This is a genomic window from Streptomyces sp. NPDC107454, assembly GCF_055582885.1.
In genome coordinates this window covers 55,226-165,801 of record NZ_JBVJPA010000017.1, presented here as the reverse complement: position 1 = coordinate 165,801, position 110,576 = coordinate 55,226, and the positions used below count along the sequence as shown (strand labels likewise).

Genomic DNA, 110,576 nt, shown 5'->3' with positions numbered 1-110,576 from the left:
GAGCGCCGCGTGCACCCCACCGTGCCGCCGCGGGTCGAATACACCCTCACCGCATCGGGCCAGGGCCTTCGCGCCACGGTCGATGCCATGTGCGGCTGGACCCGCCGGTACCTCAGCGACATCGAGGCCGCCCGCCGCCGCTTCGACACCTGACGGCCGGAGCACTCACACGCTCGCGTCCCCGCCGGGCGCCTCCCCGTTGCCCTCGAGGCGAAGGGCCGACCACCGGGTACGGGACGCACGTGCTGTCGTTCTCGTCGACTCTCAGTCGCCGGCCGAGCGGGGGTACGGCACGCTGGGGACAGCGGCGGCGGCGGATGACGAAGTGGTTCGACACCAACCACCACTACCTGGCGCCCGAGTTGGGCCAAGCCCGCGCTCTCGGCCTCACCGCGCGCCCCAACCTGGTCACCGCGGCCCGGACGGTCCGCGTGGCGCTGTCCGTGTCCTGAGCTCGTACGACGGGCCGGGAGAGCGCGCCCACCGCTTTCCCGGCCCACCGGCGACCCGCCGCACCACAAGCCCCGCGCCCTCATGGCGGCCGGTGGCTCACGGGCGCCAGTACAGCGCGGGGTCGGGGTGGTTGGTGAAGCCGAGTTCGCGGTACAGCGGTTCGCCCTCGGCGGAGGCGTACAGATCCACTCGGGCGACCTCACGTTCCCCGAGCCAGTCGAGCAGGCCCCGCATGATCGAGCGGCTGTGACCGCGGCGCCGGTACGACGGGTCGGTGACCACGCCGATCACGTGCCCGATCCGGCCGTTGCGCAGATGCGGGCCGGGCAGCCGCTGCTCGATGGTGGCGATCCCACAGGCGGCCAGGCCACGGTCGCCGTCGCCGTCGCTGTCACCGTCCACCACGAGGATGCGCACGGCATCCGCGGTCAGCTGTTCCTTCAGCACCACGGCCAGGGCGTCCAGCCAGTCGTCGTCCGCCGACGCGGGGCTGAAGAAGTGACCGCCGAGGTTCTCGAACAGCAGGGCCCGCAGACGTACGAGCTCCACCAGGTCGTACTCCACCGCCTGCCGCACGGCCGGCCCGTTTCCTTTGCGTTGTCCCATGCCGACCAGACTGATGTAATGGTCTTATGCATCTCAACCCTTACGGCGAGGATGCCGTGAACCTGGCCGCCGATCTGGCCAACCGCCGCCCGGCCGGCGCCGAGGAGCTCGCCGAGCGGTGCCGCGCCGCCGGGCTGGTGCTGGAGAACCCGGCCACTCCCCAGGACCTCGACCGCGCCCGGGACGCGCTGGAGGCGTGGGAGGAGGTCGTCGATGCCACCGACGAACAGGAACGCGCCGAGCTGCTCAACCGGATGCTGGCGGCGGCCGCCGCCCACCCGAGGATGACCAACCACGCCGGCAGCGGCTGGCACCTGCACTTCCGCGACGACCGGCAGACACTCGGCTCCATACTGTTCTCACTCATCGCCGTGGGTACCGCACTGCACCTGACCGGACGGGGCATGCACCGCCTCCGGCGCTGCGCCGTGAGCGAGTGCACCACGATCTTCGCCGATACCTCCCGCACCGGACGGCAGCGGTACTGCTCCCCACGCTGCGCCAACCGCGACGCGGTACGCCGCCACCGGGCACGCGGCCTTTGACGAGCGTCATGAGCGGCCCCTATCCCCCACGTGGTCAGTAGAGCATCCTCAGGGATGAAGTCCGGAAGAACGCGGCCCCAGAGCCGATTCGGTAGAGTTGGAGAGAACCCGTGTTTTACTACGTGCTCAAATACGTGCTTCTGGGTCCACTGTTGAGGCTGGTGTTCCGGCCTCGGATCGAGGGCCTTGAGCACATACCGGCGTCGGGTCCCGCCATCGTGGCCGGCAACCATCTCTCGTTCTCGGACCACTTCCTGATGCCCGCGATCCTGAAGCGGCGGATCACCTTCCTGGCGAAGGCCGAGTACTTCACGGGACCCGGCATCAAGGGACGGCTGACGGCCGCCTTCTTCCGCAGCGCCGGGCAGATCCCGGTGGACCGCTCCGGCAAGGACGCGGGCCAGGCCGCGATCCGCGAGGGACTGGGCGTGCTGCGCAAGGACGAACTGCTCGGCATCTACCCGGAGGGGACGCGTTCGCACGACGGGCGCCTCTACAAGGGCAAGGTCGGCGTCGCGGTCATGGCACTGAAGGCCGGGGTTCCGGTCATCCCCTGCGCCATGATCGGCACCTTCGAGGCGCAGCCGCCGGGCCAGAAGATCCCGAGCCTCCACCCCGTGGTGATCCGCTTCGGCAAGCCCCTCGACTTCTCCCGCTACGCCGGGATGGAGAACGAGAAGGCCATTCTGCGCGCCGTCACCGACGAGATCATGTACGCCATCCTCACCCTCTCCGAGCAGGAGTACGTCGACCGGTACGCGGCCGTGGTCAAGGCGGAGGAGGCGGCCGAGGTCGCGGCCCAGGCCCGCAAGTTCCCCCGGATACCGTTGAGTTGAGAGAGGCACGCAGGCAAAAGGGGCGGCCGGGGATCCGGCCGCCCCGCTGTGCGTGGGGTGTTACGGGGTCGGCGTGGCGTGCGGGGTGCACGTCACATCGGCCGCGTCCGTCTTGCCCGTGAGCAAGTAGGAGTCCACCCGGGTGTTGATGCACGGGTTGACCAGGCCGGTCACACCGTGCGAGCCCGCACCGTTCTCGGTGATCAGGCGGGAGCCCTTGAAACGCTTGTGCAGTTCGACGGCGCCGGGGTACGGGGTGGCGGCGTCACGCGTGGACTGCACGATCAGGACAGCGGGCAGACCCTTGCCGGTCTTGACGTTCACCGGGGTCTGCTGCTTGACCGGCCAGGTCGCGCAGGGCAGGTTCATCCACGCGTTGGCCCAGGTCATGAACGGGTAGCTCTTGTTGAGCTTCGTGTTGTCCTTGTCCCACTTCGACCAGCTGGTGGGCCACTTGGCGTCGGTGCACTCGACGGCCGTGTAGACGGCGTTGCCGTTCTCCGAGGTGATGTTGCCCGCGGTGTCGGACATGTCGGGGGCGGCGGCGTCGACGAGTGCCTGGGTGTCACCGGCGACGTACTTGCTGAACGCCGTCGCGACCGGCACCCACGACGAGTCGTAGTACGGGGCGCTCTGGAAGAAGGAGATCAGTTCGGCGGGGCCGACGACGCCACCGAGCGGGCTCTTCTTCGCGGTGGCACGCAGCTTCAGCCACTGGTCCTGGACCTTGGCGCGGGTGTCGCCGAGGTGGAAGGCGGCGTCGTTCTTGGCGACCCAGTCCTCCCAGTCCTTCCAGCGGCCCTCGAAGGCGATGTCCTGCTCCAGGTTCGCCTGGTACCAGATGTTCTCCTTCGCCGGGTTGACGACACTGTCGACGACCATGCGGCGGACGTGGCCCGGGAACAGGGTGCCGTAGACGGCGCCGAGGTAGGTGCCGTAGGAGACGCCCAGGTAGTTGAGCTTCTTCTCACCGAGTCCGGCCCGGATGACATCCAGGTCACGGGCGGTGTTGGGCGTGGTCATCTGCGCCAGCATCGCCTTGCCGCTGCGCTTGGCGCAGCCGTCCGCGTACGCGGCGGCAAGCTTGCGCTGAACGCGCTTGTCGGCCTCGGAGTCCGGCACCGGGTCGGCCTTGGGCGCCTTCACGAACTCCTGAGGGTCAATGCAGGAGATCGGGGCGGAGTGGCCGACACCACGCGGGTCGAAGCCCACGAAGTCGTACGCCTTCGAGGTGTTCACCCACAGGGGGTTCTTCGTGGTGACGCGGCGCGGGAAGCGCATGCCCGAACCGCCGGGGCCACCCGGGTTGTAGACGAGCGCGCCCTGGCGCTCCGCCTTGGTCCCGGTGTTCCCGATACGGTCGACGGCGAGCTTGATCTGCTTGCCGTAGGGGTGGGCGTAGTCGAGCGGGACGGAGACCCAGCCGCACTGGATCGGCTTCTCGAAGCCCCAGTCCGCAGGGCAGTCCTGCCAGTTGATCCCGGCCTTCGCGGCTCGGGCGGCGGCGATCGCCGCGCCGCGGGCCTCGCGGTCCTGACCGTGACGCGAGTCGGCGGTGGCCGACGGCGCCGCGACGGCTCCGGCTATCAGGGTCGCCGTGACGAGTGCTCCGGCCGAAGCGAACGCGGTCAGGCGTCTCGTCGGTCTCTTAGCCCTCAAGTGGGACCTCCCCGTACATCGTTGCGATTGGTACGGGGATCCTTTCTGCTGTGAGGTCCCTGAGAACAGGGGCGACCGGCCTTCTTTACCATTCCGATAACCGGAGTACCAAGTCCCGTTGAGCGGAGAGCACTTATCGGTCGAGTGCGCGCAAGGCCTCGTCCAGCACGCGCCGCAGTCGCAGCGCGTCCGGCGCCAGGGCGCTCACCAGGGCCGCGGGCCCGGCGAGCGGCATGAGAGCCGCGTACTCCCCCAACAGCCGCGCCTGCGGCGGCTCACTGTCGAACTCCGGTCGTACGACGACGAGCTGACCCAGTGCCCGATGTCCCCCGAGCCCCGCGGGACCGTCCCAGCCGCCGGGTGCGCCGGGACCGCACGACAGCTCCTGGTCCAGCAGCGGCCGTCCGTCGAGCCGTACGGTAAGACGACTGGTGAGCCGTCCGGGTTGCTCGCCGACGCGCCCGAGTACCTGCTCCTCCCGGAAGACGAGCCGAGCGCCCGAGCGGAGCTCGACGCGCGAGGACACATACAGGTCACTTCCCTGGGCGGAGATCAACTGCTCGGGCAGCCAGCGCAGTTCACCCCCGCAGGACACGTCGAGCCGCATGTCGTAGCGGGCCTCGCCCTTGGCCTGTCCCGGCAGGGCGATGGTCGCGGCGGCCGATCCGACGTGCAGCCGTGCTCCCTCCCCGACCTCCGCCTCCACGGCGAAGCGGTCACCGCCGAGCGGCCCGCTCATCGCCCCGACGAGCATGACGCGTGCCTCGTCCCCGCTCGCCCGGGTGCGCCGCAGGGCGAGCGGCCCCTCTCCCTCCAGCACGGGCAGCGCGGTACCACCACGCCCGTCGGCCCGAGCCCCGATCCGTGCGGTGGCCCGCACTCCCGCTGTGGTCATGCCGTCCACGCGGCCAGCCGCTCCCGCACCCACTCGGCGACGGACGTCACCCCGGCCTCGGTCCGCAGCGACTGGAAGACGACGGGCAGTTCGGCCCGCTGCGCCTTGGCGTCGGCGGCCATCCGTCCCAGGTCGGACCCCACGTACGGCGCGAGGTCGGTCTTGTTGACGACGAGCAGGTCGGCGGTGGTGACGCCGGGCCCGCCCTTGCGCGGAATGTCGTCCCCGCCCGCCACGTCGATGACGAAGACCTGCGCGTCCACCAGTCCCTTCGAGAACGTCGCGGTGAGGTTGTCACCCCCGGACTCGACGAGGATGAGGTCCAAGGGCCCCACCTCGTCCTCCAGGTCCTCCACCGCTTCGAGGTTCGCGGAGATGTCGTCCCGGATCGCGGTGTGCGGGCACGCCCCCGTCTCCACGGCGGTGATCCGCTCCGGCGGGAGCACGGCCTCCCGCAGCAGGAACTCGGCGTCCTCCCGTGTGTAGATGTCGTTCGTGACGACCGCGAGCGACAGCTCCTCCCGCAGCGCCCGGCAGAGCGCGGCGACGGTCGCCGTCTTCCCGGACCCGACGGGCCCACCGAGCCCGATGCGCAGAGCGCGCCGCGAACCGTCGGGCCGGCGAGCGTCGGCACCGACGGCGGAGGCCCCGTCGCGGGAGTGATCGTGGTCGAGATGCATGATGGCGGCTCCGAGGTGTGGTCTTTCAGGCCTGTACGGGGGTTTGGGGGCGGAGCCCCCAGGAGGCGGGAACGGGCGGCGATCCACCTACGACGCGAAGAGCCGCACAGCCCAACCGGCATGCGCCTGCGCACTGATCTCCAGCAACGGCGCCGACGCCGACGGCAACGCGTCGACCCCACCGTCGACCGCCTTCCGCGCCGCGTCGGCCGCCGCACGCGCCACGACGTCCAGCTCCGGCGCGAGCCGGGCCAGCACCCCCGTGGCGTCGAACGGATCAAGGCTCAGCAAGCGCACGGTCGCGGTCGCCGGACCACTGACGCTCTCGTACGCGCAGCAGTACGCGGCGTCCTCGGGCCCGAGCCCGGCGGCCCGCGCCGCCAGTCCCAGGACGACCGGCTGATGCGCTCCCTTGGGAAAGGCCCGCGCCAGCGCGTCGAGTTCCCCGGACGGCCAGGTCGCCCGAGCCGCCCGCATCAGCTGCCGCCCGAGCCGCCGCGCGGCGACCCGCAGAGCGGGCGACGGCGTGCGCGCGTCCGCGGCCGAGTCCAGCAGCGCCGGATCGACCCCGAGCGCGGCCGCCGCGGCCAGGGCGGCCGACACCAGCCCCGCCGTCTGCAGTCGCCCCCGGCAGAAGTCCTCCAGGCCGGCCGCCCCGCTGATCCGCCCGGCCTTGACCGCCGCCTCGGCCCCGCCGGAGTGGGCGTGCCCTCCGGCGGGGAAGCGGCCGTCGGCCAGGACGAGTAGTGCCGCGCGGGACATCAGAAGAGGAAGTAACGCTGGGCCATGGGCAGTTCGGAGGCCGGGGTGGCCTCGACCAGCTCCCCGTCGATGTGCACGGCGAAGCTGTCGGGATCGACCCGTACGCGCGGCCGGGCGTCGTTCTCCCGCATGTCGGCCTTGGTCACCCCACGCGTCGAGTCGATCGCCACGAACCGTTTCCCCAGCGAGAGCCGTTCCGGCAGTCCGTCCTCGATGGCGAGCGGCGCCACGAAGTTGAACGAGTTCGAGGCGGGTGCCCGTCCGATCGCCCCGAACATCGGCCGGGGCAGGATCGGTTGCGGTGTCGGGATGGACGCGTTGGCGTCGCCCATCTGCGCGTACGCGATCTGCCCGCCCTTGATGACGAGCTGCGGCTTGACCCCGAAGAACGCGGGCTCCCACAGGACGAGGTCGGCCAGCTTGCCGGTCTCGACGGAGCCGATCTCGCGGGCGAGACCCTGCGCGAGCGCCGGGTTGATCGTGTATTTGGCGACATAGCGACGTACGCGGTGGTTGTCCGCGCGCCCGTCACCGGGGAGGGCGCCGCGCCGCCGCTTCATCACATGGGCCGTCTGCCAGGTCCGCATGATGACCTCGCCGACCCGGCCCATCGCCTGCGCGTCGGACGAGATGATCGAGATGGCGCCCAGGTCGTGCAGGATGTCCTCGGCCCCGATGGTGGAGGGCCGGATGCGGGATTCGGCGAAGGCCAGGTCCTCCGGGACGGCCGCGTTGAGGTGGTGACAGACCATCAGCATGTCGAGGTGTTCCTCGGCGGTGTTGACGGTGTACGGCCGGGTCGGGTTGGTGGAGCTGGGCAGTATGTGCGGCTCGGAGACCACGGTCATGATGTCCGGCGCGTGCCCGCCGCCCGCACCCTCGGTGTGGTACGCGTGAATACCACGACCGGCGATCGCGGCGAGCGTGTCGCCGACGAACCCGGCCTCGTTCAGGGTGTCCGTGTGGATGGCGACCTGGATACCGGTGCGGTCGGCGACGGTCAGCGCGGCGTCGATGACGGCGGGTGTGGAGCCCCAGTCCTCGTGCAGCTTGAGACCGAGCGCCCCGCCCCGGATCTGCGACAGCATCGCGTCGCGCGAGACGGTGTTGCCCTTGCCGAGCAGACCGAAGTTGAGCGGGTACTGCTCCATCGCCTCCAGCATCCGGGCGAGGTGCCAGGGGCCGGGAGTGACCGTCGTCGCCTTCGAGCCCTCGGCGGGACCGGTGCCGCCGCCGACCAGCGTCGTGATGCCGGAGGCGAGCGCCTCGTCGGCGATCTGCGGACAGATCAGGTGGACGTGCGCGTCGATGGCACCCGCGGTGACGATCCGTCCGTTGCCCGCGATGATCTCGGTCTCGGGGCCGATGACGAGGTCGGGGTGGACCCCGTCCATGGTGTCCGGGTTGCCGGCCTTGCCGATGCCGGTGATCCGGCCGTCGCGGATGCCGATGTCGGCCTTGACGATCCCCCAGTGGTCGACGATCACGACACCGGTGATGACCGTGTCCGGGGTGCCTTCCGCGCGCGTGGCGCGCGCCTGGCCCATGGATTCGCGGATGACCTTGCCACCGCCGAAGACGGCCTCGTCACCGGCGAGCCCGGGGCCGCCGGAACGGTCCTCCTCGATCTCGATCAGCAGGTCGGTGTCGGCGAGCCGGATGCGATCGCCGGTGGTGGGGCCGAACAGGTCGGCGTACGCGGCGCGCGAGAGCTCAGGCATCGAGGGCACCTCCGGTCTCCCCGCGCAGGCCGGGCACGACACGGGCGCCGGTGAGCGGAACGAGTTCGACGTCGACGGGGATCCCGGGCTCGAAGCGCACGGCGGTGCCGGCGGCGACGTTGAGCCGCTTGCCGCGCGCGGCGGCGCGGTCGAAGTCCAGACCGGGGTTGGCCTCGGCGAAGTGGTAGTGGGAGCCGACCTGGACGGGCCGGTCGGCGGCGTTGAGGACGGTCAGCCGGGTGACCTCGCGGCCCTCGTTGAAGGCGACGGGTCCATCGGCGAACAGGATCTCTCCGGGAATCATGGCTCTCGCTCCCCCGTCAGACGATCGGGTCGTGGACGGTGACGAGCTTGGTGCCGTCCGGGAAGGTCGCCTCGACCTGGACGTCGTGGATCATCTCGGGGATGCCCTCCATGACGTCGTCCCGGGTGAGGATCTTGCGTCCGGAGGACATCAGCTCGGCGACCGTACGGCCGTCGCGCGCGCCTTCGAGGATGTGCGACGTGATGAGGGCGACCGCCTCGGGGTGGTTCAGTTTGAGCCCGCGGGCCCGTCGCTTCTCGGCCACGTCGGCGGCCACATGGATCAGCAGCCTCTCTTGCTCGTGCGGGGTCAGTTGCACGGCGTCCCACCTCACAGTCCTCGCTCCGGACCGTGCGGGGTCCGGTGGCCGCTGCCACCAAAACCCCTGGTGGCGTGGATGGGCACGCTAGTTGGCCGTCGTTTCGAGGACGTTAACCGCACCGTGCTCCACACATGACCGACGGGGACGCTCCTGGGCCGTCGTCGAGGCCGCGGCCCGGGACGAGGCCATGGGCCGGACCGTATACGGCGCGACGGCCGCCCGCCCGCGACGCGGCCGTCACCCTCGCCGTCGCCGCCGAAGGGCCCTAGGAGGCGCCGTGTCCCCGGTGCTCCGCCGCGATGCCGAAGCGCTGGCGCTCACGCGGGGCGGACGCGACCTCGCGGACGCTGGAGAGGGAGCTGACCACCTGCTCGTCGGCGGACTCCGGGAGTTCCTCGAGCCGCTCCAGGTCGGCGGCGGAGACCAGGGCGACGAGGGGCTTGCCGTGCCGTGTCACCACGACGCGCTCGCCTCCGTACACCACCCGGTTGATCAGATCGGCGAGCTCAGCCCTGGCTTGCGTCACCGGAATCTCGTAGGCCATGCCCACCAGCTTAGACCGGGCCCCCGGCACCCCCGCAGAGCGGACGATCTCGTTCAGCTCCACCGAAAACGACCGTGCGCACGATCGGGCGACCCTCTTCTCCGGCGGCGCACCGGGATTTTCGCTGTCAGCCGAGCACCCCTCCCACGATCTGTACGTCCTGTACATTTTTTACAGAACCCTTCACAGGAGGCGCGTGCCATGAATGAACCGTCCGCCCGTCACGTCCTGCCCGAGTTCACCGAACGGACGAGCATGGGGCACCGGACCCTGGATCCGTACTCGAAGCTGCTCGACGAGCGGATCGTGTTCCTCGGGACGCCGATCGACGACACCTCGGCGAACGACGTGATGGCGCAGTTCATGCACCTCGAATACCTGGCGCCGGACCAGGACATCGCGCTGTACATCAACTCCCCCGGCGGCTCGTTCAGCGCGATGACGGCGATCTACGACACGATGCAGTTCGTCAGTTGCGACGTGGAGACCACCTGTCTGGGGCAGGCCGCGTCGGCCGCCGCCGTGCTGCTGGCCGGCGGCGCGCCGGGCAAGCGGTTCGCACTGCCGGGAGCCCGGGTGCTGATCCACCAGCCGTCACTTCCCGAGCCGGTACAGGGACAGGCGAGCGATCTGGCCCTCCAGGCCGAGGAGTTGATGCGCACTCGGAAGCTGCTGGAGGACATGCTCGTACGGCACACGGGGCAGAGTCCTGAACAGGTCGCCGCCGACATCGAGCGGGACAAGATCCTGGACGCTCAGGCCGCGTTGGCGTACGGACTGGTGGACGGGATCATCCCCAGCCGCAAGACCTCGCGCACCGCGCCCGGTGCGAGGAACGCCACACCCGACGCGAGGTGATCCGCCGATGGTGCCCGAACTGCCCCCGCTGCCCGCGCTGACGCGCGCCGAGGCCGAGCTGATCGACCGCTACCTCGACGTGGTCGACCTGCTGGGCCGTATCAACCCGGCCAGGCCCGGAGACACCTACCGCGGGCTGCGTGCCGCCCAGGCGCTGGTCGCCAAGGCCTCCGAGCTGCGGGACGCCCTCGCGCTGATGCACCAGCGCGGCGAGAGCGAGGTGCACGCGCCGACGCTGGCGCAGGCCCTGCGCGTCCTCGACGGTGAGCGGCGGGCGGCCCGCGTCACCCTGCCGCCCGACGCCGACAACTGACGCACCCACACCCGGGTCGCCGTGCGCGCCGAGTCGGCGAGGCGTCCGGCCCGGGGTTCAAACGGACCAGATGGTGTACCCCCTGATGGAGTAGTCAGGGGCCCCTTCGGGGAACCGAAAAAGTTGCGCAACGCGCGTAGCCCAGAGGCGGAATGAGACGCTCCGGTGCTGGTGGGCGCGTCGTCGGCGTGCCCAACATCGCCCGAACAGAGGGTCGTCCACCCGAACGGGTGAGTGGTGAGTAACGCCACAAATCGCCGGTTCCGCTCGGATTTTCTGACCGCTATGCGTGAAGATCCCTTCCGACGACAAGCCCCCGCCACAGCGGCGGGGCGGTCCGGGCGGACGCCGAGTCCTGCCGCTGCCCGGATGACCGGTCGACAGAAGTGCATCGGCAGGAGTGGAGGACCCAGCAAGACGGGTCGCCGGAGAGATCCGGGCGGTCCTTGGGGTGAAGCCGCGCAAGCGGCCGGGCTACTTCGCCAGCCCGAATCCGACAGGTCATCCTTCACAGGCGGCTGACGAAGGGTTGCGCATGACTGCGCTCAATCGTGTCCCGTCGCTGTGGACCCGGGCCGGTACGGCCTCGGCGCTCACCCTTGCCGCCGTGGGCGGCAGCCTCGTGGTTCCTGGCGTCGCGTCCGACGCCGAAGCGGCCACGCTGGCGACGAGGGCACTTCAGGTCGCGGCTTCCAAGAAGGGCTCCCCGTACCAGTACGGCGCCGCCGGACCACGCCGCTTCGACTGCTCCGGGCTCACGCTCTACTCGTACAAGAAGGCGGGCAAGACGCTGCCTCGTACGGCCGCGGCGCAGTACAACAAGACGCACCACATCTCCGCGTCCCACCGCAAGGCCGGAGACCTGGTGTTCTTCCACTCGGGCCGGAACGTGTACCACGTCGGCATCTACGCCGGGAAGGGAAAGATCTGGCACTCCCCGAAGACAGGGGAGGTCGTGAAGCTGCAGAAGATCTGGACGAAGAGCGTCTGGTACGGCCGGGTCAGCTGACCTGCCCGAGGGGGTGCCGCCGGCCGGCACCCCCTCGGGGTTCCACCCCCGGGCGTGAAAGGCGGACGAACCGGTTACTCGTTCACCATGGCTGAGCGACCTTCCCCCGAGGAACGGAACGAGACGTCCCTGGAGCGCGCCGATCGCAACTTCGGCGAGCTGCTCCAGGAGCTGCGCGTCACGCAGACCGGTGTGCAGATCCTCTTCGCGTTCCTGCTGACGCTGGCGTTCACCCCGCGCTTCCCGTCCCTCGACACCGTGCAGCGCGCCACGTACGTCACCACCCTCCTGCTGGCCGTGGTGGCCGCCGCGCTCTTCACGGCGCCCGCCGCGCTGCACAGGTCGCTGTTCCGGCAGGGCGCGAAGCCGGCCATCGTGCGGGTCTCCTCCGTCCTGGCCACGGTCGGGATGGGCGTGCTCATGCTGGCGCTGACGGGATCGGTACTGCTCGTCGTGGACGTGGCGCTGGGACGCGCCGCCGGGATCGCCTCGGGCGCGGGCACCCTGCTCGTCTGTGTGGCGCTGTGGGGCCTCCTGCCCGGCCTGGTGCACCGTGCCGTCGTCAGCGAAGCGACGGCTCCGAAAGGAGCACCGGACCGAGAACCGTGAGCGCGCTCATCGCAGGACCGCCCGCGGGCACGAACCGCGGCGGCCGGCTCGTCCCGGCTGCCGCCGGCCGAACCGGCCGGACCGGGCGGACCGGGCGGGCGCGCCGGAGATGGTGGCCGGGTCGGCGGCGGCTCCGGTGGGGCCGCGGTCGCCGGGACCGGGCCTCGACTCGCTCGAAAGCGAAGATCCGCGCCGTACGATCGCCGTCGTCCACCGGACCGGGGACCGGTCGGCGCCGGTGACCGAGAACTTCCGGGCCCCGCCGCGAGCGCCGGACGGGGCAGACACACAACTGAGCCGCCCCTCAGGGCTCTTGTGGGCCACCGGCCGTCACCGGCTGGGCCGGCACCGTCCAGGGCAGCTCGATGGCGACCGTCTTGCCACCCTCGCGGGTGGGCCGGACGACGAGTCTGCCGCCGCATTCGGCGGTCAGCCAGCGGATGATCACCATGCCGCGTCCGTTGTCCTGCTGGACGGCGGCGGGCAGACGTTTGGGAAAGCGCGGATGGCTGTCGGTGACGCCGATCCGCAGGTGTTCGTCTCGGTCGAGCCGGACGTCCACCGTGAAGGTGGGCGACTGCCCGAACGTGTGCTGGACGGCGTTGGTGGCTAGTTCTGACACGATCAGGCGTACGGTGTCCGCGACTTCGGCGTCGCACGGCAGGCCCCATTCGACCAGCACATCGGCGACGAATTTCCGGGCCGCGGAGACCGAGGCGGGATCGCTCGGCAGAGTGACGGATGCTTCCTGGTGATCTGCCATGGCGACGTCGTCCCTTTCCCACGGGACCGGAGTCCGACACGGAGCGGATGGTTCGAGTACGGTCCCGGACTGGTGCTTCGCGCCAGACTGCCATCACTGGGCCGGTCACGGGTGCGATCCACCGAGATATGCATATATCTGTCGCTCGATGCGGTGAACTCTGCGACGGCGGAGCGTATTTGGGCGGCTCGGGAGGAGTAAGGAGTACGGCCATGCAGCACGGTCCCGCGGTGCGCCGCCGCAAGCTCGGTGCCGAACTGCGCGCGCTGCGCGCCGATGCGGGCCTCACCAGTGGTGAGGCGGCCCGTCTCGTCGGCTGGCACCAGTCGAAGGTGAGCCGGATCGAGACCGGTATCAGTGGAGTGAAACCGGCTGATGTGGAGCGCCTGTTGGACGCCTACGCCGTCACCGGGCACGAGTTACGGGAGCTCCTGGTCGGCCTCGCGGGTTCCGAGGGCAACGGCCGCCATCACTGGTGGCACGCCTACCGCGGCGTCCTGCCGCCCACGTACCGCGACTTCATCAGTCTGGAGTCCCAGGCCAGCGGCATGCGCACGCTGGAGACCTCGGTGGTACCCGGACTGCTCCAGACGCCCGAGTACGCACGGGAGGTGACCCGGGTCGCCGTCGGCGGCCTGGAGGACGGCAAGCTCGACGCGCTCGTCGAGGTGCGCCTCGCCCGGCAGGACGTCCTGCGTTCGAATCCGCCGCTGGAACTGACCGCGGTCCTGGACGAGGCCGTGTTAAGACGCGAGGTCGGCGGCCCGGAGGTGATGGCCCGGCAACTGGAGCGTCTGTGGGAGGCCGCCACCCTGCCTCAAGTGCGGCTTCAGGTCCTGCCGTTCGCCGCGGGAGCCCATATCGGCGTCACCGGGCCTTTCGTTATCTTCTCATTTCCGAACACAACTGATCTGGATGTGGTTGTTCTCGACCACTTGACGAGTAGCCTCTATCTCGAACGGAAAGAAGACCTTCAGGCCTACACCGAGGCCTTCAACGCCCTTCAGTTCCACGCCCTTTCGCCCGAGGACTCGTTGGACTACATCGCCGGGATAGGTGACGGCGCGTAAGGAGGCACCCCCATGACTGCACTGCCTCGGTACGTACTTTCCAGTACTTCACTCCACGACGTGCGATGGCTGCGCAGCAGCCGCAGTACGGGAATGAACAACTGCGTCGAGACGGCCCGACCCGGCCCAGGACCCTGGGCCGGACTGGTCGCCGTGCGCGATTCCAAGAACAAGGCGGGCCCCGCCCTGCTCTTCACTCCCGCCAGTTGGGAGGGCTTTGTCGCCGGACTGAACTGATCACGCCGACGGCGTGCTCGATCTGCGCGTCGGTGAGGTCCGCGCGGGCGGTCAGCCGCAGCCGTGAGATGCCGTCCGGCACGGACGGGGGGCGGAAGCAGCCGACGGCGATTCCCGCTTCCCGGCACTCGGCGGCCCACCGCACGGCCTGTTCGGGGGACGGAGCGCGCACGGAGACCACGGCGGCGTCCGGTCGTACGGCTTCCAGTCCCTCGGCGGTCAGCCGGGTGTGCAGCGCCGTCGCCACCGCGCGAGCCCGGGCGGCACGATCCGGCTCACGGCGCAGCAGCCTGAGCGCCGCGAGGGCCGCGCCCGCCGCCGCGGGCGCGAGACCGGTGTCGAAGATGAAGGTGCGCGCCGCGTTGACCAGGTGGTCGATGACCGGGGCGGGGCCGAGGACGGCTCCGCCCTGGCTGCCGAACGACTTGGAGAGCGTGACGGTCACGACCACGTCCGGGGCGCCCGCGAGCCCCGCGGCCTGCGGGGCGCCCCGCCCGCCGTCGCCCAGGACGCCCAGCCCGTGCGCGTCGTCGACGAGCAGCGCCGCGCCGTGCTCGCGGCAGGCGGTGGCGAGTTCGGCCAGCGGGGCCGCGTCGCCGTCCACCGAGAAGACCGTGTCGGACACGGCGACTGCGGGACCCTCGTGCGTGCCCAGCGCCTTGCGCACGGCGTCGGGGTCGGCGTGCGCCACGACCTGGGTCGCGCCCCGGGCGAGCCGGCAGCCGTCGATGAGGGAGGCGTGGTTGCCCGCGTCGGAGACGACCAGCGAGCCGTGCGGCGCGAGCGTGGTCACGGCGGCGAGGTTGGCCGCGTAGCCGGAGGAGAAGACGAGCGCGGACTCGAAGCCGCAGAATTCCGCGAGCTCGCGTTCGAGTTCGCCATGAAGTTCGGTCGTGCCGGAGACGAGCCGCGAGCCGGTCGCACCGGCGCCCCAGCGGCGCGCGGCCTGTGCGGCGGCCGCCGTGATCTCGGGATGGTGGGCCAGCCCGAGGTAGTCGTTGCTCGCCAGATCGAGAAGGGGTGAGTCGGCGGCGCGGGGGCGCAGGGTGCGGACGAGTCCGGCCTGGCGGCGCTGGTGCGCCTGCTCGTCGATCCACGCGAACGGCGATCCGGCCATGCTGGTGCCTCCGGGCCCTGGAAGTGGTCGTGAGGGGGTCATGAAGGTGGTCGTTTTGTAGGCAGTGCACAGACCCTAGCGGGGCGACGCGGCGCCCATGATGTGGCAATACCCACACGTCGAACCGTCTCTGTTGTGCAAACTCTCCTTGGCCGCAGCGGCTCGCATACGTCAGGATCGGATCTCATGGACCTGCTGAACACGCTGGTGGACAAGGGGCTTCGGCGCGAGCTGCCGACCCGTGACGAGGCGCTGGCCGTGCTGGCCACGTCCGACGACGACGTGCTCGACGTGGTGGCCGCGGCCGGAAAAGTCCGCCGGCACTGGTTCGGCCGTCGAGTGAAACTCAACTATCTGGTCAATCTGAAGTCCGGTCTGTGCCCCGAGGACTGCTCGTACTGCTCGCAGCGCCTCGGCTCCAAGGCCGACATCCTCAAGTACACCTGGCTCAAGCCGGACCAGGCCTCGCAGGCCGCGGCGGCCGGGCTCGCCGGGGGCGCCAAGCGGGTCTGCCTGGTGGCCAGCGGCCGCGGTCCGACGGACCGTGACGTGGACCGGGTCTCCGACACCATCAAGGCCATCAAGGACCGACACGAGAACGTCGAGGTGTGCGCCTGCCTCGGCCTGCTCTCCGACGGCCAGGCCGAGCGGCTGCGCGAGGCGGGCGCGGACGCCTACAACCACAACCTGAACACGTCCGAGGGGACGTACGGGGACATCACGACCACGCACACGTACGCCGACCGGGTGGAAACGGTCCAGAAGGCGCACGCGGCCGGCCTGTCGGCCTGCTCGGGTCTGATCGCGGGCATGGGCGAGTCGGACGAGGACCTCGTCGACGTCGTCTACTCGCTGCGCGAGCTCGACCCGGACTCCGTTCCGGTGAACTTCCTGATCCCCTTCGAGGGCACCCCGCTCGCCAAGGAGTGGAACCTCACCCCGCAGCGGTGCCTGCGCATCCTGGCCATGGTCCGTTTCGTCTGCCCGGACGTGGAGGTCCGTATCGCGGGCGGCCGCGAGGTCCACCTCCGCACGATGCAGCCGCTGGCCCTGAACCTGGCCAACTCGATCTTCCTCGGCGACTACCTCACCAGCGAGGGCCAGGCGGGCAAGGCCGACCTGGAGATGATCGCGGACGCCGGGTTCGAGGTGGAGGGCGCGGGCGAGGTGACCCTGCCGGAGCACCGCGTGACGGCGGGCGCGGGCTGCGGTGCGCACGCCGAGGCCGGGTGCGGCTCGCACGCGGACGCCGGGTGCGGTGCGCACGAGGGCGGTGGCGTCTGCGGTTCCGTGACGGTGCAGGCCGAGCAGGAGCAGCCCGCCGAAGCGCGTACGGATCTCGTCGCCGTACGCCGCCGGGGTGCCGGAACGGACCTCGCCCCCAATGCCTGACCGGTCCGAGCCACCCACGCTGCCCGTGCGGGAACTGCTGGAGTGGGACCGGCGGCACGTCTGGCACCCGTACGGCCCCATGCCCGGCCGCCAGGAACCGCTCGTCGTGGAGTCGGCGAGCGGGGTACGCCTGCGGCTCGCGGACGGCTCGGGTGAGCTGGTCGACGGCATGTCGTCCTGGTGGTCGGCCATCCACGGCTACAACCACCCGGTCCTCAACGACGCGGCGCGCGACCAGCTGGAGCGCATGAGCCATGTCATGTTCGGCGGGCTCACGCACGAGCCCGCCGTGCGGCTGGCGAAGCGACTTGTCGACATCACGCCCGAGGGTCTGGAGCACGTCTTCCTCGCCGACTCCGGATCGGTGTCGGTCGAGGTCGCCGTCAAGATGTGCCTCCAGCACTGGCGCTCGCTCGGCCGCCCCGGCAAGCAGCGGCTGATGACCTGGCGCGGCGGCTACCACGGGGACACCTGGCAGCCCATGTCGGTGTGCGACCCCGAGGGCGGGATGCACGAGCTGTGGCAGGGCGTGCTCCAGCGCCAGGTGTTCGCCGACGCTCCGCCGGTCGCCTACGAGGAGTCGTACGCCGACCAGCTGCGCGAGCTGATCGGGCGGCATGCCGACGAGCTCGCCGCGGTGATCGTGGAGCCGGTGGTACAGGGCGCGGGCGGGATGCGGTTCCACTCCCCCGCGTATCTGCGGGTGCTGCGGGAGGCGTGCGACGCGCACGACGTGCTTCTCGTCCTCGACGAGATCGCAACAGGCTTCGGCCGGACGGGTGCTCTGTTCGCGGCGGAGCACGCCGGCATCACGCCGGACGTGATGTGCGTCGGCAAGGCGCTGACCGGCGGCTATATGACGATGGCGGCGACGCTCTGCACGGCGCGGGTGGCCGAGGGCATCTCACGCGGTGAGGTCCCGGTGCTGGCTCACGGCCCGACCTTCATGGGCAATCCGCTGGCCGCCGCGGTGGCCTGCGCCTCGATCGACCTGCTCCTCGGACAGGACTGGCAGACCGAGGTCAAGCGGATCGAGGCGGGTCTGCGGGACGGACTTGCGGAGGCGTCCTCGCTGCCGGGTGTCCGCGACGTACGTGTCCTGGGCGCGATCGGCGTCGTCCAGCTCGACCACGAGGTCGACATGAAGGCGGCCACGGCGGCGGCCGTGCGCGAGGGCGTGTGGCTGCGCCCGTTCCGCGACCTCATCTACACGATGCCGCCGTACGTCACGGGTGACGCGGACTTGGCACGGATCGCGCGCGCGGTGTGCGCGGCGGCACGGGAGGGATGACATGGCGGTTCTGGTGATCACGGGGACGGGCACGGAGGTCGGCAAGACGGTCACGACGGCCGCCGTCGCCGCCACGGCCGTCGCGGCCGGACGCTCCGTGGCCGTACTCAAACCGGCGCAGACGGGGGTACGCCCGGACGAGCGCGGGGACGCCGACGAGGTGGCCCGGCTCGCGGGCGCCGTGACCACGCTCGAACTCGCCCGCTATCCCGAGCCGTTGGCTCCCGCGACGGCCGCGCGGCGGGCCTCGCTGCCCCCGGTGAGCCCGGTCGCGGTGGCGAAGGCGGCGGCCGAACTGGCCACCGAGCACGACCTCGTGCTGGTCGAGGGTGCAGGCGGTCTCCTCGTCCGCCTCGACGACGAGGGCGGCACGCTGGCGGACGCGGCGGGCCTGCTGGACGCACCGGTGCTGGTGGTGGCGTCAGCGGGCCTCGGCACCCTGAACACCACCGAGCTGACGGCTCGTGAACTGCGACGCCGTGGGCTGGACCTGGCGGGAATCGTCATCGGCAGCTGGCCCGACTCCCCCGACCTGGCGTCGCGTTGCAACCTCGCGGACCTGCCGGTCGTGGCCGAGGCCCCGCTTCTGGGAGCGCTGCCCGCGGGGGCGGGTGCCTACGACGTCACCGACTTCCGTGCGGACGCCCCGAGCTGGCTGGCGCCGCGGCTCGGCGGGAGCTGGGATACGCGCGCTTTCCATTCAACGCAAGCAGCAGGCGCCCCGTAAGGGGCGCGGGGAACTGCGCGACCAGCCACAGCCCACCCGCAGCCGACCAACGACACCAACCGCCCCTCACCCCTCCCCCAACAACCGCACCAGCTCGATCCGCGACCGAATCCCCAACCGCGTGAACACCCCCCGCAGATGATGATCAATGGTCCGCGGACTGAGCAACAACCGCGCCGCGATCTCCCGGTTGGTCGCCCCGTCGGCCGCCATGCGCGCGACCATCAACTGCTGCGCGGTGAGGCGGGCGACGAGATCGTCGGCGCCCCGCACCGGTGAGACGGGCTCCCCCAGGACTCGGAGTTCGGTCCGCGCCGCCGCCGCACACTGCGGTGAACCGAAGTGCTCGAACGCCTCGAGGGCGCTGTGCAGCCGGTCACGGGCCTCCGTCCGGTGCCGCAGTCGCCGTAGCGCACCGCCGAACAGCAGCTCCGTGCGGGCGCGTTCGAAGTCACGGGTGCCCGAGGCGTGCAGGTCGAGGGCGGTGCGGTAGTGCTCGACGGCCTCCGCGCCGGAGGCGAGCAGGGCGCGGCAGCGGGCGCTGAGCGCCAGGTCGTCGGGGCTGCGCACGGTGCGCGCCCAGTGGTCGTAGTCGGCGTGGGCGGCCCGGGCGACCCGTGTGTCGCCGGTGCGGACGGCGGCCTCGACGTAGTGCGGGGTGGCGATGTGACGGATGGCGCGGTGCCCGTGCCCGGGGCCGAATCCGGCGAGGGCGCGCAGCCGGGCCGCCGAGGCGGCGAAGCGGCCGGTGCTCAGGTCGAGGAAGGCGAGCGCGAACAGGGCCAGCGCGGCGGGCAGGCCGAGCCCGCGGGCGAGGGCGTAGGAGCGGGCGGCCTCGGCGCGCTCCCGGCAGACGTCCTCGTCGCCGGTGACCGCGGCGAACATCGCGAGGGCCGCCTGCAGATGGCAGGCCCCGTTGTCCTGGCCGGTGGTGTACGCCTGGCGGAGGGCCTCCAGGGTGGCGGCCTCGGCGGCCCGTGGCCGGCCGGTCCAGAAGTCGGCGTACGCCCGGAACTCCATGGCCTGGGGAACGGTGACCCCGTCTCCCCCGGCCCGGGCGGAGGCGGCGGCCCGGACGGTGGCGGTGGCGGCCGCGGTGTGGTCGCCGAGCATGAGTGCGGCGATCCCGGAGTGGATCAGCAGGGTGGGATCGCCCCCGGGACCGCAGCGCCCGGCCGCCGCCTTCAGCAGGTCCCGCGCGTCGTCGTACCGGCCCTCGAACGCGGCGGCCAGCCCGCCCAGCGTGCCGGGCGGCACGATCCCGAGCCGGTCGGCGACGGCCGCCGCCTCCCGGCACCGGCGCAGGTCGCCGGTGTAGATCGCGGCTTCGGTGGCGCGGGCGAGGAGGTGGACGGCGGCGTGCTGGGGGTGGGCCGTACGGGCCGGCTCCGGGCCGTCGTCGGCGTAGCGCACCGCGGCCGTCAGCAGCGCGTCGAACGCGTCCGTCGCGTTGCCCGCGCGCAGCGCGAGCAGACCGCCCAGGGCGTCGTCGTCGGTGGCGGCGACGAGCCGGCGGGCACGGTCGGCGTCGCCGGACCGCCAGGCGTCGGCGGCGGCGCGGGCGAGCAGCCGGGCCCGCTCGCCCGGCTCGGGGGAGAGCGCGGCGGCGCGTTCGACGAGGGCGCAGGCCAGGGCGTGGTCGCCCGCGGTGCGCGCGGTGTGGGCCGCCGCCCGGAGTTCGGCGGCGAGGCGTCGGCTGGGACCGAGCGCGGCGGCGCCCCGGTGCCAGGACCGCCGGGGTGACTCGCCCTCGCCGCGCAGGACGCGGGCGAGCAGGAGGTGGACGGCGCGCCGGTCGGTCACGGAGGCGATCTCGTAGGCCGCTATCCGGGTCCACGGATCGCGGAAGACGATCCCGCCCGCCGTGGCGTGGGCGACTCCGGCCACCTCGGCGGTGACGAGGGGCCGGGTGTCGAGCCGGGCGGCGGTGACGGCCCGCAGGAAGGCGTGGGTGTCGACCGGGTACTGGTCGGCCGCCGCGAGGAGCAGGAGGCGCCGGGTGGTGTCGGGCAGGGCGCGGACCTCCTGACGGTACGCGCGCAGGAGTACGGGAGGCTGGGCCGGCAGCGGGTCGAGGCCGGTCAGCTGACGCTCGGTCAGTGCGGAGGCGAGTTCAGCGGCGGCGCGGCGGTCGCCGTGCGCGGCGCGCAGGATCCGTACCCGTACGCCTTCGGGAAGCGAGGGGCCGAGCTCGGGTTGTGCGGGGCCGCGTACGGGGTTCGCCGAAGTCACCACCCGAATGACGTTACTGGTGAGTTAACTGGCAAGTAAAGACCGGCGATTTCACCGATGCGGCGCGCGTAGACCCCGGTTGACACTCCAGGCACCCCACCCTTGTCTGGAGGCACCATGCAACGCCGCTCGCGTCGCATCGCCACGTTCTTCTCCGCCATGGTCGCGGCGCTCCTCGCGTCGCTCTCCCTGTCCGCCGTGCCCGCCCGGGCCGCGACCCACAACCCCGTCATCTTCGTGCACGGCCTGAGCAGTTCGGCGAGCAGTTGGGACGACTGGATCGCCGACTTCAAGGCCGACGGCTACAGCGGCTCCGAGCTGTTCGCGTGGTCGTACGACTGGGGCCAGTCGAACGTGACCACGGCCCAGCAGCTCTCCACCGAGGTCAAGAACGTCCTCGCGCAGACCGGCGCGTCGAAGGTGGACCTGGTCGTCCACTCCATGGGTGCGCTCAGTGCCCGCTACTACCTCAAGAACCTCGGCGGGACCTCGTACGTCGACGACTTCGTGTCCACCGCCGGGGTGAACCACGGAACCACGGTCGCGAGCTGGTGCAAGTGGCTCTACACCTCGTGCGCCGAGATGTACACCGGCAGTTCCTTCCTGACCGCGCTGAACTCCGGTGACGAGACGCCGGGCAGTGTCTCGTACGCCAGCTACTGGTCGAACTGCGACGAGCTGATCAACCCGGACACCAGTGCGATCCTGAGCGGTGCCACCAATGTGGAGGCCGGCTGCATCTCGCACACCGACATGAACAACGACTACGGCGTCTACGAGCAGGTGCGCGACTTCATCGCCTGACGCGTGTGGCCGACCCGCGTATGACGTAGGCCGAGCGTCGTAAAGCGTGTGGCGGACGTCCTGGGGGGACAATCCCGGTAAGACCCCGTCCTCCCGGGAGGTCCGTCATGCCCTTCAGGTCAGCCGGCTCCGCCCAGCTGTCGCACGACGCCGTGCACCATCCGCTGTTCGCCCGCTACTACGCCCGTATCAGTGTGACGGCCGAGACCAGGATGGGCATCGGCGCGGTACGCGACCGGCTGCTCACCGGTCTTTCGGGGCGGGTCATCGAGATCGGCGCGGGCAACGGACTGAACTTCGCGCACTACCCGAGCGCCGTCTCCGAGGTGGTCGCGATCGAACCCGAGCGGCTGCTGCGGCAGTTGGCCGTGGAGGCCGCGCTGCGCTCCGAGGTGCCCGTGGACGTGGTGCCGGGCGCGGCGGAGGCGCTGCCGGTCAAGAGCGAGGCGTTCGACGGGGCGGTGCTCTCGCTGGTGCTGTGCAGTGTGCGCGATGTGCCGCGGGCCCTCGGCGAGGTGCGGCGCGTGCTGCGGCCCGGTGGCACGGTGTGGTTCTTCGAGCACGGCAAGGGCGGCGGGCGTGTGATGGAGTCCGTCCAGCGCGGACTGGACCGGACGGTGTGGCCACGGCTGAACGGCGGTTGCCATCTGGCCCGCGACCCGGTCGCCGCGCTGCGCGAGGCCGGGTTCGAACTGGGCCCCTACCGGCGGCTGTTCATTCCCGAGAAGGGACCGCGGCTGCCCACGTCGTACTGCGTCCTGGGCAGCGCGAGGCGCCCGCTGGTCAGGGAGTAGTCACAGACTCCACTGCCGCAGCTCCTGTGCGATCTCGTGCACGGTCGCGTCGCCGCCCTTCACCAGGCGGGCGAGTTCGCGCACCTGCTCGGGCGAGGTGACGACCTTGAGGCCGCTGGCGACGAGATAGGCGTACGCGACGGCCGAGGCGAACATCGCGTTGGACCGTTCGAGCGCCGGGACGTGCAGCAGCAACTGGAGCAGCGCGGCGGCGCGGGCGTGCGGGCTGTCGTAGACGGGAATGCCGAATATCTCCGCCTCGTGCCGGCTGACGGCGGCGACGAGGGCTCCCCAGTCGGTGACCTGGGGATCTCCGGGCGTCTTCTGTTCGGCGATCATGAGGAGCCAGGCGAGGTCGACTCTGAGACTGCTCAAGGGATCAACGACGACCTTCGCGCGAGCCGTCCCGGAACGTGTCCCGTGCGCCCTCCCGGTCCGCGCCGAACTCCTCGGCGAAGACATTCGCGTACTGCTTCATGAAGTCGGAGGCGGCGTCGACGAAGGTGTGACCGACCTCCCCGGTGTCCTGTCTGACCAGTTCTTCGATGTAGCGGTTCACGCTCATGCCGCGCTCCAGGGCCCGCTCACGGGCCGCCCGGGCCGTGCCCTCGTCCACCCGCACGTTCAGCTGAGTCTTCGCCATACCTCGAAGCTAGCGCCGAAGTGCTAGCACCCGCAAGGGCGCGACTCGCCGGAGCCGGTACCTCGGGGGGATACCGGCTGTGGGCGGGGTCACACTACGCTCGGCCGGGACCGGGGAGTCAGGACGTCCATCACGGAGGAGGCGGCCTTGTCCACACCTGCTGCGGAGCACGCCGTCGGACCACGGGACGCCGACGGGGTCGCCGCCCGCGCCCGCGGCCTGACGAAGGCGTACGGATCCGGCGAGACCACCGTCCTCGCCCTCGACTCGGTCGACGTGGACATCGCGCGCGGCCGCTTCACCGCGGTCATGGGCCCCTCGGGTTCCGGGAAGTCGACGCTGATGCACTGCCTCGCGGGACTCGACACCGTCTCGGCCGGACAGGTCTGGCTCGGCGACACCGAGATCACGGGGCTCAAGGACCGTGAGCTGACCCGGCTGCGCCGGGACCGGATCGGGTTCATGTTCCAGTCCTTCAATCTGATCCCCACGCTGAACGCGGCCGAGAACATCACGCTGCCGATGGACATCGCGGGCCAGAAACCCGACCAGAAGTGGCTGGACCAGGTCATCGACACGCTCGGGCTGCGGGACCGGCTGAGGCACCGGCCCGCGCAGCTCTCCGGCGGACAGCAGCAGCGCGTCGCCTGTGCGCGGGCGCTCGCCTCCCGGCCCGAGCTGATCTTCGCGGACGAGCCGACCGGCAATCTCGACTCCCGTGCGGGGCTCGAGGTCCTCGGCTTCCTGCGCGAGGCGGTCGACGACCTCGGCCAGAGCGTCGTCATGGTCACGCACGATCCGGGCGCGGCGGCCCACTCCGACGTGGTGCTGTTCCTCGGCGACGGGCGGATCGTGGACGAGATGGAGCGGCCGACGGCGGAGGCGGTGCTGGAGCGCATGCGCCACTTCTCCGGAGGCCGCCCGGCCGCCGGGGGCGCCTCCGGCGACGTGGACGTGGACGTGGTCCTGGCCGCCGACTCGGACGACGCATCACTCGACTCATCTCTCGACACCTTCGACAAGGACTGAGGCGGCGGCCGTGCTCAAGGCGACTCTGCGGAGCTTCCTCGCCCACAAGGGACGACTGCTGCTCTCGGCGCTGGCCGTCGTGCTGTCCGTGGCGTTCGTGGCGGGCAGCCTGATCTTCTCGGACACGGTCACCCGTACGTTCGACCGGCTCTTCGCCTCCACCGCGGCCGATGTGACCGTGTCGCCGAAGAACGACCTCAAGTCGCGGGTGGCGACCGGCGCCACGCCGACGCTGCCCGCCTCGCTCGCGGACCGGCTCGCGAAGGTCGAGGGCGTGGCGGCCGCTCATGTGGACGTGAGCGTCGAGAACCTCACCATCGTCGACCGCGAGAACAAGTCGATCGGACCCACCTCGGGCGCGCCGACCATCGCCACCAACTGGCGGGCCACCAAGCGCAGTCCGGTGAAGCTGACCTCCGGCCACGCCCCGCACGGCGCCGGTGAGGCACTGCTCGACGCGGACACCGCCGAGCGCAAGCACGTGGCGATCGGCGACACCCTGACGGTGCAGGCAGAGCGCACCTTCCCGGTGAGGATCGTCGGCATCGCCACCTTCACCACCACCAACCCCGGTGCCGCGCTGCTGTTCCTGGACACCCCCACCGCGCAGACGAACCTGCTCGGCAGTCCGGACGCCGCCACGAGCATCGCGGTGGACGCGGCACCCGGGGTCGCCGACACCCCGCTCAAGCAGCGGATCGCGGCGCAGGTGGGCACCAGGACATACGAGGTGAAGACCGCCGACGAGCAGGCCAAGGACGCCGCCGCGCAGCTCGGCGGATTCCTGGACGTCATCAAGTACGTGATGCTCGGCTTCGCCGGCATCGCCGTACTGGTCGGCGTCTTCCTGATCGTCAACACCTTCTCGATGCTCATCGCCCAACGCACGCGTGAGCTGGGCCTGTTGCGCGCGCTCGGCGCCGACCGGCGGCAGGTGCGGCGGTCCGTGCTCACCGAGGCGCTGCTGCTCGGTCTGGTGGGCTCGACGCTCGGACTCGCCGCGGGGATCGGTCTCGCCCTCGGGCTGATCCGGCTCATGAGCGCGTTCGGGATGAACCTCAAGTCCACCGAGATGGTGATCGGGTGGCCGACCCCCGTCACGTCGTACGTCGTCGGGGTCGGCGTCACCTTCGTGGCGGCGTATCTCCCCGCCCGGCGCGCGGCCGGTGTCTCCCCGATGGCGGCCCTCTCGGACGCCGAGGTCGCCGGGGTGGGACGGCCGCTGCGGACGCGCGCCCTGGTGGGCTCGGTCGTGGGCGTGGCCGGAGCCGCCGCGCTGGCCGGCTGCGCCACGGCGTCGAAGACCGCGACGTCCGCCTCCCTGCTGGGCCTCGGTGTCGTACTCACCCTCATCGCGACGGTGATCGCGGGTCCGCTCCTCGTACGGCCGGTGATCCGGGTCCTGGGCGGTGCCTTCCCCGCCCTGTTCGGCCCGGTCGGCCGGATGAGCCAGCGCAACGCGCTGCGCAATCCGCGGCGCACCGGCGCCACGGCGGCCGCGCTGATGGTGGGCCTCGCGCTGGTCGGCGGGATGTCCGTGGCGAGCGCGTCCATGAGCAAGTCCTTCGACCACCAGATCGACAAGACGCTCGGCTCCGACTTCGTGATCCAGAACAGCAACTTCGTGCCGTTCACCAGGGAGATCACGGACAAGGTGCGCGCCACCCAGGGTGCCGGGCTCGTCGTCCGCCAGCGGTTCTCGCCGGTCGCGGTGCGGCTGCCGGACGGCAAGCGGGTCGAGACGACCGCGGCGGGCTACGATCCGCGGCTCGACGAGGTCGCCCACGTCACGTACACCCAGGGGGACACGGCTGCGGCGCTCGGTGCCGGGCACCTGTCGATGGACGCGCAGTTCGCGCGGGAGCACGGTGTGCGCGTCGGCAGTGTGATCCCCGTCGAGTTCCCCGCCGGGCGGAAGACCGAGCTGACGGTGGGGGCGCTCACCGACCAGGGCGGCTCCGGGGGTTTCGGGATGCAGGGCGGGCTGGTCTTCGGCTTCGGCACGGTCGAGAAGTACGTGCCCGGCGGGCAGGACTCGGCCCTGTACGTGAACGCGGCTCCCGGCACGAGCCCCGACCGGCTGCGCGCGCGACTGGAGCAGACGCTCAAGCCGTATCCGCAGGTGCAGGTCCGTGACCAGGCCGACTACAAGAAACTCGTGCACGACCAGATCGCCGTGCTGCTCTACCTCGTGTACGCGCTGCTCGGACTCGCGATCGTGATCGCGGTGCTCGGCGTGGTCAACACCCTCGCCCTGTCGGTGGTCGAACGCACCCGTGAGATCGGGCTGCTGCGCGCGATCGGGCTCGCCCGGCGCCAACTGCGCCGGATGATCAGGCTGGAGTCGGTGGTGATCGCCGTGTTCGGCGCCGTCCTCGGCCTCGCGCTCGGGCTGGTCTGGGGCGTCTGTGTGCAGCGGGTCCTCGCGCTCCAGGGCATGAAGTCGCTCGCCATCCCTTGGACCACCATCGTCGCCGTGGTCGTGGGTTCGGCGGTCGTGGGCATCGTGGCGGCGCTGCTGCCGGCGCTGCGTGCCTCGCGCATGAACGTCCTGGCGGCCATCGCGCACGAATGATGTACGCGTCCTGTGGCGTACGCATCCTGTGGCGTACGCATCCTGTGATGTACGCACCCTGTCGATGTGCGTGTCCTGTTCACCGATGTCCTCGCGTCCGGCCCACCCCGTTCGCCACTGCGCGCAAGTGGCCTGTGAATGAGGAGAGTTCATGTCGCAGTCCTTGGGCTCCTCCCGCCCGTTCCGGTTCGGCGTCAACCTGCTCGCCCCCGCGCCCCTCGACGAGTGGCGCGCCAAGTGCCGACGCGCCGAGGATCTCGGGTACGACGTGATCCTGGTCCCCGACCATCTGGGCATGCCCGCGCCCTTCCCCTCGCTGGTGGCCGCGGCGGAGGTCACCGAGCGGCCCCGCCTCGGCACCTTCGTGCTCAACGCGGGCTTCTGGAATCCCACGCTGCTGGCCCGCGAGGTCGCCACCACGGACACGCTGACGGGTGGTCGCCTCGAACTCGGGCTCGGCACCGGCTACATCCGGGCGGAGCACGACACTGCGGGCCTCCCCTGGGGCTCACCGCGCGAGCGGGTCGACCATCTCCGGTGCACCGTGGAGGAGTTGGAGCGCCTCCTCGGTTCGGACGAGCACCAGCCGGGAGCGGCGCAGCGGCCCCGCGTGCCGCTGCTGATCGGCGCCAACGGCGACCGGATGCTGCGGCTCACCGCCGAGCACGCGGACATCGCGGCGTTCACCGGGGCGCGCACCAGCCCGGGCGGCACGCTGGAGCCGATCACGGCCGCCGCACTGGACGAACGCGTCGCCCTGTACCGGGAGGCGGCCGAGGGACGCAAGGAGCCCGCCGAGCTCAATCTGCTGATCCAGGTCCTCGCCGTCACCGAGGACCGCGCCGCCGCGATCCGGCCCTGGCTGCCCCGTATCCCGAACCTGGCCGAGGACGAGGTCCTGGAGCTGCCGATCGTGCTGGTGGGAACCCTGGAGCAGATCGTCGCGCAGGTGCGGGCGCAGCGGGAGCGGTACGGATTCTCGTATCTGACGGTCCTGGAGCCGAACATGGAGGCGTTCGCCCCCGTCGTCGAGGCGCTGCGGGGCGAGTGACCGTCCGGATCGCGGGCTTCGCCGGCTCGACCTGACATCGGACCCTCCTGTCTCACTCCTGCCCTCCGTGGTCGCGTCCGTCCGGCACGGGTCTCATTCACGGCGTTGCCTTCCGAACATCCGATCGTTGATCTCGTTGTGCAGTGAGCGATGCCGGAGAGGCATGGAGGCGTGGATCGACAGTGGTGCCCGGTGGCGGCCTCCGACGGGCAGGTGAACGGAGAGCCCCGTGCGAATGACCGACATCCAGCGTTGCGAGATCCGCCCCGGACGTCTCGTGGAGTGGACGCTGCATCCGACGGTCGTCGAGGCGGCGACGGGTCTGCCGGACGACTCCCGCCCTCCCGCGTACGTACAGGAGTCCCACATCAGGACGTCTCGATCGGTGCGCGAGGACGGTCTGTTCGTACCCACCTGGCTCGGCGCGGCGTTCGACATGCCGGGACGGGTCGATCTCGACGTCCTCCAGGGTGCGCTGCGAGCCTGGACACTGCGGCACGAGACACTGCGCAGCGGCTTCCGCTGGGTCGGTGACGAGATGCGCCGCTTCACACTGGACGCCGACGCCGTCGCACTGCACCGCGAGGACATCGGCGACTTTTCCGACGCGGTGGTGCTGACCAGGTATCTGCAGGACCGTTTCGATGTCACCGCGGACGCGCTCACCTGGCCGAACTTCATCTTCACCGCGGTCGTCAGAGACGACGGCACCAGCGTCTACATGGCGTTCGACCACAGTAACGTCGACGCGGTCTCGATCCAGCGCATCCCCGGCGAGATCCACGAGCTCTACGCGGCCGGTCTTCTGGGGCGCGCCGTGCACACGGCACCCGTCGCCAGCTACGTCGACTTCTGCGCGACCGAGCGCACGGACGCAGACCGGATCAACGCCACGCACACGATCGTGGCCCGTTGGCGGGAGTTCATCGCCCGGTGCGGCGGGCGGCTCCCGAACTTCCCCGTCGACCTCGGTCTCGTCCCCGAGGGGCCGCTGCCCACCCAGAGATTCATGCACGAGATGCTCGTGGACGACGCGGACGCGACGGCTTTCGAGGCGTACTGCCGGCCGTACGGCGGAAGTCTGGTGGGCGTTCTCGCGGCGATCGGTCTCATCGTCCGGGAGATCAACGGGCTACAGGTGTATCGCACCGTCGTGCCGTTCCACACCCGGGTGAAGTCCCGGTGGACGAACTCGGTGGGCTGGTACGTGGGTGCCGCGCCGATCGAGATTCCCGTGGCGCAGGCGCAGGATTTCGACAGCGCGCTGGGGATGGTCCGCGCCGCGCTGCGGGAGAACCGCCCGCTGGCCCGGATGCCCGTCGCCCGCGTGCTCCGACTGCTGGGATCCGACTTCCGACCCACGTCCCCGGACCTGTACTCGATCGTCTCGTTCGTCGACGCGCGCGGCATTCCGGGGTCGGAGCGCTGGCAGGAGCTGAAGGCGCGCGGGCTGATCCGCGTGTCGTACGGCGACCAGGTGTGCGTATGGCTCACCAGGCTCCACGAGGGCGTGCAATTCGCCTGCCGCTATCCGGACACCGACATCGCTCACAAGAACATGCGCCTGTGCACCGAACGACTGCGGGAACTCATCGTCTCAGTGGTGCGACAGCCCTTGGCCGCGCCGAAGACGTGACGGAAACCGTTCGTCGAACGGGTCGGCCTTCTGCTTGGCTCACCCCATGAGTGATCTCCACATCCGCCACGCCACCCTCTCGGACATCGACACCGTGCTGCGGTTCTGGCGCGAAGCCGCGGAAGGAACGAGCATCAGCGACGACCACGACGGGGTGGCCCGGCTCATCACCACAGACCCCGAAGCCCTGCTCCTCGCAGCGCGCGACGGCCTCCTCACCGGAACCGTGATAGCCGGCTTCGACGGATGGCGATGCTCCGCCTACCGACTGGCCGTACACCCCGGCCATCGTCGGCAGGGCATCGCCACCGCCCTGCTGGAAGCCGCGGAACGACGCTTCGCCACCCTGGGCGGACGACGCGTGGACGCCATGGTCCTGGAAGCCAACGAACAGGCCCACCACACCTGGGCCGCGGGTGGCTACCATCGCGAGGACCACTGGCGACGCTGGGTCAAGCCTCTGTAGGCACGCGGGCGGATGCGGGATCGGCGTCCAACACCCAAGAGGGCACTTTGCCGATCCTTTACCATGGGAGGATCACCCGGTCCTCCCATGAAAGGTGTGAGCGTCCGCCGATGGGCGAGCCTCCCCGTACCCGACATCGCGCGATCCCCCCGCCCCTGGCCGATCCTGGGACGGAGGTGACCCGATGACCGAAGTGCTCCTCCTCCTGGTGGCGGTGCTGCTCTCGCTGGCCTGTGGCGCCTTCGTCGCGGCGGAGTTCTCACTGACGACGGTCGAGCGCAGCGAGCTGGAGCGGGCCGTCGAGCGCGGCGAGCGCGGCGCGTCGGGCGCCCTCAAGGCCGCACGGAATCTGACGTTCCAGCTGTCCGGCGCCCAGCTCGGCATCACCGTCACCAACCTGGTCGTCGGCATGCTCTCCGAGTCGTCGATCGCCAAGCTGATCGCGGGTCCGCTGGAGTCGCTCGGCGTCTCGTCCTCCGCGTCCCGCTCGGTGGCGCTGGTCATCGGTACAGCCCTGTCGACGGTCTTCCTGATGGTCGTCGGCGAGCTGGTCCCCAAGAACTGGGCGATCTCCTCGCCGCTCGCCGTGGCCAAGCGGGTGGCGACGCCGCAGCGCTGGTTCAGCGCCGCGTTCCGCCCGTTCATCACGCATCTCAACAACACGGCCAACCGTGTCGTACGGGCCTTCGGCCTCGAACCGGCCGAGGAGCTGGCCTCCGCGCGCGGACCTCAGGAGCTGGTCGCCCTGGCCCGGCACTCCGCCAAGGAGGGCGCCCTGGAGGCGGACACCGCCGAGCTGTTCGTGCGCACCCTGAACCTCGCCGACCTGACCGCGGAGAACGTGATGACCCCGCGCGTCCAGGTCATCGCGCTGGACGTCCAGGCGACCTGCGAGGACGTGGCGAACGCGACCCGGGCGACGGGTCTGTCCCGCTTCCCCGTCTACCGCGGCAACCTCGACTCGGTCGTGGGCGTGGCACACATCAAGGACGTGGTGGCGGTACCCGCCGAGTCGCGGCCCCGCACCCCCGTCTCCCGGATCATGCGCGAACCCCTTTTCGTACCGGAGTCACTGACCGTCGACCGGCTGCTCGACCGGCTGTCCGGCGGACGCACCATGGCCGCCGTCATCGACGAGTACGGCGGCACGGCGGGCGTCGCCACCCTGGAGGACATCGTCGAGGAGGTCGTCGGCGAGGTCCGAGACGAGCACGACCCGCACGAGACGCCCGACCTGGCCCCGGCCGGAACGGACGAGGAGGGGCGGGCGCTGTACTCGGCCGACGGGTCCGCCCGCACCGACCAGCTGGCCCGCGTCGGACTGCGGGTGCCGGAGGGGCCCTACGAGACCCTGGCCGGTTTCCTCGCGACCGGGCTCGGCCGCATCCCCGCCGTCGGCGACGCCGTCGAGGTCGCCGGGTGGCGGCTCGACGTGGTGGACGCCTCCGGGCGGCGGGCCGCACGAGTGCTGCTGCACGCGCCGCGCGACGGGGAGCAGCCGTCCGACGGGGAGAGGGGGCCGCGATGACCGTCGTACAACTTCTGATCGGGCTGGCGACGCTGGTCGTGAACGCCTTCTTCGTGGGCGGCGAGTTCGCGCTGATCTCGGTGCGCCGCAGCCAGATCGAGCCGCATGCCGAAGAGGGCGACCGGCGGGCACGCAGCGTCCTGTGGGGCCTGGAGCACGTGTCCGCGCTGCTGGCGGCCGCGCAGCTGGGCATCACCCTGTGCACGCTGGTCCTCGGCATCGTGGCCGAGCCCGCGATCGCGCACCTGCTGGAACCGGCGTTCCACGCGATGGGCGTCTCGCAGAGCGCGGGCCACGCGATCTCGTTCGTGATCGCGCTCACCCTGGCGACCTATCTGCACATGCTGCTCGGCGAAATGGTGCCGAAGAACATCGCGCTCGCGGAACCGGTGCGCACCGCGCTGCTGCTCGGACCGCCGCTGGTGGCGCTCTCCCGGACGCTGCGCCCGGTGATCTTCACGGTCAACGCCTTCGCGAACGGCCTGCTGAAGCTGCTGCGGGTGGAGACGAAGAACGAGGTCGTCGCCACCTTCTCCGACGACGAGCTGGCCAGGCTGGTCAAGGACTCGGGCGAGGCGGGGCTCATCGACGACCGCGCTCTGGAGCGGTTGCACGACGCGCTGGAGCTCGGCCGCCGGCCCGTACGGGACGTGGTGCTGCCACTGGAAGGTGTCGTCTACGCGCGCGTGGGTGTCACTCCGGACGAGCTGGAGCGGCTGTCCGCCGAGTCCGGCTTCTCGCGCTTCCCGGTCGTGGACGAGGGGCGCCGCATCGTGGGTTATCTGCACGTCAAGGACGCGCTGGACGCGATACCGCGCGAGGCGCCGTTCCGGGTGGAGGACATGCGGCCCATCGCACGGGTACGGGAGAGCACCCCGCTGGACGACGTGCTCACGGCGATGCGCCGCAGTCGTACGCATCTCGCGGCCGTCATGGGCAGCGACGGACGGATGACGGGGCTGGTGACGATGGAGGACGTCCTGAGGGAGTTGTTCGGACAGACGGTGTGAGCGCGGCCGGGCCGGGCTCGGAGGAGGCCCGACCGACCGGCGAGTATGCGTGCGGGTTAGCATCTTGTCCGCCATGCAGACGAATGCCACCTACACCAGTCTTGTCGCGGTCGGCGACTCCTTCACCGAGGGCATGTCGGACCAGCTGCCCGACGGCTCCTACCGCGGCTGGGCCGACCTCCTCGCCGGCCGGATGGCCACGCGGACGCCCGGCTTCAAATACGCCAACCTCGCGGTGCGCGGCAAGCTGATCGGACAGATCGTCGAGGAACAGGTGGACGTGGCGGTCGCGCTGCGGCCCGACGTGATCACCCTCGTCGGCGGACTCAACGACACACTGCGCCCCAAGGTCGACATGGGTCGCGTCCGCGCTCTCCTGGAGGAGGCCGTGGAGCGGCTCGCCCCCGCCTGCGAGCGGCTCGTGCTGATGCGCAGCCCGGGCCGCAACGGTCCGGTGCTCGAACGGTTCCGGCCGCGTATGGAGGAGCTCTTCTCCGTCGTCGACGAGCTCGCGGACCGGCACGGCGCGTTGGTGGTCGACCTCTACGGGGCGCCCTCACTCGCCGACCCCCGGATGTGGGACGTGGACCGGCTGCATCTGACGGCCGAGGGACACCGCCGGGTCGCGGAGGCCGTCTGGCAGACGCTCGGGTACGAACCCGAGGACAAGGAGTGGCGTACGCCGATGCCGCCGTCGGCGCCGCCCGGCTGGGTCGCCCGCCGCGCCGCCGACGCCAGCTTCGCCAGGCAGCACCTGCTGCCGTGGATAGGACGACGGCTGACGGGACGCTCATCGGGGGACGGCCGGACAGGCGCCCAGTTCAGCGCTGAGCTGGGCAAAGCCTTCTGGGTCACCCCTGCGGACCACACAAACCCCGGCCCTGTGACGGACTGGCGACGGGTGGGGCCCTAACCCGGAGCCTGATGTCTCAGACCCCGACCAGGTCCCGATCTACCGCTGCCCAGCAAAGATCAGGGCTGCGCCCCGGACTCCAACCGGTGGGCGTGAAAGGTGGAGCGGACCCGTCCTCGCGGCGACCGCGCCGGGTCCGTCGTCGTGCACATCTGGGACTCCATCCATGCTCATGGCATGCCTGATGCCAGCCCTGACCTGCGAGGGGTGGAGCCGTCGCGGGATTGGCAGATCTGGGCCGCTCGCGACCTCCGTACGTCGTGGTCACGACCGCCGGAGCCGGCCCAGATCTGCCATTCGCTCTTCGCGGCGACAGCTGCCTCGACATACGCACCGCTCAAGTTCGAAGACCCCGTTCGTGGCGGCCGAGGTGGTGGCCACGTCCGTGATCACGTTGGCGCTGTCGGAGGCACTGAACCGCTCCGGGTGGGTGTCACCGCGCCCTCTTGCACGGTGAGCGAGAGGTCGAGAGATCGAGTGCCCGGTGCTTGCGCAGGAGCCGCTCCGCGCTGCTCACGGACGCGGTGATTCTTCCCTGCCTTTCGACCACCTGCGGGCCACCGGGGCCGCCGGCGGGCCACCCTGGAGCGCACGAACGGGGCGAGCCGGACAGCAGGGAATGACCCGGACGCGACGGCGCGGGTGACCACCGTCCGAGGGCCACGTCGTCGGCGTCATGAGCAGCGGAGTGCCTTACTCACGGACGGAGAAGGCTCCGAGGCAACCCGTCGACGGCCGACTGGGGCGCCCGACTCAACTCGTGGGCAACCGTGGACCCTCGATCCGCCCTACCCGTGGTACAGAACGCGGACGACGATCGCGTCGGCCGGCAGCTCATGGAGGCAGGCGTTGAAATAGCGGCGCAGCTCCAGGCCCGCGATGCCGCGCCATTGGCCGTCCAGGGTGAGCAGGGCGTTGGTGGGCAGGACGGCCGAGGCCCGCTCCTCCACGTAGGCGGCGAGGTCGTCGCCGATACCGCCCACCGGGTAGCTTCCGATCCGATCACGCAGATCGGGCCGTTCGTCGTGGAGAGCCTTGAGGACGGCCTGGCCGAGATACTCCTCGTGAACGCGGCGGGGCGGACAGGCGGGGTCTCCCCGGTGCTTCTCCCAGAAGAATTCCAGCGGGTGGGCGGCTGGGTGGCGGGCTGCGAAGTCGTGCCAGTCGTGGAAGTCCCGGGCGGCCTCGGCGGCCACGGGCCGACGGGCGGCATCGAAGTCCAGGAGCCCTCGGGGGCCGCCGTCGCAGGTGCCGGGCGGGAAGACACGGGGCACGCCACGTAGGTCCAGTTCGCCCCTGATGAGGCGCGGGTCGTCTTCGGATCCGGGGAGCACGGGGAACTCACACCCACGGCCGTCGATCTGCCAGTAGTCCCACTCACCCATCCACTCAGGGTCGTCGGGGACGTCCTCGCGGGCGTAGTCGTAGGGGGCCATGGCCGCGCTGATGGCCTCGTGGACCTCCCCCCTGTCGCAAGGGGGAAGGCACACCGTCACTCTTTCTTTCGCCATGGGCTCTTCGACTGCTTCTCTCTCGTATTTCCAGGACTCGTGCCGGGGGGCGGATGCGTCGACGGGCCGACAGACTCGGCAATGGGCTGCTTTGGTGCCTCGCCGTGGCGTGGTTCACCGAACACGCCGCAACCGGCTCCAGGGTGGTAAGGGGCGCGTCGGCCTTCGTACCCGGGCTGATGGCGGCCACGGCCTGCCTGACTCTCTGCCACCGTATCCGTCCACGGCCCAAGCGCCGGCGCTCGCGCGAGCACGACGAGAGCGGCTGAGCCCCGACACGGCCGGATGAGAGGGTGTCCGCATGACAGATCCACCGGTGACCTGCGGCAGCCCGGTGCGCACCCGCCTCATGGCGGCCGGGGCGGCCGTGCTGACAGTTGCCGTGGGGCTTGGCGCCAGGGCCGGGATGGAAGGAGACATCGCCAAGTACGCCGGAGACGCGCTCTACACCACCCTCGTCTACGCCCTTGTCGTCCTGGCCGCGCCCCGGGCGAAGCCCCTGACGGCTGCCGGGGTCGCGCTGGGGATCAGCTGGGCGGTCGAGTTCCTCCAGATCAGCGGGGCACCCGCGGAGCTGTCCCGGCGGAGCGTCGTCGCCCGCCTCGTTCTGGGCTCCACTTTCCACACGCCCGACCTGTTCTGGTACGCCGTCGGAGCCGCGCTCGGCTGGTTCGTCCACGCCGCGGGCCGAGGTCAACCAGCGAGGCGGCGCACATAGCGCCGCAGGACCCCCAACCGACACATGCCCCTGCCCCGGGAGAAGGGCCTCCGATCCTGACCAAGGCGCATCGCGACGCGCAGTTCTTTCAGTACGTGGCGCCGCTGGGCTCCTTGGCCATGGTCTTCCTTCCGAGTGGAACTGCCCTCGTCCCTTAGCCCAAGGCTAGTGCCGCATTCCTCTTTCTCTGGGCACATGTCCTGGTGGCGGGGTGGTTCGGCTACTCGGGGGCGGGTGCTGGACAGTGGTGTTACGGGCACGGCCAAGCCGTGACTTGAGTGAGGTTCAGCTCGTGCGTCGACTGGCGCGAGCACGCAACACGCCGTCACCAGATGTGGTGTGCCTCCCAGAAGGGGGCGAGGTCCTTGTCCGTCATGGACTGGGCGGCCTTCTTGAAGTCAGCGGTGGTGGAGACGCCGTACCAATGGTCCTGGGCGTACTGATTGAGCAGTCGGGCCATGGTGGCGGAACCGAGTGTGCGTTCCAGATCGGCCAGGACGCAGGACCCGGCTGAGTAGATGAGGTGATACGTGCCGGGGTGTTGCGACCAATAGGCCATGGAGCCGGTCAGCGAGATGTCGTCGTCGGGCCAGTAGACGTCCGACCAGCAGTCGCGAGTGTCCCAGCCGTAGAAGCGGGCATTGGCGTACTGAGCGAAGCTTTCATCCAGCCACGGTGAGGAGTACTCGTCGTTGCCGACGATGCCGTACCACCACTGGTGCGCCACCTCGTGGACGGCGGCGCCGCCTTCTTCGGTGGTGCCGAGGAGGACGAGGCCGGGATACTCCATGCCGCCGCCGAACTGGCTGGTCATCACGAGGTCGATCTCGTCGTACGGGTAACGGCCGAACTCCCGGCCGAACCGGTCGATCGCGGCGACAGCATCCACGCGGTTGCCGTGCACGCCCGCGGCAGGGGTGCCGGGCGCCCAGTACGACTTCACGAGCACGCCCCCGGCCGTGGTGTCGGTCGCCATGCGAAACGGGCCCGCCGCCCAGGCGAAGTCCCGCACTCGCTCCGCGACGCTGAGCGTGACCGTACGGCCGACGCGACCAGGGAACGTTCGGGTCCGGCCGGTCGCCGGCACCTTCAGGGACGAGGGGTGGTCGAGTCGGACACGGAAGTCGCTGGTCAGGGTGTAGAAGCTCTCGCCGACCGACACGTAGGGGTCGAGATGCCACCCCTTTGCGTCATGCACGGCGAGCACCGGCAGCGCGTTGCCGAGGAAGCGGTAGGCGCCATCGTGGCCGAAGCGGGCATTACGGTCCGGCACGGTGATCGAGACGTCGAAGGCGATGGACGTCCGCATATTGCGCGCGAGCGGCCTCGGCAGTGCTACACGCAGAGCTGTGCAGTTCACACCGAGATGGTTCGGTGTGCCACCGCGCACCCTCGTCACTGTGACGGGAGAGGGCGCAGCGGGCGTACCGCACTTGTCCTCGCCGTTGCCCCACAGACGTAGGTACACCTCGCGCAGAGGCTGATCGGACCCGTTCCGGAACGACACCCGCTGCCGTCCCGTCCAGTGGCTGCCGTTGGCGTCGGATCGCAGGACCACGTCGTAGCGAGCCCCATCGGGCGTCGCGGCGGCCGCGGATACCCCCTGTCCGGGCGCCGCGCCCGCATCACTCATACCGCCGCCCAGGGCCGTGAGCAGCATGAACAACACGGTGAACAGACGACGACCGGACCTGGGCGAACACATGGTTGACGGCGACATGTCAGCGGATACTGCCACATCACACCGCCCATGGACCCCACTTGGACAGAACTGCCTGTGGAAGGAGGTACGGTCGCGGCGAAGTGAGTTCGAGCGCTCGGTGGTCCCATCCCTGGGCCATCCGAACACGCCCCGCTGCCGACCGCCCCCGGCCCGGTTGCTACAGCTTGCCGACCCAGCCGCTGACCGGCGGCCGCTCGCCGTCCTCGACGACGTAGTGGACCGGCAGAGCGTCGGGCTGCGGAGAGCTTCTTCGCCGTCCTGAAAGCGCAGATCGGCACCACGGCGGGCCCATCAGCCGTCTGGTTGTCCAACTCACGCGTCTTGGATGACGGTCTGCTCGTTCCGCAGCTCGTCGAGTCGGTCGTCGGCTTCCGGGGCAGGGCACGAGGCCGTCGGCCGAACTGGGCCGTCGAGGCGGCGCCGCCGAACGGCCCGGTTCCCGGAGCGGAATCTGGGCTCAGCCACGGAGTACCCGCAGGTGCCCGCCGGGCTCGCCGACCTGTACGAGGAGCCGGCGGAGCTGCTGTACGAGCGTGATGCAGAGGTGCGACCGACGCGGACCTTCATCCCCTTGCGGGCATCGAGCTCGTGCAACGGGGCGGTGCATGCCAGCGCCTTCGCTCTGCGACTGAGGCCTTCGTCGACCATGGCTGTGCGCTCCCGGGTCTCATCTCGCACAGATGGCACACTAACCGGTTGTAACTTCTCCGCCGGCACGTCCCCGCTCCGCTCTACAACTCTTTGCCTTCGGGGGTCTCGTCCTGGCCGCGCTGCGGTCGGGTGACGGACGCACGGCCAAGCGGCCGGAGCTGCTCCCGTACGAGGGGTCCATGGGGTAGACACCGGTGGGTAGGCGGACGGCCGAAGGGAATCCCATGCCCACCACCGTGATCAACCTCAAGGGTCATATCCACGAGTTCGGCCCCCGGCTCGAACACGCCCCCGCGGACCTCGTCTACATCGGCCGCCGCTGGACCATGGGCCACTGGGACCTCCCGCAGCACCCGCTCTACAACCCCTTCGCCTACGACACCCCCACCAAGAAGCGCGACGGCACCCGCGCCGAGATCATGGAGAAGTACCGGGCGTATCTCCTCGAACGCCCCGACCTCCTCGACCAGGTGCCCGCCCTGCGGGGCAAGACGCTGGCCTGCTGGTGCGCACCCGAGCTGTGCCACGGCGACATCCTGGCGGAGCTGGCCGACGCCTCGTAGCGCGGCCGACTCCCGCAACCTGCCTCCGGCTGAGCGGGGCATCACCCCCACGGGTGTCCCCGGTGGCGTGGGCGCACCGGTGCCTGCTTGCTGGACCGAGAGGGGAACGGGGGCTTCGGGAAGAGAGCGGGCGCCGATGGAGCGGAGGGAAGAGCGGCTGCGGACGCCGCGCGCCGCCGGGCTGGCGGGGACGGTGTTCGCCCTCCTGCTGGCGGCGGCGATCGTGCTGGTGCGGATCGCGATCCCGGCGGGGAACGCCGCCGACGCGACCGTCGCGCCGAACGAACGGTGGGCGGTGCGTACGGCTTTGGAGATCCTCCCGTTCGCTGGGATCTTCTTCCTGTGGTTCATGGGCGCGCTGCGCGCACGGGTCGGCGATGCCGAGGACAGATTCATCGCCACCGTCTTCATGGGCAGCGGACTGGTCTACGTGGCCACCATGTTCGCGGCCGGCGCCGCGGCGGGCAGTGTCCTGAGCCAACCCTCCGGCTTCGGCCGCCACTTCGCCTACACGCTGATGACGACGTACGCGCTCCGAATGGCCGCCGTGTTCGTCTTCACGACCTCGACCATCGGTCACCGTCTCGGCGTCCTCCCCCGTCCGCTCGCCCTCATCGGCTATCTCGCGGGGCTTGTCCTGCTCGTCGCGGGATCCTCACTGCCCTGGTCGGAGCTGGTCTTCCCGGCCTGGGCGCTGGTCGTCAGCCTGCACATCCTCCGTGTCGGCCTGCGCGCCCCGGCGAGCGGCTGAGCACCCTCTCGCGCATGCTGTGGAGGAGGGGGACGAGAACGGGCCACGGAAAGGCTGATCCTTGGTGAGGCTTGTCGTCGATCTCAACCGCTGCCAGGGATACGCGCAGTGTGCGTTCCTGGCTCCCGATGTTTTCGCCATGCACGGGGACGAGTCCCTGCTCTACAACCCCGAGGCCGAGGAGGACCGGCGCGAGGACCTGGCGCGAGCCGTGGCCGCGTGTCCCGTCCAGGCCATCATGGTGGACGCGAACTCCCCCGGCGGGAACCCCGGAACCGACCGGGAGACCGGCCGGTGAGCGCCGACGGATCGCTGGACCGGCTCATGCGTGACGGCCGCATCGTCGTCGTCGGCGCCTCACTGGCGGGACTTCGGGCCGCGGAGACCCTGCGGGAGAAGGGGTTCGCCGGTTCCCTCACGATGATCGGGGACGAGCCCTACGAGCCGTACGACCGACCGCCGTTGTCCAAGCAGGTCCTGCTGGGCAGGGCGACGGCGGACCGCACCGGCCTGCCCCGGCACCGCGCCATCGACGCGCAGTGGCGCCTCGGGGTTCCGGCCACCGGCCTCGACATCGCGACCCGGCGGGTACGGCTGGCCGACGGCGACGAAGTGGAGTACGACCGGCTGCTCATCGCCACCGGTGTACGGGCCAGACCCTGGCCCCAGGAGGACGAGGCGGAGCTCGACGGGGTGTTCGTGCTGCGGACCCGCGACGACGCCGAAGCGCTGGAGCGCTCGCTCGCGCAGAACCCCCGCCGCGTGCTCGTCATCGGCGCCGGGTTCACCGGCTCCGAGATCGCCTCCGCCTGCCGGGAACGCGGGATCGCGGTCACCGTGGCCGAGCGGGCCGACGCGCCGCTGGTCGGAGCGCTCGGCGGAGTCGTCGGCGAGGTCGCGGCCGAACTGCACCGCAAACACGGCGTCGACCTGCGCTGCGGCGTCATGGTGACCCGCCTGGAGGGCGACTCCGCGGGACACGTCCGCGCCGCGCACTTCTCCGACGGGAACACCGTCCAGGCCGACGTGGTGGTCGTCTCCCTCGGTGCCCAGCGCAACACCGAATGGCTCGCCGGGTCCGGACTCGGCGCGGGTCCCCGGGGTATCGCCTGTGACGCCGGGTGCCGGGCCTTCGACATCCGGGGCATCGTCACCGACGACATCTACGTGGCCGGTGACGTCGCACGGTCCCCGCACCCACTGTTCGGATACCAGTTCCTGTCCCTGGAGCACTGGGGCAACGCCGTCGCCCAGGCCGAGACCGCCGCGCACAACATGCTGAGCGAGAGCGCGGACCGCCGCCCCCACCTCTGGGTGCCCGCCTTCTGGTCCTCCCAGTTCGGCGTGAACATCAAGTCCGTCGGGGTGCCGTCGATGGGGACGGAGATCCTCATCGCCCAGGGCTCCCGCAGCGAGCACCGGTTCACCGGCGTCTACGGGTACCAGGGGCGCGTCATCGGCGCCGTCACCTTCGACCAGACGAAGTGGCTGCAGTTCTACGAGCAGCTCATCGAGACCACGGCGCCCTTCCCACCGGCCTTCCCCACGGTGGACCGCCGCCCCGAGGGGCAGCAGCCGATGCCCGCCGACTTCCCCGACCCGTCCGTGCCCACCCACGGCCCGACCGTCACCCTCAGCGGATACGCGCCGGACGACAGACGGCTGACGTTCACCCCCGCTCGGCACTGATCCGACGTTCCCTAGGACGCACCCATGACCGAAGCCATCCTGCGGCAGATCATCGACTACGCCCACCGCGCCGATCCGTATCCGCTGTACGAGGAGCTGCGCAAGACGCCGGTGTACCACGACGCGGACGGACCGTTCGTCCTCAGCAGGTACTACGACATCCAGAGCCTGCTCCACGATCCGCGCATCAGCTCCGACGCCCGCAATCTGAAGACGCCGGCGACCGCGAACCCGCTGGCCGCCGAGGCGGACGACGAGACGGCCCTTCCGCCGAGCTTCCTGCGGCTCGACCCGCCGGAGCACGACCGGCTGCGGCGCATGACGAACCGGCCGTTCGGGCCGCCGCACTCCCCGCGGCGTATCCACGAGATGCACGGCGAGCTGAAGGACATCGTCTCCGGGCTCATCGACGGCATCGACAACCCGGACCGGATCGATCTGGTCGACCAGTTCTCCTATCCCTTCCCCGTGACCGTGATCTGCCGGCTGCTGGGGGTACCGCGCGAGGACGAGGCGCGCTTCCACACCTGGGCGGAGACGATCGCCGCCAGCCTGGACCCCGACCCGGGCGCCGACACCGACGCGCGCGCCAAGGTCTCGCACGACGCCCGCACCGAGCTGGGCATGTATCTGGCCGGGCTCATCGAGGAACGCCGCAAGAAGCCCGGCGACGACATGCTGTCCCAGCTGTCCACGGCGGGAGGGCCCGACGGTGTCATGACGACGATGGAGGTCCTGAGCACCGCGGCGCTCCTGCTGATCGCCGGCCACGAGACGACGGTCAACCTCATCACCAACGGCATGCTGACCCTGCTGCGCAACCCCGACGTGCTCGAGCGGCTGCGCAAGGACCCGAACCTGGCCGTCCCCGTCGTCGAGGAGCTGCTGCGGTTCGAGCCGCCGGTGCAGCTGGTGCCGCAGCGCACCACCCTCGCCGACATCGAGGTCCGCGGGGTCACCATCCCCAAGGGCGCGTCGGTGTGGCTGGTGCTGGCGGCGGGCAACCGCGACCCCGACCGCTTCGAGGATCCGGACCGCTTCAACCCGGACCGCGGGGACATCCAGCACCTCGGCTTCGGCAGCGGCATCCACAGCTGCTTCGGCGCCCCGCTCGCCCGCCTGGAGGCGCAGCTCGCGCTGAGCGAGCTGGCCCGCAGACTGGAGAACCCCCGGCTGCTGGAGGACCCGCCGCCCTACCGGCAGAACGCGGTGCTGCGCGGTCCTCGCCACCTCCCGATCGCCTGCGACGGCATCCGTCCTTAGAGCTTCATCAGACTGGCCGCGGAGCTCTGAACTGTGTGGACGTACGGAGCCCCACCGGACGCCGGGTAAACTCCGTACACGTGACTGCCGCGCCCGCAAAGCCCCGTATCCCCAACGTCCTCGCCGGACGCTACGCCTCCGCCGAGCTCGCCACGCTCTGGTCCCCCGAGCAGAAGGTGAAGTTGGAGCGTCAGCTCTGGCTCGCCGTGCTGCGGGCGCAGAAGGACCTCGGGATCGAGGTCCCGGACGCCGCGATCGCCGACTACGAGCGCGTCCTCGACCAGGTCGACCTGGCCTCGATCGCCGAGCGCGAGAAGGTCACGCGGCACGACGTGAAGGCGCGGATCGAGGAGTTCAACGACCTCGCCGGGCATGAGCAGGTGCACAAGGGCATGACGTCCCGGGACCTCACCGAGAACGTCGAGCAGCTGCAGATCCGGCTCTCGCTGGAGCTGATGCGCGACCGCACGGTGGCCGTCCTGGCGCGGCTCGGCAAGCTGGCGGGCGAGTACGCCGAACTGGTCATGGCCGGCCGCTCCCACAACGTGGCCGCCCAGGCCACCACCCTCGGCAAGCGCTTCGCGACCGCGGCCGACGAGCTGCTCGTCGCGTACGGCCGCGTCGAGGAGCTGCTCGGCCGCTACCCGCTGCGCGGCATCAAGGGCCCGGTCGGCACCGCGCAGGACATGCTCGACCTGCTGGGCGGGGACGCGGCGAAGCTCGCCGAGCTGGAGCAGCGGATCGCCGGACACCTCGGCTTCGCGCAGGCCTTCACCTCCGTCGGCCAGGTCTACCCGCGCTCCCTGGACTACGAGGTCGTGACCGCGTTGGTGCAGCTGGCGGCCGCGCCGTCCTCGACGGCCAAGACGATCCGGCTGATGGCCGGGCACGAGCTGGTGACCGAGGGCTTCAAGCCGGGCCAGGTCGGCTCCTCGGCGATGCCGCACAAGATGAACACCCGCTCCTGCGAGCGTGTCAACGGCCTCATGGTCATCCTGCGCGGCTACGCCTCGATGACCGGCGAGCTGGCGGGCGACCAGTGGAACGAGGGCGACGTGTCCTGCTCGGTGGTCCGCCGGGTCGCACTGCCCGACGCGTTCTTCGCGCTGGACGGCCTGCTGGAGACCTTCCTGACCGTCCTCGACGAGTTCGGCGCCTTCCCGGCCGTCGTCGCGCGCGAGCTGGACCGCTACCTGCCGTTCCTCGCGACGACCAAGGTCCTGATGGGCGCGGTGCGCGCGGGCGTCGGCCGTGAGGTCGCGCACGAGGCGATCAAGGAGAACGCCGTCGCCTCCGCGCTCGCCATGCGCGAACAGGGCGCCGAGCGCAACGAACTCCTCGACAAGCTCGCCGCCGACGAGCGCATTCCGCTCGACCGCGCGCAGCTGGACGAGCTGATGGCCGACAAGCTGTCGTTCACCGGTGCCGCGGCCGGCCAGGGCGCCGCCGTCGTCGGCCGCATCGAGGAGATCGTGAAGCAGCACCCGGAGGCCGCGGGCTACACGCCGGGGGCGATCCTCTGACGCGGCTCACTCCCGCGGACCTCGAGGCCGCCCGCGACCGGCTGGTGCCGGATGTCGTCGGGGACGGCCTCAAGGTGCTTTTCTGCGGCATCAATCCGGGGTTGATGACCGCCGCCACGGGCCACCACTTCGCCCGTCCCGGCAACCGCTTCTGGCCCGTGCTGCATCTGTCGGGGTTCACGCCCCGGCTGATGAAGCCGTCGGAGCAGGGCGAGTTGCCGTCGTACGGGCTCGGCATCACGAACGTGGTGGCGCGCGCGACCGCCCGGGCCGACGAGCTGTCCGCGCAGGAGTACCGCGAGGGCGGACGGCTGCTGAGCGCCAAGGTGGAGCGGCTGCGGCCGGGATGGCTGGCCGTGGTGGGGGTGACCGCCTACAGAGCGGCCTTCGAAGACAGGAAGGCCGTGATCGGCCCGCAGGAGCGGACGATCGGGGACACCCGGGTCTGGGTGCTGCCCAACCCGAGTGGGCTCAACGCGCACTGGACGGCGGCGACGATGGCCGAGGAGTTCGGACGACTGCGGGTGGCTGCCGCCGAGGGGTAGCGGATCAGGTCACGGCGGGTCGATCTCGGTGACCAGGGCGAGCAGGCTGAACTCCGGGTCGGCGCCCGGCCGGGAGATGCCGAGGGCGACCCAGCGGCCATGACCGTGCGCCTGCCACACGTACACGTTCCGCACGTGCGCGCCCAGGGAGGCCCACGGCTCCGGTATGTGCTCGTCGCCCTGCTGAGCGCGCAGGAGGACGCCGTCCAGGCTCATGTACTCCCGTTCCCCCCACCGGTCGGCGAGCCGCTGTGCGAGGCCCTCCCGCCACGCCTCGATCTGCTCCTCGCGCTCCCCGTCGTCGCCCTCCCCGAAGCCGGCGCTCCGCTCTAACTCGACAAGGTGGAAACCGGGTCCCCCGGAACTGCCGAACGACCCGCCGTGCTCCAGGGGGAAGTCCTGGGAGCACAGCCGGTCGATCGTGGCCAGATGCCGTGCGATGGTCATGAGATCCAGTAAAGCCGCTGCCACTGACAATTGGCGTGCCGTCAGGCGTCCCTGCGCCGTACGCTCCACGCGCCCGCCGCGAGGGCCGCCGCCGTCCAGGCCGCGGTCACCATGAGCCCGGTCCAGGGGCCGAGGGCGCCGTCCCACGTCTCGTGGAGCGCCACCTGGCCCGCCCGGTCGGGCAGGAAGTCGGCCGCGCCGCCCGACACTCCGCCGATCACGAAGGAGACGATCAGGAGGAACGGCACCAGGATGCCCAACGCGGCGACCGCGCTGCGCAGTACGGCCGTGAGCCCGGCGGCGAACAGGGCCATGAGCGCCAGGTAGAGGCCGCAGCCCACGGCCCCGCGCCCCCCTTCGCCCCATGTCAGCCCGCTCGCCCTGGTTCCGAGGACCGCCTCGCCCACGAGCAGGCTCACGAGCCCTGTCAGCAGGCCGACGGCCAGCGCGGGAACCCCGATCGCCACCACTTTGGCCGCGAACCACCGTCCCCGCCGGGGCACCGCGGCCAGCGACACCCGCAGCGCGCCGTCCCGGAACTCGGCCGCGACGGCCTGCGCACCGAAGGTGATCGCCGCGATCTGCCCGAAGCTCACGCCGAAGAACACCGAGAACAGCGGGTCGAAGTCCTGGCCCCCGGAGTCGTCGAGGCCGGCGAGCGCGGAGAACGCCGCCGTCGCCAGGAGCACGGCGAGCAGTCCCGCCACGAGGGACCGCAGCGTACGGATTTTGATCCACTCCGCGTGGAGTACGGGTGCGAAGGTCATGATCGGGCCTCCTGGGGCCGGATGGGCGACGCTACGGCGGTGAACTCGGCCTCGCCGGCCGTCAGGTCGAGGTACGCCTGCTCCAACGTGCCCTCCTCCGTCGCGAGTTCGAGGATCGGCAGGCCCGCGCCGGAGGCGAGGAGCCCGATGTCCTCCACCCGTGCGTGCGGGACGGTCCACCGTCCGTCCGCACCCTCGACGGCCTCGTGACCGTGGCGCGCGAGCAGCGCGCCGAGAGCGGCGCCGTCCGTGGTGCGCACCCATACCCGGGGCCGCACGCGCGCGTGGATGAACTCCCGCAGGGGTGTGTCGGCGAGGAGCCTGCCCCGGCCGAGGACGACGAGGTGGTCGGCGAAGGACGCGGTCTCGTTCATGAGATGGCTGGAGACGAGAACCGTGCGGCCTTCACGGGCCAGTCGGCGCAGCACCTCGCGGATCCAGATGATCCCTTCGGGGTCGAGCCCGTTCGACGGTTCGTCGAGCAGCACCACGGGCGGGTCACCGAGGAGCGCGGCCGCGATGCCCAGGCGCTGTCGCATGCCCAGGGAGTACGTCTTCACCCTGCGCCGCGCCACGGACGCGAGCCCCGACTCCTCCAGCGCGGCGTCCACCCGGCGTTCGGAGATGCGGTTGCTCGCGGCGAGGGCCCGCAGATGGTCGCGCGCGGTGCGCGAGCCGTGCGCGGCCCCCGCGTCGAGCAGTGCTCCGACCTGGCGCAGGGGTTCGTCGAACGAGGCGTAGGGCCGGCCGCCGACGGTGGCGGTGCCGGACGTGGGCCGGTCCAGGCCCAGGACGAGCCGCATGGTGGTGGACTTTCCGGCGCCGTTGGGTCCGAGGAAGCCGGTGACGCGGCCGGGAAGCACGCTGAGGGTGAGGTCGTCCACGGCGCGCAGACTGCCGTACTCCTTGGTCAGGTTGTGGAGGTCGATGCTGGTCATGGCCCCAGCCTGGCGGCGTTTGCGCGGTCGGTACTCCCCCGCCGGTGGAGATCGTCTCCCCCGCTCGGGGGAAGCCGGTTGCCGGGGCCGACTGGGACGATGGCGCGATGGCCCGCTTTCTGCGCCCGTTGTTCCTGGGGACCACCTACACGCGCCTGCTGCATCTGTGGGTGCCGATGCTGTTCGTCAGTGTGTGGCTGTTCATCGACATGTCGAGACCGTGGGTGCCCGCGGTGCTGTTGATCCCGCTGGGGCTGGTCCCGGCCGTGCGGCGGGGCGAGGGCGTGCAGGCGCGGTACATGCTGGCGCCGGACGAGCCGCGGGAGCGGGGCGACCGGGACGCGGCGATCTCGGTCGCGCCGTCGGCGACCTGGCGGGACCGGCTGCGGACCGTGCTGTGGCTCGAAGTGCGGATGGGCCTGGGGGCGGTGGCGACGGGCGTCACCGTCTGGCTGCCGGTGACCGCGATCGAACTGGCCGGGGCCGCCTGCGGTCGCCCCGTCGACATCACACTGCTGCCCCTGTCGCCCCCGCCGTGGGCCTGCGCCCTGCTCGTACCCGTGCCGCTGCTCGCTCTGTACGGCGCGGTCGTCGGCCTCGGCGAGCTGGTCACGCTCATCGCCCGCCGCCTGCTGGGCCCCTCCCCCGCCGAGCGCCTCGCCGCCCTGGAGGAACGCACCGAACAGCTTCTGGAACGCACGCGCATCGCCCGTGAGCTGCACGACTCGATCGGGCACGCGCTGACCGTGGCGGTGGTGCAGGCGGGCGCGGCACGGGCGGCCGGCGACCCCGGGTTCACCGATCGGGCGCTGCTCGCGATCGAGGACACCGGCCGGGCCGCCCTGGAGGACCTGGAGCGCGTGCTCGGTGTGCTGCGCGAGGCGGGGCGCCCCGCGAGCGGCCGACCCACGCTGAGCGAGGCCGACCGGCTCCTGGAGTCGGCGCGCGGCTCGGGCGCGAAGGTCGACGCCAAGGTGACGGGTGCGTTGGAGACCGTGCCGGGACCGGTCTCCCGCGAGGGCTATCGCATCCTCCAGGAGTCCTTGACCAACGTGCTGCGGCACGCGGGGAGCGTGCCGGTGCGGGTCCGTATCGCGGTCGACGACGGCACTCTGGGCCTGGAGGTTCGCAATCCGCTGACGGCCGGGATGCCGGGGCCGGGCCGCGGCAGTGGCCTGCGGGGCATACGGGAGCGGGCGGCGCTGCTCGGCGGGCGGGCGCGGACCGGGCCGGACAGGGGTGACTGGCAGGTGCGGGTCGAGCTGCCGTTGCGCTGATCTACGCTGGCCGGATGCCGGTCACCGTTCTCCTCGTCGACGACGAACCGCTCGTCCGCGCGGGTCTGCGGGCCGTCCTGGAGGCGCAGCCCGACATCGAGGTCGTCGGAGAGGCGGCCGACGGCGCCGCGGTGATCCCGCTCGTGCGGCGGCTGCGGCCGGATGTCGTCGCCATGGACGTCCGCATGCCGCTCATGGACGGCATCGAGGCCACGCGCGCGGTCCTGCGGACCGTGAGCGATCCCCCGAAGATCCTCGTCGTCACCACGTTCGAGAACGACGAGTACGTCTACGAGGCGCTGCGCGCGGGTGCCGACGACTTTCTGCTGAAGCGGGCCAGGCCCGCCGAGATCGTGCACGCCGTGCGGCTCGTCGCGGAGGGCGAGTCGCTGCTGTTCCCGGCGTCCGTACGGCAGTTGGCGGCCGAGTACGGGGACGGCGGCGGGAATCCGGCGGCGCGGGCGGCCATGGAGCGGGCCGCGCTGACCGAGCGGGAGGCGGAGGTGCTGCGGCTGATGGCCCGGGGGCTGTCGAACGCGGAGATCGCCGGGCGGCTGATCGTCGGGACCGAGACGGTCAAGTCGCATGTCAGCGCCGTACTGGCGAAGCTGGGAGCCCGGGACCGTACGCAGGCGGTCATCGCGGCGTACGAGTCGGGGTTCGTGGCCCCCGGCTGAAACGGCGGTCCGCCGGTGGCCGAAGCGACCGGTCGGTAGCAAAGGAGGTCCCCGGCTCTCGCCGGGGCGCGCCGCGCCGAGTACGATCCGGCCAACACGCGCACGAGCTAGGAGGACGGACGTTGGGGCGGTTGACCGGCGGGGACCCCTCTCTGCTGCGAAGGATCAATTCCGCGGTGGTGCTGCACGCGTTGCGTGCCACGGACTGCGCGACGCTGACCGAGATCACCCGGGTGACCGGATTGTCCCGGCCCACGGTCGAGGGTGTGGTGGAAGGCCTGATCGAGGCCGGGCTCGTGGTCGAGAAGGCGGCCGAGGAGGGCGCGGCACGGCGTCAGGGCCGTCCGGCGCGGAGGTATCGGTTCCGGGCCGAGGCGGGCCATCTGCTGGGCCTGGAGATCGGTCCCCATCGCGTCGCCGGGCTCCTCGCCGATCTGGACGGCCGGGTGCTGGGCGCCATGTCCAAGGAAGTGGACGAGACCGCGTCGGCGGACGAGCGGCTGGAACGGCTGCGCACGGCGGTCGCCGATCTGCTGCGCCGCGCGGGTGTCGCGCGCAGTTCCCTGCGTGCGGTCGGCGTGGGCAGCCCGGGGATCGTCGAGGCGGACGGCACCGTGCGCCTGGGCACGGCGCTGCCCGAGTGGACGGGGCTGCGCCTGGGCGACCGGCTGAACCGTTCCTTCAAATGCCCGGTGCTCGTCGAGAACGACGCCAACGCGGCAGCGGTCGCCGAGCACTGGAAGGGCTCGGCGACGGAGTCGGACGATGTGGTGTTCGTGCTGGCCGGGCTGAGTCCGGGGGCCGGTTCGCTGATCGGCGGACGGCTGCACCGGGGATACGGCGGCGCCGCCGGGGAGATCGGGGCGCTCCATCTGCTCGGCCGCGGAGCCACTCCCGAGACGCTGCTGTCGACCACGGACGAGCCGCTGCACCCGCTCGACGAGCAGGCCGTCGCCGAGGTCTTCGCGCTGGCCAAGGGCGGTGACCAGCGGGCTCGCGCGGCGGTCGACCGCTTCATCCAGCGTCTCGTGCACGACGTGGCGGCCCTCGTCCTCGCCCTCGACCCGGAGCTGGTCGTCATCGGCGGCTGGGCGGCCGGTCTGGACGGCGTACTGGAACCGCTGCGGCGCGAGCTGGCGCGCTACTGTCTGCGCCCGCCCAAGGTGGCGCTCTCCCTGCTGGGCGAGGCGGCCGTCGCGACGGGCGCCCTGCGGCTGGCCCTCGATCATGTGGAGGAGCAGCTGTTCGCGGTGGAGGGGACCGTGACCGCACGCCGCTGACCCGCAGTCTCACGGGTACGGGAAAGCCGTCACACCCCGGAGTGTCGCGGGGCGTGACGGCTTGAGACCTCGGCCGCGGCTCAGGAGGCCCGGCGCTCGGGGTCGTGGTGGATCTCCACGCCGCCGGAGTCGCCGAAGGTCAGCCGGCAGGTGTCGGCGCGGTACGTGGCCACGGAGACCGCGGCGGTGCGCCCCTCGGCGAAGTAACGGGTCGTGACGACGAGGACGGGCGCCCCGGGCAGCCGGTCCAGCTCCTTGGCGTCGTCCGCACGGGCCGAGCCGAGCTCCACGGCGCGGTCCTGGCCCTCCAGGTCGAGGTGCTGCAGTTCACGCAGCACCGCACGGGCGAGGGGCGCCCCCGACGGGGCGTCGATCGCGGAGAGGCCGGGCACCGAGGACGCCGGGATGTAGAGCAGCTCGGCGGCGACCGGCTGGCCGTGCGTCACACGGGAGCGGCGGATCGTGTGCACCTGGTCGTCGGGGCCCGTCTCCAGGACATCGGCCACCGCGGCGGGCGGGACCGCCACCGCGCAGTCCACGGGCCGCCAGGCGTCGCCGACCGCGCCCGGCCACACATGCTGCTCGGTTCCGACGGCCACGCCCACGCGCGGCGGCGCGACGGTCGTGCCCACCCCGCGGCGGCGCTGCAGTCGCCCTTCGAGCTCCAGCTGCTCCAGCGCCTGGCGCAGCGTGGCGCGAGCGACGCCGAACCTGGCCGCGAGGTCGCGTTCGTTGGGCAGGACCTCGCCCACGGAGAACTCCGAGTCCAATGCCTCGGTGAGCACCGTCTTGAGATGCCAGTACTTCGGCTCCGGCACCGTTTCCAGCTGCGTGGTCCCCACCCTGTCCTCCGCAATCGCCGTGGCCCGGCGGCGTTTTAGCGCCCTTGTTTATTAAAGGTTCTTGCACTATCTCTGCGACCATAGGGCCGCCCCCACCCTTGGTCAAGACCAATCCTCGATCCCTTACGGATTGCGGAGGCGCCCTGCCGCGCAGCGTTCACAGGGCGTTCGCGCGGGGTGATGTCCGTGACACGACGTCGAAAGCCCCCGTCCAGAAAACGGGGGCTTTCGAGGGGCATGAGGGGACCGCAGGGGCTACTGGTTGCCCAGGGACACCAGCTTCTCGGGGTTGCGCACGATGTAGACGCACTGGATCCGGCCGTCCACGACATCCAGCTGGACGGTGCTGTCGGGCTTGTCGCCGGAGAGGACGAGGAGCGCGGCGCCTCCGTTGAGCTCCAGGGAGCGGTACGACGGGTCGGGAACACCCTGCTGGGCGATGGCGTACAGGAAACGGCCCACCTTGTCGGCGGTTTCGATGACCCGCAGCGGCGCCTTGGACAGTCCGCCGCTGTCGCCGATCAGACGGACGTCCGGGGCCAGCAGGGACATGAGCCCCTCCAGGTCTCCACCGGCCGCCGCCGCGAGGAACCGCTCGGTCAGGTCGCGGCGTTCGGCCGGGTCGACCTCGTAGCGCGGGCGTCGTTCCTCGACGTGCTTGCGCGCCCGTCCGGCGAGTTGGCGCACGGCCGGCTCGCCCCGGTCGAGGACGGCGGCGATGTCCGCGTACGGGTAACCGAACGCCTCTCTGAGGACGAACACCGCGCGTTCCAGGGGTGACAGGGACTCCAGGACGACGAGGACGGCGAGCGAGACGGAGTCGGCGAGCACGGCCCGCTCGGCGGTGTCGGGGGCGGTGTCCCCGAAGTCGGTGAGGTACGGCTCGGGAAGCCACGGTCCCACGTACGCCTCGTTGCGCGACTGCACCTGGCGCAGCCGGTCGACGGCGAGCCGGGTGGTGATGCGCACCAGGTAGGCGCGTGGTTCGCGCACCTCGGTGCGGTCGGCGCCGGACCAGCGCAGCCAGGCTTCCTGGACGACGTCCTCGGCGTCGGCCACCCGTCCCAGCATGCGGTAGGCGACGCCCATCAGGACGTGGCGGTGCTCTTCGAAGACCTCGGTCGCGGTGTCGATGGTCACGGCTCCATCCCATCCCGGCAGGTCCCACCGTGTCCAGACGGCGCCGGTGAACGCGTCGGTCTCGTGGCGACCGGGGGCTACCCGTCGGTAGCAGTTGCTGACAAGCTGTCTACGAAGACGGTTCGTCAACGTGCCTCAACGTGCCACCAGAAGAGGAGCAGCATCATGTCCGCCACGGTCTCCTTCAGCCTTCCCTCCGCGCACGGTCCGCGGACCGTGACCATGTCCTACGCGCGCGGGGGCACCGGCGAACCGCTGCTCCTGCTGCACGGCATCGGCCACCACCGGCAGGCCTGGGACCCGGTCGTGCACATCCTGGCCGCCGAACGCGAGGTGATAGCCGTCGACCTGCCCGGGTTCGGCGAGTCCCCGGCGCTGCCCGACGGGCTCAGGCACGACCTCGGGACGGTGGTGCCCGCGCTCGGCGCGCTGTGCGAGGCGCTGGAGATCGAGCGTCCGCACGTGGCAGGCAACTCCCTGGGCGGCCTGCTGGCCCTGGAGTTGGGCCGCGAGAAGCTCGTACGGTCCGTCACCGCGATCTCGCCCGCCGGGTTCTGGTCGCCGGTCGAGCGGCGTTACGCCTTCGGTGTGCTGCTCGCGATGCGGCAGGGCGCGCGGCGCCTGCCGCTCCCGGTGATCGAGCGGCTCTCCCGCTCGGCGGCCGGGCGGGCCGCCCTGACCAGCACCATCTACGCCCGGCCCGGCCGCCGTTCACCCGAGGCCGTGGTCGCCGAGACCCTCGCGCTGGCCCGCGCCGAGGGCTTCGCCGACACCCTCCGGGCCGGCACCGGCGTCCAGTTCACGGACGACATCCCGGGGCTGCCGGTCACCGTGGCCTGGGGCACCCGGGACCGGCTGCTGGTGCGCCGCCAGGGGATCCGGGCCAAGCACATCATTCCCCGAGCCCGGCTGGTGCGGCTGCCGGGCTGCGGTCACGTCCCGATGAACGACGACCCTGCGCTCGTCGCCCGTGTGATCCTCGACGGCAGCCGCTGACCGACGCCGGGTGAGGCGCCACGCGCCGGAGCCCAGGACGACGCCCGCGCCGACCAGGGCGCTGCCCGCGGCCTGCGCGCCGCCGTACGTGCCCGTGCCGACCAGCGGCGCCGTGCAGGCCGCGGCGACGGGGATGAGCCCGGAGAAAAGCGTGGCGCGCTCCGCGCCGATGCGCTGCATGCCCATGTACCAGCACACGAAGCCGACGACCGTGACGACCGCCGCCTGCCACACCAGCGCGGCGGCCTCGGTGGTGTCCGGCATCCGCAGCCACGCGCCGCCGGTGAGGCGCGCGGCGAGAATCCCGGCCACCGCCGACTCGACCGCGGCGATCCCGCAGACGGTGGCCGACAGCAGCCGGGGCCCGAGCGGGCGCAGCACCGGTACGGCGAGCACCGCGAAGCCCACCTCGCCCGCGAGCGCGCACACGCAGTACGCGATCCCCGTGCCGTCGGTGCGGCCCCAGCCCTGGACCGTGAAGGCGCCCACCGCGACGAGCGACGCCCCGTACAGGACCGGACGTCGGGGCCGCCGGCCCTCAAGAAGGGGGACGACCACGGCCACGAGCACGGGGGCGCAGCCCACGAAGACGCCCGGAACAGCTGGTTCCGCGGTGCGTTCGGCGGCGATCACGGCGAGGTTGAAGCCGACCATGCCGACGGCCGCGAGCAGCGCGAGGCGCCCCCACCGGCGTACCGCCAGCCGCCGCAGCGGTGCCGTGCCACCCCGTCCGACCAGCGGCAGGAGCAGCACGCAGGCGAGACCGTAGCGAAGGAACTGACCCCCCGCGTACGGGTAGTGGCCCAGGACGCTGTTGGCGGTGAAGGAGCCTCCGACGAGGACGCAGGCGAGGGCGGCGAGCAGCGACCCGCGGAGGGTGGTGGTGTTCATGACGGTGACGCTACGAAGGGCGGCGGTCCGGTTTAAGGTCCACTTTCATGACGCCATCGGGGACCACATGACGCCGTCGGGAGCCGCCGGGGAGATGACGCCGTCGGGGCCCGCATGGGAACTTCTCGTGCCGGCCGCCGCGGCACAGGCACGCGCGCGTGGGCGCGCTCTGCAGGCCGCGCTGCGCGAGGCGGTCCGCACGGGGCGGCTCGCTCCGGGCACCCGGCTGCCGTCCAGCCGCGAGCTCGCCGCCGACCTCGGGGTGTCGCGGGGGCTGGTCACCGAGGCGTACGAGCAGTTGACCGCGGAGGGGTATCTGCGCAGCGACCGGGGCGCGGGGACCTGGGTCGGCGGCGCTGCCCGGGCGGCCCACCCGCGCGCGCGTGACCTCGCACCGCGCCCCGCCGGGGCCCGCGCCGACTTCCTTCCCGGGACACCGGATCTGTCCCTGTTCCCACGCGCCGCCTGGGCGGCCGCCCAGCGCGGGGTCCTCGCCGAACTGCCCCACCAAGCGCTCGGCTACCCGGATCCGCGCGGTCTGCCCCGGCTGCGCACCGCCCTCGCCGAACTGCTCGCACGGCGCCGCGGCGTGGTCGCGGACCCGGAGCGCGTCATCGTGGTCTCCGGGGTCGCGCAGGCGACGACCCTGCTCGGATTCGTGCTCCACGCGCGCGGGGTACGCGCGATCGGCGTCGAGGACCCCGGAAGCCCGGAGCACGGCACCCTCTACGCCTCGGCCGGCCTCGACGCCGTACCGCTGCCGCTGGACGACGAAGGGCTGGCCACCGGGCCGCTGAAGGAGTCGGGCGTACGGGCGGTGGTGACCACGCCCGCCCACCAGTTCCCGTCGGGGATCGCCTACTCGGCGCGGCGCCGCACGGAACTCCTCGACTGGGCCCGCTCGGTGGACGGTCTGGTGGTCGAGGACGACTACGACGGGGACTTCCGCTACGACCGTGCTCCCGTGGGGGCGCTTCAAGGGCTCGATCCCGAGCGCGTCGCCTACACGGGGTCGGTCAGCAAGTCGCTCGCGCCCGGGCTGCGGCTCGGCTGGCTGCTCGTCCCGGCGGCGCTCGCCGAGGAGGTCGTCGAGCGCAAGCGCACCATGGATCTGGGGAACCCCGTCGTGGACCAGGCGCTCCTGGCCCGCTTCGTGGAACGGGGCGACTACGACCGGCAGTTGCGCCGCTGCCAGCGCGCCTACCGGGAACGGCGCGACACCCTCATATCCGCCCTGGAGGAGCACTTTCCCGGTACCGAGATGTCCGGGATCTCGGCGGGTCTGCATGTCATCGCCGCGCTGCCCGGGCGGTACGGGCCGCCGGAGTACTTCCTGGAGCGCACCGGGGCGGCGGGGGTGGCCGTGCGTCCGCTGACGGACTACGGGCGGGCGGTCGAGCGTGCCGGCGTACGGCTGGTGCTCGGTTACGCCCACCAGTCCCCCGCGCGGATCCGCGACGGCGTACGTCTGATGGCGCAGGCGCTGCGCGCCTGACCGCTGAGGGGGCGTCCGTCTGCGGGGGAAGGCCGGAGCATCCGTGGGAGTGCGCGGTCGGAGGCGGACGTCGCTGCCCTTGCCGGCGGGGCCAGTTGTTCACTTGTGGTTTCCGTGCGCGCTGCGGCGCACCCGTAGTTGTGGCTAGGCACATCGGCCGACTCCGTCGACTCCGTCCCTGGAGGCGCATTCATGTCACACCGCCCGCAAAGCCCTCTTCCCCTCCCCGGTCGCCGCGGCGTCCTGCGCGGATCCCTCGCCGCTTCCGCGGCCCTGGCCCTGCCCACCGCACTCGGCTCGGCCCCGGCGTTCGCGCTGTCCGGGCGGCCCGAGGCGGGGTGGGGCGTCCAGGCCGGGGACGTGAGCGCGCACTCCGGCCTGGTGTGGGTCCGCTCGGACCGCCCCGCCCGGATGATCGTCGAGACGTCCGCGACCGAGTCGTTCCGCAACCCCCGCAGATGGCACGGTCCGCTGCTCGGCGCGGACTCCGACTTCACCGGTACGACACGGCTGCGCGAACTGCCCTCCGGCGAGCAGATCCACTACCGCGTGCGGCTGGCCGACCCCGACGACCCGCGCCGTACGGGCGAGCCGGTGACCGGCACCTTCCGCACCGCGCCCGCGAAGCGGCGCCACGACGTCCGGTTCGTCTGGTCCGGTGACCTGGCCGGACAGGGCTGGGGCATCAACGAGTCCATCGGCGGTTACCGGATCTTCGACGCCATGGCGAAGCTGGACCCGGACTTCTTCCTGTGCAGCGGCGACAACATCTACGCCGACGGCCCGATCTCCGCCACGGCGCCGCTTCCGGACGGCAGCCTGTACCGGAACATCACCACCGAGGAGAAGTCGCACGTCGCGGTCACCCTGGCCGACTACCGGGGCAACTTCCGCTACAACCTGCTGGACTCGGCGCTGCGCCGGTTCAACGCCCGCGTTCCGAACATCGTCCAGTGGGACGACCACGAGGTCCGCAACAACTGGTACCCGGGCGAGGTCATCGGGACCGGCACCCCCTACCCGGCCGGCACGAAACTCGACGACCTGGCCGTCCGTGCCCGGCGGGCGTTCTCGGAGTACTTCCCGATCTCCACCATCAGCGGACGCCCGGACGGACGGATCTACCGGACCGTCCACCACGGCCCTCTCCTGGACGTGTTCGTCCTGGACATGCGGACCTACCGGAACGCCAACTCGCCCGACGACCAGACGACCGACCCGCAGGGCATCCTCGGGCGCGAGCAGCTGGAGTGGCTCAAGCGCGAGCTGGCCGCGTCGCGCGCGGTGTGGAAGGTCATCGCCGCCGACATGCCGCTGGGCCTGGTCGTGCCCGACCCGGTCGAGGGCAAGCCGAACATCGAGGCCGTCGCCCAGGGCGACCCGGGAGCCCCGCTCGGCCGCGAGCTGCAGATCGCCGAGCTGCTGCGGTTCATCAAGCACCGGCGGATCACCGGGACCGTGTGGCTGACGGCCGACGTCCACCACACCTCGGCACAGCACTACGACCCCTCGCGGGCCGCTTTCAAGGACTTCGAGCCGTTCTGGGAGTTCGTCTCCGGACCGCTCAACGCGGGCGCCTTCCAGGCGAACGCGCTGGACGGCACCTTCGGTCCCGACCGGGTCTTCGTCAAGGCTCCCGCCACCGCCAATGTCTCGCCTGCGGACGGTTACCAGTTCTTCGGCGAGGTCGACATCGACGGCGACAGCGGGGAGCTGACGGTGCGGCTGCGTGACCTGGACGGCACCGTGCTGTTCACACAGGCGTTGCAGCCGGGGCGCGTGGGTCAGTAACGGCGCCCAACTCCCGTACCCTGGAAGGGTCGGGCCGCGCACCGGAGTCATCCCCCGGTGCGCGGCCGCTCTTGTGACCAGGCACGTAAGCCAGGTGATCCGAGACAGGCAAAACAAGGGCAAAAAGAACCGCAAAAAGGATAGAACGACACTTTACCGATCAGTCACAGACCGTTCGTGATCACGCAACACCATTCCTTCACAGTGGTTGCATGACTCCAGACATGTCTGATGTGACCCGGGCGAAGCACGGACGCCCCGTCCACCACTGGCGACGCGACGTGGTCGAGCTCGCCGCGCTGTTCACGGCCGTCGCGGTCGCCGACGCCGTCGCCAACCTGATCGGACACGGCCCCGACGGCCCGGCCCTGCTGGTGATCTCGTCCGTGGTCCTGGTGGCCACGGCCGGATTCCACACATGGTGGGCACGCCGCCACGGTCACGCGCCGCCCGCGGGCGATACCGGTGCCCGGACCCTCGCCGTGGGGCGAGAGGCCGGGCAGGCCGACCGGGCCACGGCGGCGGCGGAGGCCGTCACGGGAGAGACCGTCCTGTGGCGGATGCGGACGACGGTGAAGGACGAGCCGGGTTCGCTGGCCGCGCTGTGCGTGGCACTGGCCCACCAGCGGGTCGACATCCTGAGCCTGCAGACCCACCCGCTCGCCGAGGGCACGGTCGACGAGTTCCTGCTGCGCGCACCCGTCGAACTGGACGCGTCCGAGATCACCCGCGCCGTCTCGCTGGCGGGCGGCACCGGGACGTGGATCGAACGGGCCGACGCCCACGATCTGGTGGACGCTCCCACGCGCGTCCTGGGACTGGCCACGCGCACGGCTTTGGACGCCGCGGAACTTCCGCTCGCCCTCCGGCAGTTGCTCGGTAGGTGCACCATTCGTTCGCTGCCCGCCCGCTCCCCCGGGTCGGGCCGGGCGGAAGAGGGTGCGCCGGTCGAAGGAGTGCTGGAAGACACGGTGATGCGCTTGCGCGCACCGGAGGGTGGGGTGATCACGGTGGAACGGCCGTATCTGCCTTTCACGCCGACCGAGTTCGCTCGGGCGCGGGCGTTGGTGGAGCTGGACGCGCGGCTGGGCCCGCGCATCCCGCTCAGCCAGGACATGCTGACACTGCCGGAGGGCCCCGCGATCACGGTGCGCCGCGCCGACGTCTCCGATCTCGCCGCCGCCAAGGCGATGCACGAGCGCTGCTCCCCGCGCACGCTGAGCATGCGCTACCACGGGCCGGTCGGTGACGCGGACCGTTATCTGAACCACCTGCTCAGCCCCCGCTTCGGACGCACCCTCGCCGTGCAGACGGCTTCGGGACGCGTCGTGGGGCTCGGCCATCTCCTCTGGGACGGCGACGAGACGGAGATCGCGCTGCTCGTCGAGGACGACTGGCAGCGGCGCGGGATCGGCGCCGAACTGCTCGGCCGACTCGTGACGATGGCCGTCGAGGCGGGCTGCGAGAGCGTGTACGCCGTCACGCAGGCCTCCAACACCGGCATGGTCGCCGCCATGCGTGGCCTGGACCTCCCCCTCGACTACCAGATCGAGGAGGGCACCCTCGTCATCACGGCCCGCCTGGACGCCACACCGGTGACCTCCCGACTGCCCTACGACCAGGAGCAGAAGCAGGGGCAGAGGAAGTAGGACGGACACCGGGAGGCCCCGGGCACCTCGCCCGGGGCCTCTGCCTGGTCACCGCCCCAACGCACCGTCCAGATCGGCCCACAGGTCCTCCACGTCCTCCAGCCCCACCGACAGGCGCAGCAAGCGGTCACCGACCCCCGACTCGCGGCGGTCGTCAGCGGCCACGATGCGGTGGCTGATGGACGCCGGATGCTGGATGAGGCTGTCGACACTGCCGAGGCTCACCGCCGGGGTGATCAGGCGGACCCCGGCGATGACCTCGTGCGGGTCGCCGTGGACCTCGAAGGCGATCATGGCACCGCCGATCCGGGGATAGTGGACGCGCTCGACGCGCGGATCGGCGGCGAGCCGGCGGGCGAGTTCGGCGGCGTTGGCGGAAGCGGCCCGGACCCGTACGGGCAGGGTCGACAGACCGCGCAGCAGCAGATACCCGGCCAGCGGATGCAGCACGCCCCCGGTCGCGAACCGCACTTGGCGCAGCCCCCGGGCGAACTCCTCGTCGCAGGCCACTACTCCGGCCATGACGTCCCCGTGTCCGCCCAGGTACTTGGTGGCGCTGTGCAGGACCAGGCGGGCCCCCTGCTCCGCGGGGCGTTGCAGCACGGGTGTGGCGAAGGTGTTGTCGGCGAGCAGCGGTACGGAGCCACAGGCGTACGCCACGGCGCGCAGGTCGAGTTCGGCGAGCGTCGGATTGGCCGGGGACTCCACCATGACGAGGCCGGTGTCGGGGCGCAGGGCGTCCGCGATGCCCGCCGGGTCGACCCAGGTGACCTCGGAGCCCAGCAGCCCGGCGGTGAGCAGGTGGTCGCTGCAGCCGTACAGGGGCCGTACGGCGACGACATGCCGCAGGCCGAGCGCGCCGCGCACGAGCAGTACGGCGCTCAGCGCGGCCATGCCGCTCGCGAAGGCGACCGCGCTCTCGGTCCCTTCGAGGCGGGCGAGGGCGGTCTCGAAACGGGCGACGGTCGGGTTGCCGAGGCGCCCGTAGACGGGCGGGCCCTCCGGCTGGGCGCCGTCGGCCGCGAACGCGTCGATGCGAGCGGCTTCGCCGCGGCTGTCGTACGAGGGGTAGGTCGTGGACAGGTCGATCGGCGCGGCGTGCAGTCCTTGCCGGGCGAGGTCCTCGCGCCCGGCGTGCACGGCCTCGGTGGCGAGAGCACGCGGCGCGAGGGCACGGGTGCCCCGAACGTCGTGGAGGTCGTCCCGACCGTCGTAGGAGTCGCCCTGAGGGTCGCAGGAGTCGTCCTGAGCTTCGTATGCGTCGTGCACCACGGATTCCATGCACAGCAGACTGAACACCGGCCGGGGTCCCGGACGCACACTCCGTGTTACGTTCGGGCCATGGCCGAATCTGTCGTACTCGATCCGGTGGATCTTCATCTGCTGCGGCTGCTCCAGAACGACGCACGGACGACGTACCGCGATCTCGCCGCGCAGATCGGAGTCGCGCCCTCGACCTGCCTGGACCGGGTGACGAGGCTGCGCCGTGCTGGGGTGATTCTCGGCCATCAGCTGCGCCTCGATCCGGCGAAGCTCGGGCGGGGCCTGGAAGCCTTGCTGTCTGTGCAGGTCAGACCGCATCGGCGGGAGTTGGTCGGGCCGTTCGTGGAGCGGATCAGGGCGCTGCCGGAGTCCCGGACCGTCTTCCACCTCACCGGGCCCGACGACTACCTCGTCCTGGTCGCCGTCGCGGACATGGCCGACCTGCAACGGCTGGTCCTCGACGAGTTCACGTCCCGGCGTGAGGTGGCCCGGGTGGAGACCCGGTTGATCTTCCAGCAGTGGGACTGCGGCCCCTTGCTCCCGCCCTCCCCTCCGTCGCCCTCGTCCGCGGCCCCGACGTCGGCAAAATCAGGCTGATGCCCGCCCCATGCCCCGCCGACCGGGCTGACGCGGCACCCGTCCTCGTATGAGGATGTCGGCATGTCAGAGACGAAGAGCCCGCTGCCCCGCGAGGTCGCCGACGCGTATGTCGACGATCTCATCGCCCTCGATCCGGTCCTCGGTACCTACCTCGGTGTGAAGGAGAGTGCCGACAAGCTCCCCGACACCTCGCCCGCGGGGCAGGAGGCCGTCGCGGAGCTGGCGCGGACGACGCTCGCCCGGCTCGACGAGGCGGAGCGCCAGCCGGGGGCGGACAGCGACATCGAGCGCCGCTGCGCCCGGCTGCTGCGCGAGCGGCTCACCGCCGAACTGGCTGTCCACGACGCCGACGAGGGCCTGCGGGCCGTCGGCAACATGCAGACGGCCGCGCACTCCGTGCGCCAGGTGTTCACCATCGCCCCGACCGAGACGGACGAGGACTGGGCCGCGCTCGCCGAGCGGCTGCGCGCGGTGCCGACCGCCCTCACGGGGTACCGCGAGTCCCTCGCCCTCGGCCTGGAGCGCAAGCTGTACGCGGGCCCGCGCCCCACCGCGACCTTCATCGAGCAGCTCACCGAGTGGTCGGACCCGGACGGGCAGGGCCGTGGCTGGTTCGAGGACTTCGTGTCCGAGGGGCCCGACGCCGTGCGGGACGAGCTGGACGCGGCCGCCCGGACGGCCACGCAGGCCCTGGTGGAGCTGCGCGACTGGATGCGTGACGTCTACGCGCCCACGATCGAGGGCGCGCCGAACACGGTGGGCCGCGAGCGGTACGCGCGCTGGGCACGCTACTTCAACGGTACGGATCTCGACCTCGACGAGGCGTACGCGTACGGCTGGTCCGAGTACCACCGCCTCCTCGCGGAGATGAAGTCCGAGGCCGAGAAGATCCTGCCCGGCGCCGGGACCCCCTGGGTGGCGCTCGCGCACCTCGACGAGCACGGCAGGCACATCGAGGGTGTCGACGAGGTCCAGGCGTGGCTCCAGGGTGTGATGGACCGGGCGATCGACGCGCTGGACGGCACCCACTTCGAACTCGCCGAGCCGGTACGGAAGGTGGAGTCGCGCATCGCGCCGCCCGGCGGCGCGGCGGCCCCGTACTACACCGCGCCGTCCTCGGACTTCTCGCGGCCCGGCCGCACCTGGCTGCCCACCATGGGGCAGACCCGCTTCCCCGTCTACGACCTCGTCTCGACCTGGTACCACGAGGGCGTCCCCGGCCATCACCTCCAGCTCGCCCAGTGGGTGTACGTGGTCGACGACCTCTCGCGCTACCAGGCCACCGTCGGTCTCGTCAGCGCCAACGCCGAGGGCTGGGCGCTGTACGCGGAGCGGCTGATGGACGAGCTCGGCTTCCTGGAGGACGCGGAGCAGCGGCTCGGCTACCTGGACGCGCAGATGATGCGCGCGGCCCGGGTCATCGTCGACATCGGCATGCACCTGGAACTGGAGATTCCGGCAGACTCCCCCTTCCACCCGGGCGAGCGCTGGACCCCGGAGCTGGCGCAGGAGTTCTTCGGCGCGCACAGCAGCCGTCCGGCGGACTTCGTGGAGAGCGAGCTCACCCGCTACCTCTCCATCCCGGGTCAGGCCATCGGCTACAAGCTCGGTGAGCGGGCCTGGCTGCTGGGCCGCGAGAACGCGAGGAAGCGGCACGGCGCCGCCTTCGACGCCAAGGCCTGGCACATGGCGGCCCTGTCCCAGGGTTCGCTGGGCCTGGACGACCTGGTGGATGAACTGTCCCGGCTCTGACGGACACCGACGGCGGCCGGGCTCACGGCGACGACCGCGAGCCCGGCCGCCGCGTATCAAGCACGGCGAGTACCGGAGCTACGGGGCGTGCTCGGCGTGTTCGGAGCACAGGCAGCCGACGCCCTTCTCGATCCACTCCCGGCCGACCCACTCCGGGTGCCGTTCGATCATCAGCGCCGAGATCTCCTCGACGATCGTCCGCTCATCCAGGGCGGAGTCGCGGCGGGTCCACGTCTCGTCCCGCAGCAGCCGCAGGTAGTCGCGCACGTCGGCCAGCAGCCCCGCACCGCCGACCTCGCCGTGGCCGGGCACCACGATCCGGGGAGCCTGCGACGCCAGCCGCTCCATCACGGCGATCCAGCGGGTTCCGGACACGTCGGTGTCGTACGGCGGGAACCAGGGGAAGATGGCGAACTGTCCGGCTTCCACGAGGTCCCCCGTGAACAGGACGTCCGCGTCCGGCACCCTGACCACCTGGTCGCCCCTGCTGTGGGCCCGGCCGGTGGCCCGCAGCTGCACCACCCGCCCGCCCAGGTCCAGGTCGTACGCCCGGTCGTAGACGACATCGGGCCGCGCCGGCTCGACGTCCCGGAGCCGGCGCTCGACCGGCTTGCCGAGCCCCCTGAACATCTCCAGGTAGCCCGGCCCCTTCACCTTCAGGTCCTCGGCCTGGTCCCGGTTGAGCAGGAACGTCGCTTCCCCGGCGAAGGCCTGCGCCCCGAAGGCGTGCTCGGGGTGAAAATGCGTCGTCGTCAGGTAGATCCGGCGTCCCTCGGCATAGTCGGCCGCGAACTCCAGCACCTTTTCGCCGTTGCCCGGGCCCAAGCCGGTCTCGACGACGAGCACCGCACTGTGACCGCCGATGACGCCGATGTTCGGCACCAGCTGCACCCGCCGGTCGGGGATGACCACCAGGTCACGGGCCAGCTCCTGAACACCCTCGACGTGCACGACGGGATCCGTCGTCACCGCTTCCTCAGACACTGCGACTCCTCGGTGTTGCGCTGAGCCACCAGTCCAGCGCGGGACGTCCGGGGGCGTCCAACACCGATCTCGCAGACCCGATACCGCGCGGGTATCGTCGCAGTTGGGCGAAGTCGAGAGAGCGGCTCGGGACGGCGATGGAGCGATGATGGAGCTGCGGACCCTGCGCTATTTCGTGGCGGTCGCCGAAGAACTCCACTTCGGCCGCGCCGCCGCGCGACTGCACATGACCCAGCCCCCGCTGAGCCGGGCCGTCAAGCAGCTGGAGACCGACCTCGGCTGCGAACTGCTGCGCCGCTCACCCTCGGGCGTCACCCTCACCCCGGCCGGGGCCCTCCTCCACGACGAGGCGTGCACCCTGCTGGCGCGGGCCGACCAGGCCCGGGCCCGGGTGGCCGCCACGGCCGGCACGGCCACCCTGACCATCGGCACCCTCGCCGACAGCGCCGAGCAGGTCGGCACCCGGCTGGCCGTCGCCTACCGGCACCAACACCCCGCCGTGCGCATCCGCATCCGCGAGGCCGACCTGACCGACCCGACCATCGGACTGCGGGCCGGCCTCGTCGACGTCGCCCTGACGCGGGCGCCGTTCGACGACACCGGCATCACCACCCGCGTGCTGCGGTCGGACCCGGTCGGTGTGGTCCTGCGCGCCGACGACCCGCTGGCCGACCGCGACCGGCTGCGCCTGGACGAACTCGCCGACCGCCGCTGGTTCCGGTTCCCGGAGGGCACGGACCCGGTGTGGCAGGCCTTCTGGACGGGCCCGCCCGGTGCCGACGGGCGCCGTGACGGTCCCGTCATCCGCACCGCCCACGAATGCCTCCAGTCGGTCCTGTGGAACGACACCGTCGGACTGATGCCCCTCGCCCACTCCCAGCCCCTGCCCGAGGGCCTCACGGTGATCCCCTTGGCGGATGCGCCGCCCAGTGACCTGGTCATCGCGTGGAACAGCGCCCACACCAGCCCGCTCATCCGCTCGTTCGTCAGCCTCGCGACGGGCCTCACGCGCTCCTAGGAGCGATCAGCAGCCACAGTCCGCCGCGTCCACCGGAGCGGTCAGCGGGTCCGCGGCGCGCCGCTCGTCTCCCTCCCAGGTCTCGTACGCGAAGCCTTCGCGCACCCAGTACTCGAAGCCCCCGAGCATCTCCTTGACCGGGAAGCCGAGTTCGGCGAGGGCGAGGGCGGCACGGGTCGCGCCGTTGCAGCCGGGTCCCCAGCAGTAGGTGACGACGGGCACCGACCTGTCCAGGAGCTGCTCGGCCTGCTCGGGGATGAGCGCGGTGGGCAGGTGGATCGCACCGGGCACGTGCCCCTGGTCCCAGGACGCGGTCGAGCGGGAGTCGAGGACCACGAAGCCGGGGTCGCCGCCCGCCGCGAGCGCGGCGGCGACGTCGGAGACATCGGCGTGGAAGGCGAGGCTCGCGCCGAAGTGGGCGACGGCCACGGCCGGGGACGCCGGGGCGACTCGCAGCACGGGGTTCGTCCTGGTCACGGCGCTGGTCTCAGTGGTGCCGACGGTCACAGTCATGCTCCGGCCTTCCCTCCTTGCCCCGCCGAACCGGCACCTTCGCGGCACCGGCCCCACAGGGACCTCCTGGCCAGAAATCTACGGCCGGTGATCCTCTTCCTGAAGTGGCGATCCACGGCATCGCTCTTGATCGGCCGGGGTTTTCCCTGCTATCCATCGCTCATGACCGCGTATTCCCCGGACGCCACCGACTGGCACATCCTCGACGTCCTCCAGCGCGAGGGCAGGGCCAGCTTCGCGGAGCTGGCCCGTGCCGTCTCGATGTCCGCGAGCGCGGTAACCGAGCGGGTGCGCCGTCTGGAGGAGGCGGGCGTCATCCAGGGGTACGCGGCCGTCGTCGACCCGGAGAGCCTCGGTCTGCCGATCCTCGCCTTCGTCCGGCTGCGCTATCCGAACGGCAACTACAAGCCGTTCCACGACCTCGTCGAGGCGACGCCCGAGATCCTGGAGGCGCACCACGTCACGGGCGACGACTGCTTCGTCATCAAGGTCGCGGCGCGCTCGATGAGCCACCTGGAGAAGATCTCCGGCCGGATCGGCACCCTGGGCTCGGTGACCACGAGTGTCGTGTACTCCTCGCCGCTCCCCCGGCGCCCCCTGGGCCGCTGATCCCCCGGCGATCCGCCGGCTCAGTCCTGGACGCCCCGCTGCCGTACGACCGAACCCGTTCTGCCTTTCACGACCTCAAGCTGGGCGTGGATGCGCCGCCGCAGGTCGGCGACATGGCTGACGATGCCCACGCTGCGGTCACGCTCCCGCAGGGAGTCGAGCACGTCGAGGACCTCGTCCAGGGTCTGGTCGTCGAGGCTGCCGAAGCCCTCGTCGATGAAGAGCGTGTCCAGCCGCACCCCGCCGGCCTCGTCCGTGACGACGTCCGCGAGACCGAGGGCCAGCGCGAGCGAGGCGAAGAACGTCTCGCCCCCGGAGAGTGTCGCCGTGTCGCGCTCCCGGCCGGTCCAGGCGTCCACGACATGCAGTCCGAGCCCGCTGCGGCCACGGCCCGCGCGGTCGTCGGAGTGGACGAGGGTGTAGCGCCCGGAGGACATGCGCTGAAGTCGTACGGTCGCGGCGGCGGCCACCTGTTCCAGGCGGGCGGCGAGGACGTACGACTCCAGGCGCATCTTGCGCTCGTTCTCCGCCGAGGTGCCCGCGGCCAGCCCGGCCAGGCGTGCCACCCGGTCGAACTCCGCACGCAGCGGCGCGAGTCGGCGTACGGACGTGCCCGCGCGCGTGGACAGCCGGTCCAGTTCCGTGCAGCGTCGGGCGGCCTCGTCCTGGGCGGAGGCGGTCTCCCGCAGCCGTCGGGCGGCGGACTCGGCGGCCCGTTCGGCGGCGGCCAGGTCGGCGGCCGGCCGCTCGGCGGCGGCCGCCGTGTCGGCCTCGGCGAGTACGGCGCGCACCGCACTGTCCTCCAACTGCCAGGAGTCCAGACGTCGTTGGAGGTCCCGGTGGGCGGCGTCGTCGAGGAGTGCGGCGGCCGCGGCCTGGGGCGTGTCGAAACCGGCGCGGAAGGCCGCGTCGGACAGGCGGGCGTCGGCGTCCTTGAGACGCTGCGCGGTGTCCTCGGCCACCCGCACGGCCTCGGCGGCCTCCGTGAGCAGGGCGGCCCGCCGCTCCAGCTGCGTGGCGCGCACGGCGACGCTGTCGGCGGCACCCCGCGCCTGTACCAACTCCTCCTCCAGGGAGGCCCTTTCGCGGTCGTTCCGGTCGCGGTGGGAGACCCGGGCGGCAGATCGCACCGCGATCTCCTGCTGGGCCGCGACCCGCCGCTCGTGCTCGAGTCCCGCCTGCGCGAGCCGCTCCCGCGCGGCATGCAGCCCGGATCCCGCAGTCCGCGCCTCGGCGTACCGCAGCTCCAACTCTTCGGCCTGCACGGCGAGTTGCGCGGTCGGTGCGTCGCCCGCCTCGGCGCCGGCGGCCGCCAGCGCCTCGCGTACGACGCCGAGCCTGCGCTCGTCCTCGGTGGCCAGTTCGTCGGCGCGCTGGTACACGGCGAGGGCGCGCTCCTCGGCCTCCCGGTCGACGTGTCCGGCGTCCTTGCGCGCGGGCGCGGGGTGCGCGGAGCTGCCGCACACGGCGCAGGGCTCGCCGTCGACGAGACCGGCGGCGAGTTCCGCGGCGATGCCCTGAAGACGCTGTTCCTTCAGATCGAGCCAGTGGACCCGGGCGTCCGTCGCGCGTTCACGGGCGGCGAGGGCCTGGGCGTGGGCGGCTTCGGTGTCCCGCGCGAACTGGTCGCGCTGCCGGGCGGCCCTGAGCCGCGCCCGGGCGGGATCGCGCCGCTCGGCGAGCTGCTCCGCGCGCGTGGTGGCCTCCTGCGCGGACTCGATGTGCGCCTGAAGCTCCGCGCGGGTCGCCTCCCACGTGGCGAGCCAGCTCTCGGCGTCCTGGCGGACGTCCTCGTCCTCACGCTCCTGGCGGTCCAGGGAGGCACGCTCCCGGGTGAGTTCGCCGAGCCGGCGCTCCGCCCTGCGGGCCGACTCCAGTCCGCCGAGCTCCTCGGCCGCCTTGCGCGCCGCTGCCACGAGGCCGGGCGCACCGGCTCCGGCGTAGGTGTCCGGCAGGGCGAGACGCGCGCGTGCCTCGTCCGTGGCCGCGCTGCGGTGCTCGGCCTCGGCGGCATCGCGCAGATCGAGCGCGGGGGCCACCGTCTCCGCCTTGCGCGCCCGCTCCATCCGTGTCTGCGCCTCCCGATGGGCGTCGGCACGCTCCGCCAGCCGCGCGGCGCGCTCCCGCGCCTCGGTGAACCTGCGCTGCAGCCGCGCCACTTCGCGTACGTCGTCGAGTACGCGGTCGGTGGCGGCCTGCGCGGACTCGGCCGCCGTACGCGCGATGTGCGCGAGGGTCAGCCGCTCGCGTGCCGTACTGCGGGCCACGGCGGCCCAGGTCAGGACGGCGTCGGCGAGGCCGGGCTCACCGGGCGCGAGAGCGGGCGGCAGCACCTCGACGATGTCGCCGGCGGCCTGCTGCATGCGGTGCGCGTCGGCGAGCAACTCGGCGTCGCCCTCGCGTACTTCGGCCTCCGTGGCCCGGCGCCGCTCGGCGAGCCGCTTCTCGACCTCGGCGAAGCGGTGGGTGTCGAAGAGCCGGCCGAGCAGCTTGCCGCGTGCCTCGGCGTCGGCCCGCAGGAAGCGGGCGAAGTCGCCCTGGGGCAGCAGCACGACCTGGCAGAACTGCTCACGGCTCATGCCGAGCAGCTGGGTGATCTCCTCGCCGATCTCCTGGTGGGAGCGGCTGAGGTCCTTCCAGGTGGCCGCGGACGCCTCGTACTCGCGCAGCCAGCTCTGCGCCTTTTCGGTGGTCGTGCCCGTGCCGCGCTTCTTGGGGCGGGCCCAGGGCGGCTGCCGGGTGACTTCCAACCGGCGTCCCGCGACGGTGAGTTCGAGGGTGATCTCGGTGCGCGTCGCGGGCGCCGCGTGGTCGCTGCGCAGGGTCAGGCCCTGGCCGCTCTGGCGGGCGCCCGGGACCGCCCCGTACAGCGCGTAGCAGACGGCGTCGAGGACGGACGTCTTGCCAGCGCCCGTCGGGCCGTGCAGCAGGAAGAGCCCCGCGGTCGACAGCTCGTCGAAATCGACGCTCTGGGTACCGCCGAACGGCCCGAAGGCCGTGATGTCCAGGCGGTGCAGCCTCATCGGGCCTCCTTCGGGTCCTGCGGGTGCTGTGCGTCTCGCGGCGCGTCTCGAGTGTCGTGCGTACGCGGGGTCACCGGGCGACCTCCCGGGCGGACTCATCGGCACGGACGTCGTCGAACGCGTCCCTCAGTACGGCCTGTTCGTCGGCGTCGGGCCCCGCGCCGCGCACATGCGCCACGAAGTCTTCCGCGATCTCCTGCTCGCTGCGGCCCGCGAGCCGCCGGGCGTAGGAGACGTCCGGGTCCTCGGGGGCCCGCTCCGGTTCGAAGACGAGGCTGAGCGTGTGCGGGAAGCGCTCGGTCAGCCGGGCCATGGGCTCCGTGGGGCGGACCGGGTCGGTGAGGGTCGCCTCGACCCACGCCTCCTCGTGGCGCGCCAGCCGCGGATCGGCGAGCAGGTCTTCCAGGTGCCCCCGGACACGGGCGAGCTTCCGGGGAACGGGACAGTCGACCCGCTCCGCGCCCACGAATCCCTCCGGCCCCAGGTCCACCAGCCACATGCTCTTACGGTGGTCGACCTCCGAGAAGGAGTACGGCAGCGGGGAGCCGGAGTAACGCACGCGCTCGGTGATGGTCTGGCTGCCGTGCAGATGGCCCAGCGCGGTGTAGTCGACGCCGTCGAAGACCCCGGCGGGTACGGCGGCGACCCCGCCCACGGTGATGTCCCGCTCGCTGTCGCTGGCCGCCCCGCCGGTGACGAAGGCGTGGGCGAGGACCACGGAACGGGTGCCCGGCGCGCGCGTGGCAAGGTCGGCGCGGACCCGGTCCATGGCGGCGGCGAGGACGGCCTCGTGCCCCGCCTTCTCGACACCGAACTCGGCCTTGACCAGGGCCGGTTCGAGATAGGGCAGTCCGTAGAAGGCCACGTCGCCGTGGTCGTCGGCGAGCAGCACCGGCGTGCCGCAGGCGGAGGGCTCGGTCCGCAGATGGATGCCCGCGCGGCCGATGAGCCCGGCGCCGACGCCGAGCCGGCGCGCCGAGTCGTGGTTCCCGGAGATCATCACCGTGGGCACTGCGAGGTCGGCGAGCCGGTGCAGCGCGTCGTCGAAGAGCTCGACGGCGGCCAGCGGCGGCACCGCCCGGTCGTACACGTCCCCGGACACGACCACCGCGTCGACGGCGTGCTCACGCACGGTCGCGACGAGGTGACCGATGAACCCGGCCTGGGCATCGAGCATGTTCACCCGGTGGAAGGCCCGGCCGAGATGCCAGTCGGACGTGTGCAGAATCCTCATGATCCCCGAGACTAACGGGCGGGTCGGACATCACGGGCGGCTACTCCCGTATCGGTCCGCGCCGCCCGCCTATGCGTCCCCGTACGCCTCTCCACCCAGTTCGAACCCGGCTGTCCCGGCCGTGGCATCGGCGAGCCACGCCCGGAAGGGCTCGACGTCGCTGTCCGGCAGCCCGATCTCGATCGTGACGGCCTCGCCGTACCGGACGTCACGGACCTCGCGCCCGGTGGACCGCAGGTCGTTCTGAATCTTGCCGGCCCGCTGGTGGTCGACCGTGACCGTGGCCAGCCGGAAGCGTTTGCGCGTGAGTGTGCCGAGGGCGTCCAGCGCCTCGCCCACCGAGCCTCCGTACGCCCTGATCAGTCCGCCCGCGCCGAGCTTGACCCCGCCGTAGTAGCGGGTGACGACGGCGACGACGTACCGCATGTCGCGGCGCAGCAGCATCTGGAGCATGGGGACGCCCGCGGTGCCGCCGGGTTCGCCGTCGTCGCTCGCCTTCTGGACGGCGGCGTCGGCTCCGACGACGTAGGCGTAGCAGTTGTGCGTGGCGTCGGCGTGCTCCTTGCGGACGCCCGCGATGAACTCCTGGGCCTCCTGCTCGGTGGCCGCCGGGGCGAGAGCGCACAGGAAGCGGGAGCGGTTGACCTCGGTCTCGTGCACGCCCGCGTGGGCCACTGTGCGGTACTCGTCCTGCATCACGCCAGCGTATGCGCTTCCCGCGGGCGTGCGGCACGGCGGCCCCGGAGCGTGCCGCACACGCGCGTACCTCACGCTCCGGGCGTCTCATCGGCGCGGCGAGAGGGCGCGGTTCGCCGCGCGCGGCGCGACCCGTCCCTGCGCGGTCGCCGTGCAGGCGCTCCGAGCCCCACGCCCTCGCCCCGGCGAAAGCACGACGGCCCGCGGTCGCCTCCGTGGCGCGACCCGTCCCGGCGCGCGCGGCCTCGGTCGCGACGGGCCGACCTCACGGCCGCCGACTCCGCCGCGCACCGCGTCCGACCCGTGGCAGCAGGTCCGCCGATGATCACCACCGGCGAGGGCACCGCGCCCCTCCGGGCGCACAAGGCGCCCTGAGCCCCACGCCATCGCCCCGGCGGCACCACCACGACGACCCCGTCACCACGCGGACAACCCGTGTCGCCCCGCGGCCGATGCCCGTCGTCGCTCCGGTCCCGGCGGGGCCCCTCCGGACGTCCGGACCCGGCTCAGGTGCGTGGGGCGGGGTGGTGGATACTCGCTCCTCGTTGCCCGAAGCCGGATCGCCGGCCCGACCGATCGCAGGGAGATCGCAGCATGACCGGCACCCAGGTGGACAGTTCGGACTCCGCGGAGCCCCTCGAACGGGAGCCCTCCGCAGCCGCGCCGCGCTGGCGGGCGTGGCTTCTGGAGGGACTCAGCGAGCAGTCGGCCAAGCACCCCGGCCCGCACGCCACCCCGGACGCCGAGCACCAGGGCCACAAATGGTGGCGGGTGATGTGCCTCACCGGCGTCGACTACTTCTCCACGCTGGGTTACCAGCCGGGTATCGCGGCCCTCGCCGCCGGACTGCTCTCCCCGCTCGCGACCCTCGTCCTGATCGGGCTCACCCTGCTCGGCGCACTGCCGGTCTACCGTCGCGTCGCCAAGGAGAGCCCGAACGGCGAGGGTTCGATCGCGATGCTGGAGCGGCTGCTGCCCTGGTGGGCCGGGAAGATCTTCGTCCTGGTGCTGCTCGGCTTCGCGGCCACCGACTTCTTGATCACGATCACCCTGTCCGGAGCGGACGCCTCCGCACACGTCGTGGAGAATCCTTTCGCTCCGCACTGGATGCACGGTGGGAACACCTGGATCACCCTCCTTCTCATAGCCGCGCTCGGCGCGGTCTTCCTGAAGGGCTTCAAGGAGGCCATCGGGATCGCGGTGGCGCTCGTGGCCACCTATCTCACCCTCAATGTCGTCGTTCTGGCCGTCTCCGCCTGGCAGGTGCTCAGCCACCCGGTGAAGATCGGCGACTGGACCGACGCGATGACGGCCGCACACTCCTCACCACTCGCCATGATCGGCGTGGCGCTCCTCGTCTTCCCGAAGCTGGCGCTCGGCATGTCCGGCTTCGAGACGGGCGTGGCGGTGATGCCGCAGGTCGAGGGCGACCCGACGGACACGCACGAGAAGCCGACGGGCCGCATCCGCGAGACCCGCAGGCTGCTCACCACGGCCGCCGTGATCATGAGCTGTTTCCTGCTGTTGTCCAGCCTGGCGACGACGATCCTGATCCCCCAGGACGAGTTCAAGAGCGGCGGTTCGGCGAACGGCCGTGCCCTCGCCTACCTGGCCCACCAGCACCTGGGCGAGGCGTTCGGCACGGTCTACGACCTCTCGACCATCGCGATCCTCTGGTTCGCGGGTGCCTCCGCACTCGCCGGTCTCCTCAACCTCGTCCCGCGCTACCTGCCGCGCTACGGCATGGCCCCCGAGTGGACGCGCGCCGTCCGCCCCCTCGTGCTCGTCTTCATGGCGGCCGCGGTCCTCATCACGCTGTGGTTCAACGCGAACGTCGACGACCAGAGCGGCGCGTACGCGACCGGTGTGCTGGTCCTGATGCTCTCCGCGTCCTTCGCCTCGGCGGTCGCCGTGCACCAGCGGGGCCACCGCGCCGCCGCGATCGGCTTCGGCGCGATCACCGCGGTCTTCGGCTACACCCTGGTCACCAACGTCATCGAACGCCCCGACGGCATCAAGATCGCACTGATCTTCATCCTGGCGATCCTGATCACCTCGTTCGCCTCGCGGGTGCGCCGCGCCTTCGAACTGCGCGCCGCCGAGGTGACGTTCGACGAGGCCGCGGCCCGTTTCGTCGACGAGGCCGCGGCGAGCGGACCGCTGCGGCTGATCGCGAACGAGCCGCACGAGCACAGCACCCGGGAGTACCGCGCCAAGGAGTACAGCCAGCGCGAGCAGACGCACATCCCGGACGGCCGTCCCGTGCTGTTCCTGGAGGTGTTCGTGACCGACTCCTCGGACTTCACCGCCGACCTGACCGTGCACGGCGACGAGAAGCACGGGGTGCGCAGGCTGCGCGTCGAGGGCGCGACCGTGCCCAACACCATCGCGGCCGTCATGATGCGGCTGCGCGACCGCACCGGCCAGGTCCCGCACGCCTACTTCAACTGGACCGAGGGCAACCCCCTCAGCCACCTGGTCCGCTTCCTCGTCTTCGGCGACGGCGAGGTCGCCCCGGTCACCCGCGAAGTGCTGCGCCGCGCCGAGCCGGACCCCGAGCGCAGGCCCCGGATCCACGTGGGCTAGCCCTTCCTCCTCATTCCTTCTTCTTGCCCCGCGGCACGGTCATGCCCGTCAGCAGCGCCGTGCCCGGCGCGAGTGCGTCCCAGGAGTCCCCGTGCCAGGCGAGGACCGCCGTCGCGGAGGTCGGGAACTTCGTCCGTACGTCGTCCAGCGCGTCGTCGAGGCTGTCCCCGGCCAGTTCGAGCACGAGTTCCTCCACCCCGGGGTTGTGCCCGATCAGCAGCAACGTCCTGATCTGGTCGGGGACTTCGTGCAGGACCGCCAGCAACTCCGGTACCCCGGCGCCGTACAGCCGCCGGTCGAACCGTACGGGCGGCGGGGTGCCCCACTGCCGGGCCGCCAACTCCCAGGTCTGGCGGGCGCGTACGGCGGTGGAGCACAGGGCGAGGTCCGGCAGACAGTCCGCCTCGGCGAGGGCGCGTCCGGCGGCCGGGGCGTCACGGCGGCCGCGTGGGGCGAGGGGCCGCTCGTGGTCGGCGACACCCGTGGGCCATGCCGACTTGGCGTGCCTCAGGACGACGAGTCTGCGCAGCGGGCCCGCTCCGGCGCGCGCGATCACCGCTGCGCCCCGATGTCACGCGTGAGTTCGAGCCCGAGGAGACGGTCGGCGTAGGCGTACGTCTCGAAGCGGGCGCCGTCCGGCACGTCGTCCGCGTGCTCGACGCGCCGCAGCACCTCGAGTACGGCGGGTACGTCGAGGTCGTCCTCCCACGCGGCGCGCAGTTCCTGGCGTACGCGCTCGGGGACGGGCCTGGACGGCCGGGTGGCCCAGGTCGCGACGGACTTGCGCCAGCGCGCGAGCGTCTCGCGGGCGCCGTCGAGGTCGGCGGCGGCGAGGTCGACGGACTGTCGGCGTGGGGCCGCGAGCAGGACCATCCTCAGCAGCGCCGGGTCGGCCGTGCCGTGCACCGGGGCGACCTCGATGCGGATGCCTGCCACGGTGGTGGCGTCGGGCGCGAGCACATGCAGGGCCGGGCCCGCACCGCTCCGGTCGCCCTCTGCCCGGCGGATGCCGAGCGCGTCGGCGCGCGCCCGGAGCTCCGGGGGCGGGTCGGCCACCGTGACGACGGGGGTCCCACCGAGTTCCAGGGTCCTGGCGAGCACGTCGGCGACCAGCAGCACCCGTAGGGCGGACAGATCGTCCCGCTCCACGTGCGCCTCGACGCGGGTCAGGCTCCGGCGGGCAGGGACGGCGTCGATGGGCTCGCCCGTTCGGGCGTCGGTGATACGCAGCACGGAGCGAGCGTAGGCGGGCGGGAGCCCGGGCGCAGGGAGGTCGGACCCATTCCGGACACGCGAGCTGCCCCTGCCGTCCCGCGTACGGGAGGTGGTGGTTCCACCCCGGGGGGTGTAGCCCACTGCACCAGAGGTTCGGGAGATCACTCTCTCGTGGGCGCGGCCGGGGGACGGGAGGGTTGATCCCGACGGACAACAGGCCGTCGACCTCGGAGATCCCGCCTCCTCACCCTTCTTCGGCCCGGAAGAGGACCTCATCCCCATGACCATCCGTGTCCTGCTCGCCGACGACCAAGCCCTGCTGCGGGCGACGTTCCGCATCCTGATCGACTCCTGCTCCGACATGGAAGTGGTCGACGAGGCCGCCGACGGCCGGGCAGCGGTCTCACTCGCGCGTACCCATCGCCCCGACGTCGTCCTCATGGACATCCGTATGCCGGAGGCCGACGGGCTCACCGCCACCGCCACCATCTGCGCCGACCCCGGCCTCTCCACCACCCGCGTCCTCATCCTCACGACGTTCGAGACCGACGAGGACGTGGCCCGGTCCCTGCGCGCCGGAGCCAGCGGCTTCCTCGGCAAGGACGTCACCGCGGACGAACTCCTGAGCGGCATCCGTACCGTGGCGGCGGGCGACGCGCTGCTCTCCCCCCGGGCCACCCGCACCCTGGTCACCCGGTTCCTCGCCTCCCCCGCTCCCGGTGCCCAGCCGGCGCTTCCCGGACGGCCGGCGGCTCTCACCGCCCGCGAGCGAGAGGTGACCGCGCTGGCGGCCGAGGGAAGGTCCAACGACGAGATCGCCGAGGAACTCGTCGTCAGCCCGCTGACCGTCCGCACCCATGTGCACCGCGCCATGACCAAACTCCACGCCCGCGACCGGGCTCAACTGGTCGTCATCGCCTACCGGTGCGGACTCGTACAGGCCTCACGGCCCCCGGAGTGAGCGAGCCCGGCCCGCATGTCGACCCCCTGGCCACAGCGCCCCACCGTGAGCGAGAATGCCGTATGCCAGAATTGGAGAATGTGACTTATATCACTCACTAGGGGGCACGACTCGTGGACCTGGACTTCACGGACGACCAGAGTGCGCTTCGCGACACGTTGCGCACGTTCTTCGAGAAGGAGTCGTCCACCGCGGCCGTACGGGCGGCGGAGCCACTCGGGTTCGACGCGGCGCTGTGGCGGAAGGTCGTCGACCTGGGACTCGCCGCGATCGCCGTACCCGAGCACCTCGGTGGCGGCGGAGCCGGTTTCGTGGAACTGGCCATCGCGGCGGAGTGCCTCGGGCAGTCCCTGGCTCCGGTGCCCCTGATCGAGGCGGCGGTGGCGAACGACCTCATCGCATCGCTGTCCGACACCGCATCGCTGTCCGACGGAGGTTCGCCGCTGCCCGGCAGGGGCTCGTCGTCGGCCGGCGCGCCGGATGCCCGCCTGGAGTCCCTCACCGCACGCGCCGTCGCGGGCGAGCTCCTGGCGACCCTGGCCCTGCGCCCGGCGACGGGCGACCTCGCGCGGCTGGTGCCGGCGGGCGCGGTGGCCGATCTCGTGGCCGTCCTGCGGGGTGACGAACTCCTCCTGCTCCGGCAGCCGGACCGCGGCCCCGCCGCGCCGGGCGGGGCCGTCCACAATCTCGGGGCGCTTCCGCTCGCCGACTGCCCCATCGACACGGAACACGCCCTGGTGCTGGCGCGCGGACCGGCCGCCCTCCGCGCCTATCGCCGCGCCCTGAGCCGGTGGGAACTGCTGACCGGCGCGGCGCTCTTCGGCCTCGGCTCGAAGGCCCTCGACATCGGCGTCGACTACGTGATGCAACGCAAGGCGTTCGGCGTGCTCATCGGCACGTTCCAGACCATCCAGCACCGCCTGGCCGACAACGCGGTCGCCCTCGACGGCGCCCGCCTGCTGGCCTACGAGGCGGCCTGGGCCCAGGACGAGAACCTGCCGACGGCCGACACCTCGGCGACCATGGCCTTTCTGTTCGCCGCGGAAACCGCCCACAAGACGGCGTCGGAGGTCCTGCACTTCCACGGCGGATACGGCTACACGCTGGAGTACGACATCCAGCTCTACTTCCGGCGGGCCAAGGCCTGGTCACTCGTCGCGGGCGACTCCCGCGCGGCGTACGCGCGGCTCGCGCACCGCGTCTTCGGCGCGAGACAGGCCCAGGCACCGGCACCGGCACCGGCAGAGAGAGCGGGCTGACGATGGACTTCCGCGAATTCGACGAACTGGCCTCGCACCGCGAGGCAGCCTGCGCCTGGGTCGAGGCCCATGTGCGACCGGAGTGGGGGGAGGAACAGCGCCGCTCCGGCACGCATCAGACGGCCGAGCTGCACACCCTGCTCGCGCGCGACGGGATCCTCGCGGCCGACTGGGCGCCCGAGTACGGCGGGAGCGGGGTCGATCCCGGCTTCGCCCGGGCCGTGTTCGACGAACTCGGCCGCAGGGGGCTCGCCTCCGACGGCTGGTCCACGACGTCCATGGTGCTGCGCACCATCGAGCACGTGGGAACCGAGGAGCAGAAGCGTGAGTACATCCCGGCCGCGCTCCGCGGCGACAGGCTGATCGCCCTGGGCTACAGCGAGCCGGACTCCGGCTCGGACGTCGCGGCGGCGAAGACCACCGCGGTCCGGGACGGCGACGAGTGGGTCATCAACGGCCAGAAGATGTTCACCAGCACCGCCCAGCTGTGCAGCCATGTGTTCGTGCTGGCCCGCACCAGTCCGGACGTTCCCAAGCACAAGGGGCTGTCGATGTTCCTCGTGCCGACCGACAGCGCCGGGTACGACATCCAGCCGATCCACACGCTCGGCGGGCAGCGCACCAACGCCACGTTCTACGCCGACGTGCGGGTCCCGGACTCCGCACGCCTCGGCGGGGTCGACGGCGGGTGGGGCGTCATGCACGTGGCGCTGGTCCACGAACGCTCCGCGTCCAGCCCCGGCTCGGACGGCGCTTCCCTGGTCAGGGATCTGGCCGCCTGGGCACGCACCGCGCGACGCCCCGACGGGACGACGGTCCTCGACGACCCGCTGGCCGCCGAGCGGATCGGCAGGATGGCGGTCGACGAGGAGGTCACCCGCCTGCTCGCCCTGCGCAACCGGTGGCGCGCCCAGAAGGGCGACCTCCCCGGTGTCGAGGGGTCGATGTGGAAGCTGTTCGCCACGGAGGCCGCGCAGCGCCACTCCAGCGACATCCTCGACATCCTGGGCCCCGAGGGCGTACTGGCCCCGGACGCGGCCGGCGCCCCCGCGGGCGGCAGGTTCGAGGAGGGCTTCCGGGCGGCGGTGGTCGGCACCATCTACGGCGGGACCAGCGAGATCCTCCGCGAGATCATCGCGGAGCGCCACCTCAGGCTGCCCAGGAACCGCTGACGGTACGGGGTCCTGAGGGGCGGCGGGCAGCGACGTACAGCAAGCGCCACCGACCGGCGGCGCCGAGGCTCGACCGGGTGACCGGCGGCGCCGAGAAGTCGGACCCAGGAGCGCGAATCGGGCCCGAGGACCGCAACAGCGTTGTGGGCGGAAACGGCCCGCGTGCCCGCCGGGGCACCGCTTCCGCGTCCCCCGGGCACGGCCCCCGCGCAGGCCCGCACCCCCCGCCGTCAGGCCTTGCGAGGAACCTCGGGCAGCGGGTCGATCTCGTCCTCCGCATGTGCGAAGAAGTCGTCGGCCAGCCGATGGCACAGCGTGGCGAGCCGCTCCAGGTCTCCCGGCGACCAGTCCGCCAACGCGACCGACATGCCTCGGCAGCTCACCTCCCGCACGCGGTCGACCGCGTCCCGGCCGGCCGGCGTGAGTTCGATGCGCTGGGCCCGGCGGTCGTTCGGATCCGGGACGCGCGTCAGATAGCCGGTCTTCTCCAGCTGCTGCACCTGCCGGGTCACGTGGGACGCCTCGACGGACAGCAGGTTCGCCAGCTCACTGGGCCGCAACGAGCCGGAGTCGGCGACCTGCCGCAGCAGCGCCACGGCGGCCCGGTCCAGCGGCAGTCCGGCCAGCGCCATGAGGCGCTCATGCTGACGAACCCTGCTGGTCAGATACGAGATACGGGTGAGCGCACGCTCGATCTCGGCCACGTCCGTCAGCGCGGGATCTGCTGGTCTGGGCGGTGGTGTCGACATGGGACGACTCTAACGTCTACTTGCATAAGTCAAGCAATATCGAGTGAGGCCGAAAGGTCGTGAGGGCCGCTCGGGCCCCGCCCCTCAGGAGTCGAGGTCGTCGGCGAAGTGCCGGTAGCCGTGCCGGTCCTGATGGATGTTCCAGAGGGCCTCCGCGAGCACGGCGGGATCCTTCCTGGGATGTCCGGGGCTGATCGCGCCGGGGATGACGAGTTGCGCGACATGGATGCCCTCGTCGGCGAGCGCGCCGTGCAACAGGTGTCCGTAGGCGCTCTCGGCGGCGAAGGCGAGGGAGGTGCCGGCCCGGTCGGGGTGGGGTACCGCGGCGGTGCCGCCGTTGACGAGGAGGATGGTGCCGCGGCTGAGGGCGCGCATGCCGGGCAGTACCTGGTGCACGGCGACGACGGGGCCGTACACCGAGAACTCGATCGGTCCCACGAGGTCGGCCGGGGTGGTTTCCAGGACCGGCCGCATGAACTCCCGCTGCGGGACCGGGCTGTACTGCATGACCTCGATGGGCCCCAGGGTCGCGGTCGCCGCGTCCAGCGCCGCTTCGAGAGCCTTCGGGTCGCGTACGTCGGCCGCGAAACCGCGCACCGTCAGACCCTCGCCCACCAACTCGGCGGAGAGGGTCTGCGCCCGGTCCGTGGTGCGGGTGATGAGGGCGACGTCGAACCCCTCGCGGCCGAACCGCCGTGCGACGGCGACTCCGAGGCCGGGGCCTGCTCCGATGATGGCGATGGTGGTCATGGTCTTCCTTGGGGCCTCGGGGGTGGGGCAGCCTACGAGGGGCAGCATGCCCGCAGTGGGCCCCCGCCGCTCGTCACTCGCGGACAGGGCCCCACGCCACGGGGAATCACCATGTGCCTCATGCTGTTCTCCGGCTGAGCACGCATGACAGGCCACGCGGGCCCATGACAGTCCTTGACACCAGACCCAGGAGGCCGACCGTGTACGGCGACCCGGCAACGATCCGCAAGATCCTCACCGAACTCGGCGACACCTGGGCGATCGTGGGCCTCTCGTCCAACGAGGGGCGGGCGGCGTACGGAGTCGCCGACGTCCTCCAGCGCTACGGCAAGCGGATCGTCCCCGTGCACCCGAAGGCGGAGACCGTGCATGGCGAGAAGGGCTACCCGTCGCTGGACGCGATCCCGTTCGACGTCGATGTCGTCGATGTCTTCGTCAACAGCGACCTCGCGGGGCCCGTGGCCGACGAAGCCGCCGCCGTCGGTGCCAAGGCCGTCTGGTTCCAGCTCGGAGTCCTCGACGAGGGCGCGTACGGCCGTACCCGCGCCGCCGGACTCGACATGGTCATGGACCGCTGCCCCGCCATCGAGATCCCGCGCCTCGGCTGAGCGACGTCAGCACGGCGAGCCGCTTCGGGGCAAACCCGGTTGACGGCCAGTGGTGGCGATCGGTTTGCTGCTCCGGTGTCCACACTCACCTTTCAGCAGTCGGACGACGAGGCCGGTCTCAAGGACTGGCAGTACGTCCACAATGTCATCGTGCCGCCCGCCGCCCTCTCGCTCGACGAGGTCCGTGAGCGGGCCGGGCGCAACCACCTGGAGATCGCGTACCTCGGCGACGTCCTGGTGGGCTGCTCGACCGTGCGTCCGCCCAAGGACGGCGGCTCGACGGCCACGGTGATCGCCCGGGTCCTGCCCGCACATCGCCGGCAGGGGTTCGGTGAGGAGCTCTACGAGCGCGGGCTGAAGCAGGCACGGGCGCTGGGCGCGGACGTGATCGAGACGGTCGTACTGGCGTCCAACGAGGACGGGCTGCGGTTCGCCGTGCAGCGCGGGTTCGTCGAGATCGAGCGGTATGTGCTGCCGGGCGAAACGGCCGAGTGGGTCGACCTGCGACTGGCCTGAGCCCGGCCGGGTGCGGTGACCGCACCCCGGTCACCGCACCCCGGTCACCGCACCCCGGTCACCGCACCCGGACCACGCCCGGTCACCGCGCCCGGTCGAGGAACGCCGTCACCGTTTCCGTGAAGCGCCGGGGGTCGTCGAGCCACGGGTGGTGGCCGGCCCCCGGCTGGACGATCAGCTCCCCCTCGGGGAACAGCTCCGCCACGGTGGCGGCCACGCGCGGCAGTGGGCCACTGTCGAGTTCGCCCGCGAGCAGCAGGACCGGGGCGTCCAGCGTGGCGACGGCGGCGCGGGCCACGGCGGGTTCGAAGGCACCTGCGGACGCGTACAGGTCCGCGGCCTCCTCGTTGGTCTGTTCGACCTCGGTCCCGGCGTGCGCCTGCGCGCTCGCGTCCCAGCGGCCGTAGAAGAACGGGGCGGCGGCGTCCCAGTCGGCATCGGCCGTCGAGCCCGCCCAGATCCGTTCGTAGGCGTCGTACGCCGCCGCGAACCACGGCTCGGCCCCGCGCCGCGCGGCGGCTTCCCGGCGGTGCTCCTCGGTGAAGTCGATACCGAGGGCCCGGGCGCGCCCGGTGACCGAGGTGAGGGTGCGGATGCGGTCCGGATACCGGGCCGCGTAGAGGAGCGCGAGGTCGCCCGCCGCCGAGTGGGCGAGGAGATCAACCCGCTCCAGCCCCAGGTGCGCCCGGAATGCCTCGACGTCGTGCACCTGCCGGTCGCAGCGGTACGTCGCCGGGTCGGCCGGCACTGCGGAGGAACCGGTCCCCCGCAGATCCAGCAGGAACAGCCGACGGTGCCGCGACAGCCCGCCGAGGTCGCCCAGATAGGCGGAGGCACGCATGGGCCCACCGGGCAGACAGAGCAGCGGCTCTCCCTGGCCCGTGACGTGGTAGGCCAGTTCGGTCCCGTCGGGGGCGGAGAAGATCGGCATTCCGTCATCCTCATGACGACGGGACACTCGGGGCAAGCGTTTTTACGCGGCGCCGGGGGAGGTCACCGGACCAAAAGACGTCCAGGCCGACCGGTACGGGTCGGCCTGGACGTCCTGTCCTGGATGATCAGGCGAGGATCAGACCAGGTCGAACCGGTCGAGGTTCATGACCTTGTCCCACGCCGCGACGAAGTCCTTCACGAACTTCGCCTTGGCGTCGTCGGCCGCGTAGACCTCGGCGATCGCGCGCAGCTCGGAGTTCGAGCCGAAGACGAGGTCGGCACGGGTGCCGGTCCACTTGACCTCGCCGGTGGCGTCGTCGCGGGCCTCGAAGGTGGTCGCGTCCTCGGACGTCGGCGTCCACGTCGTGCCCAGGTCGAGCAGGTTGACGTAGAAGTCGTTGGTCAGCGTGCCGGGGTTCGCGGTGAGGACACCGTGCGCCGACTGCTGGTGGTTGGCGCCCAGGACGCGCAGGCCACCGACGAGGACCGTCAGCTCGGGCGCGCTCAGGGTCAGCAGGTTCGCGCGGTCCAGCAGCAGGTACTCGGCCGGGAGGCGGTTGCCCTTGCCGAGGTAGTTGCGGAACCCGTCGGCGGTCGGCTCCAGCGCGGCGAAGGACTCCGCGTCGGTGTGCTCCTCCGTCGCGTCGACGCGGCCCGGGGTGAAGGGCACCTCGATGTCGTGACCGGCGTCCTTGGCGGCCTTCTCGACGGCGGCGCTGCCGCCGAGCACGATCAGGTCGGCCAGGGAGACCTTCTTGGCGCCGGTGCTGAACTCCCGCTGGATGCCCTCCAGCGTGCGCAGCACCGCCGCGAGCTGGTCGGGGTCGTTGGCCTCCCAGCCGCGCTGCGGCTCGAGGCGGATGCGCGCGCCGTTGGCGCCGCCGCGCTTGTCGCTGCCACGGAACGTCGAGGCCGACGCCCAGGCGGCGGAGACCAGCTGCGGGACGGTCAGACCCGAGGCGAGGATCTTCGCCTTGAGGGCGGTGACGTCGTCGGCGCCGATGGCCTCGCCCTCCGCCTCCGGCAGCGGGTCCTGCCACAGCAGGGTCTCCTCCGGGACCTCCGGGCCGAGGTAGAGCGACTTCGGGCCCATGTCACGGTGGGTCAGCTTGTACCAGGCGCGGGCGAAGGCGTCCGCGAACTCCGCGGGGTTCTCGTGGAAGCGACGGGAGATCGGCTCGTAGATCGGGTCGAAGCGCAGCGACAGGTCCGTCGTGAGCATCGACGGGGCGATCTTCTTCGAGGCGTCGTGGGCGGCCGGGACGGTGCCCTCGCCCGCGCCGTCCTTCGGCTTCCACTGGTTGGCGCCGGCGGGGCTCTGGGTCAGCTCCCACTCGTAGCCGAAGAGGTTGTCGAAGAAGCCGTTGCTCCACTGGGTGGGCGTGGTGGTCCAGGTGACCTCCAGGCCGGAGGTGATGGCGTCCGCGCCCTTGCCGGTGCCGTACGTGCTCTTCCAGCCCAGGCCCTGTGCCTCGATCGGGGCGGCCTCGGGGTCGGCGCCGACGCTCTCCGCCGGGCCCGCGCCGTGGGTCTTGCCGAAGGTGTGACCGCCCGCGATGAGGGCGACCGTCTCCTCGTCGTTCATCGCCATGCGGCGGAACGTCTCACGGATGTCGCGGGCCGCGGCGATCGGGTCCGGGTTGCCGTTGGGGCCCTCGGGGTTGACGTAGATGAGGCCCATCTGGACGGCGCCGAGCGGGTTCTCCAGCTCGCGGTCGCCGGTGTAGCGCTGGTCGTCGAGCCAGGTGGTCTCGGGGCCCCAGTACACGTCCTCCTCGGACTCCCAGACGTCCGCGCGGCCGCCGGCGAAGCCGAAGGTCTCGAAGCCCATCTGCTCCAGGGCCACGTTGCCGGTGAGGATCATGAGGTCGGCCCAGGAGAGGCTCTGGCCGTACTTCTTCTTGACCGGCCACAGCAGGCGGCGGGCCTTGTCGAGGTTGCCGTTGTCCGGCCAGCTGTTGAGGGGCGCGAAGCGCTGCTGGCCGGTGCCGGCGCCGCCACGGCCGTCGCTGATGCGGTAGGTGCCCGCACTGTGCCAGGCCATCCGGATCATGAACGGGCCGTAGTTGCCGAAGTCGGCCGGCCACCAGTCCTGCGAGGTGGTCAGCACCTCGGCGATGTCCTGCTTCACGGCCGCCAGGTCCAGGGTCTCGAACGCCTCGGCGTAGTCGAACTCCTCACCGAGGGGGTTCGCGACGGCGGGGTTCTTGGCCAGGATCTTCAGGTTGAGCCGCTCCGGCCACCACTGGCGGTTTCCGCCGCCCTGGGTCGGATGCGCGGCGCGCCCGTGCGCGACGGGGCAGCCACCTGCGCCCTCCGACTTCGCATCGGTGACGATTGCATCATGGTTCTCGGACATGGGAATCCTTCCGGACGGGGCGGATCACTGTGCTCAGGAACTGCGGGCGGTGGAACAGTCGGTCGAAACAGTCGAAACAGCCGGGGCACTGACCCCTGGGGACGTCGTCGACGACACCGTACGACCGGCGCATGACGTAGTGGTGGCAGTCGCCGACGCGTCGCTCGAACCGGGTCGGGCTGCCGGGCTCGGGGGTGCGCTCGCGACCGAAGTGGGCGAGCTCCACCCTTCTTCTGAACGTCACGTGCCTTTCCCTGCTGTTGTCCGGTCCCTTGGCTGTCGCCAGAACTGATCCTACGATGGACCCAGTCCAAGTCAATACGAGAACCAGACCCGTACGGATTCATTCGTCGGACGATGCATGATGAGGCTGGTGAGCATGAGTGACCTGCTCGAACGACTTCGCGGACGCGGCTGGCGGATGACCGCCCAGCGCCGGGTGGTCGCCGAGGTACTCGACGGCGAGCACGTGCACCTCACCGCGGACGAGGTGCTCGCACGTGCCACCGCCCGGTTGCCGGAGATCTCCCGCGCGACCGTCTACAACACCCTCGGCGAGCTCGTTTCGCTCGGTGAGGTGATCGAGGTGGCCACCGACGGCCGCGCCAAGCGCTACGACCCGAACGCCCACCACCCCCACCAGCACCTGGTGTGCTCGGGCTGCGGCGCCGTCCGGGACGTCCACCCCCACGGCGACCCCCTGTCCGACCTGCCCGCCTCCGAGCGGTTCGGCTTCACCGTCTCCGATGTCGAGGTGACCTACCGGGGCCTGTGCCCCGACTGCGGCCGCGCATAGGACGGGACCGAGCGAGCAGAGGACGGGTACCGCGCGCAGGACGAGTTTCAGCCACCGCACACCGACCGTTCCCCGAGCCAACCGCGTCGCGGCCCGCTCCCCCTGCCGTCACCTTCACTCCGGCTCACACCGCCTTCGCCTCCGGTTCGCCCGGCGTACGACTGCGCTCGCTTCCATGAGGGGATGGACCACATCACGTTCCTCGTGGCGGTCGTCATCGTCACGGCGCTGGCCTTCGATTTCACCAACGGATTCCACGACACGGCGAACGCGATGGCCACGTCCATCGCCACCGGGGCACTGAAGCCGAGAACAGCGGTCCTCATCAGCGGCGTCCTGAACATCGGCGGAGCGTTCCTGTCCACCGAGGTCGCCAAGACCATCTCGGGCGGCATCGTGGACGACACCCTGGTCACCCCAGGAATGATCTTCGCGGGCCTGGTCGGCGCGATTCTCTGGAATCTGCTGACCTGGCTGCTCGGGCTGCCCTCCAGTTCGTCGCACGCCCTGTTCGGCGGACTGATCGGGGCGGTCTGGGTCGGCGCGGGCGAGCACGGCGTGCACGTCGACAAGGTGGTCGAGAAGGTGCTGATCCCGGCCGTGGCCTCGCCGGTCGTGGCGGGCGTCGCGGCGCTGCTGGCCACCTATCTCGCATACAAGATCACCGCACGGGCCCGCCAGGACTCGGTGACCAAGGGCTTCCGCCTCGGCCAGATCGCCTCGGCCTCGCTCGTCTCCCTGGCGCACGGCACGAACGACGCCCAGAAGACGATGGGCGTCATCACGCTGACGCTGATCTCGGCGGGGGCGCTCGGTCACGACGCCGGTCCCCCGGTGTGGGTGATCGCGTCCGCCGGTCTCGCCATCGGACTGGGCACCTACCTCGGCGGCTGGCGGATCATCCGCACGATGGGCAGGGGGCTCACCGACATCCAGTCGCCCCAGGGCTTCGCGGCCGAGGCCGCCGCCACCACCGTGATCCTCACCTCCGCCCACCTGGGTTTCGCGCTCTCCACCACACAGGTCTGCTCCGGCGGCATCCTCGGCGCCGGCCTGGGCAGGCGGCTGGCCGAGGTCCGCTGGGGCACGGCGGGCCGCATGGTGATCGCCTGGCTGGTCACGCTGCCCGCCGCCGCGCTGGTGGGCGGGGTCTCGGCGAGCGTGGTGAAACACGGCGGCACCTTCGGCACCGTGGTGATCGCCCTGTGCGCCGCCGCCGTCGCCGCGTTCATCGTGCTCGCCTCGCGCCGTAACCCGGTCCGTGCGGACAATGTGAGCGACGCCCACGAGGTCACCGTCCGTGCCGCTGGGCCGACGACCGTCGGCACCGTCGCCTGAGCCAAGGGGAAGTCGTACGATGCATGTGGACTGGACCGCACTGGGCGAGGTCACCGCGGTGAGCATCGCCGTCACTGTCGGAGTGGTGGTCGTCTTCGCGCTCGGCGTGCTGGGTGTCTCCCAGGCCGAGGCGGCACGTGAGAAGGACGCCGACGGCACCCACGCCCTCGGTTTCGCACAGGCCGGACTGTGTTTCCTGGCCTGCGCGGCGGTCGTCGCGTACGGAATTTACCTGATCGTGCCGCAGTTCCACTGAAATGAAGCCGGGGAGGCCGCGATGACACCATTGCTGACGGGTTTGACCGTCGATTACAGCGACCATGACGACCCGGTACTGATCCGGTCGGACGGCAGTCCGGTCGAGACCTGGCGTGAGAACTACCCGTACCACGAGCGCATGGAGCGCAAGGAGTACGAGTGGCACAAACGCCTCCAGCAGATAGAACTGCTGAAGCTGCAGAGTTGGATCAAGGCGACAGGCCGTCGACTGGTCATCGTCTTCGAGGGACGTGACGCGGCAGGCAAGGGCGGCACGATCAAGCGGTTCACCGAGCATCTCAACCCGCGCGGTGCCCGGGTGGTGGCGCTGGAGAAGCCGACCGAGCGCGAGCGCGGCCAGTGGTACTTCCAGCGGTACGCGGAGCATCTGCCGACCGCGGGCGAGATCGTGATGTTCGACCGGTCCTGGTACAACCGGGCCGGCGTCGAGCGCGTGATGGGCTTCTGCACGGACGACGAGTACCGCCGCTTCATGCGGCAGGCGCCCGCCTTCGAGCGGATGCTCGTCGACGACGGGGTGGACCTGATCAAGTTCTGGTTCTCCGTGTCGCAGGGCGAGCAGCGCACCCGTTTCACGATCCGCCAGGTCGATCCCGTACGACAGTGGAAGCTCAGCCCCATGGACCTGGCTTCCCTGGACCGCTGGGAGGACTACACCGCCGCCAAGGTCTCCATGTTCCGCGAGACGGACACCGAACAGGCCCCCTGGACCGTGGTGAAGAGCAACGACAAGAAGCGGGCGCGCGTCGAGGCGATGCGCAGCGTCCTGGCCCGCTTCTCCTACACGGACAAGGACGAAGAGGTCGTCGGCAGCCCGGACCCGAGCATCGTGGGCGCGGCGGCGAACCTGCTGGAGGCGGGCGAGGACGACACCGGTCACTGAACGCGGCGGGGTTCGCTCAGTCGTGCGACGGGCGATCGGTGAGGCGGTGGTCGGCCAGGTTCAGCGCCTCGTCGACCACCCGGCGCAGATGGCCGTCACCGAGTGAGTAGATGACCCGGCGGCCCTCCTTCCGGGTGTTCACCAGACCGGCGAGACGCAGCCGGGCCAGATGCTGGCTGACGGCCGGGCGCGCGGCCCCGCACACCTCGGTGAGCGTCGTGACATCGGCCTCTCGGCCGGTCAGCGCGTGCAGGAGGGCGAGCCGGGTGCGGTCGCCCAGGAGGGCGAGGAGTTCGGCGGCGAGCACGAACTGTTCCTCGCCGGGAGTTCGCGGATGCGCATCATGCGCAGGTGATAGGTGCATGCGTGCGCTCATACGCACATAATGGCCCCATGGACGCCGACACGTCCACTCCCGCGCACCGGAAGGGGACTCCCGTGAGCGACCTGCACCACGAGCACGGCCACGACCACGACCACAGCGGCGGTCGCGGCCACTCCCACGATCACGGCACGCCCCACGGCCCTGACCACGGCCATGACCACGGTCACGGCCACAGCCACGACCGCTCGGGGCACGACGACCACCCGCAGTCTCATCCCCATCCGCACCCCCACACCCACAGCACCTCTTCCGGGCCCCTCTCCCGTCTCCGTCACCTCCTCACCCCCCACTCCCACGAGACCGGCGACAAGCTCGACTCCGCGCTGGAGTCCTCGGCGCGCGGTATGCGGGCCCTGTGGGTGTCCCTCGTCGTCCTCGGTACCACCGCTGTGGCGCAGGCGGTGGTGGTCGTGGTCTCCGGATCGGTCGCGCTGCTCGGCGACACGGTGCACAACGCCGCCGACGCGCTCACGGCCGTCCCCCTCGGCATCGCGTTCGTGCTGGGCCGGCGCGCGGCGACGCGGCGCTTCACCTACGGCTACGGCCGGGCGGAGGACCTCGCGGGCATCGTGATCGTGCTGACGATCGCCGCGTCCGGTGCCTTCGCGGCCTGGACCGCGCTCGAGCGGCTGATCGACCCGCGTCCTCTGCACCACATCCCGGTCGTCGCGGCGGCCGCGGTGATCGGCTTCCTCGGCAACGAGTGGGTCGCCCGGCACCGCATCCGGGTCGGGCGTGAGATCGGCTCGGCCGCCCTCGTCGCGGACGGCCTCCATGCCCGTACGGACGGATTCACGTCACTCGCGGTGCTGGTGGGGGCGGGCGGCGCGGCACTGGGGTGGCAACTCGCCGACCCGCTGGTGGGCCTGGCGATCACGGCCGCGATCCTGCTGGTGCTGCGCGACGCGGCCCGCGAGGTCTTCCGGCGTGTGATGGACGCCGTGGACCCGGAGTTGGTCGACTCGGCGGAACGGGCCCTGCGGGAGATCCCCGGCGTGCACGGGGTGGGTGAGCTGCGGCTGCGCTGGATCGGGCACCGGCTGCGCGCCGAGGTGGCGGTCGTGGTGGACGGCGAGGCGAGTGTGCGACAGGCGCACCGGATCGCCGTCGAGGCCGAACACGCCCTGCTGCACGCCGTACCGAAGCTCACCGCGGCCCTCGTGCACGCCGATCCGGCCCCCGCGCCGGGCGAGACGGACCCGCACCTGGCGCTGGCGCATCACATGGTCGCCTAGGACCTGTCCGGTCAGGCGATGCCCAGCCCCTCCAGCACCACCGCGTTCGGCAGTTCGGCGAACGCCTTGCCCGGAACCAGCAGCTTCCCGCGCCGCCGGCCACTGCCCACCAGGACGTACGGCAGCTCGACGACCGCCGAGTCCACCAGCACCGGCCAGTCGCCGGGCAGCCCGATCGGGGTGATACCGCCGTACTCCATGCCGCTCTCGCCGGTGGCGGTGTCCATCGGGGCGAACGAGGCCTTGCGGGCGCCGAGTTGGCGGCGTACGACGCCGTTGACGTCGATGCGGGTGGCGGAGAGGACCACGCAGGCGGCGAGTGTGGTCTCGCCGCCGCGCTTGCCCGCGACGACCACGCAGTTGGCGGACTGGTCCAGCAGTTCCTTGCCGTAGTGCTCGACGAAGGTCGCGGTGTCGGCCCACTCGGGGTCCGTGTCGACGTACACGATCTGGTCGGCGGGGACGGTACCGCGCCAGTGTCGTACACCGTCCGCGACCGGGCGGGTGAGCTCGTCGAGGCAGTCGGGGGCGGCCGTGGCGTGGTCGAAGTGTCCGATGGGAGCGCGCATGGCGGCACGCTAACAGCCGCTCCGCTCCGCCCGGTGGGGCGTCTCAGTGCACGAGCGGGACCGACACCGCCATGACCATCTCCACCGGCACGTCGCCCTTGTTGGCGTACGTGTGGGGGGTGTTGGCCTCGAAGGACACGCTCGCGCCCTCGGGGACGCGGTAGTCGGTCCCGTCGACGACGAGGGTGAGGTCGCCCGCCATGACGTGGACGAGTTCGACCGTCCCCGTGGGGTGCGGGTCCGAGGGGCTGCCGTCGCCGGGCATGAGCCGCCAGTCCCACATCTCCAGCGGTCCGGGCGCCTCGGTACCGGCGAGGAGGCGGTTGTAGCTGCCCGCGTCCGTGTGCCACAGCCGTACGGCCTGCTCGGCCGGGACGATCCGGACCTTGGGGCCCTGCTCGTAGTCGAGGAGGGTCGTGATGCTGACGCCGAGCGCGTCACCGATCTTCACGACGGTACCGATGCTGGGGTTGGTCCTGGCCTGCTCGATCTGGATGAGCATGCCGCGGCTGACTCCGGCGCGGCCGGCGAGCACGTCCAGGGTGAAGCCGCGCTCGGTGCGCCAGCGCTTGACGTTGCGCGCCAGCGACTGGGTCAGCAGGTCGAGATCCGACACATTCCGTCCATGAGTCCGTGTCCAATATTCTAGATTACAGAGTTCAACAGAATGAACTATGCTGTGGTGCACCTGATCGTTCACTGAACTGTACTGCGAGGGGCCCGATGACGGCACTGACAGCGCTCTTCGCCCTGGCCACCAGCCTCCTGTGGGGCCTGGCCGACTTCGGCGGAGGACTGCTGACCCGGCGTACGCCCGCGCTCACCGTGGTCGTCGTCTCGCAGTCGATCGCGGCGGTGGTACTGGGCGCGATCGTGGTCGTGACCGGCGGCTGGAGCGCGGCGGGACCGCAGCTGTGGTTCGCGTTCGCCGCCGGACTCGTGGGACCGGTCGCGCTGCTCTCCTTCTACAAGGCGCTCGCCCTGGGCCCGATGGGCGTCGTCTCCCCACTCGGCTCCCTGGCCGTGGCCGTCCCCATCACCGTGGGAATCCTCCTCGGGGAGCGCCCCGGGCTGACGCAGGTGGCGGGGATCGCGGTCGCCGTCGTGGGCGTCGTACTCGCCGGCGGGCCCCAGTTGAGAGGCGCCGCCGTGCAGCGACAGGCGGTCCTCCTCGCACTGATCGCCGCGCTCGGCTTCGGCACGGTGTTCGTGCTGATCGCGGAGGCGTCCTCGTCGGTGACCGGGCTGTTCCTCGCGCTGTTCGTGCAGCGCCTGACCAACGTCGCCACCGGCGGCGCGGCGCTCCTCGTCTCCGTGCGGCGCGGCGCCGCCGCCCTGCCCGAGGGCGGCTTCCCCTGGCGCTCCCTGCCCGCGCTCGCCTTCGTCGGCCTCGCGGACGTCGCGGCGAACGGCACGTACTCCGTCGCCGCCCAGCACGGCCCGGTCACGGTGGCCGCCGTCCTCGCCTCGCTCTATCCGGTGGTCACGGCCCTCGCCGCACGGGGCTTCCTCAGCGAACGGCTGCGCGCAATCCAGGCCGCGGGCGCGGGCCTGGCGCTGGTCGGCACGGTCCTGCTGGCCACCGGCTGATCCGCGCCGATCGACCTCAGGACGACTCGGCGTCCAGCTCCGCCAGCCGCTCCACGGTCTCCTCGTCCAGCTCCGACAGCGCGAGCAGTTGCTCCGGGGTCACCCCGTCGGGAATCGGGACCGGCGCGGGCGTCCGCAGCGGCGGCTGCCAGCCACAGGCCGCGTCCCAGCGCCGTACGACCCGGGCGGGAGCCCCCGCCACGACCGAGTGGTCCGGCACCGTGCCGCGCACCACCGCGCCGGCCGCCACCACGACGTTCCGCCCGATCCGCGCCCCCGGCAGGATCACCGCCCCGGTGCCGATCCAGCAGCCGGATCCGATCTCCACCGGCTCCATCCGGGGCCACTGCTTGCCGATGGGCACGTGCGGATCGTCGTACGAGTGGTTCGTGGACGTCACGTACACATACGGCCCGAAGTAGCAGTCGCTGCCGATCGTGACCGTCGTGTCGGCGATGACGTGGCTGCCGCGGCCGAGCACGACTCCGTCGCCGACGCGCAGGATCGGGTCGGCGCCGAGGTCGAGGTCGGGCATCAGACCGGCGGTGAGGGTGACCTGTTCGCCGACGATGCAGTGGGCGCCGAGGTGGATCCAGGGTTCACCGAAGACGGTGCCGAGCGGGAAGGCGAGTCTGGTACCCGTTCCCATCGCGCCGAAGCGCAGCCGCCCAGGGCGCTCGGCCGTCACCGAACCCGTGCGCTGCACCCAGGCCCAGCACGCGTGGACGGCGCGCTGCGCGAGGCGGCGCCGCCATGATGAGAACACGTTCCTGTTGCTGGGCACCCGCTCACCGTACTCAGGGCGGCCTGGGCCCAGCAGAGATCACCGCTGTGATCTTCGCCCCACCGGGGCCGGGAGCGATGACATACGGTGCCGCTGTACCGACGACGACGACAACGAGGAGACGCTGATGACGCAGCAGGCGCTGATCATGGGGATCGGCGGCAAGGACCCGCAGGTGGACCCGGAAGCGTTCACGGCACCGACGTCCGTGGTGATCGGGGACGTCACCCTGCACGCGGGCGCGAGCGTCTGGTACGGCGCGGTACTGCGCGCCGACTTCGGTCCGATCGTCGTCGGCGCCGACAGCAACATCCAGGACAACTGCACCCTGCACGTGGACCCGGGCTTCCCGATCACGGTCGGCGAGCGCGTCTCGGTCGGCCACAACGCCGTGCTGCACGGCGCGACGGTCGAGGACGACTGCCTGATCGGCATGGGCGCCACGGTCCTCAACGGCGCGGTGATCGGCGCCGGTTCCCTGGTGGCGGCCCAGGCCCTGGTCCCCCAGGGGATGCAGGTCCCGCCGGGCTCCCTGGTGGCCGGAGTCCCCGCCAAGGTCAAGCGCCCCCTGACGGAGGAGGAACGCCAGGGCCTCACCCTGAACGGCACTTTCTACGTGGACCTGGCAAAGACGCACAAGGCAGCACACGAGAGCTGAAGCGCCCCTTCAGCCATGCACAACCTGCACACACACGACGGGGGAAACCTACTCGGCAGCCGCCACCGGCTCCCGCTCCCCCGTCTCGATCTCCGCCGCCGCCTTCTTCGCCTTGCGCTTCACGATCAGCATCGAGGCGAGCCCGATCAGCACGGCCACCACGAGCCCGACCCACGAGAACCGCTTCAGCCAGGACTCGGCGACGACACCCACGTAGTAGATGACCGCGGTGGTGCCCCCGGCCCAGATGATCCCGCCCAGCACATTGGCGATCAGGAACTTCCAGTACGGCATCTTCAGCACACCCGCGAGCGGCCCGGCGAAGATCCGCAGCAGCGCGATGAACCGGCCGAAGAAGACGGCCCACATGCCCCACTTCTGGAAGGACCGCTCGGCGGTCGCGACGTGCCCCTCACTGAAGTGCCTGGGGAACTTCGCTCCCAGCCAGGCCAGCAGGGGGCGCCCGCCCTTGCGGCCGATGGCATAGCCGATGGAGTCGCCGACGATCGCACCGATGCTGGCGCACGCCCCGAGGACGACGGGGTTGATGCCCGAGTGCTGCGAGGACAGCAGCGCCGCCGAGACCAGGATGATCTCACCGGGCAACGGGATGCCCAGGCTCTCCAGGCCGATGACCAGGGCCACCAGCGCATAGATGCTGACCGCGGGCACCGTCTCGAGCCAATGCTGGACGTCCAACGCCGGTTCCTCCCGAATCGCACACTTCCCGGCGTGCGCCCGCGACAACGGGCACACGCCGGGAAGCCTACCGCTCAGCCTCGCGCGGCGGCGTCCCACAGGTCGCACCGATGCTCCCGGTGGACGGTCGTACTCACGATGTTTCCGCCACGGGAGACCGTCCGCAGCGAGAGCACGGGACCTCCCCCACCGGGCATCGCGGGCTGCCCGTCGGCCCGCGGCACCCCGCCCCTGACGAAGGACCCCCAGTACTGGATCATCTGCCGCGACAGCACCCGCTGCTCCGCGTTCAGCGGGGTGATGAGCCCGAAGTGCTTGAAGAGGTACTGCACCTCGTTCACATGGGTCGCCCCGAAGTCGAAGCCCGTATGGAGATCACGCAGCGAGGCGAACGGCGGCGAGGTGCGGTCGGCGAACTCGTACGCGTACACGGGCCCGCGCCCGGCGAGCACCGCGTCGAGCCGCAGCGCCGGACACGCCATGAGGTAGTCACCGAAGGCGGTGGCGTAGGCGAGGGTCGGCGACGGGTAACCGTCGAGCGGATAGCGCTCGAGCACGCGCTCGCCCAGATCGGCGCCCCAGGCCTCCTTCACGACCGCCGGGTACCCCTCGGCGGTGAGCGGGGTACCGGCATTGTCGAACCGGGCGAACGCGAACAGCCGCCCCTCGTCCTCGTTCGCCCCGTTCAGCACGGGGACACGGGCCGCGGCCCCCTTCGCGTACGCCTCGAAGGGCTGTACCGGCAGGAAGGCGCCGCCCACGACGGGCCCCCAGTCGAATCCGCCCTGGGCGGCGAGGATCTCCGCGGACGACTTACCGCGCAGACACGCCGCCGACAGATCGGCGCAGCCCACCTTGCGCGCGAAGGCCGCCCCGGCGGTCACGGCCGCCTCGTGGGTGCGCGCCGCGCAGTTCCCGTAGCCGCCGCTCTCGACGATCCCCGCCCGGTACAGGCCCTTCGAGGTCGGCGAGGCCAGCTGGGTGCAGACCGAGCGGCCGCCCGCCGACTCGCCCGCGACGGTGACGCGGTCGGGATCACCGCCGAAGCGGCCGATGTCGGCGCGCACCCAGCGCAGTGCGGCCTGTTGGTCGAGCATGCCGAAGTTGCCCGAGACCCCGTCGAGTGCCTCGCCGTCGAGTCCGGCCGTGGCGAGGAATCCCATGGCGCCGAGGCGGTAGTTGACGGTCACGACGATCGTGCCGGTCTGGCGGGCGAAGGTGTCGGGCACGATGTCCTCGCCCGCGCCCGCGGTGAGCCCGCCGCCGTGCAGCCAGACCAGCACCGGCCGGCTTCCGGCGCCTTCGGGGACGTACACATTGAGGTCGAGGCAGTCCTCGGTGTGGCTGGGCTGCTCGTAGCCGGGGTCCCAACTGGCCGTCTGCACGCACCGGTTGCCGAAGTCCCGTGCGGTGCGCACACCGCGCCAGGGTGCGACCGGCTCCGGGTTCTTCCAGCGGAGAGCGCCGACGGGCGGCTGTGCGTACGGGATGCCGAGGAACTGGCGTCCCTCGGCGGTGACTTCACCCCGGACCAGGCCGGCGGCGGTGCGCACGACGGTCGGGCCCTGCGCGGCGTGCGCCGGGGCCGGCGCGGCAAGGGCCGGCGCCGGGGTCGGGGCGGCGAGCGCGGCGGCGAAGACCGTCGCCCCCACCACCAGCGCGCGCAGGCGGCCGGACCGGACGATCCGCCCCCTGTTCACGCGCCCACCCCCACACTGCCGCGCAGCCGCAGGTCCCGCGACGACGACCCCACCCACACCGCGCGCCGACCGGTGCCCAGGACCCAGTCGTGCCGCCCCGTGTCCCAGGACGACAGCGTGCGCGGGTCGAGGCGCACCGTCACCCGTCGCCGCTCCCCCGCCCGCAGCGTCAGCCTCCGGTACCCGGCCAGCACCCGTACGGCCTGGTCGAGCCGGAGATCGGGCGACGGCCCCAGGTAGACCTGCGCCACCTCGACACCGTCGCGCCGCCCGGTGTTGCGCACGGTGAAGCCCACCTCTCTCCCCCGGACCCGCAGATCCTCGTACGCGAACGAGGTGTACGAGAGTCCGTGCCCGAAGGGGAACAGCGGACGCACGCCCTGCGCGTCGTACCAGCGGTAGCCGACGTGGATCCCCTCCGAGTACTCCTCGGCGCCGTTCACGCCGGGATAGCGGTGCGGGTCGCCGGCGACCGGGTGGTGGGCGTCGTCGACCGCGAAGGACTGGGTGAGCCGGCCGCCGGGATCGCAGTCGCCGAACAGGACGGCGGCGGTGGCGGCCGCGCCCTCCTGGCCCGGGTAGTACATCTGGAGCACGGCGGCCGTGCCCTCCAGCCAGGGCATCGAGGTCGAGGAGGAGGTGTTGAGGACGACGGCCGTCCGGGGGTTGGCCGCGGCGACGGCCTTGATCAGCCGCTCCTGGTTGCCGGGCAGCGCGAGGGTGCCGCGGTCCAGGCCCTCGGTGGCGTCCTCGTAGGCGAAGAGGACGACGCTGTGGGCGGCGCGCGCGGCGTCGACCGCCTCGGCGACGTCCTGCGCGCGGGTCGCGCCGGTGATGCGCCGCAGCCGGAACAGCTGTCCCGTGTCTGCGCCCTGGGCGGTGACGGAGACCTGGTGCGCGCCCCGGGAGAGGTTCAGGGCCTTGCGGCGTACGGCGAGTCCGTCGGGCGCCGCGGAGACCAGCCCGCCGCTGAAGTACTCGCCGAAGCCGGGCAGCGGCGGGAAGAGCTCGACGCCGTCGACGAGCACCGTGGGCCGGATGCCGGAGTAGTGGATGACGAACGTCCACTCGTCGGCGTCCGCGACGGTGAGGGTCCCCGTGTACGTCCAGGCCCCTCCGGCGGCGACACGCTGGCCCTCGGTGTCGATGCCCGCGGTCAGCGCCCCGTCGGGGATCGCCTTGCCGAACAGGTCCTCACCGAGCGCGTACGACACCCGGGCGCCGCCTCCCGCGCGGGAGCGGATGGCGTCGAGCGGGCTGTCGGCGTGGTCCGGGACGACGTGCGCGCTGCCGCCGCCGCTGATGAACGGCAGGGAGCCGGTGGGGCCGACGACGGCGATGCTGCGGGCGGCGGCGCCGGTCAGGGGCAGTGCGTGCCGTTCGTTGCGCAGGAGCGTCGCGCCCGCCTTGGCGACCTCCAGGGCGACGGCCGCGCCCGCCTTCGGGTCACGGGCGGGACGGGGCGGGACGCTGCCGTCGAGCAGCCCGAAGCGGTCCATCACGGCGAGGACGCGGCGTACGGCCCGGTCGACGTAGGACTCGGCCACGGCTCCGCTCTGCACGGCCGTCTTCAGGGCGGCCCCGAAGTACGTCCCGTCCGGCATCTCCATGTCGAGGCCCGCGGTGAGGGCGGTGACGGTGCTGTGCGCCGCGAACCAGTCGGTCATCACCCAGCCGCCGAAGCCCCACCGCTCGCGCAGGATGTCGGTGAGGAGCGTCTTGTTCTCGCAGGCGAAGGTGCCGTTGACCTTGTTGTACGCGCCCATGACCGCGCCGGTGCGGGCGGCGACGGCCGCCTCGAAGCCGCGCAGTTCGACCTCGTGCATGGTCTGCTCGTCGGCCCGCACGTCGATGGACATGCGGTCCTGCTCCTGGTTGTTCAGCGCGAAGTGCTTGACGGTCGCGATGAGTCCCTCGCCCTGGATGCCGCGGATCTCGGCCGCGACCAGGTCGCCGGCGAGCAGCGGGTCCTCGCTGAAGGTCTCGAAGTTGCGGCCCGCGTACGGGGTGCGGATGAGGTTGACCATCGGGGAGAGCAGCACGTCCTGGCCGAGGGCACGGCCCTCGCGCCCGATGACCTGCCCGTAGCGGCGGGCCAGGCCGGGGTCGAAGGCCGAGGCGAGAAGCACCGGGGCGGGCAGGGCGGTGGCGTGCCGGGTGACACGGACTCCGGCGGGGCCGTCGGCCAGGCGGAGCGGGGGGATGCCGAGGCGGGGTACTCCAGGTATGTATCCGGCCTGGCCGAGCGAGGCGGGGTCGGTGGCGCCGTGCAGCAGGGAGATCTTCTCGTCAAGGGTGAGTTTGACTATCAGACCCTCTACGCGAGGGCCGGCGCCGGATCTGGACTCCGCCCGGGCGAGCGGAACGGGGCCGGCGGTGGTGGCCGCCGCGGCGACCGCGATGGCGCCGCCGAGCAGACGCAGGGTCGAACGCCGGGAGAACCCATCGGAAGCAGCGTGGGACATGAGCCGTCACTCCTTCGGTGCGCGGACACGCCGTCGTGAACCGCGGGTACACGCGCCGACGACAACGGCCGCGTTCGGCCCTTGAACACACCAGGCATCAGCCGGACGTGACACGCCGTCACACAGCACGGGTACGGCGCGAAAACTATGACCGCCGGTGACTCGTGTCAATGAAATGAACAAGAACCACCGACACCCCGACAACAACCGAAGGGACCACAGCCAGGGAGCGCCGCGGGGACCTCAGCAGCGAGCGCAGTAGGGGGCGCCGCGGGGACCGCAGTCGGAACCGCAGCACGGACCCCGCAGCGAGGGTGGGTCATGCCGCCGCCGGGCCTCCGGCCACCACCAGTTCCGCGTTGCGGTCCCCCGCACCGCCCGCCCAGCCCTCCTGGACGCCGCCCTTCATGCTGTCGGCGAGGCCAGGAGCGTTGTAGGCCACCTCCCGGTACAGGGAGGCGAGTCCCACCGCCGACAGGTCGTCAAAGCCCCGTGCGGTGCGGTGCGGCGCGGCGGACTCGACGAGGGTGGTGAACAGGGACACCGTCCCGTCCCCGTTGTCGGTCAGCTCGATCAGCCGGGCGTGGTGCGGATAGTCCACGTGGGAGGCGGTGTTGACCTCCCAGAAGGAGCGGGCGGGCGTCGCGTGCGCGTGCGGCGTGATCCGGTTGACGTGACTGTGCCCGTTGATCCAGGCCACCACGTTCGGGAACCGGCTGAGCAGGGCGATGACCTCCGCTCCGTCGTGGCGCGGCTCGTCCGTGCGGGCGGCGTCGGGACGGCGGGTCATGCTGGGGCTGTGGTGGTGGCTGAAGACCAGGATGTGGGCGTCGTCGGCCCCGGTGTTGCGGACGAGCCGGCCGTCCGCGTCGTAGGACCGGGAGCTGTGCGCGGCCAGGGTCCTTTCCAGCCAGCGGAGTTGGTCGCTGCCGAGTGAACCCTCGTAGTGGCCGCTGCGGTACGTCGTGTCGATGCTGATACCGAGGACGTTCTCGGCCACCTTGAAGGAGTAGTACATCCGCTCCCCGTCCAGGTTGTCCTGGGTGTAGCCGTGGCCGACCGGACCGGCGCCGGCGTGAGCGGGGTCGAGATGCGCGGCCAGATAGTCGTGCGGGGTGCACAGCCGGCGCCGCTCGTCGGCGGTCACGGTCCGCGCCGAGGCCGCGTTCCTGGTCAGGATCGCCTTGAGCACCTCGCTCTTCGGATCGTCGCCCGACCCGAGCGCCTTGGCGTAGGCGGCCGCGTCCGCGGCGGACACCGACAGCAGTTTGCGGGACCCGACGGCGAAGTCGTTCAGCGCGGGCGACAGGCAGCCGCCGGGAAGGTCGTCGTGGTTGCCGACCGTGGAGTACCAGGGGATGCGCAGCCCCGGGCTGGTGATCGGGCGGGTGACCGCGGCGAGGAAGCCGGGGATCAGAGGCAGCCCGCGCCGCTTGTCCAGGTCGCGCAGGTGGGGGTCACCGGGGTGCCAGTACAGGGGGAGACCGGAGTTCTGGGCGCCTTCGTACGCCCGCGGGTCACCGGTGTTCGGCGTGATCCGGCCACCGCTCATCACGGTCAGGAACCACTCCAGCTCGATCGCGGAGTTGTTGTCGACGTTGTCGCCCGTGGTCATCACGAAAGCGGGGCGCAGCCTGGTGTTCGGTCCACCGCCGAGCGCGTTCACCTGCTCGACGAGCGCGACCGCCCCGGCCACCGTCAGCGCCTCCTGCGCCCGCCACGACGAGGCCCCGCGCGAGCGCAGGAACTCGGTGCGCAGCGGGTTCTGCACGTCGGCGAGATGGAGGTCGGTGAACTGTACGAAGCACGCGAGCGGGGTACGCCGGTCCTGGCGCCCGGCACCGGGCGCGGCGAGCTCCTTACGGACGACCATGGGCCAGCCGGGGCCCGAGACCATCCGTCGGTAGGTGCCGGTGTGGGCGCCACCGCCGAGGCGGGCCGTCGTCTCCAGGGTGGTCAGGGCGTACGGCGCCGCCCGGGGGGCACTGCGGGGCGGTAGCTGGGCGACGGTCCGTGCGGCGGGCTCGACGGCGGGCTGTTGGCGCTGGCGCGGCAAAAGCGCCCCCGCGCTGGTTCCGGCGACGCCGGCCACTGCCGTGGCGCCCGAGGCGAGCAGAAATCGACGACGGTTGACGGCGGCGGATACGGGTTCGGTTCCGGCCATGGGGCGACCCTCCGGTGCCTCCGAGCGATTCACTTGCTGGAACCACTCAGCCAGGCCGCGGGGACACGGGCGTGGCCTCGCCGTGAACGCCTCCGGAACAGGCGGAACGCCACTTGGCCCCGGTGTTTGCGAGGGCGTCGCCCGGCCCGCGGGAGGTCCGGCGCGACGCGGACCACGACCTTCCGGGGCCGTTCCGCCATCGGCCCCAAAGTCCCTTGACGCGCCCGATGTTACCGATAACATCACTGAGTCTGGGAACGCTCCCAAGCCCCAAGCCCCAAGCCCCAAGCTCGAGAGCGGGACCGGGAACGGACCGGGACTGGGACCGGAACTGGGGACGAGTGACCGCACCCCACCGAGCCCACACCCCGTCGCACCCGCACCGCGCCGCACCCCGCCGAAACCGACGCCCGCCCCCAACCCGGACCGGAGAAGTCCCGATGCCGCATCTCCTGCGCGTCCCCGCGCCCCCCGCACCGCCCCTGACCGGCCATCTCCCCTTCACCGACGCCCCGGGGGCGCCCGACCCCATCGAGGTGACCAGCCGCTACCTCACGCGCGGCGGCCGCCCGTGGTTCCCGGTCTCCGGTGAGTTCCACTACGCGCGCTACCCGGCCCGGGACTGGGAGGAGGAGCTGCTGAAGATGAAGGCGGGCGGGGTCACCGTCGTCGCCAGTTACGTCGTCTGGATCCACCACGAGGAGATCGAGGGCCGCGTCCGCTTCGACGGCGACCGCGATCTGCGGCGCTTCGCCGAGTTGTGCGCCCGGCACGGCCTGGACTTCATCCCGCGCATCGGCCCCTGGTGCCACGCGGAGGTCCGCAACGGCGGCTTCCCGGACTGGCTGCTCGCCCGCACCCGCGCGCCCCGCACCGACGACCCCGCCTATCTGGAGCCCGTACGCGGCTGGTTCACGGCGATCGCGCGACAGCTGCGCGGACTGGACCGGGCGCACGGCGGTCCGATCGTCGCGATCCAGATCGAGAACGAGCTCTACGACCAGCCCGGCCACCTCCTCACCCTGAAGCGGATGGCCCAGGAGGCGGGTCTGAGCGCACCGCTGTGGACGTCCACGGCGTGGGGCGGAGTCCGACTGCCGCCCGACGAACTGCTCCCGCTGTACGGCGGCTACACCGAGACGTTCTGGACGGAGGCGGACGGTGGCTGGCCGGACACCTGCCGCAAGCACTTCTTCTTCACCCACCAGCGCGACGACGAGGGCATCGGCGCCGACCTGCGCCCGACGACCGTACGCGGCGGCGACCCCACGCCCACGGACCGCTTTCCCTGGGCCACCTGCGAGCTCGGCGGCGGCATGGCCGTCGCCTACCACCGCAGGCCGCGCGTCGAGCCCGACGACATCGGGGCGCTCGGCCTCACCAAGATCGGCTGCGGTTCGGTCTGGCAGGGCTACTACATGTTCCACGGCGGCACGAACCCGGCGGGTGAACTCACCACGCTCCAGGAGTCCCACGCCACCGGCTACCCCAACGACCTGCCCGGCCTCACCTACGACTTCCAGGCTCCGCTGGGCGAGTACGGCCAGGTCCGGCCCTCGTACCACACACTGCGCCTCCAGCACCTGCTGCTGGCCGACTTCGGCGACCTGATCGCCCCCATGGAGTCCGTGCTGCCCGAGCGGCAGCCCGTCTCCCAGTCCGACCGGGACACCCTGCGCTGGGCCGTACGCGGCGACGGCGCCTGCGGCTTCCTGTTCGTCAACAACCACCAGCCGCACGAACCGCTGCCAGCCCACCCCGGCACGACCTTCACGGTCGGCTTCCCCGACGCTCCCGCCCTGACGTTGCCCAGCGCCCCGGTCACCGTCCCGACCGGCGCGTACTTCTGCTGGCCGCTGCGTCTGGACGTGGCCGGTCTGCGGCTCGACTGGGCCACCGCCCAACCGGTGTGCCGGGTCCAGGACGACGGGCGTACGGTCCTGGTGCTGGCCGCCACCGACGGCATTCCGGTCGAACTCGCCCTGGACGCAGGCACGGTCGCGTCCGTCGACACCCCCTCCGGCGAGGTCACCGGGGCCGGCGACCGGATCCTGATCACCGGTCTGCGCCCGGGCACCGACGCCCTGGTCCAGGTGAAGACCGCGGACGGCGACGACATCGGCCTGCTCGTGCTCGACGCCGACAGCGCGCGCACCGCCTACCGGGGCACGGCCTGGGGCGCCGAGCGGCTGGTGCTCTGCCCGGACGGGGTCGTCTTCGACCAGGGCGGACTTCGCGTGCACAGCTCGGCGACGCGACCCTCCTTCGCCGTACTCCCCGCACCGGAAGGGGTGTTGGCGGTGGCCGGCACTCCGCTGTCGACGACGGCCGACGGCCCGTTCACCCGCTGCACGATCGCCGAAGGGGTCGACGCCGAGGACACCGCGCTGGCCGCCACCCTGGTGCGCCCCGCGGGACCGCCGCCCGCGCTCACGAAGGGCCCGCTGGGCCGGGCGAGCGCACCGGCGGACGAGCACTTCACGGCCTCCGCGGCCGAGTACCGCGTGGAGGTCCCGGACGAGCTGCTGCGTGAACCGTCCGGCACCCTCCTGCGCTTTCACTGGACGGGCGACGTGGGCCGCGCGTACGTCGGGGACACCCTCGTCGCCGATCAGTTCTTCTCCGGCCGCGTCTGGGACCTCGGTCTCGACCGGCTCCCCTCCGAAGCCCTGCGCACCCACGGCCTGACGCTGCGACTGCTGCCCCGGGAAGCCGGTGCTCCGGTGTACGTGCCCGAGCAGGCCGGCGACGTCACGGGACGGGCGGCCGTGTGGCGCGTCGAGTGGGTGACCACCCGCGCCTGGACGATCACGACGGACAGGCCCTAGGCGGCCGACGCGGCAGGCGGGCCTATCCTGTGGGCCTGCCGGGCGGATCGGGACAGACCGCCGCCGTGACGTCGGAGGATGCGCCCCCATGACCCGAGGTGCCACGGACGGCGCCGTCCCCCAGGGAACCGAGGGCCCCAAGGGACGCAGCCGGCGCAGCTTCGCGGGGGCGCGCCCGGTGATGGACGACGTGGCCCGTCTGGCCGGTGTCTCGAAACAGACGGTCTCCCGGGTGCTCAACGACAGTCCCGCGGTGCGGCCCGAGACCCGGGAGGCGGTCGTGGCCGCCATGCGCGCACTCGGCTACCGGCCGAGCCGCAGCGCGCGTTCCCTGGCCAGTGGCAGGACGCGGATGCTCGGGGTGATCTCGTTCGACGCGGCGCGCTACGGGCCCGCCTCCATCCTGACCGCGATCAACTCCGCCGCCCAGGAAGCCGGTTACCTGGTCAGTTCCATCGCGCTGGACACGGCCGACCGGGACACCCTGGTGCGCGCCGTGCACACGCTGTCGGCCGAGGGGGCGGACGGCCTGCTCGCCATCGCACCGCAGCGCTGGGTCGGCAGGGCCCTGGCGGAGGCGGCGCTCGACGTCCCCCTGATGGTCCTGGAGAACGACCTCGGGGACGACGCCTCCTACGTCACCGCGGACTCCCGCGACGGGGCGCGGCAGGCCACCGAACACCTGCTGAAGCTCGGCCACGGCACGGTTCACCACATCGCGGGCCCCACGGGCTGGCTGTCCGCCGAGCGCCGGCTGGAAGCGTGGCGGGACACCCTTCGGGCGGCGGGGGCCGAGGTTCCCGAGCCGCTCATCGGCGACTGGAGCGCGGACTCCGGGTACGCGCTGGGCCGCCGGCTGGCCGCGCGCCCGAAGGTCACGGCGGTGTTCGCCTCCAACGACCAGATGGCGCTCGGCGTGCTGCGCGCCCTGCACGAGGCCGGGCGGCACGTGCCGGACGACGTCAGCGTCGTCGGCTACGACGACATCCCCGAGGCCGCCCACATGCTGCCCCCGCTGACGACCGTGCGGACCGACTTCGCCGCGACAGGCCGCCGTTCGCTTCAGCTGCTGCTGTCGCGCATCGACGGTTCGGCGAAGCCCCGGGTCGATCACATCGAGCCGGTCCGGCTCGTCGTACGCCACAGCACGGGCCCCGCGCCGCAGGAGCGGTGACGCGGGGACAGTGACACGGCGGCGAACGCCGGGCGGGCCCGCCCGGCGCCAGGGGGTGGCGTTCGAACGGACCCGCCGCCGTTCCGTTCGCTCGGCTCAGCCGTTCGGCCGCAGGGTCCAGACAACGGTCATCTCGCCTGTGACGGCGCCGTCCGCGCGCTGGATGGCGACGGCCACGGGGAACTCGGGGCGCTGACCCGCGTCGAGCTCGGCGATGACCTCCGCGGCCGGGCGGCCGAGGGTCGCGGTGGCCGTCACGGGGCCCATCGCGAGCTTCTTGTACGCGATCTCGGCCCTGACCGCGAGCGGCACGGCGCGCGACAGCTGCTCGCCGAACGCGGCGAGGACGATCGCCCCGCTCGCCGACTCGCCGAGGGTGAACATCGCTCCGGCGTGCGGCCCGCCGACGTGGTTGTGGTACTCGCTCTGGTCCGGCAGGGCCACCACGGCCTTGTCCGGCGTGGTCTCCACGAACTCGAGGTTCAGTGTCCGGGCCATCGGCACCGTGGCGGCGAGCATCTCGCCGATCGTCATCTGGTCTGCGCTCATGCCCGCATGTTACCCGTGAGTAGATAGTCGCGACAGGCGCCCACCGGGCGATCTCCGTCACCCGGTGTGAAGAAATCGAAAAAATGCTCCCCCGATTCCTGACCGGTACATGGCTGACGAGCTCCGGTGACCGAAACGTGTCACAGGCGCCACTAGGGTTGTGGCCCATGTGGCCAGGAGAGCAGCCGCCCGGGGGCGAGCAGAACCCGCAGGACCAGAACCCGTACCAGCAGCCGGGTTACCAGCAGCCGAATCCGTATCAGCAGCCCGGATACCAGCAGACCGGGTACCCGCAGCCGGGGCAGCAGCCGGCCCCCTACGGGCCCCAGCCGGGTCAGCCCCAGTGGGGAACTCCGGCTCCCGCGGGCGCGCCCCAGCCGCCGGGCGGTGGCGGAAACAGGACCAAGGTCATCGCCATCACGGCGGCCACCGCCGTGGTCGTGGCCGCCGGTGTGACGGGCTTCCTCGTCCTGGGCGGCAGCAAGAAGGACGACAACGCGGGCAAGGACGCGTCCAAGTCGCCCAGCGCGTCGACCTCCACGTCCCCCAGCGCGAGCGGAGGCGGTGACAACCCGCGCGGCGCCGAGGAGGAGAAGCCGACGATCGCGGGCTGGAAGGTCGTCATCAACCCCAAGTGGGGCACCGCCTTCGACGTCCCCCCGGACTGGAACGTCCGCACGCCCGGCACGTTCATCGGCTTCGACGACGAGCAGAAGGGTGACGGCTCCGCGTACATCGGCATGTCCGCGCCCGCTTTCCTCAAGGAGAAGTGGTGCACGTCCGACGACGACAAGGACGGCCGCACGGACGACACGGCGCTGGCGGCGGTCGGCACCAAGGGGGAGAGCGGCGCCAAGAACACCGACACCATCGCCCGCGGCGACTCGGCCTCCTGGGCCTTCGGCGGCTACACGGACCAGGCGAAGGCCTCGGAGAAGCTGCTGAAGATCGGCAAGCCCCAGCCGTTCACGACGGCTTCGGGCATCAAGGGCAGCGTCGCGACGTCGTACACGGTCGGTGTCCCCAAGAAGGGCAAGTGCGACTCCGACGGCACGGCGACCTCGTTCGGCTTCAAGAACTCGGCGGGCGACTTCGTGTCCTGGTCGTTCTACGGCGCGAAGGGCGTCAGTGACGAGGTCCCGGACGCCACCGTGCGGAAGATCCTCAGCACGGTACGGCTGCACGGTACCCCGACGGGTTCCTGAGCCCCCGTCCTACGGGGACGGGTTGCCGGACGGCAGCCGATCCAGAGGAGACTTCTGGCCAGCGGTAGGACTGGGTGACTTTGGCTGTGGAGCCATGTCTTGTTGGTGCCGAGGAGGCGGGCATGTTCGATGAGGCCAGCGAGAACGAGCTCCTGCTCGCCGCGCTGATGCAGCTCGGTGCGAAGGGCGGCTCGATAGGAGCTGCCGCTGGAGGGGCTGTCACCGGAACGCACGGTTTGGGCCGGGCAGGGGCGCGGGGCGGTGCTCGTGGAGCCGCGCGAGGCTTCACATGGACGAAGAAGGACGTCAGTACCACTCTTGTCGAGTTGTCCGGAACGTTGACGGCGGTCTCCCAGCTGGTCCACGCGACCCTGGCCGACACAGGGAACCTGATAGCCGCGGAGGCCCGGGACAACGGAGGCATCGCCGTACGGGCCGTGGTCGGTGTGGGGATGGGGGGCCTGAACCCCACCGTTGTGACCGCTGTTGTGGCCGCGGATCCCCAAGGTGTAGCGGTGGTGGAGCTCCGCGCCGCAGGCCGTGAAGGGCTCATCAAACAGCACCCCGCCGAAAAGGCTCTGGGCAAGATCACCGCTCAGCTCAAAGCTGCCTCGCAGTAAATGCGGCTGCACGGACCCAGCCCCGCGGGCGCCTCAACGTGTGCCCGGTGGAACAGGCCTTCGGGCGTACGGCCACCCTGTGGGGCTGTTCGGCTCAGCCGATGCTGAAAGCACCGCCGGGCGGCTCGGGTGAGGGAACCGCGTCCTCGTCACGCACGGGTGCGGCGGAGCCGATGAACTCCCGCAGCGCGGCGCCGCTTTCGACGCGAGCCGGGAAGGCGTCGGCGGCCGTGCGGCGGGCGAGGACGGCCGTGTCGAGCGGGCGGTGGGAGGCCACGAGTACCGCGTTGCCGAAGCGCCGGCCACGCAGCACACCGGGTTCGGCGATCAGGGACAGCTCCTCGAACACGGTCGCGAACGTGGCGAGTTGAGAGCGCAGAAAGGCGAAGGGCGCGGCGTCGGCGAGGTTGGCCAGATAGACGCCGTCCTCGCGCAGCACGCGCGCGGCGGCGCGCGCGTACGCCGTGGACGTCAGGTGCGCCGGGACGCGCGCGCCCCCGAAGACGTCCGCGATCACGATGTCGGCGGAGGCGGGCGCGGCGGATTCGAGCCAGCCCCGCGCGTCCGCGCCGTGCAGCGTGATGCCCGCGTCCTCGGGCACGGGCAGGTGCTCGCGGACCAGGTCCAGCAGACCCAGGTCGGCCTCCACCACGTCCTGCCGTGAGCCGGGGCGGGTCGCGGCGACGTAGCGGGGCAGCGTCAGCGCTCCGCCGCCGAGGTGGAGCACGTCCAGGGGCCGTCCCGGCGTCACGACCGTGTCCAGGACGTGCCCGAGTCGTCGGGCGTACTCGAACTCCAGATGGGTCGGCTCGTCCAGATCGACGTACGACTGCGGTGCGGCGTCGACCGTGAGCAGCCAGGCCCGCTTCCTGTCCACGTCGGGCATCAGCTTGGCGGTTCCGTGGTCCACGGTCCGTGTCACGGGTATCGGCTCGTCCACGGGTCCATTGTGCCGCCCCTTCAGGACCGCGGTCGTCGCTGCCGGGCCCCACGCGAGCTGCGGCCTCTCCGACGGCGATGGGTACGGGCCGGTGCCCGCTCCCCCGTAGCGGGAGCGGGCACCCTGGTGCTGCCCCTCGGCCGTCAGCCCACCGAGGTCACCGTCCCCGCGCCGACCGTCCGGCCGCCCTCGCGGATCGCGAAGCCGAGCCCCGGCTCCAGCGGCACCTCGCGCCCGAGCTCGACCGCCATCGTGACGGTGTCGCCGGGCCGGGCGAGGGCCCGCTCGCCGAGGTCGACGTCGCCGACCACGTCCGCGGTACGGATGTAGAACTGCGGCCGGTACCCGGTGGAGACGGGCGTCGTACGGCCGCCCTCGCCCGTCGACAGGACGTACACCTGGGCCGAGAAACGGCGACTGGGGACGACGCTGCCGGGCGCGGCGACGATGTGCCCGCGGCGTACGGCGTCGCGGGGCACCCCCCGCAGCAGCAGCGCCACGTTGTCCCCTGCCTGGGCCTCGTCCATGGGCTTGCCGAAGGTCTCCAGGCCGGTCACCACCGTGTCGACGGCCGCGCCGAGCACTTCGACGCGGTCGCCGACCCGGATCGTGCCGCGCTCGACCGCGCCGGTGACGACCGTCCCGCGCCCGGTGATCGTGAGTACGTTCTCGACCGGCAACAGGAACGGCGCGTCGAGGTACCGCTCGGGCATGGGCACATAGGTGTCCACCGCGTCGAGCAGCGCGTCGATCGCCGCCGTCCAACGGGGGTCCCCCTCAAGAGCCTTGAGGCCGGACACCCGTACGACGGGTACGGACTCGCCCCCGTAGCCGTGCGCGGAGAGCAGCTCGCGGACCTCCAGCTCCACGAGGTCGGTGAGCTCCTCGTCGCCCGCGTCGGCCTTGTTCAGGGCGACGACGATGTGGTCGACGCCCACCTGCCGGGCGAGCAGCACGTGCTCGGCGGTCTGCGGCATGATCCCGTCGAGCGCGGAGACGACGAGGATCGCCCCGTCGAGCTGCGCGGCGCCGGTGACCATGTTCTTGACGTAGTCGGCGTGACCGGGCATGTCCACGTGCGCGTAGTGGCGGGTGTCGGTCTCGTACTCGACGTGCGCGATGTTGATCGTGATGCCGCGCGCGGCCTCCTCCGGCGCCCGGTCGATCCGGTCGAACGGTACGTATCGGGTACTGCCGCCGGATCCGCGCTCGGCGAGGACCTTGGTGATGGCGGCGGTCAGGGTGGTCTTGCCGTGGTCGACGTGACCCATCGTGCCGATGTTCAGGTGCGGTTTGGTGCGGACGTATGCCGTCTTGGGCATGGCGGTACCTCGAAGCCTCTTGAGTGTCAGCGGAGCTGAGTGACGGCCCCGGCGCTCAGCGGCCGGGACGGGGACCCCAAGGACTTGCCGACCCTCCCCCTGCGGGGTCCGCCGGACGATCCGGGAAGGGTCAGCTTCGGGCGCCGTCGACGGCGGCCACGATGATCGGGACGGCAGCCTTCGGCGCATCCGCGACTGCGGATGCTGCGAGGAGGAAGGCGTGCCGGAACATGAGGCGATCATCGCCGACGTATCCGGCCACGTCGAATGGTTTTTCTCGCCACGGAAGCAGGTGTGGCGGGTGTTTCTGCCGGTGCGTCAGGGGCCGAGGTTCTTGAGTGCCTCACGTACGGACAGGGGAGCGAGCCGCTCCCGTTCCCGGGCGACGAAGGCCCGTACCGCCTCCGGATCCGTCTTCGCGTACTCGCGCAGACACCAGCCGATCGCCTTGCGGACGAAGAAGTCGGGATGCCCCGACTGCCGTACGCAGTAGGCGAAGAGCCGCTCGGTGTCGGTCGTCTCCTTGTAACGGAGCTGGTGGAGCAGGGCCGTACGGGCGACCCACAGGTCGTCGTCCTCGATCCACGCGTCCATGTCGCTCTTCAGCCGCGGATCGGCGGCCACGAGGCCTCCCACCACGTGGGAGGCGAGTGCGTCGACGGTGTCCCACCAGGAGACCGTGCCGACGAGATGGCGCGTCACCGGGAGGAAAGCGGAGGAGAGTTGCCTCACATGGCGGCGCAGGTAGTCGACGGCGAAATAGTGGTACTCGCGCTCCGGCAACGCCCAGCAGCGCAGGGCCACGGCGGTGCAATCGGCCTCTGCAGGGGCCGCTGTCGCGAGGAGGACCGTGCGGGACAGCGCGCGGCGATCGGCCGTGGTCAGACCGAGGAAGGGGGCGATGTCCTTCATGTACGCGCGCATGGACACGGCCCGTTGCGGATCGGCCGCCGCGCCGTAGGTGGCGGTGAGCCGTTCCAGCACGGTGTCCGCGAGGGAACTGTTCGGCACCTCGAACCGCGCACCCGGCGTTCCGGAAGCTGTGACGCCCATGAGACGAACCATACGGCGATCACACACACGGGTCGGTTAGTGTCGCCGAATGCTCGATGCCACCACCCGCTCTGGGGGCACCGCCACAGCCGTTCCCCCGGCTCCCGTCACTGAGCTCTCCCTCGCCGCGGAGTTCGCCGTCTCCACACCCACGGGCCTCGCCGCCCGTTGCACGAGAGTCCTGCTCTCGCCCTGGTCCCGGCTCTCCCTGCTGCTGGTGCTGCTCGCGGCGGCCGCGTCGAGCGTGCTGCTCTTCGAACCGCAGCGGCTGCTCTCCGACGGCTGGCCGCCCCAGCTCAGCGGCGCCGCGGCGGCCGTGGTGTTCGCGGTGGCGTACGGGCTGTGCACGGTGGCGTTCGTGCCCCGGCCGCTGCTCAACCTCGCGGCGGGCGCGCTCTTCGGCTCGCAATTGGGCCTCGGTACCGCGCTCGCGGGCACGGTGCTCGGCGCCGGCGTGGCGTTCGGGCTCGGCCGGATCCTCGGGCAGGACGCGCTGCGCCCGCTGTTGCGCGCCCGCTGGCTGAAGGCGGCCGACGGACAGCTCAGCCGGCACGGCTTCCGCACGATGATGATGGCCCGGCTCTTCCCCGGTGTGCCCTTCTGGGCGGCGAACTACTGCGCGGCCGTCTCCCGCATGGGCTGGCTGCCGTTCCTCCTCGCCACCGCCCTGGGATCGATCCCGAACACGGCCGCGTACGCCGTCGCGGGCGCCCGGGCTTCGGCGCCGACCTCCCCCGCCTTCCTGATCGCCATGGGCTTCATCGCGCTGCCGGCTCTGGTCGGCGCGGTGGTGGCCTGGCGCAAGCGCCACCACCTGCGCGGAGACTGATCGGCCTTCGGCACTGATCAGTCTCCGGCACGGCGGTTCTCGGGGCGGCGGACGACCGGGCCGTCCGGGGTTACACGGCCTCGACGACCATCGCGTTGGCGAGTCCGCCGGCCTCGCACATCGTCTGCAGGCCGTAGCGGGCTCCGCGCTCGCGCATCGCGTGCACGAGGGTGGTCGTCAGCCGGGTGCCGCTCGCGCCGAGCGGGTGGCCGAGCGCGATCGCCCCGCCGTGCACGTTGACCCGGGACAGATCCGCGCCCGTCTCCTGCTGCCAGGTCAGGACGACGCTCGCGAAGGCCTCGTTCACCTCGAAGAGGTCGATGTCGCCGAGAGCGAGCCCCGCCTTGCGGAGCACCTTCTCGGTCGCCGGGATGACGCCCGTGAGCATCAGCAGCGGGTCGGAACCGGTGACGGCGAAGCTGTGCAGGCGGGCGAGCGGGCGCAGGCCGAGCCTGGCCGCGGTCTCGCTCGACGTGATCAGCACGGCCGAGGCGCCGTCGTTGATCGGGCTCGCGTTGCCCGCCGTGACGGACCAGTCGATCTGCGGGAAGCGCTCGGCGTAGGCCGGGTCGTAGTAGGCGGGCCTGAGTCCGGCGAGAATCTCCGTGGTGGTGGCGGGCCGGACACTCTCGTCGCGCGTCACGCCCTCCAGGGGCGCGACCTCGGCGTCGAAGAGGCCGTTGGCCCAGGCCGTGGCCGCCTTCTGGTGCGAGCCCGCCGCGAAGGCGTCCATCTGTGCGCGCGACAGGCCCCACTTGGCGGCGATGAGCTCGGCGCTGATGCCCTGCGGCACCAGGCCCTCGGGGAAGCGCGCCGCGATCCCGGGTCCGAAGGGATCCTCGGCGCCTCGGAGGTTCGAGCCCATCGGCACACGGCTCATCGACTCCACACCGCAGGCGACGGCCATGTCGTACGCCCCTGACAGGACCCCCTGGGCCGCGAAGTGCACGGCCTGCTGGGACGAGCCGCACTGGCGGTCCACGGTGGTCGCGGGCACCGTCTCGGGAAAGCCCGCCGAGAGCGCCGCGTACCGGGTGATGTTCGCGGCCTGCTCGCCCACCTGGCTGACGGTGCCGCCGATGACGTCGTCGATCAGCGCCGGATCGACTCCGGAGCGCTCGACGAGCGTGCGCAGTGTGTGGGCGAGGAGCTCCACGGGGTGAACGTGGGCGAGGGAGCCGTTCGGCTTG

General features: G+C 71.6%; 107 protein-coding genes, 2 pseudogenes and 1 riboswitch (2 of these 110 running past the window's edge). Of the genes and pseudogenes, 60 read left to right on the top strand and 49 right to left on the bottom strand.

The window, feature by feature from the left end:
* A protein-coding gene (locus tag ACZ69M_RS38270; protein WP_470057318.1) for a winged helix-turn-helix transcriptional regulator crosses the window boundary here: on the top strand, window positions 1–153 show its end. 228 nt of this gene lie to the left of the window's left edge; only the last 153 of its 381 coding nucleotides appear in the window; its start codon lies off the left edge, out of view; the stop codon is at window positions 151–153.
* Window positions 154–211: 58 nt separating this feature from the next.
* Here the strand turns inward: ACZ69M_RS38270 and ACZ69M_RS38265 are convergent.
* Window positions 212–313, bottom strand: a pseudogene (locus tag ACZ69M_RS38265) (short-chain fatty acyl-CoA regulator family protein); the annotation flags it as partial.
* Window positions 314–317: 4 nt separating this feature from the next.
* On the opposite strand from ACZ69M_RS38265, the gene ACZ69M_RS38260 reads away from it, so the two are divergent.
* Complete coding sequence (locus tag ACZ69M_RS38260) at window positions 318–452, top strand: hypothetical protein (RefSeq protein ID WP_470057316.1); 135 nt, start codon at window positions 318–320, stop codon at window positions 450–452.
* A gap of 97 nt (window positions 453–549) precedes the next feature.
* Here the strand turns inward: ACZ69M_RS38260 and ACZ69M_RS38255 are convergent, their stop codons facing one another.
* Complete coding sequence (locus tag ACZ69M_RS38255) at window positions 550–1,059, bottom strand: GNAT family N-acetyltransferase (protein ID WP_470057314.1); 510 nt, start codon at window positions 1,057–1,059, stop codon at window positions 550–552.
* Between the two features lie 26 nt (window positions 1,060–1,085).
* Here ACZ69M_RS38255 and ACZ69M_RS38250 point away from each other — a divergent pair, with 26 nt between their 5' ends.
* Window positions 1,086–1,604, top strand: coding sequence for a CGNR zinc finger domain-containing protein (locus ACZ69M_RS38250; protein WP_470057312.1), 519 nt, complete (start codon window positions 1,086–1,088; stop codon window positions 1,602–1,604).
* Between the two features lie 110 nt (window positions 1,605–1,714).
* Window positions 1,715–2,440, top strand: coding sequence for a lysophospholipid acyltransferase family protein (locus ACZ69M_RS38245; RefSeq protein ID WP_352046705.1), 726 nt, complete (start codon window positions 1,715–1,717; stop codon window positions 2,438–2,440).
* A 60-nt stretch (window positions 2,441–2,500) separates the two neighbouring features.
* Here the strand turns inward: ACZ69M_RS38245 and ACZ69M_RS38240 are convergent, their stop codons facing one another.
* From ACZ69M_RS38240 to ACZ69M_RS38205, 8 genes are all read right to left on the bottom strand, one after another.
* The gene (locus ACZ69M_RS38240) at window positions 2,501–4,099 is read right to left on the bottom strand and encodes an alpha/beta hydrolase (RefSeq protein ID WP_470057310.1); all 1,599 of its coding nucleotides are present in this window, start codon (window positions 4,097–4,099) and stop codon (window positions 2,501–2,503) included.
* A gap of 133 nt (window positions 4,100–4,232) precedes the next feature.
* Complete coding sequence (locus ACZ69M_RS38235; protein WP_470057308.1) at window positions 4,233–4,994, bottom strand: urease accessory protein UreD; 762 nt, start codon at window positions 4,992–4,994, stop codon at window positions 4,233–4,235.
* Complete coding sequence (gene ureG, locus ACZ69M_RS38230) at window positions 4,991–5,674, bottom strand: urease accessory protein UreG (protein WP_470057306.1); 684 nt, start codon at window positions 5,672–5,674, stop codon at window positions 4,991–4,993. Before ureG ends, ACZ69M_RS38235 begins: the two co-directional genes overlap by 4 nt.
* A gap of 87 nt (window positions 5,675–5,761) precedes the next feature.
* Window positions 5,762–6,436 carry an urease accessory protein UreF gene (locus ACZ69M_RS38225; protein ID WP_470057304.1) on the bottom strand — a complete coding sequence of 225 codons (675 nt, stop codon included), beginning with the start codon at window positions 6,434–6,436 and terminating at the stop codon, window positions 5,762–5,764.
* Window positions 6,436–8,157, bottom strand: coding sequence for an urease subunit alpha (locus ACZ69M_RS38220; protein ID WP_470057302.1), 1,722 nt, complete (start codon window positions 8,155–8,157; stop codon window positions 6,436–6,438). The genes ACZ69M_RS38225 and ACZ69M_RS38220 overlap by 1 nt, the downstream gene beginning before the upstream one ends.
* Window positions 8,150–8,461, bottom strand: coding sequence for an urease subunit beta (locus ACZ69M_RS38215; RefSeq protein ID WP_054228979.1), 312 nt, complete (start codon window positions 8,459–8,461; stop codon window positions 8,150–8,152). The genes ACZ69M_RS38220 and ACZ69M_RS38215 overlap by 8 nt, the downstream gene beginning before the upstream one ends.
* Before the next feature lie 16 nt (window positions 8,462–8,477).
* Complete coding sequence (locus ACZ69M_RS38210; RefSeq protein ID WP_054229180.1) at window positions 8,478–8,780, bottom strand: urease subunit gamma; 303 nt, start codon at window positions 8,778–8,780, stop codon at window positions 8,478–8,480.
* Between the two features lie 268 nt (window positions 8,781–9,048).
* On the bottom strand, window positions 9,049–9,327 hold the full coding sequence (locus ACZ69M_RS38205; protein ID WP_060902456.1) for a type II toxin-antitoxin system Phd/YefM family antitoxin: 279 nt from the start codon (window positions 9,325–9,327) through the stop codon (window positions 9,049–9,051).
* 201 nt (window positions 9,328–9,528) lie between these two features.
* Between ACZ69M_RS38205 and ACZ69M_RS38200 the strand changes: the two genes are divergently transcribed.
* The 4 genes from ACZ69M_RS38200 to ACZ69M_RS38185 all read left to right on the top strand — a co-directional run bounded on the left by ACZ69M_RS38200 (window position 9,529) and on the right by ACZ69M_RS38185 (window position 12,116).
* Window positions 9,529–10,185 carry an ATP-dependent Clp protease proteolytic subunit gene (locus tag ACZ69M_RS38200; protein ID WP_470057299.1) on the top strand — a complete coding sequence of 219 codons (657 nt, stop codon included), beginning with the start codon at window positions 9,529–9,531 and terminating at the stop codon, window positions 10,183–10,185.
* Window positions 10,186–10,192: 7 nt separating this feature from the next.
* On the top strand, window positions 10,193–10,498 hold the full coding sequence (locus ACZ69M_RS38195; protein ID WP_470057297.1) for a hypothetical protein: 306 nt from the start codon (window positions 10,193–10,195) through the stop codon (window positions 10,496–10,498).
* 377 nt (window positions 10,499–10,875) lie between these two features.
* Window positions 10,876–11,030: riboswitch (cyclic di-AMP (ydaO/yuaA leader) on the top strand.
* Window positions 11,031–11,033: 3 nt separating this feature from the next.
* Window positions 11,034–11,507 (top strand): C40 family peptidase, encoded by a 474-nt coding sequence (locus tag ACZ69M_RS38190; RefSeq protein WP_351610425.1) that lies wholly within the window; start codon window positions 11,034–11,036, stop codon window positions 11,505–11,507.
* 87 nt (window positions 11,508–11,594) lie between these two features.
* Window positions 11,595–12,116 carry a DUF6328 family protein gene (locus ACZ69M_RS38185; protein WP_470057295.1) on the top strand — a complete coding sequence of 174 codons (522 nt, stop codon included), beginning with the start codon at window positions 11,595–11,597 and terminating at the stop codon, window positions 12,114–12,116.
* 304 nt (window positions 12,117–12,420) lie between these two features.
* On the opposite strand, the gene ACZ69M_RS38180 is transcribed toward ACZ69M_RS38185, so the two are convergent.
* Window positions 12,421–12,879 carry an ATP-binding protein gene (locus ACZ69M_RS38180; RefSeq protein WP_470057293.1) on the bottom strand — a complete coding sequence of 153 codons (459 nt, stop codon included), beginning with the start codon at window positions 12,877–12,879 and terminating at the stop codon, window positions 12,421–12,423.
* A 212-nt stretch (window positions 12,880–13,091) separates the two neighbouring features.
* Here ACZ69M_RS38180 and ACZ69M_RS38175 point away from each other — a divergent pair, with 212 nt between their 5' ends.
* Together ACZ69M_RS38175 and ACZ69M_RS38170 are read left to right on the top strand one after the other, a co-directional pair.
* Window positions 13,092–13,949, top strand: a complete 858-nt coding sequence (locus ACZ69M_RS38175; protein WP_470057291.1) for a helix-turn-helix domain-containing protein — start codon at window positions 13,092–13,094, stop codon at window positions 13,947–13,949.
* A gap of 12 nt (window positions 13,950–13,961) precedes the next feature.
* Entirely contained in the window at window positions 13,962–14,186 is a 225-nt protein-coding gene (locus tag ACZ69M_RS38170) for a DUF397 domain-containing protein (RefSeq protein WP_352046696.1), read from the top strand.
* On the opposite strand, the gene ACZ69M_RS38165 is transcribed toward ACZ69M_RS38170, so the two are convergent.
* Complete coding sequence (locus ACZ69M_RS38165) at window positions 14,143–15,303, bottom strand: 8-amino-7-oxononanoate synthase (protein WP_470057289.1); 1,161 nt, start codon at window positions 15,301–15,303, stop codon at window positions 14,143–14,145. The genes ACZ69M_RS38170 and ACZ69M_RS38165 overlap by 44 nt on opposite strands.
* Before the next feature lie 186 nt (window positions 15,304–15,489).
* Between ACZ69M_RS38165 and bioB the strand changes: the two genes are divergently transcribed.
* Genes bioB through bioD form a run of 3 tightly spaced genes read left to right on the top strand, consistent with a single transcriptional unit; the run spans window position 15,490 to window position 18,713 of the window.
* Complete coding sequence (gene bioB, locus ACZ69M_RS38160; protein WP_470057287.1) at window positions 15,490–16,695, top strand: biotin synthase BioB; 1,206 nt, start codon at window positions 15,490–15,492, stop codon at window positions 16,693–16,695.
* The gene (locus ACZ69M_RS38155; protein ID WP_470057285.1) at window positions 16,688–17,986 is read left to right on the top strand and encodes an adenosylmethionine--8-amino-7-oxononanoate transaminase; all 1,299 of its coding nucleotides are present in this window, start codon (window positions 16,688–16,690) and stop codon (window positions 17,984–17,986) included. The genes bioB and ACZ69M_RS38155 overlap by 8 nt, the downstream gene beginning before the upstream one ends.
* Before the next feature lies 1 nt (window position 17,987).
* Window positions 17,988–18,713, top strand: coding sequence for a dethiobiotin synthase (gene bioD / locus ACZ69M_RS38150; protein ID WP_470057283.1), 726 nt, complete (start codon window positions 17,988–17,990; stop codon window positions 18,711–18,713).
* Between the two features lie 66 nt (window positions 18,714–18,779).
* On the opposite strand, the gene ACZ69M_RS38145 is transcribed toward bioD, so the two are convergent.
* Window positions 18,780–20,948 (bottom strand): helix-turn-helix transcriptional regulator, encoded by a 2,169-nt coding sequence (locus tag ACZ69M_RS38145; RefSeq protein WP_470057281.1) that lies wholly within the window; start codon window positions 20,946–20,948, stop codon window positions 18,780–18,782.
* Between the two features lie 114 nt (window positions 20,949–21,062).
* On the opposite strand from ACZ69M_RS38145, the gene ACZ69M_RS38140 reads away from it, so the two are divergent.
* Both ACZ69M_RS38140 and ACZ69M_RS38135 read left to right on the top strand, forming a co-directional pair.
* A complete protein-coding gene (locus ACZ69M_RS38140) occupies window positions 21,063–21,749 on the top strand; it encodes an esterase/lipase family protein (protein ID WP_403686098.1) in 687 nt (228 codons plus the stop codon).
* Window positions 21,750–21,856: 107 nt separating this feature from the next.
* Window positions 21,857–22,543 (top strand): class I SAM-dependent methyltransferase, encoded by a 687-nt coding sequence (locus ACZ69M_RS38135; RefSeq protein WP_470057279.1) that lies wholly within the window; start codon window positions 21,857–21,859, stop codon window positions 22,541–22,543.
* Here ACZ69M_RS38135 and ACZ69M_RS38130 read toward each other — a convergent pair whose 3' ends face one another.
* Together ACZ69M_RS38130 and ACZ69M_RS38125 are read right to left on the bottom strand one after the other, a co-directional pair.
* The gene (locus ACZ69M_RS38130) at window positions 22,544–22,918 is read right to left on the bottom strand and encodes a hypothetical protein (RefSeq protein ID WP_054228993.1); all 375 of its coding nucleotides are present in this window, start codon (window positions 22,916–22,918) and stop codon (window positions 22,544–22,546) included. It lies immediately after the preceding gene.
* Between the two features lie 4 nt (window positions 22,919–22,922).
* Window positions 22,923–23,186, bottom strand: a complete 264-nt coding sequence (locus ACZ69M_RS38125; protein ID WP_067378812.1) for a toxin-antitoxin system, antitoxin component — start codon at window positions 23,184–23,186, stop codon at window positions 22,923–22,925.
* A gap of 147 nt (window positions 23,187–23,333) precedes the next feature.
* On the opposite strand from ACZ69M_RS38125, the gene ACZ69M_RS38120 reads away from it, so the two are divergent.
* From ACZ69M_RS38120 to ACZ69M_RS38085, 8 genes are all read left to right on the top strand, one after another.
* Window positions 23,334–24,215 carry an ABC transporter ATP-binding protein gene (locus ACZ69M_RS38120; protein WP_470057276.1) on the top strand — a complete coding sequence of 294 codons (882 nt, stop codon included), beginning with the start codon at window positions 23,334–23,336 and terminating at the stop codon, window positions 24,213–24,215.
* Window positions 24,216–24,225: 10 nt separating this feature from the next.
* Entirely contained in the window at window positions 24,226–26,790 is a 2,565-nt protein-coding gene (locus tag ACZ69M_RS38115; protein ID WP_470057274.1) for an FtsX-like permease family protein, read from the top strand.
* Window positions 26,791–26,941: 151 nt separating this feature from the next.
* Window positions 26,942–27,841 (top strand): LLM class F420-dependent oxidoreductase, encoded by a 900-nt coding sequence (locus ACZ69M_RS38110; RefSeq protein WP_470057272.1) that lies wholly within the window; start codon window positions 26,942–26,944, stop codon window positions 27,839–27,841.
* Window positions 27,842–28,076: 235 nt separating this feature from the next.
* Window positions 28,077–29,477: a condensation domain-containing protein gene (locus ACZ69M_RS38105; protein ID WP_470057411.1), complete on the top strand. Its 1,401-nt coding sequence runs from the start codon at window positions 28,077–28,079 to the stop codon at window positions 29,475–29,477.
* Window positions 29,478–29,523: 46 nt separating this feature from the next.
* The gene (locus tag ACZ69M_RS38100) at window positions 29,524–29,943 is read left to right on the top strand and encodes a GNAT family N-acetyltransferase (RefSeq protein WP_470057270.1); all 420 of its coding nucleotides are present in this window, start codon (window positions 29,524–29,526) and stop codon (window positions 29,941–29,943) included.
* Between the two features lie 184 nt (window positions 29,944–30,127).
* A complete protein-coding gene (locus ACZ69M_RS38095) occupies window positions 30,128–31,471 on the top strand; it encodes a hemolysin family protein (RefSeq protein ID WP_470057268.1) in 1,344 nt (447 codons plus the stop codon).
* A complete protein-coding gene (locus ACZ69M_RS38090) occupies window positions 31,468–32,481 on the top strand; it encodes a hemolysin family protein (RefSeq protein WP_352046681.1) in 1,014 nt (337 codons plus the stop codon). Before ACZ69M_RS38095 ends, ACZ69M_RS38090 begins: the two co-directional genes overlap by 4 nt.
* Before the next feature lie 73 nt (window positions 32,482–32,554).
* Window positions 32,555–33,394: an SGNH/GDSL hydrolase family protein gene (locus ACZ69M_RS38085; RefSeq protein WP_470057266.1), complete on the top strand. Its 840-nt coding sequence runs from the start codon at window positions 32,555–32,557 to the stop codon at window positions 33,392–33,394.
* A gap of 788 nt (window positions 33,395–34,182) precedes the next feature.
* Here the strand turns inward: ACZ69M_RS38085 and ACZ69M_RS38080 are convergent.
* Entirely contained in the window at window positions 34,183–34,905 is a 723-nt protein-coding gene (locus ACZ69M_RS38080; RefSeq protein ID WP_470057264.1) for a hypothetical protein, read from the bottom strand.
* A 301-nt stretch (window positions 34,906–35,206) separates the two neighbouring features.
* Here ACZ69M_RS38080 and ACZ69M_RS38075 point away from each other — a divergent pair, with 301 nt between their 5' ends.
* Window positions 35,207–35,623, top strand: a complete 417-nt coding sequence (locus tag ACZ69M_RS38075; protein WP_470057262.1) for a ribosomal maturation YjgA family protein — start codon at window positions 35,207–35,209, stop codon at window positions 35,621–35,623.
* A gap of 325 nt (window positions 35,624–35,948) precedes the next feature.
* Here the strand turns inward: ACZ69M_RS38075 and ACZ69M_RS38070 are convergent, their stop codons facing one another.
* Entirely contained in the window at window positions 35,949–37,283 is a 1,335-nt protein-coding gene (locus ACZ69M_RS38070; protein ID WP_470057260.1) for a M1 family metallopeptidase, read from the bottom strand.
* A gap of 938 nt (window positions 37,284–38,221) precedes the next feature.
* On the opposite strand from ACZ69M_RS38070, the gene ACZ69M_RS38065 reads away from it, so the two are divergent.
* The 7 genes from ACZ69M_RS38065 (at window position 38,222) to mug (ending at window position 44,331) form a co-directional block, all read left to right on the top strand.
* Window positions 38,222–38,560, top strand: a complete 339-nt coding sequence (locus tag ACZ69M_RS38065; protein ID WP_054229004.1) for a DUF4326 domain-containing protein — start codon at window positions 38,222–38,224, stop codon at window positions 38,558–38,560.
* Between the two features lie 136 nt (window positions 38,561–38,696).
* Window positions 38,697–39,311, top strand: a complete 615-nt coding sequence (locus ACZ69M_RS38060; protein ID WP_470057258.1) for a hypothetical protein — start codon at window positions 38,697–38,699, stop codon at window positions 39,309–39,311.
* 64 nt (window positions 39,312–39,375) lie between these two features.
* Window positions 39,376–39,609, top strand: a complete 234-nt coding sequence (locus ACZ69M_RS38055; protein ID WP_470057256.1) for a ferredoxin — start codon at window positions 39,376–39,378, stop codon at window positions 39,607–39,609.
* Window positions 39,610–39,635: 26 nt separating this feature from the next.
* On the top strand, window positions 39,636–41,000 hold the full coding sequence (locus ACZ69M_RS38050) for an NAD(P)/FAD-dependent oxidoreductase (RefSeq protein WP_470057409.1): 1,365 nt from the start codon (window positions 39,636–39,638) through the stop codon (window positions 40,998–41,000).
* Between the two features lie 24 nt (window positions 41,001–41,024).
* Window positions 41,025–42,263, top strand: a complete 1,239-nt coding sequence (locus ACZ69M_RS38045; RefSeq protein WP_470057254.1) for a cytochrome P450 — start codon at window positions 41,025–41,027, stop codon at window positions 42,261–42,263.
* Window positions 42,264–42,343: 80 nt separating this feature from the next.
* Entirely contained in the window at window positions 42,344–43,786 is a 1,443-nt protein-coding gene (gene purB, locus ACZ69M_RS38040) for an adenylosuccinate lyase (RefSeq protein WP_470057253.1), read from the top strand.
* Window positions 43,783–44,331, top strand: a complete 549-nt coding sequence (gene mug, locus ACZ69M_RS38035) for a G/U mismatch-specific DNA glycosylase (RefSeq protein WP_097226508.1) — start codon at window positions 43,783–43,785, stop codon at window positions 44,329–44,331. The genes purB and mug overlap by 4 nt, the downstream gene beginning before the upstream one ends.
* A 9-nt stretch (window positions 44,332–44,340) precedes the next feature.
* Here mug and ACZ69M_RS38030 read toward each other — a convergent pair whose 3' ends face one another.
* Genes ACZ69M_RS38030 through ACZ69M_RS38020 form a run of 3 tightly spaced genes read right to left on the bottom strand, consistent with a single transcriptional unit; the run spans window position 44,341 to window position 46,483 of the window.
* Complete coding sequence (locus tag ACZ69M_RS38030) at window positions 44,341–44,778, bottom strand: hypothetical protein (RefSeq protein WP_470057251.1); 438 nt, start codon at window positions 44,776–44,778, stop codon at window positions 44,341–44,343.
* Between the two features lie 41 nt (window positions 44,779–44,819).
* Window positions 44,820–45,545 (bottom strand): ABC transporter permease, encoded by a 726-nt coding sequence (locus ACZ69M_RS38025; protein WP_470057249.1) that lies wholly within the window; start codon window positions 45,543–45,545, stop codon window positions 44,820–44,822.
* Window positions 45,542–46,483, bottom strand: coding sequence for an ABC transporter ATP-binding protein (locus ACZ69M_RS38020; protein WP_470057247.1), 942 nt, complete (start codon window positions 46,481–46,483; stop codon window positions 45,542–45,544). The genes ACZ69M_RS38025 and ACZ69M_RS38020 overlap by 4 nt, the downstream gene beginning before the upstream one ends.
* 107 nt (window positions 46,484–46,590) lie before the next feature.
* Between ACZ69M_RS38020 and ACZ69M_RS38015 the strand changes: the two genes are divergently transcribed.
* From ACZ69M_RS38015 to ACZ69M_RS38005, 3 genes are all read left to right on the top strand, one after another.
* Entirely contained in the window at window positions 46,591–47,760 is a 1,170-nt protein-coding gene (locus ACZ69M_RS38015; protein WP_470057245.1) for a sensor histidine kinase, read from the top strand.
* Window positions 47,761–47,774: 14 nt separating this feature from the next.
* Window positions 47,775–48,437, top strand: a complete 663-nt coding sequence (locus tag ACZ69M_RS38010) for a response regulator transcription factor (protein WP_470057243.1) — start codon at window positions 47,775–47,777, stop codon at window positions 48,435–48,437.
* Window positions 48,438–48,559: 122 nt separating this feature from the next.
* Window positions 48,560–49,717, top strand: a complete 1,158-nt coding sequence (locus ACZ69M_RS38005; protein WP_470057241.1) for an ROK family transcriptional regulator — start codon at window positions 48,560–48,562, stop codon at window positions 49,715–49,717.
* Window positions 49,718–49,797: 80 nt separating this feature from the next.
* On the opposite strand, the gene ACZ69M_RS38000 is transcribed toward ACZ69M_RS38005, so the two are convergent.
* Together ACZ69M_RS38000 and ACZ69M_RS37995 are read right to left on the bottom strand one after the other, a co-directional pair.
* The gene (locus tag ACZ69M_RS38000; RefSeq protein ID WP_470057239.1) at window positions 49,798–50,559 is read right to left on the bottom strand and encodes a GntR family transcriptional regulator; all 762 of its coding nucleotides are present in this window, start codon (window positions 50,557–50,559) and stop codon (window positions 49,798–49,800) included.
* Between the two features lie 255 nt (window positions 50,560–50,814).
* A complete protein-coding gene (locus ACZ69M_RS37995) occupies window positions 50,815–51,699 on the bottom strand; it encodes an RNA polymerase sigma-70 factor (RefSeq protein WP_470057237.1) in 885 nt (294 codons plus the stop codon).
* Between the two features lie 165 nt (window positions 51,700–51,864).
* On the opposite strand from ACZ69M_RS37995, the gene ACZ69M_RS37990 reads away from it, so the two are divergent.
* Window positions 51,865–52,695, top strand: coding sequence for an alpha/beta fold hydrolase (locus tag ACZ69M_RS37990; RefSeq protein ID WP_470057235.1), 831 nt, complete (start codon window positions 51,865–51,867; stop codon window positions 52,693–52,695).
* Window positions 52,696–52,740: 45 nt separating this feature from the next.
* On the opposite strand, the pseudogene ACZ69M_RS37985 reads toward ACZ69M_RS37990, so the two are convergent.
* A pseudogene (locus ACZ69M_RS37985) lies at window positions 52,741–53,586 on the bottom strand (DMT family transporter); the annotation flags it as partial.
* A 67-nt stretch (window positions 53,587–53,653) separates the two neighbouring features.
* On the opposite strand from ACZ69M_RS37985, the gene pdxR reads away from it, so the two are divergent.
* The 3 genes from pdxR to ACZ69M_RS37970 all read left to right on the top strand — a co-directional run bounded on the left by pdxR (window position 53,654) and on the right by ACZ69M_RS37970 (window position 58,521).
* Window positions 53,654–55,081 (top strand): MocR-like pyridoxine biosynthesis transcription factor PdxR, encoded by a 1,428-nt coding sequence (gene pdxR / locus ACZ69M_RS37980; protein ID WP_470057233.1) that lies wholly within the window; start codon window positions 53,654–53,656, stop codon window positions 55,079–55,081.
* A 192-nt stretch (window positions 55,082–55,273) separates the two neighbouring features.
* A complete protein-coding gene (locus ACZ69M_RS37975) occupies window positions 55,274–56,872 on the top strand; it encodes an alkaline phosphatase D family protein (RefSeq protein WP_470057231.1) in 1,599 nt (532 codons plus the stop codon).
* A 224-nt stretch (window positions 56,873–57,096) separates the two neighbouring features.
* Window positions 57,097–58,521, top strand: coding sequence for a GNAT family N-acetyltransferase (locus ACZ69M_RS37970; protein WP_470057230.1), 1,425 nt, complete (start codon window positions 57,097–57,099; stop codon window positions 58,519–58,521).
* Window positions 58,522–58,569: 48 nt separating this feature from the next.
* Here the strand turns inward: ACZ69M_RS37970 and ACZ69M_RS37965 are convergent, their stop codons facing one another.
* Window positions 58,570–59,901: a trans-sulfuration enzyme family protein gene (locus ACZ69M_RS37965; RefSeq protein WP_470057228.1), complete on the bottom strand. Its 1,332-nt coding sequence runs from the start codon at window positions 59,899–59,901 to the stop codon at window positions 58,570–58,572.
* Here ACZ69M_RS37965 and ACZ69M_RS37960 point away from each other — a divergent pair.
* Together ACZ69M_RS37960 and ACZ69M_RS37955 are read left to right on the top strand one after the other, a co-directional pair.
* Complete coding sequence (locus tag ACZ69M_RS37960) at window positions 59,863–60,381, top strand: Lrp/AsnC family transcriptional regulator (RefSeq protein WP_470057226.1); 519 nt, start codon at window positions 59,863–59,865, stop codon at window positions 60,379–60,381. The two genes, ACZ69M_RS37965 and ACZ69M_RS37960, sit on opposite strands and share 39 nt — an antisense overlap.
* A 63-nt stretch (window positions 60,382–60,444) precedes the next feature.
* Entirely contained in the window at window positions 60,445–62,136 is a 1,692-nt protein-coding gene (locus ACZ69M_RS37955) for a DUF885 domain-containing protein (protein WP_470057224.1), read from the top strand.
* A gap of 78 nt (window positions 62,137–62,214) precedes the next feature.
* Here ACZ69M_RS37955 and ACZ69M_RS37950 read toward each other — a convergent pair whose 3' ends face one another.
* Window positions 62,215–63,120 (bottom strand): MBL fold metallo-hydrolase, encoded by a 906-nt coding sequence (locus ACZ69M_RS37950; protein WP_470057222.1) that lies wholly within the window; start codon window positions 63,118–63,120, stop codon window positions 62,215–62,217.
* A gap of 148 nt (window positions 63,121–63,268) precedes the next feature.
* On the opposite strand from ACZ69M_RS37950, the gene ACZ69M_RS37945 reads away from it, so the two are divergent.
* On the top strand, window positions 63,269–64,138 hold the full coding sequence (locus tag ACZ69M_RS37945; RefSeq protein ID WP_470057220.1) for a LysR family transcriptional regulator: 870 nt from the start codon (window positions 63,269–63,271) through the stop codon (window positions 64,136–64,138).
* Between the two features lie 6 nt (window positions 64,139–64,144).
* Here the strand turns inward: ACZ69M_RS37945 and ACZ69M_RS37940 are convergent, their stop codons facing one another.
* On the bottom strand, window positions 64,145–64,651 hold the full coding sequence (locus ACZ69M_RS37940; RefSeq protein WP_470057218.1) for a rhodanese-like domain-containing protein: 507 nt from the start codon (window positions 64,649–64,651) through the stop codon (window positions 64,145–64,147).
* 162 nt (window positions 64,652–64,813) lie between these two features.
* On the opposite strand from ACZ69M_RS37940, the gene ACZ69M_RS37935 reads away from it, so the two are divergent.
* Complete coding sequence (locus tag ACZ69M_RS37935) at window positions 64,814–65,260, top strand: Lrp/AsnC family transcriptional regulator (RefSeq protein ID WP_470057216.1); 447 nt, start codon at window positions 64,814–64,816, stop codon at window positions 65,258–65,260.
* A 20-nt stretch (window positions 65,261–65,280) separates the two neighbouring features.
* Here ACZ69M_RS37935 and ACZ69M_RS37930 read toward each other — a convergent pair whose 3' ends face one another.
* The 3 genes from ACZ69M_RS37930 to ACZ69M_RS37920 form a co-directional block, all read right to left on the bottom strand.
* Entirely contained in the window at window positions 65,281–68,283 is a 3,003-nt protein-coding gene (locus ACZ69M_RS37930; RefSeq protein WP_470057214.1) for an AAA family ATPase, read from the bottom strand.
* Window positions 68,284–68,353: 70 nt separating this feature from the next.
* The gene (locus ACZ69M_RS37925) at window positions 68,354–69,517 is read right to left on the bottom strand and encodes an exonuclease SbcCD subunit D (RefSeq protein ID WP_470057213.1); all 1,164 of its coding nucleotides are present in this window, start codon (window positions 69,515–69,517) and stop codon (window positions 68,354–68,356) included.
* Between the two features lie 69 nt (window positions 69,518–69,586).
* On the bottom strand, window positions 69,587–70,213 hold the full coding sequence (locus ACZ69M_RS37920) for a YigZ family protein (RefSeq protein WP_470057212.1): 627 nt from the start codon (window positions 70,211–70,213) through the stop codon (window positions 69,587–69,589).
* 594 nt (window positions 70,214–70,807) lie between these two features.
* On the opposite strand from ACZ69M_RS37920, the gene ACZ69M_RS37915 reads away from it, so the two are divergent.
* Window positions 70,808–72,799: an APC family permease gene (locus ACZ69M_RS37915; protein WP_470057210.1), complete on the top strand. Its 1,992-nt coding sequence runs from the start codon at window positions 70,808–70,810 to the stop codon at window positions 72,797–72,799.
* 10 nt (window positions 72,800–72,809) lie between these two features.
* Here ACZ69M_RS37915 and ACZ69M_RS37910 read toward each other — a convergent pair whose 3' ends face one another.
* Together ACZ69M_RS37910 and ACZ69M_RS37905 are read right to left on the bottom strand one after the other, a co-directional pair.
* The gene (locus ACZ69M_RS37910; protein ID WP_470057208.1) at window positions 72,810–73,355 is read right to left on the bottom strand and encodes a SixA phosphatase family protein; all 546 of its coding nucleotides are present in this window, start codon (window positions 73,353–73,355) and stop codon (window positions 72,810–72,812) included.
* Window positions 73,352–74,032 carry a hypothetical protein gene (locus ACZ69M_RS37905; protein ID WP_470057206.1) on the bottom strand — a complete coding sequence of 227 codons (681 nt, stop codon included), beginning with the start codon at window positions 74,030–74,032 and terminating at the stop codon, window positions 73,352–73,354. The genes ACZ69M_RS37910 and ACZ69M_RS37905 overlap by 4 nt, the downstream gene beginning before the upstream one ends.
* A 262-nt stretch (window positions 74,033–74,294) precedes the next feature.
* Here ACZ69M_RS37905 and ACZ69M_RS37900 point away from each other — a divergent pair, with 262 nt between their 5' ends.
* From ACZ69M_RS37900 to ACZ69M_RS37890, 3 genes are all read left to right on the top strand, one after another.
* A complete protein-coding gene (locus tag ACZ69M_RS37900; RefSeq protein ID WP_470057204.1) occupies window positions 74,295–74,975 on the top strand; it encodes a response regulator transcription factor in 681 nt (226 codons plus the stop codon).
* A 113-nt stretch (window positions 74,976–75,088) separates the two neighbouring features.
* A complete protein-coding gene (locus tag ACZ69M_RS37895; protein ID WP_470057202.1) occupies window positions 75,089–76,234 on the top strand; it encodes an acyl-CoA dehydrogenase family protein in 1,146 nt (381 codons plus the stop codon).
* Window positions 76,235–76,236: 2 nt separating this feature from the next.
* Entirely contained in the window at window positions 76,237–77,406 is a 1,170-nt protein-coding gene (locus tag ACZ69M_RS37890) for an acyl-CoA dehydrogenase family protein (RefSeq protein WP_470057200.1), read from the top strand.
* Between the two features lie 230 nt (window positions 77,407–77,636).
* Here ACZ69M_RS37890 and ACZ69M_RS37885 read toward each other — a convergent pair whose 3' ends face one another.
* Together ACZ69M_RS37885 and ACZ69M_RS37880 are read right to left on the bottom strand one after the other, a co-directional pair.
* The gene (locus ACZ69M_RS37885) at window positions 77,637–78,155 is read right to left on the bottom strand and encodes a MarR family winged helix-turn-helix transcriptional regulator (RefSeq protein WP_470057198.1); all 519 of its coding nucleotides are present in this window, start codon (window positions 78,153–78,155) and stop codon (window positions 77,637–77,639) included.
* 84 nt (window positions 78,156–78,239) lie between these two features.
* Window positions 78,240–78,905 carry an SDR family NAD(P)-dependent oxidoreductase gene (locus ACZ69M_RS37880; protein ID WP_470057196.1) on the bottom strand — a complete coding sequence of 222 codons (666 nt, stop codon included), beginning with the start codon at window positions 78,903–78,905 and terminating at the stop codon, window positions 78,240–78,242.
* A gap of 200 nt (window positions 78,906–79,105) precedes the next feature.
* Here ACZ69M_RS37880 and ACZ69M_RS37875 point away from each other — a divergent pair, with 200 nt between their 5' ends.
* Together ACZ69M_RS37875 and ACZ69M_RS37870 are read left to right on the top strand one after the other, a co-directional pair.
* Window positions 79,106–79,513, top strand: coding sequence for a CoA-binding protein (locus ACZ69M_RS37875; RefSeq protein ID WP_470057194.1), 408 nt, complete (start codon window positions 79,106–79,108; stop codon window positions 79,511–79,513).
* A 75-nt stretch (window positions 79,514–79,588) separates the two neighbouring features.
* Window positions 79,589–80,029: a GNAT family N-acetyltransferase gene (locus ACZ69M_RS37870; RefSeq protein WP_470057192.1), complete on the top strand. Its 441-nt coding sequence runs from the start codon at window positions 79,589–79,591 to the stop codon at window positions 80,027–80,029.
* Window positions 80,030–80,111: 82 nt separating this feature from the next.
* Here the strand turns inward: ACZ69M_RS37870 and ACZ69M_RS37865 are convergent, their stop codons facing one another.
* The 3 genes from ACZ69M_RS37865 to ACZ69M_RS37855 all read right to left on the bottom strand — a co-directional run bounded on the left by ACZ69M_RS37865 (window position 80,112) and on the right by ACZ69M_RS37855 (window position 83,565).
* On the bottom strand, window positions 80,112–80,960 hold the full coding sequence (locus tag ACZ69M_RS37865) for an alpha/beta fold hydrolase (RefSeq protein ID WP_470057190.1): 849 nt from the start codon (window positions 80,958–80,960) through the stop codon (window positions 80,112–80,114).
* 138 nt (window positions 80,961–81,098) lie between these two features.
* Window positions 81,099–83,321 carry a catalase/peroxidase HPI gene (katG, locus tag ACZ69M_RS37860; protein WP_470057188.1) on the bottom strand — a complete coding sequence of 741 codons (2,223 nt, stop codon included), beginning with the start codon at window positions 83,319–83,321 and terminating at the stop codon, window positions 81,099–81,101.
* A complete protein-coding gene (locus tag ACZ69M_RS37855; RefSeq protein ID WP_470057186.1) occupies window positions 83,305–83,565 on the bottom strand; it encodes a hypothetical protein in 261 nt (86 codons plus the stop codon). The genes katG and ACZ69M_RS37855 overlap by 17 nt, the downstream gene beginning before the upstream one ends.
* A gap of 135 nt (window positions 83,566–83,700) precedes the next feature.
* Between ACZ69M_RS37855 and ACZ69M_RS37850 the strand changes: the two genes are divergently transcribed.
* From ACZ69M_RS37850 to ppk2, 4 genes are all read left to right on the top strand, one after another.
* A complete protein-coding gene (locus ACZ69M_RS37850) occupies window positions 83,701–84,117 on the top strand; it encodes a Fur family transcriptional regulator (protein ID WP_351695584.1) in 417 nt (138 codons plus the stop codon).
* Between the two features lie 183 nt (window positions 84,118–84,300).
* Window positions 84,301–85,455 (top strand): inorganic phosphate transporter, encoded by a 1,155-nt coding sequence (locus ACZ69M_RS37845; RefSeq protein WP_470057184.1) that lies wholly within the window; start codon window positions 84,301–84,303, stop codon window positions 85,453–85,455.
* Window positions 85,456–85,474: 19 nt separating this feature from the next.
* Window positions 85,475–85,711, top strand: coding sequence for a hypothetical protein (locus ACZ69M_RS37840; RefSeq protein ID WP_470057182.1), 237 nt, complete (start codon window positions 85,475–85,477; stop codon window positions 85,709–85,711).
* Between the two features lie 21 nt (window positions 85,712–85,732).
* A complete protein-coding gene (gene ppk2, locus ACZ69M_RS37835; protein ID WP_470057180.1) occupies window positions 85,733–86,617 on the top strand; it encodes a polyphosphate kinase 2 in 885 nt (294 codons plus the stop codon).
* A 16-nt stretch (window positions 86,618–86,633) separates the two neighbouring features.
* Here the strand turns inward: ppk2 and ACZ69M_RS37830 are convergent, their stop codons facing one another.
* The gene (locus ACZ69M_RS37830) at window positions 86,634–86,993 is read right to left on the bottom strand and encodes an ArsR/SmtB family transcription factor (RefSeq protein ID WP_470057178.1); all 360 of its coding nucleotides are present in this window, start codon (window positions 86,991–86,993) and stop codon (window positions 86,634–86,636) included.
* 17 nt (window positions 86,994–87,010) lie between these two features.
* Between ACZ69M_RS37830 and ACZ69M_RS37825 the strand changes: the two genes are divergently transcribed.
* The gene (locus ACZ69M_RS37825; RefSeq protein WP_470057176.1) at window positions 87,011–88,237 is read left to right on the top strand and encodes a cation diffusion facilitator family transporter; all 1,227 of its coding nucleotides are present in this window, start codon (window positions 87,011–87,013) and stop codon (window positions 88,235–88,237) included.
* Between the two features lie 11 nt (window positions 88,238–88,248).
* Here ACZ69M_RS37825 and ACZ69M_RS37820 read toward each other — a convergent pair whose 3' ends face one another.
* Both ACZ69M_RS37820 and ACZ69M_RS37815 read right to left on the bottom strand, forming a co-directional pair.
* Window positions 88,249–88,806 (bottom strand): YbaK/EbsC family protein, encoded by a 558-nt coding sequence (locus ACZ69M_RS37820; protein ID WP_470057174.1) that lies wholly within the window; start codon window positions 88,804–88,806, stop codon window positions 88,249–88,251.
* A gap of 43 nt (window positions 88,807–88,849) precedes the next feature.
* Window positions 88,850–89,422 (bottom strand): helix-turn-helix domain-containing protein, encoded by a 573-nt coding sequence (locus ACZ69M_RS37815; protein ID WP_054229045.1) that lies wholly within the window; start codon window positions 89,420–89,422, stop codon window positions 88,850–88,852.
* Window positions 89,423–89,538: 116 nt separating this feature from the next.
* Here ACZ69M_RS37815 and ACZ69M_RS37810 point away from each other — a divergent pair, with 116 nt between their 5' ends.
* Window positions 89,539–90,396 carry an EamA family transporter gene (locus ACZ69M_RS37810; RefSeq protein WP_470057407.1) on the top strand — a complete coding sequence of 286 codons (858 nt, stop codon included), beginning with the start codon at window positions 89,539–89,541 and terminating at the stop codon, window positions 90,394–90,396.
* A 16-nt stretch (window positions 90,397–90,412) separates the two neighbouring features.
* Here ACZ69M_RS37810 and ACZ69M_RS37805 read toward each other — a convergent pair whose 3' ends face one another.
* Window positions 90,413–91,180: an acyltransferase gene (locus ACZ69M_RS37805; protein WP_470057172.1), complete on the bottom strand. Its 768-nt coding sequence runs from the start codon at window positions 91,178–91,180 to the stop codon at window positions 90,413–90,415.
* Between the two features lie 127 nt (window positions 91,181–91,307).
* Here ACZ69M_RS37805 and ACZ69M_RS37800 point away from each other — a divergent pair, with 127 nt between their 5' ends.
* Entirely contained in the window at window positions 91,308–91,838 is a 531-nt protein-coding gene (locus ACZ69M_RS37800) for a gamma carbonic anhydrase family protein (protein ID WP_470057170.1), read from the top strand.
* 48 nt (window positions 91,839–91,886) lie between these two features.
* Here ACZ69M_RS37800 and ACZ69M_RS37795 read toward each other — a convergent pair whose 3' ends face one another.
* The 4 genes from ACZ69M_RS37795 to ACZ69M_RS37780 form a co-directional block, all read right to left on the bottom strand.
* On the bottom strand, window positions 91,887–92,537 hold the full coding sequence (locus tag ACZ69M_RS37795; RefSeq protein ID WP_067378970.1) for a DedA family protein: 651 nt from the start codon (window positions 92,535–92,537) through the stop codon (window positions 91,887–91,889).
* Window positions 92,538–92,611: 74 nt separating this feature from the next.
* Complete coding sequence (locus ACZ69M_RS37790; protein WP_470057168.1) at window positions 92,612–94,237, bottom strand: carboxylesterase/lipase family protein; 1,626 nt, start codon at window positions 94,235–94,237, stop codon at window positions 92,612–92,614.
* Window positions 94,234–96,702: a beta-glucosidase gene (locus ACZ69M_RS37785; RefSeq protein ID WP_470057166.1), complete on the bottom strand. Its 2,469-nt coding sequence runs from the start codon at window positions 96,700–96,702 to the stop codon at window positions 94,234–94,236. Before ACZ69M_RS37785 ends, ACZ69M_RS37790 begins: the two co-directional genes overlap by 4 nt.
* Window positions 96,703–97,021: 319 nt before the next feature.
* Window positions 97,022–98,866: a TIGR03767 family metallophosphoesterase gene (locus ACZ69M_RS37780; protein ID WP_470057164.1), complete on the bottom strand. Its 1,845-nt coding sequence runs from the start codon at window positions 98,864–98,866 to the stop codon at window positions 97,022–97,024.
* A gap of 440 nt (window positions 98,867–99,306) precedes the next feature.
* On the opposite strand from ACZ69M_RS37780, the gene ACZ69M_RS37775 reads away from it, so the two are divergent.
* Window positions 99,307–101,694, top strand: coding sequence for a beta-galactosidase (locus tag ACZ69M_RS37775; RefSeq protein WP_470057162.1), 2,388 nt, complete (start codon window positions 99,307–99,309; stop codon window positions 101,692–101,694).
* A gap of 88 nt (window positions 101,695–101,782) precedes the next feature.
* Entirely contained in the window at window positions 101,783–102,868 is a 1,086-nt protein-coding gene (locus ACZ69M_RS37770; RefSeq protein WP_470057160.1) for a LacI family DNA-binding transcriptional regulator, read from the top strand.
* Window positions 102,869–102,964: 96 nt separating this feature from the next.
* Here ACZ69M_RS37770 and ACZ69M_RS37765 read toward each other — a convergent pair whose 3' ends face one another.
* On the bottom strand, window positions 102,965–103,417 hold the full coding sequence (locus ACZ69M_RS37765) for a DUF4442 domain-containing protein (protein WP_470057158.1): 453 nt from the start codon (window positions 103,415–103,417) through the stop codon (window positions 102,965–102,967).
* Between the two features lie 167 nt (window positions 103,418–103,584).
* Between ACZ69M_RS37765 and ACZ69M_RS37760 the strand changes: the two genes are divergently transcribed.
* Window positions 103,585–104,622 carry a DUF8017 domain-containing protein gene (locus ACZ69M_RS37760; RefSeq protein WP_470057156.1) on the top strand — a complete coding sequence of 346 codons (1,038 nt, stop codon included), beginning with the start codon at window positions 103,585–103,587 and terminating at the stop codon, window positions 104,620–104,622.
* A 122-nt stretch (window positions 104,623–104,744) separates the two neighbouring features.
* On the top strand, window positions 104,745–105,242 hold the full coding sequence (locus ACZ69M_RS37755; RefSeq protein ID WP_470057154.1) for a hypothetical protein: 498 nt from the start codon (window positions 104,745–104,747) through the stop codon (window positions 105,240–105,242).
* 94 nt (window positions 105,243–105,336) lie between these two features.
* Here ACZ69M_RS37755 and ACZ69M_RS37750 read toward each other — a convergent pair whose 3' ends face one another.
* From ACZ69M_RS37750 to ACZ69M_RS37740, 3 genes are all read right to left on the bottom strand, one after another.
* On the bottom strand, window positions 105,337–106,182 hold the full coding sequence (locus ACZ69M_RS37750; RefSeq protein WP_470057152.1) for a spermidine synthase: 846 nt from the start codon (window positions 106,180–106,182) through the stop codon (window positions 105,337–105,339).
* A gap of 143 nt (window positions 106,183–106,325) precedes the next feature.
* Window positions 106,326–107,504, bottom strand: a complete 1,179-nt coding sequence (tuf, locus tag ACZ69M_RS37745) for an elongation factor Tu (protein ID WP_470057150.1) — start codon at window positions 107,502–107,504, stop codon at window positions 106,326–106,328.
* Window positions 107,505–107,822: 318 nt separating this feature from the next.
* Window positions 107,823–108,557, bottom strand: a complete 735-nt coding sequence (locus ACZ69M_RS37740) for a DNA alkylation repair protein (RefSeq protein WP_470057149.1) — start codon at window positions 108,555–108,557, stop codon at window positions 107,823–107,825.
* A 49-nt stretch (window positions 108,558–108,606) separates the two neighbouring features.
* On the opposite strand from ACZ69M_RS37740, the gene ACZ69M_RS37735 reads away from it, so the two are divergent.
* On the top strand, window positions 108,607–109,386 hold the full coding sequence (locus ACZ69M_RS37735; RefSeq protein ID WP_470057147.1) for a TVP38/TMEM64 family protein: 780 nt from the start codon (window positions 108,607–108,609) through the stop codon (window positions 109,384–109,386).
* Window positions 109,387–109,456: 70 nt separating this feature from the next.
* On the opposite strand, the gene ACZ69M_RS37730 is transcribed toward ACZ69M_RS37735, so the two are convergent.
* A protein-coding gene (locus ACZ69M_RS37730) for a thiolase family protein (protein WP_470057145.1) crosses the window boundary here: on the bottom strand, window positions 109,457–110,576 show its 3' portion. It continues 50 nt past the right edge of the window; the window shows 1,120 of its 1,170 coding nt (coding positions 51–1,170); the start codon falls outside the window, past its right edge — the gene reads right to left on this strand; its stop codon occupies window positions 109,457–109,459.

Excerpts from the sequence above, each read along its gene's own strand:
- ACZ69M_RS38260 (WP_470057316.1), top strand. The coding sequence starts at position 318 with ATGACGAAGTGGTTCGACACCAACCACCACTACCTGGCGCCCGAGTTG.
- ACZ69M_RS38255 (WP_470057314.1), bottom strand. The coding sequence starts at position 1,059 with ATGGGACAACGCAAAGGAAACGGGCCGGCCGTGCGGCAGGCGGTGGAG.
- ACZ69M_RS38250 (WP_470057312.1), top strand. The coding sequence starts at position 1,086 with ATGCATCTCAACCCTTACGGCGAGGATGCCGTGAACCTGGCCGCCGAT.
- ACZ69M_RS38235 (WP_470057308.1), bottom strand. The coding sequence starts at position 4,994 with ATGACCACAGCGGGAGTGCGGGCCACCGCACGGATCGGGGCTCGGGCC.
- ureG (WP_470057306.1), bottom strand. The coding sequence starts at position 5,674 with ATGCATCTCGACCACGATCACTCCCGCGACGGGGCCTCCGCCGTCGGT.
- ACZ69M_RS38225 (WP_470057304.1), bottom strand. The coding sequence starts at position 6,436 with ATGTCCCGCGCGGCACTACTCGTCCTGGCCGACGGCCGCTTCCCCGCC.
- ACZ69M_RS38220 (WP_470057302.1), bottom strand. The coding sequence starts at position 8,157 with ATGCCTGAGCTCTCGCGCGCCGCGTACGCCGACCTGTTCGGCCCCACC.
- ACZ69M_RS38215 (WP_054228979.1), bottom strand. The coding sequence starts at position 8,461 with ATGATTCCCGGAGAGATCCTGTTCGCCGATGGACCCGTCGCCTTCAAC.
- ACZ69M_RS38205 (WP_060902456.1), bottom strand. The coding sequence starts at position 9,327 with ATGGCCTACGAGATTCCGGTGACGCAAGCCAGGGCTGAGCTCGCCGAT.
- ACZ69M_RS38200 (WP_470057299.1), top strand. The coding sequence starts at position 9,529 with ATGAATGAACCGTCCGCCCGTCACGTCCTGCCCGAGTTCACCGAACGG.
- ACZ69M_RS38195 (WP_470057297.1), top strand. The coding sequence starts at position 10,193 with ATGGTGCCCGAACTGCCCCCGCTGCCCGCGCTGACGCGCGCCGAGGCC.
- ACZ69M_RS38190 (WP_351610425.1), top strand. The coding sequence starts at position 11,034 with ATGACTGCGCTCAATCGTGTCCCGTCGCTGTGGACCCGGGCCGGTACG.
- ACZ69M_RS38185 (WP_470057295.1), top strand. The coding sequence starts at position 11,595 with ATGGCTGAGCGACCTTCCCCCGAGGAACGGAACGAGACGTCCCTGGAG.
- ACZ69M_RS38180 (WP_470057293.1), bottom strand. The coding sequence starts at position 12,879 with ATGGCAGATCACCAGGAAGCATCCGTCACTCTGCCGAGCGATCCCGCC.
- ACZ69M_RS38175 (WP_470057291.1), top strand. The coding sequence starts at position 13,092 with ATGCAGCACGGTCCCGCGGTGCGCCGCCGCAAGCTCGGTGCCGAACTG.
- ACZ69M_RS38170 (WP_352046696.1), top strand. The coding sequence starts at position 13,962 with ATGACTGCACTGCCTCGGTACGTACTTTCCAGTACTTCACTCCACGAC.
- ACZ69M_RS38165 (WP_470057289.1), bottom strand. The coding sequence starts at position 15,303 with ATGGCCGGATCGCCGTTCGCGTGGATCGACGAGCAGGCGCACCAGCGC.
- bioB (WP_470057287.1), top strand. The coding sequence starts at position 15,490 with ATGGACCTGCTGAACACGCTGGTGGACAAGGGGCTTCGGCGCGAGCTG.
- ACZ69M_RS38155 (WP_470057285.1), top strand. The coding sequence starts at position 16,688 with ATGCCTGACCGGTCCGAGCCACCCACGCTGCCCGTGCGGGAACTGCTG.
- bioD (WP_470057283.1), top strand. The coding sequence starts at position 17,988 with ATGGCGGTTCTGGTGATCACGGGGACGGGCACGGAGGTCGGCAAGACG.
- ACZ69M_RS38140 (WP_403686098.1), top strand. The coding sequence starts at position 21,063 with ATGCAACGCCGCTCGCGTCGCATCGCCACGTTCTTCTCCGCCATGGTC.
- ACZ69M_RS38135 (WP_470057279.1), top strand. The coding sequence starts at position 21,857 with ATGCCCTTCAGGTCAGCCGGCTCCGCCCAGCTGTCGCACGACGCCGTG.
- ACZ69M_RS38125 (WP_067378812.1), bottom strand. The coding sequence starts at position 23,186 with ATGGCGAAGACTCAGCTGAACGTGCGGGTGGACGAGGGCACGGCCCGG.
- ACZ69M_RS38110 (WP_470057272.1), top strand. The coding sequence starts at position 26,942 with ATGTCGCAGTCCTTGGGCTCCTCCCGCCCGTTCCGGTTCGGCGTCAAC.
- ACZ69M_RS38105 (WP_470057411.1), top strand. The coding sequence starts at position 28,077 with ATGACCGACATCCAGCGTTGCGAGATCCGCCCCGGACGTCTCGTGGAG.
- ACZ69M_RS38100 (WP_470057270.1), top strand. The coding sequence starts at position 29,524 with ATGAGTGATCTCCACATCCGCCACGCCACCCTCTCGGACATCGACACC.
- ACZ69M_RS38095 (WP_470057268.1), top strand. The coding sequence starts at position 30,128 with ATGACCGAAGTGCTCCTCCTCCTGGTGGCGGTGCTGCTCTCGCTGGCC.
- ACZ69M_RS38090 (WP_352046681.1), top strand. The coding sequence starts at position 31,468 with ATGACCGTCGTACAACTTCTGATCGGGCTGGCGACGCTGGTCGTGAAC.
- ACZ69M_RS38085 (WP_470057266.1), top strand. The coding sequence starts at position 32,555 with ATGCAGACGAATGCCACCTACACCAGTCTTGTCGCGGTCGGCGACTCC.
- ACZ69M_RS38080 (WP_470057264.1), bottom strand. The coding sequence starts at position 34,905 with ATGGCGAAAGAAAGAGTGACGGTGTGCCTTCCCCCTTGCGACAGGGGG.
- ACZ69M_RS38075 (WP_470057262.1), top strand. The coding sequence starts at position 35,207 with ATGACAGATCCACCGGTGACCTGCGGCAGCCCGGTGCGCACCCGCCTC.
- ACZ69M_RS38070 (WP_470057260.1), bottom strand. The coding sequence starts at position 37,283 with ATGCTGCTCACGGCCCTGGGCGGCGGTATGAGTGATGCGGGCGCGGCG.
- ACZ69M_RS38065 (WP_054229004.1), top strand. The coding sequence starts at position 38,222 with ATGCCCACCACCGTGATCAACCTCAAGGGTCATATCCACGAGTTCGGC.
- ACZ69M_RS38060 (WP_470057258.1), top strand. The coding sequence starts at position 38,697 with ATGGAGCGGAGGGAAGAGCGGCTGCGGACGCCGCGCGCCGCCGGGCTG.
- ACZ69M_RS38050 (WP_470057409.1), top strand. The coding sequence starts at position 39,636 with ATGCGTGACGGCCGCATCGTCGTCGTCGGCGCCTCACTGGCGGGACTT.
- ACZ69M_RS38045 (WP_470057254.1), top strand. The coding sequence starts at position 41,025 with ATGACCGAAGCCATCCTGCGGCAGATCATCGACTACGCCCACCGCGCC.
- ACZ69M_RS38030 (WP_470057251.1), bottom strand. The coding sequence starts at position 44,778 with ATGACCATCGCACGGCATCTGGCCACGATCGACCGGCTGTGCTCCCAG.
- ACZ69M_RS38025 (WP_470057249.1), bottom strand. The coding sequence starts at position 45,545 with ATGACCTTCGCACCCGTACTCCACGCGGAGTGGATCAAAATCCGTACG.
- ACZ69M_RS38020 (WP_470057247.1), bottom strand. The coding sequence starts at position 46,483 with ATGACCAGCATCGACCTCCACAACCTGACCAAGGAGTACGGCAGTCTG.
- ACZ69M_RS38015 (WP_470057245.1), top strand. The coding sequence starts at position 46,591 with ATGGCCCGCTTTCTGCGCCCGTTGTTCCTGGGGACCACCTACACGCGC.
- ACZ69M_RS38010 (WP_470057243.1), top strand. The coding sequence starts at position 47,775 with ATGCCGGTCACCGTTCTCCTCGTCGACGACGAACCGCTCGTCCGCGCG.
- ACZ69M_RS37990 (WP_470057235.1), top strand. The coding sequence starts at position 51,865 with ATGTCCGCCACGGTCTCCTTCAGCCTTCCCTCCGCGCACGGTCCGCGG.
- pdxR (WP_470057233.1), top strand. The coding sequence starts at position 53,654 with ATGACGCCGTCGGGAGCCGCCGGGGAGATGACGCCGTCGGGGCCCGCA.
- ACZ69M_RS37975 (WP_470057231.1), top strand. The coding sequence starts at position 55,274 with ATGTCACACCGCCCGCAAAGCCCTCTTCCCCTCCCCGGTCGCCGCGGC.
- ACZ69M_RS37970 (WP_470057230.1), top strand. The coding sequence starts at position 57,097 with ATGTCTGATGTGACCCGGGCGAAGCACGGACGCCCCGTCCACCACTGG.
- ACZ69M_RS37960 (WP_470057226.1), top strand. The coding sequence starts at position 59,863 with ATGGCCGAATCTGTCGTACTCGATCCGGTGGATCTTCATCTGCTGCGG.
- ACZ69M_RS37965 (WP_470057228.1), bottom strand. The coding sequence starts at position 59,901 with ATGAAGATCCACCGGATCGAGTACGACAGATTCGGCCATGGCCCGAAC.
- ACZ69M_RS37955 (WP_470057224.1), top strand. The coding sequence starts at position 60,445 with ATGTCAGAGACGAAGAGCCCGCTGCCCCGCGAGGTCGCCGACGCGTAT.
- ACZ69M_RS37945 (WP_470057220.1), top strand. The coding sequence starts at position 63,269 with ATGGAGCTGCGGACCCTGCGCTATTTCGTGGCGGTCGCCGAAGAACTC.
- ACZ69M_RS37940 (WP_470057218.1), bottom strand. The coding sequence starts at position 64,651 with ATGACTGTGACCGTCGGCACCACTGAGACCAGCGCCGTGACCAGGACG.
- ACZ69M_RS37935 (WP_470057216.1), top strand. The coding sequence starts at position 64,814 with ATGACCGCGTATTCCCCGGACGCCACCGACTGGCACATCCTCGACGTC.
- ACZ69M_RS37930 (WP_470057214.1), bottom strand. The coding sequence starts at position 68,283 with ATGAGGCTGCACCGCCTGGACATCACGGCCTTCGGGCCGTTCGGCGGT.
- ACZ69M_RS37925 (WP_470057213.1), bottom strand. The coding sequence starts at position 69,517 with ATGAGGATTCTGCACACGTCCGACTGGCATCTCGGCCGGGCCTTCCAC.
- ACZ69M_RS37920 (WP_470057212.1), bottom strand. The coding sequence starts at position 70,213 with ATGCAGGACGAGTACCGCACAGTGGCCCACGCGGGCGTGCACGAGACC.
- ACZ69M_RS37915 (WP_470057210.1), top strand. The coding sequence starts at position 70,808 with ATGACCGGCACCCAGGTGGACAGTTCGGACTCCGCGGAGCCCCTCGAA.
- ACZ69M_RS37900 (WP_470057204.1), top strand. The coding sequence starts at position 74,295 with ATGACCATCCGTGTCCTGCTCGCCGACGACCAAGCCCTGCTGCGGGCG.
- ACZ69M_RS37890 (WP_470057200.1), top strand. The coding sequence starts at position 76,237 with ATGGACTTCCGCGAATTCGACGAACTGGCCTCGCACCGCGAGGCAGCC.
- ACZ69M_RS37885 (WP_470057198.1), bottom strand. The coding sequence starts at position 78,155 with ATGTCGACACCACCGCCCAGACCAGCAGATCCCGCGCTGACGGACGTG.
- ACZ69M_RS37880 (WP_470057196.1), bottom strand. The coding sequence starts at position 78,905 with ATGACCACCATCGCCATCATCGGAGCAGGCCCCGGCCTCGGAGTCGCC.
- ACZ69M_RS37865 (WP_470057190.1), bottom strand. The coding sequence starts at position 80,960 with ATGCCGATCTTCTCCGCCCCCGACGGGACCGAACTGGCCTACCACGTC.
- katG (WP_470057188.1), bottom strand. The coding sequence starts at position 83,321 with ATGTCCGAGAACCATGATGCAATCGTCACCGATGCGAAGTCGGAGGGC.
- ACZ69M_RS37850 (WP_351695584.1), top strand. The coding sequence starts at position 83,701 with ATGAGTGACCTGCTCGAACGACTTCGCGGACGCGGCTGGCGGATGACC.
- ACZ69M_RS37845 (WP_470057184.1), top strand. The coding sequence starts at position 84,301 with ATGGACCACATCACGTTCCTCGTGGCGGTCGTCATCGTCACGGCGCTG.
- ACZ69M_RS37840 (WP_470057182.1), top strand. The coding sequence starts at position 85,475 with ATGCATGTGGACTGGACCGCACTGGGCGAGGTCACCGCGGTGAGCATC.
- ppk2 (WP_470057180.1), top strand. The coding sequence starts at position 85,733 with ATGACACCATTGCTGACGGGTTTGACCGTCGATTACAGCGACCATGAC.
- ACZ69M_RS37830 (WP_470057178.1), bottom strand. The coding sequence starts at position 86,993 with ATGAGCGCACGCATGCACCTATCACCTGCGCATGATGCGCATCCGCGA.
- ACZ69M_RS37825 (WP_470057176.1), top strand. The coding sequence starts at position 87,011 with ATGGACGCCGACACGTCCACTCCCGCGCACCGGAAGGGGACTCCCGTG.
- ACZ69M_RS37820 (WP_470057174.1), bottom strand. The coding sequence starts at position 88,806 with ATGCGCGCTCCCATCGGACACTTCGACCACGCCACGGCCGCCCCCGAC.
- ACZ69M_RS37800 (WP_470057170.1), top strand. The coding sequence starts at position 91,308 with ATGACGCAGCAGGCGCTGATCATGGGGATCGGCGGCAAGGACCCGCAG.
- ACZ69M_RS37785 (WP_470057166.1), bottom strand. The coding sequence starts at position 96,702 with ATGTCCCACGCTGCTTCCGATGGGTTCTCCCGGCGTTCGACCCTGCGT.
- ACZ69M_RS37780 (WP_470057164.1), bottom strand. The coding sequence starts at position 98,866 with ATGGCCGGAACCGAACCCGTATCCGCCGCCGTCAACCGTCGTCGATTT.
- ACZ69M_RS37775 (WP_470057162.1), top strand. The coding sequence starts at position 99,307 with ATGCCGCATCTCCTGCGCGTCCCCGCGCCCCCCGCACCGCCCCTGACC.
- ACZ69M_RS37770 (WP_470057160.1), top strand. The coding sequence starts at position 101,783 with ATGACCCGAGGTGCCACGGACGGCGCCGTCCCCCAGGGAACCGAGGGC.
- ACZ69M_RS37765 (WP_470057158.1), bottom strand. The coding sequence starts at position 103,417 with ATGAGCGCAGACCAGATGACGATCGGCGAGATGCTCGCCGCCACGGTG.
- ACZ69M_RS37760 (WP_470057156.1), top strand. The coding sequence starts at position 103,585 with ATGTGGCCAGGAGAGCAGCCGCCCGGGGGCGAGCAGAACCCGCAGGAC.
- ACZ69M_RS37755 (WP_470057154.1), top strand. The coding sequence starts at position 104,745 with ATGTTCGATGAGGCCAGCGAGAACGAGCTCCTGCTCGCCGCGCTGATG.
- tuf (WP_470057150.1), bottom strand. The coding sequence starts at position 107,504 with ATGCCCAAGACGGCATACGTCCGCACCAAACCGCACCTGAACATCGGC.
- ACZ69M_RS37740 (WP_470057149.1), bottom strand. The coding sequence starts at position 108,557 with ATGGGCGTCACAGCTTCCGGAACGCCGGGTGCGCGGTTCGAGGTGCCG.
- ACZ69M_RS37735 (WP_470057147.1), top strand. The coding sequence starts at position 108,607 with ATGCTCGATGCCACCACCCGCTCTGGGGGCACCGCCACAGCCGTTCCC.